The sequence below is a fragment of the Streptomyces sp. CA-250714 genome (assembly GCF_050936705.1).
Classification (GTDB): Bacteria; Actinomycetota; Actinomycetes; order Streptomycetales; family Streptomycetaceae; genus Streptomyces.
On sequence record NZ_JBNJMI010000002.1, the window covers coordinates 1,582,695 to 1,697,388 of the forward strand.

The following is a 114,694-nucleotide window of genomic DNA, read 5'->3' on the forward strand; positions in this document are numbered from 1 at the left end:
GTCACAGGTGGCCCCCGAGACCACCTGCGGGGGCAGCCCCCTGATGGGGCGGCCGCGGCCGTCGACGAGGCCGGTCTGCCGGGCCAGCTGGTCGCCGCCCGCGACCACCCGTACGACGTACCGGCTGTTGCGGCGCAGTCCGCTGGGGGCCATCACCACCAGGTCGGAGGAGTGCCCGAAGATCTCCAGGATGTCCTTGCGGAGCCGGCGCGCCGCAATGCCCGTGTCCAGCTCCGCCTCGATCACGATCCGCCCGCTCACCAGGTGCAGCCCACCCGCGAAGCGCAGGATCGACGAGACCTCTGACTTCCGGCAGCAGGTCCGGGTGACGGGGAGCCGGGAGATCTCGTCCTTCACCGCAGGCGTCATCGCCATGGGCCGATCCTTCCATGCATCCGAAAAATACGGTCGTACGCGGCGGCCAGCAGCTCCGGGTCGTGCCGGGCGACTCCTCCCCCGGAGTCCTCCTCCGGCCTTCGGCCGGGCGGTGTGCCCGGGGAGGTGCTCCCAGCTGCCGCTACGGGCGCCAGCTCGACCTTCCCGCCGAGCTGGTCGGCGGCCTCGCTCAGGGAGTCCTGGTCGGGCACGGCATCCTGGTCGGCCAGCACCACGTCGAAGGCGAGTTTAGGTGCGTGTCGGGCCAAAACCTCCAAATGACGCTGCGGGGAAAAACCGTCCGTTTCTCCCGGCTGCGGAGCAAGGTTGAGAGAAAGGACCTTTCGGGCCTTGGTCTCGGTCAGCGCCTCCAGCAGCTCCGGCACCAGCAGATGCGGGATGACGGAGGAGAACCAGGAGCCGGGGCCGAGCACCACCCAGTCGGCGTCCAGCACGGCGCGTACGGCCTCGGGCACGGCCGGTGGATCGTGCGGGACCAGATGTACTTCCTGCACCTCACCGCGGGTGAGGGCGACGGTGGCCTGGCCACGGACGGTGGACAGCTCGTCGGGGCGCTCGGGGTCGTGGCCGCGCACGCTGGCGCGCAGCTCCAGCGGTACGGCGGACATGGGCAGCACCCGGCCGTGCGCCCCCAGCAGCTTGCCGACCAGGTCGAGCGCCTGGACGTGGTCGCCCAGCTGTTCCCACAGGGCGACGATCAGCAGATTGCCGACCGCGTGTTCGTGCAGTTCGCCTCTGCTTTCGAAGCGGTGCTGGATGACCTGGGCCCAGGTGCGGCCCCATTCGTCGTCCCCGCACAGCGCAGCGAGCGCCTTGCGCAGGTCGCCGGGGGGCAGCACGCCCAGTTCGTCGCGGAGCCGGCCGCTGGAGCCGCCGTCGTCGGCGACGGTGACCACCGCTGTGAGGTCTCCGGTGATGCGGCGCAGCGCCGTCAGCGACGCCGACAGGCCCATACCGCCGCCGAGCGCCACCACCTTGGGCTGCTTGGAGGTGAGGCCGCGCAGGGTGGCGCGCCGCCCGACCAGATGCCGCAGACTGCTTGGTGCCATGGGCGTCACTCACGCCCCATGTCACGGTGCACGACCACCGTCTCCACGCCCCCGTCGGAGAGCCTGCGGGCCAGCTTCTCGGACATCGCGACGCTGCGGTGCTTGCCGCCCGTGCAGCCGACGGCGACGGTGACGTACCGCTTGCCCTCCCTGCGGTAGCCGGCGGCGATCAGCTGGAGCAACTCCGTGTAGCGGTCCAGGAACTCCTTGGCACCGGGCTGGTTGAAGACGTAATTGGAGACCTCCTCGCTGGTGCCCGTGTAGGGGCGCAGCTCGGGGACCCAGTGCGGGTTGGGCAGGAAGCGGCAGTCGACCACCAGATCGGCGTCCACGGGCAGTCCGTACTTGTAACCGAACGACATGACGGTGGCGCGCAGTTCGGGCTCTTCGTCGCCGGCGAACTGGGCGTCCAGCTTGGCGCGCAGCTCGTGCACGTTGAGGCTGGAGGTGTCGATCACCAGGTCGGCGTCGCCGCGCAGCTCGCGCAGCAGATCGCGCTCGGCGGCGATGCCGTCCACGATGCGCCCGTCGCCCTGGAGCGGGTGGGGGCGGCGTACGGATTCGAAGCGGCGCACCAGTGCCTCGTCGGACGCCTCCAGGAAGACGATCCGCCGGGCGACGTTGAAGGCCGTGAGGTCGGCGAGGGAGCCCTTGAGGTTGTCGAAAAAGTTACGGCCGCGTACGTCGACCACGACGGCGATCCTGGCCACATTGCCCTGCGACCTGGCGCCGAGCTCGACCATCGTCGGGATCAGCTCGGGCGGGAGGTTGTCGACCACGAACCAGCCCAGGTCCTCCAGACACTTGGCGGCGGTGCTGCGGCCGGCGCCCGACATCCCGGAGATCAGCACCAACTCCGGGATCGTCGCGCCCGCCTCCTCCGGCTGCGCCGGTTGGGGCGTACTCACCTTGGCTCCGTCTCCGCGCTGCTCACGTTCCGCGCTCATGCTGTCATCCCCCGACATGTCGATCTTCGTGCCACCGGTTCACTCTTCTTCGTTCTTCTTCACTCTTCTTCAACGATCTCACCGGTCGCCGTGTTCACCGCTGGGCCCGGGGGTGCCGCCTGGGAGAGCGCCGCGGCGACCGTCTCGGCGGTCTTCCTGCCCACGCCCGGGACCTGGGAGATCTCCTCGACGGAGGCCGCACGCAGCTTCTTGACCGAGCCGAAGTGCTTGAGCAGAGCTTTCTTCCGAGTCTCCCCCAGTCCCGGCACCGCATCCAGCGGGCTGCCGCGCAGCCGCTTGCCGCGCTTGCCCCGCTGATAGCGGATGGCGAAGCGGTGGGCCTCGTCGCGGACGCGCTGCAGCAGATAGAGGCCCTCACTGCTGCGCGGCAGCACCACCGGGTCGCTCTCGCCGGGCAGCCACACCTCCTCCAGCCGCTTGGCCAGGCCGCAGACCGCCACATCGTCGATGCCGAGCTCGTCCAGCGCGGCCTGCGCGGCCGCCACCTGCGGCTGTCCGCCGTCGACGACCACCAGCTGCGGGGGGTACGCGAACTTCTTGGGGCGGCCCTCCTCGTCCCGGGTGGCGCCCTGCGCGGGCTGCTCGGGCGCGGGCCCGGTGGCGGGGCGCGGCTGGGGGGTCCCGCCTTCAGGGCCTGACTCCAGCTCGCCGCCCAGCTCCTCCTCCGGCCACTCCCCGGTCTTCTGCTTCTCCACCAGGTAACGGCGGAAGCGGCGGCTGATGACCTCGTGCATGGACCGGACGTCGTCCTGCCCCGCGACGGACTTGATCTGGAAGCGGCGGTACTCGCTCTTGCGGGCCAGACCGTCCTCGAAGACGACCATGGAGGCCACAACATCGTCGCCCTGGAGGTGCGAGATGTCGAAGCACTCGATCCGCAGCGGCGCCGAGTCCAGGTCGAGCGCCTCGGCGATCTCCTCCAGGGCGCGGGAGCGGGTGGTCAGATCGGAGGCCCGCTTGGTCTTGTGCAGTACCAGGGCGTGCTCGGCGTTGCGGTTGACCGTCTCCATCAGGGCGCGCTTGTCGCCGCGTTGCGGGATGCGCAGGCTCACCTGGGCGCCCCTGCGCTCGGTCAGCCACTGCGTTATCGGCTCCACCGGTTCGGGCAGCGCCGGGACCAGCACCTCCTTGGGCACGCCGCCGCTGCCGCCGCCGGCGGAGGCGTCGCCCTGCTCGGCGCCGTAGAGCTGCTGGAGGGCGTGCTCGACCAGCTCGGCGGTGCCGACCTCCTCGACCTTGTCGGTGACCCAGCCGCGCTGGCCGCGCACCCGGCCGCCGCGTACATGGAAGATCTGGACGGCCGCCTCCAGCTCGTCCTCGGCCACCGCGATCAGGTCGGCGTCGGTGGCGTCGGTGAGCACCACCGCGTTCTTCTCCATCGCCCGCTTCAGCGCGTCGATGTCGTCCCGCAGCCGGGCGGCGCGTTCGTACTCCAGCTCCTCGGCCGCCTCCTGCATCTCGCGCTCCAGGCGGCGCAGATACGAGCCGGTGTGCCCGGCCATGAAGTCGCAGAACTCCTCGGCCAGTTCGCGGTGCTCCTCGGGGGTGACCCGGCCGACGCAGGGGGCCGAGCACTTGCCGATGTAGCCGAGCAGGCAGGGCCGGCCGATCTGCGCCGAGCGCTTGAAGACCCCCGCTGAGCAGGTGCGTACGGGGAAGACCCGCAGCAGCAGATCGACCGTCTCGCGGATGGCCCACGCCTGGCCGTACGGGCCGAAGTAGCGCACGCCCTTCTTCTTGGGGCCGCGCATCACCTGGACGCGGGGGAACTCCTCGTTCATCGTCACCGCGAGGGACGGGTAGCTCTTGTCGTCGCGGTATTTGACGTTGAACCGGGGGGCGAACTCCTGGATCCAGGTGTACTCGAGCTGGAGCGCCTCGACCTCGGTGCTCACGACGGTCCACTCGACGGAGGCGGCCGTGGTGACCATCGTGCGGGTGCGCGGGTGCAGCCCCGCGAGGTCCTGGAAGTAGTTGTTGAGCCGCTGGCGGAGGCTCTTCGCCTTGCCGACGTAGATCACCCTGCGGTGTTCGTCGCGGAAGCGGTAGACCCCGGGCGAGTCGGGGATCTCTCCCGGTTTGGGACGGTAGGTGGAGGGGTCTGCCATGTGACCCACCCTACTGGCGCACACCGACAGCGATCAGCGTACGGCCGACGCGGGAGGGCGTGTGGCCTCCGGGTCACGCCTCCCGGTACCCCTCCGCCGACTACCAGCCGCGTTCGCGCCACTCCGCCAGGTGCGGGCGCTCGGCACCCAGGGTGGTGTCCGCGCCGTGGCCCGGGTAGACCCAGGTCTCGTCGGGGAGTTGACCGAAAAGCTTGGTCTCGACGTCATCGATGAGACGGGCGAAGTTCTCCGCGCTGCCGAAGGTGTTGCCCACTCCGCCCGGGAAGAGGCAGTCACCGGTGAACAGATGGGGGTGGCCGCTCGGATCGTCGTAGACCAGGGCAATCGAGCCGGGGGTGTGCCCGGTCAGATGGCGGGCCGTCAGCTGCACCTCGCCGACGCGCAGCGTGTCCTCGTCGTCCAGCAGCACATCGGTGGGGACGGGGATGCCCTCGGCGTCGTACCGCCCGGCGTAGGTGCGTGCGCCGGTGGCGCTCACCACATCGGCGAGCGCCTGCCAGTGGTCGCCGTGCCGGTGGGTGGTGACGACAGCGGCGATGCCGTCGTCTCCGATGAGGCCGAGCAGGGTCTGCGCGTCGTTCGCGGCGTCGATCAGCAGCTGCTCGCCGGTGGCCCGGCAGCGCAGCAGATACGCGTTGTTGTCCATGGGGCCTACGGCGACCTTGGAGATCATCAAGTGCCGCAGCTCGTGCACATCCGCGGGGCCGCCGACCTGTACCGTTCCGCTGTATGGCATGCCGCCAGCCTATTGGGTGCCCTCGCCATTTCGCGTGCCCGGCACGGGGGGCTGCGCTTGCCCACCCTGCGCCCCTGGCGCAGACTGCCCAAGCGCAGAGGTAGGACACCTACAGCGCGGGCAGCGCAGGGAGGGGGCCCCGCGCGGACAGGCCACTGCCGTTTGTGCGGCCGGTGAGCCAGCCGACCAGGGCGACGGGGCTGCCGACCACGACGAGAGGGCCCTCCGCGCCGGCTTCGGCCGCGCCGGTGCGCCAGGTCCTGCCGTCCTCGGCGCGCAGCTCGATGGCGGCGGGGATGTCGGGGTGCTCGGAGAAGCGGCGGGCCATGTTGGCCAGCTCCCGGTCCACGAACGTGCCGGGCAGATCCTCCAGCGTGTATCCGATGCCGAGGTCCACGTGGTGCAGCTCGACCTCGATCCAGCGGCGGAACGGGACGGCGGAGGCGAGATCGGTCACACCGTTGCGGAGTGTGACGGTGCGCCCCCAGTCCTCGTCCCCTAGCGCCGCGAAGGCGCTCTCCAGGCGGGACGAACTGGCGCGGACGTCGTCGACGAGCTCGTCGAGGGAGCGGTGGGCGCCGCGCTCGATGTCGGCGTCGCGGGCCTCGGCACTGGCGTACATCGGCCTGCCCGCCAGTACGTTGACGAGGGCGTCGGCGTTGCGCGCGAGGTGGGTGAGCACATGGGCGCGGGTCCAGCCCGGCAGCTGGGAGGGCTCGGCCACCTCATGGGCCTCCAGCTTGACGGTGTTGCTGAGCAGGTGACCGGTCGCGGTCCGTACGAGTTCGGCGTCGTGCGCAGGCGTGGTCATGATCCAAAGCTACTGGCGTCCCTCGTTCGTGGGGAAGATGGCAAGGCCCGCCGCAATTCGAATGAACGTGCTATAGGGTCGAGCCCGGCTCCCGAACCGGAAGCGAACGACACTCCGGACGGCGCCGTCCTACTCTTGGTCGGGGATTCCCGCTCCGCCGCGGGCTCCCGCTTCTCACACGAAAGGTGCCAACAGGCGTGGCCGACCGTCTTCTCGTCCGTGGCGCTCGCGAGCACAATCTCCGGAACGTCTCGATAGACCTCCCTCGCGACTCGCTCATCGTCTTCACCGGGCTCTCGGGCTCCGGGAAGTCCTCGCTCGCCTTCGACACGATCTTCGCCGAGGGCCAGCGGCGCTACGTGGAGTCGCTGTCCGCCTACGCCCGGCAGTTCCTCGGGCAGATGGACAAGCCCGATGTCGACTTCATCGAGGGCCTCTCCCCCGCGGTCTCCATCGACCAGAAGTCGACCTCGCGCAACCCGCGCTCGACGGTCGGCACCATCACCGAGGTCTACGACTATCTGCGGCTGCTCTACGCCCGCATCGGCAAGCCGCACTGCCCGTCCTGCGGCCTTCCGATCACCCGCCAGTCGCCGCAGGCCATCGTGGACAAGGTGCTCGGCCTGGAGGAGGGCAGCCGCTTCCAGGTGCTCTCGCCGCTGGTGCGCCAGCGCAAGGGCGAGTTCGTGGACCTCTTCAACGAGCTCCAGACCAAGGGCTACAGCCGCGCCCGGGTCGACGGGCAGACCGTCCAGCTGTCCGAGCCGCCGCAGCTGAAGAAGCAGGAGAAGCACACGATCGAGGTGGTCGTCGACCGCCTGACCGTCAAGAGCAGCGCCAAGCGGCGGCTCACCGACTCGGTGGAGACCGCGCTCGGCCTCTCCGGTGGCATGGTCATCCTCGACTTCGTCGACCTGGAGCCGGACGACCCGCAGCGTGAGCGGATGTACTCCGAGCATCTGTACTGCCCCTACGACGACCTCTCGTTCGAGGAGCTGGAGCCGCGCTCCTTCTCCTTCAACTCGCCCTTCGGCGCCTGCCAGGTGTGCACCGGCATCGGTACCCAGATGGAGGTCGACCCGGAGCTGATCGTCCCCGACGAGGACAAGTCGCTGGACGAGGGCGCGCTGCACCCCTGGTCGCACGGGCACACCAAGGAGTACTTCGGCCGGCTCATCGGCGCACTGGCCGACGCGCTCGGCTTCCGTACGGACATCCCGTGGGCGGGGCTGCCCGCGCGCGCCAAGAAGGCACTGCTGTACGGCCACAAGACCCAGGTCGAGGTCCGCTACCGCAACCGGTACGGCCGCGAGCGCGCGTACACCACCGCGTTCGAGGGTGTCGTCCCGTTCGTCAAGCGGCGGCACTCGGAGGCGGAGACCGACAGCAGCCGGGAGCGCTTCGAGGGCTATATGCGCGAGGTGAACTGCCCGGCCTGCGAGGGCACCCGCCTCAAGCCGCTCATTCTGTCGGTGACGGTGCAGGACAAGTCCATCGCGGAGGTCTCCGCGATGTCGATCACCGAGTGCGCCGAGTTCCTCCGCGATCTGACGCTGAGCGGGCGCGACAAGCAGATCGCCCAGCGGGTGCTCAAGGAGGTCAACGAACGGCTGCGCTTCCTGGTCGACGTGGGCCTGGACTATCTGACGCTCAACCGTGCCGCCGGCACCCTCTCCGGCGGCGAGGCCCAGCGCATCCGGCTGGCCACCCAGATCGGCTCCGGGCTGGTCGGCGTGTTGTACGTACTGGACGAGCCGTCCATCGGCCTGCACCAGCGCGACAACCACCGGCTGATCGAGACCCTGGTGCGACTGCGCGACCTCGGCAACACGCTCATCGTCGTCGAGCACGACGAGGACACCATCAAGGCGTCCGACTGGGTGGTGGACATCGGCCCCGGCGCGGGCGAGCACGGCGGCAAGGTCGTGCACAGCGGTCCGTTGAAGGAGCTGCTGGCCAACGAGGACTCCATCACCGGCGACTATCTGTCCGGCAAGCGCGAGATCCCCATCCCGCAGATGCGCCGCCCCGTCGACCCGTCGCGGCAGTTGACCGTACGCGGCGCGCGGGAGAACAACCTCCGCGACATCGACGTCTCCTTCCCACTGGGCGTTCTGACGGCCGTCACGGGTGTCTCCGGATCCGGCAAGTCGACGCTGGTCAACGACATCCTCTATACGCACCTGGCCCGCGAGTTGCAGGGCGCCAAGACGGTGCCCGGCAGACACACCCGCGTCGAGGGTGACGACCTGGTCGACAAGGTGGTGCACGTCGACCAGTCGCCCATCGGCCGTACGCCGCGCTCCAACCCGGCCACGTACACCGGTGTCTTCGACCATGTGCGCAAGCTGTTCGCCGAGACGACGGAGGCGAAGGTCCGCGGCTATCAGCAGGGCCGCTTCTCCTTCAACGTCAAGGGCGGCCGCTGCGAGAACTGCGCGGGCGACGGCACGATCAAGATCGAGATGAACTTCCTGCCGGACGTGTACGTCCCCTGCGAGGTCTGCCACGGTGCGCGCTACAACCGGGAGACCCTGGAGGTGCACTACAAGGGCAAGAACATCGCCGAGGTCCTGGACATGCCGATCGAGCAGGCCCTGGACTTCTTCGAGGCGGTGCCCGGCATCGCCCGCCATCTGCGGACGCTCAACGACGTCGGGCTGGGATATGTGCGGCTCGGGCAGTCCGCGCCGACTCTTTCGGGTGGTGAGGCGCAGCGGGTGAAGCTCGCCAGCGAGCTTCAGAAGCGGTCGACGGGGCGCACGGTCTATGTGCTGGACGAGCCCACGACCGGCCTCCACTTCGAGGACATCAGAAAGCTGATCGGTGTTCTGGAGGGCCTGGTCGACAAGGGCAACTCGGTGATGGTCATCGAGCACAACCTCGATGTCATCAAGACGGCCGACTGGGTCGTGGACCTCGGGCCCGAGGGCGGCAACGGCGGCGGCCTGGTGGTCGCCGAGGGCACTCCGGAGCAGGTGGCGGCGGTGCCCGCCAGCCACACCGGGAAGTTCCTGCGCGACGTGCTGGGCGACCGCGTCAGCGACGCGGCGGCCCCCGTGAAGCCCGCCGCGAAGAAGGCTCCCGCCAAGCGGACGGCTGCCAAGAGCGCCGCTGCGCCGCGAGGTACCGCCGCCAGGAAGTCGGCAGCCCGCAAGCGCTGATCGGGTGCGCCGAGTGGGTGCACCGGGCAGTGTTACGGACGTAGAGTGCGGCGCGTGACGACGAGCGAGGAATCGACGGCCACGCGCCGCACCGTGCTGTGCCGCGCCGCACTGGCCGCGCTGGGACTGACCGCCGCCGCGTGCGGCGGAGGTGGTGCGTCGGACGAGGGTTCGTCGGCACCGACCACCGACAAGCCTGTCGAGCTGGGCGACGCGGAAGCCGTACCGGTGGGCGGGGCGAAGCTGTACGCCGATAAGAAGATGCTGGTCGCGCAGCCGAAGAAGGGTGACTTCAAGGCGTTCAGCGCCGTGTGCACCCACCAGGGGGCCCTGCTCGACCAGGTCGAGGGCGAGGTCGCGGTGTGCCCGCGGCACGGGAGCCGTTTCCAGGCGGACACCGGCGAAGTGGCAAAGGGCCCCGCCACCAAGGCGCTGCCTTCGGTACCGGTGAAGGTACAGAAGGGCAAGCTCATCGCGGGCTAAGGCATTCCGAGCACAGCGCAGTTCCCCGCGCCCCGTCAGGGGCGCGGGGAACTGCTCCCCCAGCCTCCGGCCGGGAGGTACCCCCAAAGCCACAACCCACCGGCAGCCCGCGAGCGTCCGGCAGGGGCACCCTCTGACCGGAACAACGCAGAGGGCCGACCAAGAGCCGCCGGACACCATGACCTGCGGCCAACCGGAGGAAGATACGCAGCGTTTCCCCCGACTTCGCTCCGCCCCTCTGGTGTAGACCGGTCCCCCTTGGGACCCTGTGCGGCACTGTGCGCAAAAAGTGCCGAGAACACTGGTCTTTGTGGGGGACGTTGTGAGACAGGTCCACGCTCGCGCAAGACTCACCAGATCGCTGCTGCCGGCAGCTGCCGTCTCCGCGCTGCTGACCGGCCTGCTGCCGGCCGGCACGGTCCTGGCGGCGGCCGACGAACCCACCACCCGGCCGACGGCAACAGCCCCGGCCGTCAGCGAGCCGGAGCCGAAAGCCATCGCCGACGGCGACGGCATGGAGCTCTCCCGCACCACCCGCCCCATCGCCCCCGGCGCCGAACTCACCTCCTTCGACCGGCTCGAGTCCGACAAGTGGCTGCGTGCCGACGCCCTCACCTTCAAGCTCGGCAACAGCCCCGCCGGCGCCACGGCCGACTACCTCTCCTCCGGCAAGGTCACCGAGCGCCGTACGGTCAGTGAGCTGGCCAAGGCGCACGACCCCGGCAAGGGGCGCCGCACCGTCGCGGCGTTCAACGCCGACTTCTTCGACATCAACGAGACGGGCGCCCCGCTCGGCCCCGGCGTACGCGACGGCAAACCCACCCACTCCCCCGCTCCCGGCGTCTCCGAGGCAGTCGGCGTCGGCCCTCAGGCAGCGGGCCGGATTCTGGACCTGTACTTCGAGGGCACCGTCACCCTTCCGGAGGGCACCGCGCCGCTCGACGGCCGGGACGCGGCGAACGTACCGCAGGACGGCATCGGGCTGTACGACGCGAACTGGGGCACGGCGGACCGGGCGCTGACGGTCGATCAGGAACCGGACGTGACGGAGGTGACCGTCGAGGACGGCAAGGTCACCTCCGTCGCCGAGAAGCCCGGCAAGGGTGACATCCCCGAAGGAGCAGGCGTCCTCATCGGCCGGGGCAAGGGCGCCGAGCGGCTGGCGGAGCTGGACACGGGTGACCCGGTCAGCTGGGACTACCGGGTGCGGACCGACGACGGCTCGCCCGTGCCACGTACGGCGGTCGGCGGTCGGGGCGTGCTGGTCGAGGACGGGAAGCCGCAGAACTGGGAGGGCAGGCCGAACAACACCGCGGCGCCGCGTACCGCGGTCGGGTTCTCCCAGGACGGCGGCACGATGCACGTACTGACGGTGGACGGCCGGCAGGCCGCCTCGGGCGGGGTGACGCTGACCGAACTCGGGCTGATGATGAAGGACCTGGGCGCCCACAACGCCCTCAACCTGGACGGCGGCGGCTCCTCCACCCTGCTCACCCGCGAGCCGGGCAGCGCCCGACTCCAGGTGGAGAACTCGCCCTCCGACGGCGAGGAGCGGGAGGTCCCCGACGGGCTGGCGCTCACGGCACCCGAGGGATCGGGGCGGCTGTCCGGCTACTGGGTGGAGACGGCCATCGACCCGGGCAAGGCCGCCACGGCGGACAGCATGCCGGGCGGGCACCCCGACCGGGTGTTCCCCGGCCTGACCCGGAAGCTGACCGCCGCCGCGTACGACGAGACATACGGACCCGCCGACGGCGCGCCGCGCCCCGGGTGGCGTACCGCGCGGCCGGATGTGGGCCGGGTCGACGCGCAGGGCGTCTTCCGAGCACGCCGGGCCGGCAGCACCGACGTCACCGCACGCGCCGGTACGGCGAAGGGGTCGACGAAGCTTCGGGTCCTCGGTGAGCTGGACCGTATCCGGCCGACCACGGACCGGGTGGGGCTGGCGAACGGTGCCGCGAGCGGGACATTCCGACTGGTCGGTTACGACGCGGACGGCAACAGCGCGCCCGTCGAACCGACCGATGCGCATCTGTCGTACGACCGCTCGCTCTTCTCCGTCGTTCCGGACGAGGACGGCGCCGCCGGTGCGTTCACCGTCAAGACCCGCTCCGGCCAGGACTCCGCCTCGGGCACGGTGACCGTCACGGTGCGGGGACACACGACGCGGCTGGCCGTCACGGTCGGGTTGCGGGAGCAGAAGGTGGCCGATTTCGACGACGCGTCCGCGTGGACGTTCAGCGCTGCCCGCGCCGGCGGTGCGGTGGCGGCCGAGCCGGACGGCAAGGAGGGCGGCGGGCTCAAGCTCAGCTACGACTTCACCCAGTCGACGGCCACCCGTGCCGCCTACGCCAACCCGCCCGCCGAACGGGAGATTTCCGGCCAGCCGCGCAGCTTCACCATATGGCTGAAGGGTGACGGTTCAGGTGCCTGGCCCTCGCTCCACCTCAAGGACGCGGCAGGCACCGACCAGATACTGCGCGGCCCGCTCGTGGAGTGGAAAGGCTGGCAGCAGGTCACCTTCGAGGTTCCCGAGGGGGTGTCCTACCCGCTGAAGCTGCGCCGCTTCTACCTCGCCGAGACCCGGCCCAACGCCCAGTACAAGGGCGAGGTGGTGCTGGACGAACTGATCGCGCGGACGCCGCCGGATGTGGACCTTCCGGCCACCGGGCGGCCGCACGACCCGCTGATCTCCACCGCTGCCGACACGGCCGGCCGCGACTGGCGGTTCGCGGTGCTGTCGGACGCGCAGTTCGTGGCGCGGAACCCGGACAGCGAGGCCGTACGGCAGGCGCGCCGGAGCCTGCGCGAGATCCGCGCCGCACAGCCCGACTTCGTGCTCGTCAACGGCGATCTGGTGGACGAGGGCGCTCCGGACGATCTGGCGTTCGCCCGGAAGATACTGGAGGAGGAGCTGGGTGACGCGGTCGACTGGTACTACGTGCCGGGCAACCACGAGGTGATGGGCGGCTCGATCGCCAACTTCGTCAAGGAGTTCGGGCCGGCGCAGCGCACCTTCGACCATCGTGGGACGCGGTTCATCACGCTGGACACCTCGTCGCTGACCGTACGCGGTGGTGGCTACGCGCAGTTCCAGGAGCTGCGGCGGCAGTTGGACGACGCGGCACGGGACCGGCGCGTCGGCTCGGTCGCCGTCATCCAGCACGTACCGCCACGTGACCCGACGCCTCAGCGGGGCAGCCAGCTCACAGACCGGATGGAGGCCGATCTGCTGGAGCGGTGGCTGGCCGATTTCCGCTCCCGCTCCGGCAAGGGCGCGGCGCTGGTGGCGGGGCATGTCGGTGCCTTCGACGCCTCCCGGGTGGACGGGGTGCCGTATCTGGTGAACGGGAACTCGGCCAAGGCGCCCGCCGCTCCCCCGGACGAGGGCGGCTTCACCGGCTGGTCGCTGGTGGGCATCGACCAGGGGCGGCCGCCGCGGGACGGTGACTGGCTCTCGGTGCAGACCCGCGCCCATGTCGACGCGCTGCTGCTGGACGCCCCTGAGCGGCTCACGGTGGGCGGCAAGGCCACGGCGTCGGCGACGGTGGAGCAGGGCACCGGTCCGACCGCACGCCGGGTGCCGGTCGGCTGGCCGGTGAGCGCGGACTGGCCGGGCTCGCCAGGACTGTGTGTGAAGGGCACGGTGCCTCGGGGCCGCTGTGTGGCCTCGTTCGATCCGGCCGACGGCACCCTCACCGGGCGCAGTCCTGGCACGGTCACTCTTTCGGTGATCGTCAACGGAGAACGTGCCGAGCAGCGGGTGACCGTCAGCAGATAACTCACTGCTCGGCGGACAGCCTGCCGGAAAGACCCCGGCCCCGCCCCCTACCGGAAGGAGTGGTGGGGCGGGGCCGGGAGAACGGTGCTCGGCAGGCGGCCGGGGGCCGCCGGGTCTCAGGAGTCGGCGTGCGCCCGCTCTTCGCGGTCGGCCTCGGCGGCAGCCTGCGACTGCTTCCGGGAGGCCATCAGCGAGGTGATCGTCGTGACGATCAGCACGGCGCAGATGACGCCCAGCGAGACCGGAATGCTGATCTCCGGCACATGTACCCCGGTCTCATGCAGCGCGTGCAGCACCAGCTTGACGCCGATGAAGCCGAGGATGACCGAGAGCCCGTAGGACAGGTGGACCAGCTTCTGCAACAGCCCGCCGATCAGGAAGTACAGCTGCCGGAGCCCCATCAGGGCGAAGGCGTTGGCGGTGAAGACGATGTACGGGTCCTGGGTGAGACCGAAGATCGCGGGGATGGAGTCCAGCGCGAACAGCACATCGGTGGTGCCGATCGCGAGCATCACGATCAGCATCGGCGTCATCAGCCGCTTGCCGTTCTCGACGATGAACAGCTTGGTGCCGTGGTACTTGTCCGTCGAGGGGAAGCGCCGCTCGACCGCCTTGAGCAGCCGGTTCTCCTCGAACTCCTCTTCCTCCTCGCCCGAGCGGGCCTCCTGGATGAGCTTCCAGGCGGTCCAGATGAGGAAGGCACCGAAGATGAAGAAGACCCACGAGAAGGTCGAGATGATCGCGGCACCCGCCGCGATGAAGATGCCGCGCAGCACCAGTGCGATCAGCACACCCACCATCAGCACCCGCTGCTGATAGATGGACGGCACCGCGAACTTCGCCATGATCAGGACGAAGACGAAGAGGTTGTCGACGCTGAGGGACTTCTCGGTGATGAAGCCCGCGAAGAACTCACCCGACGCCTGACCACCCCCGAACAGGAAGAGGCCGAGCCCGAAGAGCACGGCGAGGACGATCCAGACGGTCGTCCAGATGCCCGCTTCCTTGAGCGAGACGTCATGCGGCTTGCGGCCGCCGATGAAGAAGTCAACCGCGATGAGGGCGCACAGACCGACGATGGTCAGCGCCCAGGCGGTCATGGATATTTCCATGAACTATTCCTCCGGCTTGCATTCGAGCATGGGCCGGAGGTCTCTTCCACCCGAGCGCGCCGCCCACAGCGGACCGGGCCGGTGCCCCGGGACCGTCCTGTCCGGTCCGTACTGACGGGGTCACCGCATGGCTGGGAATACTCCCCTCCGTTGATGAGAGAGTAAAGTAATCCCATGAAAAGGTAAAGTCCTGGGCCTGGGAGGGGTCGATTCAGGCCCGCTCAGCCCCGCCCTCTCAGCCTCCGGAAGAGTGCCGCGCGGCCACGACGCGCCGCAGCACCTGTGGCACGACCTGGCTGTTGCTGGGCGCCAGCGGCGGCTCGTATGTCCAGGCGTGGCCCACCCACGGATCGGCCAGATGGTCGTCCGGCACCGGTGTCAGCCGCAGCAGCGAGCGCCACAGCGGGTCGAGAACCGGGCCGTAGCCGCGCGCCTCGTCCCGGTCGGCGACCACCAGCAGACTGACCCCGACCGAGGGACCCTCGTCCGCGAGATAGCGCAGCTGGTTTACGGCGCGGTCGTCGAAGCCGTGCGGGAAGTCGTGCACGACCAGCAGTTGGTCGGCCAGGTCCAGGTCGGGCGGCAGCGCGTCGGTGGCCCGGCTGCGTACCGCCATTTGAACGAGGTCGACGCGCTGCGTCAGCCGCTCCAGGGTGCGGGCCACCCCGGACGCGCCCGCCGCGGGCGGATCCCGCAGCACGCCGGACTCCACCAGCGGCAGCAGTGAGGTGGCGGCCGAGCCCGCCGGGTCGATGACGTGCAGCGTCATCTCGTCGGCGGGGTGTACGGCGACGATACGGGCGGCCAGCGCCGTGGCGGTCAGCTGCGCGAGGCGGCGCAGCTCGTCCGAATCCGCCAGGCCCGCCTCGGCACCCCGCAGCCGGCCGCTGTCGATCCACAGGCCCCGCTCCAGCGGCAGCCGCACCAGCATGGGTATACGCAACTCGGCGCGCTCCGGGACGCTCAGATCGCCCACCCGGAGGGCCATGGGGCGCTCGGCGGGCGGCTCGTACGCCTGCCATACGGGGTTGTCCCAGCGGGCGAGCGCGGGCGGCAGCGCCGGCTCGACCACCTCGGACTCGGCCTCCAGCTGGGCCACGTCCCGTTCCAGCACCGCGCGGGCCTGCTCCACCAGCGCGCTGTGCTTGGCCCGGGCCTCGGCGCGGGCCGCGTCCGCGGCGGGGCCGATGCGGGCCCGGGGATCGTCGAGCACGCCCTCCAGTTCGCGTTCCATACGGGAGTCGGCGAAGTCGACGGCCGAGCGGTACGCCGCGACGCTGCGGGCCAAGTCCTCGAACATGCCCCACACCTGGTTGTAGAGCCGCTCCTCCATCGACCAGCCGGGGGCGTCCCCGGCGACGGGCTGGGAGCCGTCCCCGCCCTGGCCCTGCGGCCCGGCACCGGGCTGGGCCGCGCCGGCCTGCGAGGGCACGGTCGGCTGGGCGGGACCGGCCGCGGGCTGCGGAGTGGCCGTCGCGCGGCGCGGGTGGCGGTAGTTGATCGGGCCGCCGCCCGAGGCAGCGCCGCCCTGGGCCGGCTGCTGGGCCTCGGCGGCGGGCTGGGCGGAAGCCGCGGTGGGCTGTCCCGCTTCCGTGCGGGAGCCCGCGGCGTGCCGGGTCGGCCGGTCGGGCGCGGGCGCCACCGAGCGGGCCATTCCGGCGGCCACCGCCTCGTTGATGGTCTCGGCGAGTGCGCGTGCCTCGGCGAGGCCCTGGTCGGCGAGCATCGCGGCGAGCCCGTCGGCGTACCCCTGCCCGACGGCCCGCACCTTCCAGGTGTCCTGGCGCTGATACAGCTCCAGGGCGACCACGGCGGACTCGGCGCTCAGCCCCGTCACCGTGTAGCTGACGAGCTGCTCGCCGTCCGGGCCGGTGACGGCGAGGAACGGCGCGGCGAGCCCGGCGAAGTCGGCCGGGGCGCCCGGCACAGTCGGCAGGGCCAGCAGGATGTTCACCCGGTGGACGTCCTGCGGCAGAGCGCCCGGGTCGACCGCGAGGTGGTGGACGGCGGCCGCCTGGCGGGAGACCTCCACCCCGGGCAGCTGCGGAGCGGCGGGGTGGGCGATCCACCCCGCGTCCCGCATCCGCCCCTGCTCGTCGTTGAGCGTCGCCCCGGCGACGATCGGGGTGCCCGCCGTCACCCGGATCTCCACCCGGGTCCCGGGCAGCGGGTGGTTCTGCCCCCGGACCAGCTCGGCCGTCATCGTCGTGCCTCTCCCCTGTGGCTCGTCACATGGCTCATCGCGCCTACGGCGGATCCCGGCGCCTGTCGCGGTGCCGGAAGCGCCGGGTCGGCCCAGCTTCGGCAGGAGGTGGCTCGCCACCGGCTGCGGCCTGTCGCACCTGCGACAGCTGTGGCCTGCTGCAGCTGTCGCCTGTTACAGCTGTGGCCTGTTACAGCTTCGGCAGGATCGTCGGCATCAGGTCCTGGAAGGTGCGGCCGTTGGCGGGCTCGCCGATGGCGGTCATCTGCCAGCCGCTGCCCTGCCGGTGGACCTTGGCCATGATCTGCGCGGTGTACTGGCCGCCACCGGTGAGGGTGTAGCGGGCCATCTCCTGGCCGTTGGTCTCGTCGACGAGGCGGCAGAAGGCGTTCTCGACCTCGGCGAAGGTCTGCCCGGTGAACGAGTTGACCGTGAAGACGATCTGGTCGATGTGGACCGGGACGCGCTGGAGATCCACCATGATCGCCTCGTCGTCGCCGCCCTGGCCCACGCCGCCCACCAGGTTGTCACCGGTGTGCTTGACCGAGCCGTCGTCGCTCACGAGGTGGCGGAAGAAGACCACGTCGACGGGCTGCTTGTCGGCGAAGAGCACCGCCGACGCGTCGAGGTCGATCTCCTTGGAGCGCTTACCGAACAGGCCCCGGCGCTGTGCGGCCTGCCAGCCCAGACCCATGCGCACCGCCGTGAGCGTGGCCCCGTCGCTCTTCTGAAGGCTGATCCCCTGGCCCTTGGACAAGTTGACCGACACGTACGTCCCCTCTCTCGAACCGCGGCCGCCACCGGCCGACGGCCACCAGGCACAGCACCCTACGCAAGGGGACCGACAGCCCGGACGGCCGCCCAGGACTTGTGTCGGTCTTGCAACACTCCGCGCGGTACCGCTGTCGCAGCGCACCCCGCGGAGTATGGCGGCGCCGTGCTACTTGAGCCCCGCCTCCTTCATCTGGCGCAGCTCCTTCTTCAGTTCGCCCACCTCGTCGCGCAGCCGGGCGGCCACCTCGAACTGGAGCTCGGCGGCGGCGGCGCGCATCCGCTCGGTCAGATCCTCGATGGTCTGGGCGAGTTCGGCGGCGGGCCGGTCGGTCAGCTCCTCGGCGCCCTTGGCGGCCCGCTTCTTGGCGGGGGTGGGTGCCTTGCCCTTGGCTGCCTTACCGGTCTCGTCCCGCTTGCGGTAGCCCGTGTCCAGCAGCGCCTCGGTGTCGATCTCCTCGCGGGCGATGTCCGCGACGATGTCGCCGATCTTCTTGCGCAGCGGCTCGGGGTCGATGCCGTGTTCCGCGTTGTAGGCAATCTGCTTCTCGCGGCGCCGGTTGGTCTCCTCGATCGCGCGCTGCATACCGGGGGTGACCTGGTCCGCGTACATGTGCACCTGGCCGGAGACGTTACGGGCCGCGCGGCCGATCGTCTGGATCAGCGAGGTGCCGGAGCGCAGGAAGCCCTCCTTGTCGGCGTCCAGGATGGCCACCAGTGAGACCTCGGGCAGGTCGAGGCCCTCGCGCAGCAGGTTGATGCCCACCAGCACGTCGTATTCGCCGGAGCGAAGTTCGCGCAGCAGTTCGATGCGGCGCAGGGTGTCCACGTCGCTGTGCAGATAGCGGACCTGGATGCCCAGTTCGAGGAAGTAGTCCGTCAGATCCTCGGCCATCTTCTTGGTGAGGGTGGTGACCAGCACCCGCTCGTTGCGCTCCTCGCGCAGCCGGATCTCGTGCACCAGGTCGTCGATCTGGCCGTCGGTCGGCTTGACGACCACCTCCGGGTCGACCAGCCCGGTGGGGCGGATGACCTGCTCCACATAGCCGTCGGAGCGGGCCAGCTCGTAGGGGCCGGGCGTCGCCGACAGATAGACGGTCTGGTCGGTGCGCTCCAGGAACTCCTCCCACTTCAGCGGGCGGTTGTCGAGTGCGGACGGCAGCCGGAAGCCGTGGTCGATCAGGGTGCGCTTGCGCGCCGCGTCGCCCTCGTACATGGCACCGATCTGCGGGACCGTCTGGTGGGACTCGTCGATGACCAGCAGGAAGTCTTCGGGGAAGTAGTCCAGCAAGGTGTGCGGCGCGGAGCCGGGGTCACGGCCGTCGATGTGCCGGGAGTAGTTCTCGATGCCGGAGCAGGTGCCGATCTGGCGCATCATCTCGATGTCGTACGTCGTCCGCATCCGCAGCCGCTGGGCCTCCAGGAGCTTGCCCTGCTTCTCCATGGTGGCCAGCGTCTCGGTCAGCTCGGCCTCGATGGCGCCGATGGCGCGCTCCATCCGCTCCGGACCCGCCACATAGTGCGAGGCGGGGAAGACGTACAGCTCCTGGTCGTCCGAGATCACCTCGCCGGTGAGCGGGTGGAGGGTGGAGAGGGCCTCGATCTCGTCACCGAACATCTCGATGCGGACGGCCAGCTCCTCGTAGACCGGGAAGATCTCGATGGTGTCGCCGCGGACCCGGAAGGTGCCGCGGGTGAACGACATGTCGTTGCGCGTGTACTGGACGTCCACGAAGCGGCGCAGCAGCTCGTCCCTGTCGATCTCCTCGCCGACCTTCAGCGGCACCATGCGGTCCACGTACTCCTGCGGGGTGCCCAGGCCGTAGATGCAGGAGACGGAGGCGACGACGATCACGTCACGCCGGGTGAGCAGCGAATTCGTCGCACTGTGGCGCAGACGTTCGACCTCCTCGTTGATCGAGGAGTCCTTCTCGATGTAGGTGTCCGTCTGCGGGACGTACGCCTCCGGCTGGTAGTAGTCGTAGTACGAGACGAAGTACTCGACCGCGTTGTTCGGCAGCAGCTCGCGGAACTCGTTGGCGAGCTGCGCTGCCAGGGTCTTGTTCGGCGCCATCACCAGCGTCGGGCGCTGGAGCTTCTCGATCATCCACGCCGTGGTGGCCGACTTACCGGTGCCGGTGGCGCCCAGCAGCACGACATCCTTCTCACCTGCGGTGACTCGCTGTGCGAGCTCCGCGATGGCGGTCGGCTGGTCGCCGCTGGGCTGGTAGGGGCTGACGACCTCGAAGGGCGCCACCTTGCGTTGGATCTCGGTGTTGGGCCGCATGTTCACCACGGTACGACTCACCTCTGACAGCGGGCTCCGGAGCGCAAACTACCCCCCACTGGCAGATTGCTGCCAATTTGTTCCGTCGCAGGTCAGCGGCTCGACTACAACTCGTTCAGCTCTACGCCACTTTGTCCCCGCTTGTTTGTATTGCGCATCGGGAACTGTTTTGTCAGTCCGTGCAGCACAAGCGAGGAGTCCCGCATGTCGATACGCCCGCTGACCGCTACCGCCGCAGGTGCACTGCTGGGTATGAGCGCGCTCTTCCTCACCGCCACGCCGACCGCCGCGGCCTCGGAACGGTCGGCCAGACAGACGCCGGAGCCCGTCGTCGACCCCGCCGACCCCGAACCCGCCGACCCCGACTCCAGCTACGCTGCCGAACCCACCGGCACCGAGACACCTGCGCGCAAGCCTGGCGTCCGGAAGCCACAACGGGCACCCCTCCCGGTTGCGCACAGGGGAGCATCCGGTTACGCACCGGAGAACACGCTCGCCGCCGTCGACAAGGCGCACGAGCTCGGCATCGACTGGGTCGAGAACGATGTGCAGCGCACCAAGGACGGCAAGCTCATCGTGATCCACGACACCACGCTCTCCCGCACCACGGATGTCGAGAAGCGCTTCCCCGACCGCAGCCCGTGGAAGGTCTCCGACTTCACGCTCAAGGAGATCAAGACGCTGGACGCCGGCAGCTGGTTCGGCAGCAACTTCAAGGGCGAGAAGATCCCCACGCTGAACGAGTTCCTGGACCGGCTCTCCCAGAACGGGCAGGAGCTCCTGCTGGAGCTGAAGTCGCCCGACATCTATCCGGGCATCGAACGCGAGACCCTCGCCGCGCTGCGGAACAGGGGCTGGCTGGGCCTCAACACCCGGAGCAAGCTCATCATCCAGAGCTTCGACAAGGCGTCGGTCCAGCGGGTGCACCAGCAGCAGCCCGAGGTGAAGACGGGCTTCCTGGGCACCCCCAAGGTGAGCTCCCTGAAGGAGTACGCCAAGTTCACCGACCAGATCAACCCCACCTACACGGACGCCACCAAGGACTATGTGAACGCCGTTCACGCGCTCAAGGGCCCGCACAGCAAGACGCTGGAGGTCTTCACATGGACGGTGAACGACGCGGACACCGCCCGTAAGGTCGCCGACGCGGGGGTGGACGGCATCATCTCCAACAAGCCGGATGTGATCAGCGACGCCGTGCGGCAGCGGTCGCCCATCGGCTGAGCACCGCCTGCGGAGGGCCGGGGCACGTGAGCCGGGCGCCGGGGCGCCGGTCGGCTGCCGCCGTGGGGCTGTCAGAGGGGGCCTCTAGTGTGCGGCTATGACTGACAACCCGGTGCGGCCGACGGCCTGGACGCTGCGCGAGACGCCCATCGGGCCGCTGCTGCTCGCGGCCACCGAGAAGGGCCTGGTCAACGTCGTCTTCCATGCGCGAGGACGCACACTCGACCAGGCCCTTTCGCGACTGTCCGCCCGCTTCGGCGCCGAGCCGGAGCCCGCCGGGCCGCAGCCCGCCGAGCACGCCCCCGCGCCGTCCGGCCACCTCGCCGCGGCCGTGGCGGCGCTCGACCGCTACTTCGCGGGCTCCGCCGATCCGTTCACCGTCCCGCTGGACTGGTCGCTGACCGGCGGCTTCAACGAGCGGGTCCTCCGGGAGCTGGCGACCCGGGTGCCGTACGGGACGACCGTCGGCTATCAGGATCTGGCGCTCCGCGTGGGCGACCCGGGTGCGGCCCGCGCGGTCGGAGTCGCCATGGGGTCCAATCCGCTGCCGGTCGTGGTGCCCTGTCATCGGGTGCTGGAGAGCTCGGGCGGGATAGGCGGCTTCGGCGGCGGTCTGGAAACCAAGCGGGCGCTGCTCGCACTGGAGGGCGTGCTGCCGCAGCCCCTGTTCTGACCTGGCCGGTCCCCCACGTCCCCGGCGTCCGTCGGCCCGTCCCCTCGTCCATCGGCCCGTCCGTCGGTCCCGCTGATCCGTCGCAAGCCCGTGGTGGCGCGGGGCGCGGGGTGCCAGACTGCGCGGCGTGACTGACATTCGTGACACGGCCGACGGTGATGACATACCGGAGGACATAGCGGGGCCTCCGGCACAGTTCGCCGCCGACGAGCGTGCGGTGCCGGGCGGGGCCGAGCTGGAGGCCATGCGGCGGCGGGTGCGGCTGGCGCTGGTCATCAGTCAGATCCTCGGAGGGCTGGGGGTCTCCACTGCGGTGGCGCTGGCCGCCGTGCTGGCCGAGGAGATCGGGGGCTCGGAGGCCGTGGCGGGTCTGGCGTCGACGTCCTCCGTCATCGGCACGGCGCTGCTGTCGCTGCCGTTCGCGGCGCTGATGGCGCGGCGCGGGCGGCGCGTCGGGCTGACGTCCGCCTACGCGGTGGCCGCCGTCGGAGGGCTCGTCGTGGTGGCCGGCGCCGCGATGCGGAACTTCCCGCTGCTGCTGGTGGGCATGGCCGCCTTCGGTGCCAGCAACACGGCCGGGCTCCAGGCGCGGTTCGCGGCCGCCGACCTGGCCGAGCCGCTGCACCGGGCGCGGGCCATCTCGACGGTCGTATGGGCGACCACCGTCGGCGCCGTGCTGGGCCCGAACATCGCGGCGCCCGCCGGGAAGAGTGTGAGCGGACTCGGCATACCGGAGGCGGCGGGCCCGTTCCTGTGGGGAACCGTCGTCTTCCTGCTGGCCGGGGCGCTGCTGCATCTGCTGCTGCGGCCCGACCCGCTGTTGACGGCCCGCGCGCTGGCACGGGCCGAGAGGGGCGACGCCGAGGGCGTGGGGGCGGAAGCGGACGGGGACGGCGGCGGGCGGTCGCTACGGGCGGGGCTGGCCGCGGTGGCGGCCTCGCCGCACGCCCGGGTCGCCCTGGCGGCAATAGCCGGCTCCCACACGGTCATGGTCTCCGTGATGGTGATGACCCCCGTCGACCTGGGCGGGCACGGCGCCGGGGTCGAGCTGATCGGGCTGGTCATCAGCGGGCACATCACCGGCATGTACGCGTTCTCGCCCGTGATGGGCTGGCTCGCGGACCGGATCGGGCGGTTCAGCGTGATCCTGTCCGGGGTGGCCCTGCTGGGGTGTGCCACCGCGCTGGCGGGGACGGCGAACGGGAACCACGCGCAGTCCGCGGCCGGGCTGTTCCTGCTGGGGCTGGGCTGGTCGGCGGGGCTGGTCTCCGGCTCCGCGCTGCTGACGGACTCCGTTCCGCAGCAGGCCCGCGCGGCCGTGCAGGGCTTCTCCGACATGATCATGAACTCCGCCGCGGGTGCCGGCGGCGCCCTCTCCGGTCTCGTCGTCGCCCAGGCGGGTTACGGCTGGCTGAACCTGCTGGCGTCAGTGCTGCTCCTCCCGGTGGCAGCGCTGACGGTGGTCGTCGCGGTACGGCGCTGACCCCACAGGGGGCCGCCCTCTCCCCGTCATACCGCCCGGTCGGTCAGCGAGGGTGGAGTTCGAAGGCGACCGAGCGGTGGCCGCCGTTGAGCCGGCTGTAGTGGTCGAGGCCGCCGTAGACGATCGAACGCGCGTATGTCTCGGGGTCCTCGTCGGTGAGGGCCTCGATATAGGCGCGGTGCTCCAGCAGCGAGGCGAGCCCCTTGCGGGCTGCCTCCTCCCCCACCCGCACGGCGTGCGTGACGGTCGGCGACGAGGTGACGGCCACCCACCGCACGCCGCTCCAGGGCAGCACGCCGTCCTTCTCGAGCTGGTCGCTGAAGATCCACCGGTTGCCCGCGTCGCCGACGGCGTCGAGGACGGAGCGGCCCAACGCGCGGTGGTCGGGGGTGTTCCAGGGGCTGCCGGGCCCGCCGCCCCAGGTGTCGTGGTGGTTGAGGGTGATGACCAGCTCGGGCCGGTGCCTGCGGATCGCCGCCGCGATGTCCCTGCGCAGCGCCGGGCCCTCCTCCAGGACACCGTCGCGGTGGTCGAGGAACTCGACCTCGGCCACTCCCACGACCTGTGCACTGGCGCGCTGTTCGGCCTCGCGGACCCGGGCGGCCTCGCCGGGTTCCATGGTGTCGATGCCCGCCTCGCCGCGGGTGGCCAGGACGTAAGTGACTTCCTTGCCCTGCGCCGTCCACTCGGCGACGGCCGCGGCGGCGCCGTACTCCAGGTCATCCGGATGGGCGACGATCGCCAGCGCCCGGGTCCAGTCCTGAGGCATCGCCGCCAACTGCTCAGCCGCGCCGTGCTCCTCCGCGCTCTGCGCTGTGGCCGTCATTCCGTTCCACCTTCCTCGCCCGCGCCCCCGTTGGCGCCGTTCACCGGATGCAACTTCGCACCGTGCCGTGCTGTTCCCGAGCGGCGTCAACAGCCTGTCAGCCTCCCGCCCCGACGGCACGTCGGCCGGTTCGCCGATTGGCCAGTCGGCCGGTTCGCCCATTGGCCCGTTGACCGGTTGGCCCGCCGGCCCGACCGGCCCGTTCAGCAGGGTCTAGCGCGGAACCCCGGCCCTTCAGGGCCGGGAGGAAGCGCTTCTCAAGATAGGGGTGACCCGTACGGGTGCACGGGTCTGCACTGTTGGCCTCAGCCGGGACGTTTCTGGTTCTCGATGTACTCCTTGATGATCGCCGGCGGCGCGCCGCCGCAGGACGCGGCGAAGTAGGACGGGGACCAGAAGTGGTCGCCCCACAGGTACTTGCGGATGTGGCCGGGGAACTCCTGGCGGAGCCTGCGGGCTGAGACGCCCTTGAGGGAGCCGACCAGCCGGGAGATGGCGACCTTGGGCGGGTAGTGCACGAGCAGGTGGACGTGATCGGCCTCGCCGTTGAACTCCACCAGCTCGGTTTCGAAGTCGGCGCACACGGCCCGCATGATCTCTTCGCAGCGCGTAAGGATCTCGTCGGTGAACGGTCCGCGCCGGTACTTGGGCGTGAAGACCAAGTGCGCGTGCAGGGTGTAGACGACCGTGCGGCCCCTGCGAATGTTGGGGTTTGGCTCCCAGCGTGGTGACATAGATCAACTGTAGTACGATGCCCGGCATGAAGATCGTGACGCAGGTGAAGCTGATGCCGGAGGCCGACCAGGCCACCGCGCTGTCGGCGACCCTGCGCACGGTCAACGACCTGGCGTGCTGGGTCTCCGAAGTGGCCTTCGCCCACGGCGTGCCGCGTGAGTACGAGCTGCGCAAGCACACGTACCCGCACCTCAAAGCCTCCGGGCTCGGGGCGCAGGCGGCGCAACACGTGATCAAGAAGGTGCGCGATGCGTACACCACGCTGCACGCCAACATCCGCGCCGGAAACCTCGGCAAGCCGAAGTCGAAGCGCCGGATCAAGGCGGAGTTGAAGCCGATCACATTCCGTCCGCAGGCCGCGCAGCCGTATGACGACCGGTGTTTGAGCTGGCAGTACGACGCGCAGATGGTCTCTATCTGGACCACTTCCGGCCGGTTGAAGAACGTCCGCTTCGCCTGCTCCGCCGACGCGCTCAAGACGCTCCGCGAGTACCGCAAGGGCGAGGCCGACCTGATCGAGCGTGACGGGGCCTTCTACCTGATCGCCACCTGCGAGGTCCCCGAGGCCGAGACCTACGAGCCGGACGGCTTCATCGGCGTGGACCTCGGCATCGTCAACATCGCCACCACGTCCACCGGCTACCAGGCCGCCGGGCACGGGCTGAACCGCTACCGCAAGCGTCAGCTTGCCCTGCGGGCCAAGCTCCAGAAGAAGCGCACCAAGTCCGCCAAGCGCCGGTTGAAGGAGCGCTCCCGCCGCGAACAGCGGCACGTCAAGAACACCAACCACATCATCGCCAAGACGATCGTGACCGAGGCTGAACGCACCTCGTCCGGACTGTCCCGGGAAGAACTCAAGGGCATCCGGCAGAGGGTACGGCTCCGCAAGCCCCAACGGGTCGCACTCCACTCCTGGGCCTTCGCCCAGCTCGGAGACTTCATCGTCTACAAGGCCAAGCGGGCAGGCGTGCCCCTGGTCTTCGCTGATCCCGCGTACACGTCGCAGACGTGCGCCGAGTGCGGCCACGTCGACAAGCGCAACCGTGTCGACCAGGGGCTTTTCATCTGCCGGGGGTGCGGGGTCGTTGCTCACGCCGATCGGAATGCTTCCCACAACATCGCCACCCGTGGCGAGACCGTGTGGAATGCGGGGCGTGAGTCACGCGTCCCTGCCACCCCATAGGGGTGTCTGGACGGAGGAGCCAACCCAGCAGCCAGTTGGGCGCTACCTCCAAGCCCGGTCCTTTAGGGCCGGGTCAAGTTGACCGCCAGCCGTGGACCTGTTGGAGGCGGTGCACCACCGCGTTGAAGCGAGCGCGGTCCAGGGCGCACGCCTCACGCCGCATGCCGCCCGGGTGCACCCGCAGCACCCGATCGAGTCCCACCCACGACTGGCGCCCCTCGCGGTCCCAGGGACCGGAACCCAGCGGCAGCCACTCCTGGTCACCGTTCCTGGTCCGGGAGGTGAGCTGTACGGCCAGGACCGGCGACGGATCACCGTCGCCCTCCCTCGCGACGATCAGCACCGGGCGGTCCTTGCCCCGGCCGTCGGCCTCCTCGTACGGCACCCACGTCCATACGATCTCCCCGGGGTCCGGGTCGCCGTCCGGATCGGGCGCGTACCTCATGCGTACGGCACCCACCGCACGCGGATCCACCTCGACCGTCGCGGTCGGCCCGCTCCTGCCGGGAACCTGCTCGTCTTCCTCGCCCCATTGGCCGGCTGCCTGACTCATGGCCTCAAGCTATCGGCCGGCCTCGGGCCGCCGACGCCGGCCTCGAACAGGCGCCCGCCAGCAGGGATTACGGCCCCTCGACGCCGACGGCGCCGCGTTCGCAACGCGGCGCCGTGCGGAGCGGGTGGGGTCGGCCGGCCGCGAGCGGACGGCGAGCGGCATCACCCGTACGGGTTGCTGCGCGGGTCGGCGGGGGCGCCGCCCTGCTGCTGGCCCGGGTTGCCGTAGTACTGGCCCGGCTGCTGCGCGGGCTGCTGGGGAGGGGCCGCCGGGGCGCCGGGGGCCTGCGGGTTGCCGTAGTGCTGGCCGGGCTGCGGCTGCTGGTAGCCGCCGGGAGCCTGCGGCTGGGCGTACGGCTGGCCCTGCGGGGGCTGCTGCGCGTAGCCCTGCTGGGGCTGGGCCGGAGGGGCGTACCCCTGCTGCGGCGCGTAGCCCTGCGGGGCGCCCTGCTGACCGGGCGCGCCCCCGACGACGGCGAGCAGTTCCTCCAGCTCGTTGCGCCACATGCGGTGGATGTTGATGCGCACCGGCTTGGCCTCGCCCGGCAGCGACATGTGGTAGAAGCTCCACAGCGGGTTGAGCTGGATCTCACCGAAGAGGGAGGGGGCCTGGTCGCGCGGGATCGCGTGCACGATTTCCTTCGGCCGCTGCGAGAACCGGGACATCCGCTGCACCAACAGGGCCTGTTCGGTGACCGTGATGAAGTAGTACTTGATCAGAAACTGGCCGATCAGTCCCAGGAAACCGACGCTGAGCCACGGGTTCGGACCCGCGACGGTGGCGACCGAGACCAGTGGCCGGTCTCCGGGCGCCTGTTGGGCAATGGCCTCGGCCACCTGCTTCTTCATCGTCGCCTTACGAAAGGCCATCGGACCGCTCCTCGCTCCGTTCGCCGCGTTGTACGGCGCTGTCTTTGCGTTCGGCGCAGAGTACTCGCCGGAGGTGACAATTCTCCCGACCGGGGGCCACAGCCCGGTAGCCCGGGGCAGGCGGGAAACCAAGCAACGGGCCAGGGACGGTCAACGAGCGGTCATCAACGGTCAAAGACAACTCAGGGCCGACGGCGTATGTCCCGCCTCCGACGCGGGAGTTGGTACAGCTCCGCGATCGACAGCTTCCCCCGCCTGTCCGTGAGCGACAAGGCCCGTGATGACAGTCACAGTGGCGGCCACCCGGCGCCCGGTGTGCATGAGGTGTGGAGGAACTGCGCAGAGCGGGCAACGCGGATCGGGATCGGTCTCCCACGGTCGGGGTCAGCCCTCGGGGTCAACCACCGGCGGTCAGTCTCCCGCCGCGCCATTCGCCGCCCGCATATAGGCGTGGACGAGCTGCCGGTCGTCGTCCGCGCGGCGGGCGACGGCCAGGCGGCTGGGGCTGAGCCCCGGGACGGGGCGGGTGACCACGCCGCCCCGCATCAGCAGCGGCGCGTTGCCGTCCGCCAGCAGACACACGCCCTGACCGCCGACGAGGGCTTCGTAGGTCTCCTCGGAGCTGCTGACCTCCGCGCCGATGACCGGTTCGCGGCCGGCGCGGGCGTCCGTCGCGAGCCAGTAGTCGCGCAGCGGCCCGGCGCTCTTCGGCAGGGCGAGGAAGGGTTCGTCCAGCAGATCGGCGAAGTCGACGGTCACGTACCGGGCCAGCCGGTGGGTTTCGGGCAGTGCGACGTGGCGCGGCTCCTGGGCCACCACGGTCCAGCGGTAGCGCTCCGGCTCGGGCAGCGGCAGCCAGACGAAGGCCACATCGCTGGTGCCGTCGGCCAGCCCCGCGGTGGAGTCGTCCCAGCTGAACTGCCGTATCTTCAGCACGGCTTCGGGGTGCTCCGCGGTGACGCGCGACCGTATCGCGGGGAGCAGGCCGTCCCGCCCCGGGCTGGAGCTCATGCCGACCACCAGACCGGCCCGCTGCGCTGCCCTGACGGCCTCGACCGCCTTCCAGCCTGTCTGCCATTCGGCCAGCACCCGCTGTGCGTACGGCAGCAGGGCGGCCCCCGCACGAGTCAGCGCCACGCCCCGCCGGTCACGTTCGAAGAGGGAGACGCCGAGTGTCCGCTCCAGCATGCGGATCTGCTTGCTCAGTGCGGGCTGCGAGACGAACAGGCGCTCGGCTGCCCGGGTGAAGTGCAACTCCTCCGCCACCGTGACGAAGTACCGCAGCTCCCGACCGTGCACGTCCATAACCGTTGGCTATCACGGAAGGTCTTGGACGTGCGACGGAATTGTCGAGGAGTGTTGCTCACCGACGGCCCGCCGCACGACCGGAGTCGGGGCAGGGCCGGACATGGGACGAGACGACTCGTCGAGCCGGAACAGGCAGGAAACGGAGTGCAGATGAGCAGAGTGTGGCTGGTGACGGGCGCCAACAGCGGGTTCGGGCGGGCGATCACCGAGGCGGCCGTGGCCGCGGGTGACACCGTGGTGGCGGCGGTGCGCCGTCCCGCGTCGCTGGACGACCTCGTCGCCCAACACCCCGACCAGGTGGACCCGGTGCGCCTGGACGTCACCGACAGCGAGCAGGCAGCGGGAGTCGCCGCGGACGTACTGGCCCGGCACGGCCGGATCGACGTACTGGTCAACAACGCCGGACGCACCCACGTCGGCGCCCTGGAGGAGACCACCGACGACGAACTGCGCGCCCTGTTCGATGTGCACGTCTTCGGCCCCGCCGCCCTCGTCCGCGCCGTCCTGCCACACATGCGCGAACGCCGTACGGGCGCCATCGTGCAGCTCAGCAGCATGGGCGGCCAGTTGTCCTTCGCCGGGTTCGGGGCGTACAGCGGCACGAAGTTCGCGCTGGAGGGGATGTCGGAGGCGCTGGCGGACGAGGTGGCGCCGTACGGCATCAAGGTACTGATCGTCGAGCCCGGTTCGTTCCGTACCGGCCTGTTCAGCGCGGGTACCACCAGCGAGGAGACCGGGCCGTACGCGGACACCGTCGGCACCACCCGCCGCATGATCGAGTCCAGCGACGGCAAACAGCCCGGCGACCCGGCCAAGGCCGCCGCCGCCATCCTCACAGCGCTCGCCGCCGAGGAGACGCCGCTGCGCCTCCCGCTGGGCGACGATGCCGTGGACGCCGTGCTCGGCCATCTGGAGCGGGTCCGCACCGAGGTGGAGAGCTGGGAGACGGTTGCGCGCGATACGGCGATTGAGGGGTAGGGCGTCCGGTGAGGGAGCCCTGGCCGTCGGTTGCGGGCTGCGGGTTGGGTTGTGGTTGCTGGGGGCACTCCCCCAGCCTTCGGCCGGGGGTACCCCCACCCGGCCGGAGTCCCCCAGCCTCCGGCCGGGAGGTGCCCCCAGGGGAGCAGTTCCCCGCGCCCCCTACTGGGCGCGTCCCCCTCTGCTGAGGGCCTGGACCGGGTCGGGGGCGGAGGGGCCCTCGGGCCACCAATCGCGGGTGGACTCGGCGCCGGGTGAGGGCCCGTCGGTGGCGGCCCGGTACGGGTACCAGCGGCCGTCGCGTCCGTAACGGAGCTGGACGGGGCGGGTGGTGTGGGTGAGGTGGTTGCGGTGGATGGTCATCGCGATACCCAGCCCCGCCAGGGCGCTGCGCCCCCGGTCGAAGGCGCCCGCAGGCGGGTCCCAGACGGTTTCGAGTACGTCGAGCCCCGCGGGGCCGCCCTGCCGCCAGGCCGCGGCGGCACGGGCCAGCTCCAGCGCGTCCCGGCCCGCCGACCGCGCGAGGGCGGCGAAGAGCGAGGAGAGGCTGCGCCGCCCGGTCAGCTGTGGGTGGGTGGCGGCGAGACGGATGGTGTCGTGCCAGAGCGAGAGTTCGGGCAGCGGGTCGCCGCAGTCCTCGTCTCCCTCCTTGCCGTCCCCCTCGTCCAGCACCGCTGTCAGGGCGTGCCGGGCCCGGGTGGCCGCGTCGGTCGCCAGGAAGGTGAGGGCGTCGGCGCTGGGGGCGCCGGGCAGGTCGGGGAACGTGCCCGGCCCGCCCGGGTCCTCCGGCAGCGGCATCGGCTCGGGCAGCGGAGGCCGGACGGCGGAGGCGAACACCTCCCGCGCGGGCAGAGTGCTGCTCAACTGCCGCTGGGCAGCAGGAGACCGGCTCGGAGCCTGGGCAGGGGAAGACCGGCTCGGGTCCCGGGAAGAAGACCGGCTCAGGTCCTGGGCAGGGGAAGACCGACGCGCGGCCGGGAGAGCAGGCGCATCGCCCTCATCGCCCGGCGCACTCGCGCCCGGCGCACCCGCGTCCGCCCGCCACACGGCGCTCCTGCGCGCCACCTCCTCCCGTACGGTCTCCGCGTCCATGCCCCGCACCAGGAGCAGCGCCCAGGGGTCGGCGTCCAGCAGGCGTACGGTCTCGTAGCCGAGCGCCGCCGCGTGTTTGCACGGATGGCCCTGGTCGGGACAGCTGCACCCGGGGATGAGTTCACCCGCGTCGGGGAGGAGCCGCACGCCCGCCGACCGGGCCGTGGCCGCCACACTGCGCGGTATCTCCCCGTCCAACAGCGCCGCCGCCTCCACCGGCCGGGCCGCGACGGCGGCCAGGAAGGCGTCCCACTCCTCCTCCGGGAGCACGGGAAGCCGCCATACGGCGCGGTACGGGCGGGGACGGCTGCCGTGCACATACGCCGTGATGCGGCCAGGCCCGACCCGCACCGCGGACACTCCCCCGCCACCAGAACCGGCACCGGCCCGGGCCGACCGGCCCTGATCCGCGTACGCCCGCCCTCGCTCCAGCCGGGCCGGATCCCGCGCCGTCCCCTCCATCGCGCGCAGCCATGCTCCGCCCCAGCTCTCCGTCTCTCCCTCCGGGGCCCTCCCGGGAGCCTGTCCGCCGCTCATGACTGCCTCCGCAGCGCCACCAGGTCGGCCAGCTGCGCATCGGTCAGCTCCGTCAGCGCGGCCTCGCCGCCGCTCAGCACCGCGTCTGCCAACTGCTTCTTCGCCGCCAGCAGTTGGGCGATACGGTCCTCCACTGTGCCCTGCGTCAGCAGTCGGTGCACCTGCACGGGCTGGGTCTGGCCGATGCGGTAGGCGCGGTCGGTGGCCTGCTCCTCGACGGCCGGGTTCCACCAGCGGTCGTAGTGGACGACGTGCCCGGCGCGGGTCAGATTGAGGCCGGTGCCCGCCGCCTTGAGCGACAGCAGAAAGACGGGGACCTCACCGGACTGGAAGGCGTCCACCATCTCCTCCCGCCGCCCGACAGGCGTGCCCCCGTGCAGCAGCTGTGTCCCGATGCGGCGTTCGGCCAGGTGCGCCTGGAGCAGCCGCGCCATCTCCACGTACTGCGTGAACACCAGCACCGAGCCGCCCTCGGCCAGGATCGTGCCCAGCAGTTCGTCCAGCAGCCCGAGTTTGCCGGAGCGGCCGGGGAGCCGCCCGCCCGCTCCCTCGCGCAGATACTGCGCCGGATGGTTGCAGATCTGCTTGAGCGCGGTCAGCAGCTTCATCACCAGCCCGCGCCGCTCGATACCCTCGGCCGCCTCGATCCTGGCCAGGGTCTCGCGGACCACCGCCTCGTACAGCGACACCTGCTCCCTGCTGAGTTCGACCGTGTGATCGGTCTCCGTCTTCGGCGGCAGCTCGGGGACGATGCCGGGGTCGGACTTCTTACGGCGCAGCAGGAAGGGCCGCACCAGCCGCGCCAGCCGCTCCGTCGCCTCCGGGTCCTCGCCGCCCTCGACGGCACGGGCGTGCCGGGCGCGGAACGTCTTGAGCGGGCCGAGCAGCCCCGGCGTCGTCCAGTCGAGCAGCGCCCACAGCTCCGACAGGTTGTTCTCGACGGGCGTGCCGGTGAGAGCGACCCGGGCGGCGGCCGGGAGGGTGCGCAGGGCACGCGCTGTGGCGGAGTAGGCGTTCTTCACATGCTGTGCCTCGTCCGCGACGACCAGACCCCACTCGCGTGCGGCGAGTTGTTCCGCGCTGCTGCGGAGGGTGCCGTACGTCGTCAGGACGAACCCCGCGTCCCGCCCCTCCCCCGACGCCGGCCCGGCACCGGCGCCGTCACCGTCCAGCCCTTCCAGGGTGCGCCCGGGCCCGTGGAAGCGGCGTACGGGAACGTCGGGCGCGAACCGCGCCACCTCCCGCTGCCAGTTGCCCAGCAGCGACGCCGGACAGACCACCAGCGTCGGCGCCGTCCCGCCCTGCTCGGCGCGGCGCAGGTGGAGCGCAATGAGCGTGACCGTCTTGCCCAGCCCCATGTCGTCGGCGAGGCAGCCGCCCAGCCCGAGCGAGGTCATCGACTCCAGCCAGGCGAGCCCTTGCCGCTGGTAGCCGCGCAGCCGGGCCCGCAGTTGGGCAGGCGGGTCCACGCACTCGGCGGCCGACTCCGCGCCGCCTCTGAGTCTGTCCCGGAGCGCCGCCAGCGCGCCCTCCGGCACCGCCTCGACCCGCTCGCCGTCCACCTCGGCCTCGCCCGAGAGGGCCGCGGCCAGCGCGTCGCCGGGTGAGAGCAACCCCAGATGCCGTTTGCGTGCCTTGCGCACCAGCTCCGGGTCGACGAGCACCCACTGGTCGCGCAGCCGCACCAGCGGACGGTGCGCCTCCGCCAGCTCGTCCATCTCGCCCTCGGTGAGCGGTTCCCCGTCGAGCGCCACCTGCCAGCGGAATTCCAGCAGTTGCTGCTCCTTGAAGAACCCGAACCCGTCGGCTGCCGAGCCGGGCGCCTGCGGGCCCGCCCGCACCACCGCCGTCGCGCTCAGCAGACTGCGGGCGAGCGCGCGCGGCCAGTGGACCGCCACGTCCGCGGCGGCGAGCTCACGGGCCGTACGCCCCAGCAGGTCGTTCAGCTCCTCCTCGGTCAGCGGGAGCACATCGGGCGTGGGCCGCTCCAGCAGCCGGCCGAGCGGTGGCCAGACGCGCGCGGCGCGGCGGATGGCCAGCACGGTGTCCACCCGGGCGCGCGGCCCCAGATACTCCGCCTCTCCTCGCCAGAGCGCCGCCACGTCCGCGACCAGCGTCGCGTCCACGACGCTGGTCGCTTGCACGACCGCCGCGGCGACATACGGCTCCGGGGACACCGATCCGTGGTGGCTTTGCGGGCCGCCGTCCTGGCTGTTCCTTCCGTTCTCCTGCTCCGGGTCCTGGTTGTCCCTTCCGTGCTCCTCCTGCTCCGTTTCCGGGCCGCCGTCGAAGATCCGGTCCGCCGACAGATCGAGCCGGAGGGAGATCCGGATCCCGGCCTCCGTCCCCGCCGCCACCTCGGCCGCCCACTCCCGCAGCCGGGGATACCGCTCGGAGAGCCGCTGCGGCTCCCGCCCCGCGAACGCCGGTCCCGTGGCAGCGGGACCGGCGGGCGTACGGGGCAGCACATCGGCGACCGCGTCCAGGAACGCCCGTACGAGCCCCTCCGGCTCGGGCACCCTGATTCGGCCGCCGGCCGGCCGGCGTCCAGGCCCGACCTGGGCCGATGCCCCCGGTGGGGCAGCCGCCACCCGGCCGGACCGGGACGGGGCGGGCCCAGGAGAACCGGCCTCCGGCAGGCCGGACCAGGACGGAGCGGGCCCGGGAGAACCGCCCTCCGGCAGGACCAGCGCCGCATGAGCCTCCGGCAGGCCGCCCTCCGGCTGGACCGGCACCGCATGGGCCTCCGGCGGCATCGCGGCGGCCACCGCGCTCAGGTGCGCCACATCCTCCGCGTCCAGCGGACCGGCCCGCCACACATCCGTGTCCCCCTCACCCAGCCCCGGCATCAGCCGCCCCCGGGCGACCAGCCGGAGTCCGTGCAACGCGGCCGCGCCCCAGCAGGCGGCGGCCGGGTGCGCACGCCCATCCGTCCGCGCCCTCATCAGGACCGGCAGCGCCTCCCGCACCGGCAGCCAGCGCGCCGCCACCACCCGCTGCCGCACGCCCTTCCCGTGCGGCCGCACCACGGCCAGCTCTCCCGGCTCGCCCACCTCGGGCAGCTCGCCCTCGTCGTCCCGCCAGAACGCCACCCGCCCGTTCCGGGGCACCTCCCCCGGCAGAAACACCGCGGCACACCGCAGGAGGTCCGCACCGCTCCCCTGCCCCATACGCGCCACCGCTTCCCGCACACCTGACTGCAACCTCGCCGGCGAGTCTAGGAGCGGCCACTGACAATCCCCGTGCTGATCAAGGGGCGTGCTGGTCAGCCCCTTGATCAGCTCCGGCCGGCGCGGGCCGGGTCCGGGTCAGCCCAGGTTGATGCCGCCGTGGATGTCGCGGGCCTGGATGACGGGGCCGTTCACGGTGGCGGAGCCGGACACCGTGTTGTGCACCTCGGAGTGCTCGGCGCGCAGCGCGGGGGCGTGCCGTTCGGCCCAGCCGCGCAGCAGCGCTGCGAACTCCTCGTCGGCACGGGCCTGCTCGCCGAGCCAGCCGGTCAGTACGCGTACCTGCTCGCTGTCGGCCGGATCGACGGCGGTCAGCCGCTCCTCGTCCGCTTCGACGTCGCGGCGGCCGCCCACGCGCCGTACGAGTGACAGCAGGGACTGCCAGGCGGACTGCCCGGCCGCGCTGGCGGCACCGCCGGCAGCGGCAGAGGCGGCAGTGGAGGCGAGGGTGAGGGCAGCTGCAACGTCCATACGTCATACGGTAATTCGCCCCCGGACGGCGCCGCCAGGCCGCACCCGGTTGTACCGTTTCCGGAAACGGGGGGTGCCGATGAACGGGGACAGCAGCACCACGCCGCCCGCGCCGCGGACCGGCTCGCTCGGCGCCGCCGCGTACCGCCGTATGTCGGCGTGCGAGATCGCCGACGGGGTGGCGACGGGCCGGCTGACGGCACACGAGGTGACGCGGGCAGCATTCGCCCGGATCGCGGAAGTCGACGAATCGATACGGGCGTTCACCGAGGTGTGGCCCGCGCGGGCCGCGGCGCACGCAGCCGATGTGGACCGAGCCGTCCGGGCGGGCGACCGGCTGCCGCTCGCCGGGGTGCCGCTGGCGGTGAAGGCCACCCAGCGCCTCTCGTCACGGCAGGTGGCACGGCTGGTGGCGGCGGGCTGCGTACCCGTCGGCAGCACTGCCACGCCCGGCACCGGCACCGGATGGCAGACCTGGGGCGCCACCGACCGTGGTCCCACCCGCAACCCCCACAACCCCGACCGGAGCCCAGGGGGCTCGTCGGCCGGATCGGCCGCCGCGGTCGCGGCGGGGATGGTGCCGCTCGCCACCGGGAGCGACGGCGCGGGCTCCATACGTATCCCGGCGGCATGGTGTGCCGTCCTCGGTCTGAAGACGACCGGCGGATTGCTGCCCGTACCGGGCCGGTCAGGCGATCGCGCCCGGCGGAGCGTGCCGGGTCCACTGGCCCGTACGGCTGCCGATGCCGCCGCCTGCCTCTCCGCGCTCACCGGCACGCCGGTCCTCTCCCCGCTCTCGCCTCCGGCCGGTCCTGTGCGGACGGCCTGGTCTGCCACGCTGGGCTTCGCGGACACGCAGCAGCCGGTCGCCAGGACGGCGCGTACGTTTCTGGACGCCCTGGTCCGGGCGGACGTCCTCGCCCCACGTGCCGTGTCCGTACGGTTGCCGGACCCCGCGGACTGCTGGCGGGCTCTCCGTACCGATCCCGACGGCGCGACAGGCCACGGGCCGACGGCGCGCGCAGTCGCCGCCCTCACCGCCGAACTGGACCGTGTCTTCGCCGAGGTGGATCTCATCGCCACCCCGACCACCCCCAACCCACCGCACGGCCACGACGGACCGGGAGAGACCATGAGCGTCGCCCTCACCTGGGCGTTCAACATCACCGGACACCCGGCGATCAGCCTCCCCGCCGGGTGGACCGCCGCAGGTGAGCCGGTGGGGCTGCAACTCGTCGCCCCGCACGGCCGGGAAGCCGACCTCCTCGCCGTCGCGGCAGCAGCCGAGGCGTCGGCAGCCAAGCCGGCCGAGACAGCCGGGGCGCGCTGATGGCCGCCGGCGAGTCGTGCCGCCCGCTGCTCATGCTGGATGTCGACGGTCCGCTCAACCCGTTCGCCGCGCGCTGGCCACGCCGCCCGCGCGGCTATCGCACCCATCGGATGCTGCCGGCCAGCTATGTGGCGCGGCGGGAAGCAGCGGGGCGGGACTCGCGGCCGCTGCGCGTACGGCTGAACGCCGCCCATGGCGAGCGGCTGCTGGGGCTGGGGTACGACCTCGTGTGGGCGACCGCCTGGGGCACCGAGGCCAACGAGTACATCGGGCCACTGCTGGGGCTGCCGCGGCTGCCGGTGATCGAGTGGGGGGACGAGATCGTGCCGGAGCTGGACGGGCTGCTGTTCAAGACACGGCACGTGGTGGCATGGGCGGCCGGGCGGCCGTTCGCGTGGGTGGACGACGCGCTGACGGCGAGGGAGCGCCGGTTCGTCGGCGCCCACCACCCCGGTCCCGCCCTCCTCCACCATGTGGACCCTCGGCGGGGGCTGCGCGAGGACGACTTCACCGCGCTGGCCCGCTGGGCCGAGGAATACCCGAACGAGTAGCCACCGCAGGCCCTCATCAGGGCCTCGCGGTCAGTTACCGAGGTCCGTCGCACCGGGCTCCGGCGGCTCGAAACTGTCGAACCCCGCAGCCTCCACGAAGTCCGGCCGCGGGTTGAGCGCGGCGGCGAGCTTGAAGTGCGCACGAGCCTCGTCGTCCCGGGACGCCCGCTGGAGCGTACGGGCCAGCGCGAAGTGCGCGAACGCGTTGTCGGGCTCTCGCTCCAGCACCCACTGGAACTCCTGCTCGGCGGAGTGGAGCCGGGCCTCCAGGAAGTACGCACGCGCGCGCAGCAGCCGGGCGCCCCGGTGCTCGGGGTGCTCTTCGATCACGTTGTCCAGAAGGTTGACCGCACCGCGCGGATCGCGCGCCTCCAGCAGCTGCTCCGCAGCGCGGAACTGGATGAGGTTCGTCTCGGGGCTCGTCACAACACTGCCCTTCCTTCGGCTTCCGCCTCGGCACAACGTCGCGCTGCCCGTGACCATTCCCAGGGGCGCTCCGGCCGGGGCTGGGGAGCATATGCCCCGCGCCCAGGAGCAGCGAACGAAAATCAGCCACCGCAAACCCAAGACGCACCCGCGTCGGCCACGCGGCCGGGCCTCAGCCGTGCAGTTCTTCCCAGACCTCGCGCACCCGGGGGGCCAGCTTCTCCAGCGGGCCGTTGTTGTCGATCACGATGTCGGCGACCGCCAGCCGCTCCTCGCGGCTGGCCTGCGCGGCCATCCGGGCCCGCGCCTCGTCCTCGGCCATACCGCGCAGCCGCACCAGCCGGTCGAGCCGGGTCTCGGGGGCTGCGTCCACGACGACGACCTTGTCGTAGAGCGGGGCGAGCCCGTTCTCCACCAGCAGCGGCACGTCATGAACGACGACCGCGTCCTCGTCGGCCTCCCGGGCGGCCCGCTCCAGCTCAGCGGAGCGCTCGCCCACCAGCGGGTGGACGATCGCGTTCAGCGCGGCCAGCCGCTCGGGGTCGGCGAAGACGAGGGAGCCGAGCCGCGGCCGGTCGAGACTGCCGTCCGGCGCCAGGATCTCCTCGCCGAACTCGGCCACGACCGCCGCCAGCCCGGGCGTACCCGGCTCCACGACCTCCCGCGCGATCCGGTCCGCGTCGACGATGACCGCTCCGCACTCGGCGAACAGCCGCGACACCTCGCTCTTGCCCGAGCCGATCCCGCCTGTCAGACCCACCTTCACCATGCGGCACACGCTATCCGCTGCCGACGCGGCGCCCTCAGTCCGGTTGCCCGCCCTCGGAGCCGGGGCCCTGCTGGCTCTCCCGGTCGGCGAGGAACTGCTCGAAGACGGCGCCGAGCTCCTCGGCGGAGGGCAGCTCGTTGGGTTCGGCCACCAGGTTCCCGCGGGTCTCGGCGCCCGCCACCGCGTCGTACTGCTGCTCAAGGCCGCGGACGACCGACACCAGCTCCTCGTCGCCCTCCGCCAGTTGCCGCTCGATCTCGTTCTGCGTCCGCAGCGCCTCCGTACGCAGCGCGTGCGCGACCTCCGGAAGGACCAGGCCCGTCGCGGAGGTGATCGCCTCGATGACGACCAACGCGGCGTCGGGGTATGTGGACCGTGCGATGTAGTGCGGCACGTGGGCGACGACGCCGAGCACGTCATGGCCGCTCTCGGCCAGCCGCAGCTCGGTCAGCGCCGACGCGCTGCCGGGGACCTGCGCCTCCTCGAAGACGGACCGCTGGGCCGGCACCAGGTCGGTACGGTTGCCGTGCGGGGTGAGGCCCACGGGGCGGGTGTGGGGGACGCCCATCGGGATGCCGTGGAAGGTGACGGACAGCCGGGCCCGCACCCGCTCCACGATCTCGCCGACCGCCGCCGTGAAGCCCTCCCACTCGTTGTCCGGCTCCGGACCCGACAGCAGCAGGAACGGCGTGTCCGTCGCGTCCCGCATCAGCCGCAGCTCCAGCCGGGGCGTCTCGTACGACACCCAGCGGTCACGCCGGAACGTCATCATCGGGCGGCGCGCCCGGTAGTCGAGCAGCCGGTCGACGTCGAAGCGGGCCACGGTGAGATACGGCTGGGTGTCCAGCAGCCGCTCCACGATCTGGTCGCCGGTGTCACCGGCGTCCATGAAGCCCTCGAAGTGGTACAGCATCACCAGTCCGGCGCTGTCCGGTTCCCCGATGATCGCGTCGACGGCGTCGAGTCCGGCCTGATCCCACGCGTACAGAGTTTCCCGCTTCTGTGCCATGTCCTTCCCAACGCCGCTGCGCCATAAGGCATTCCCTGCCACGCTTCTTCGTGGCCGGGGTGGTGTGGGCGGCGGCACCGGGACCCGAAAAGGGGCGAGGCCCGCACCCCCGGTGGGGGTGCGGGCCTCGTTTTCGGCTTACGCCTCGCGGCGAGCGACTAGCTCTGGCCGCCGGCCAGCTTCTCGCGGAGCGCGGCAAGCGCCTCGTCGGACGCCAGCGCGCCCGAGTCCTCCTCCGAACCCTCGGACGAGTACGAGCCGCCGCCACCCTGGCCGCCGCCACCGCCGCCCTGCGGGGCACCGGCGCCGCCGCCGGTGGCACCCTCGGCCGCCGCCTGCTCGTCGGCCTCGCGGGACTTGATGACCTGCGCCTGGTGCTGCTCGAAGCGAGCCTGCGCCTCGGCGTACTGGCGCTCCCACTCCTCGCGCTGCTTCTCGTAACCCGGCAGCCAGTCGTTGGCCTCCGGGTCGAAGCCCTCGGGGTAGATGTAGTTGCCCTGGTCGTCGTAGGACGCGGCCATGCCGTAGAGCGTCGGGTCGAACTCGACCGCGGTCGGGTCCGCACCGAAGGACTCGTTGGCCTGCTTCAGCGAGAGGCTGATGCGGCGGCGCTCCAGGTCGATGTCGATGACCTTGACGAAGATCTCGTCGTTGACCTGGACGACCTGCTCCGGGATCTCCACGTGGCGCTCGGCCAGCTCGGAGATGTGGACCAGGCCCTCGATGCCCTCGTCGACGCGGACGAACGCACCGAACGGCACCAGCTTGGTGACCTTGCCGGGAACGACCTGGCCGATCTGGTGGGTCCGGGCGAACTGCTGCCACGGGTCTTCCTGGGTCGCCTTGAGCGACAGGGAGACGCGCTCGCGGTCCATGTCGACGTCCAGGACCTCGACCGTGACCTCCTGGCCGACCTCGACGACCTCGGACGGGTGGTCGATGTGCTTCCAGGACAGCTCGGAGACGTGAACCAGACCATCGACGCCACCCAGGTCCACGAAGGCACCGAAGTTGACGATGGAGGAGACGACGCCGGAGCGCACCTGGCCCTTCTGGAGGGTGGTGAGGAAGGTCTGGCGGACCTCGCTCTGGGTCTGCTCCAGCCAGGCGCGGCGGGAGAGAACCACGTTGTTGCGGTTCTTGTCCAGCTCGATGATCTTGGCTTCGAGCTCCTTGCCGACGTAGGGCTGGAGGTCGCGGACACGGCGCATCTCGACCAGGGAGGCCGGGAGGAAGCCGCGCAGGCCGATGTCGAGGATGAGGCCGCCCTTGACGACCTCGATGACGGTACCGGTGACGATGCCGTCCTCTTCCTTGATCTTCTCGATGGTGCCCCAGGCACGCTCGTACTGGGCGCGCTTCTTCGAGAGGATCAGGCGCCCTTCCTTGTCCTCCTTCTGGAGAACCAGGGCCTCGATCTCGTCACCGACGGCGACGACCTCGTTGGGGTCGACGTCGTGCTTGATCGACAGCTCTCGGGAAGGGATGACACCTTCGGTCTTGTAACCGATGTCGAGCAGGACCTCGTCCCGGTCGACCTTCACGATGACGCCGTCGACGATGTCGCCGTCGTTGAAGTACTTGATCGTCTCGTCGATCGCGGCGAGGAAGGCTTCCTCGGAACCGATGTCGTTGACCGCAACCTGCGGAGTGGTGGCGGAAGTCTCGGTGCTGCTCGTCATGTGGGAAAGGGTCTCCGGTACGGACATGAAGTCGTAGGTACTGCTACGCCGAGGACCCTTTGATCGCACCACACATGCAAGTCAGCCGGAGAGCCAGGAAAGCCGGGAACCCGAGGGGACATACAGCCGATGCGAGCGCGGCCTGCTCCGTCCGAGGCACGCAGGCCCGCAGCGCAACTTGTAGCATACGGGGGCCGCTGGGCATGGTCAATGCGCGAAAGAGCACACCTGGGATGCAACACCCCATACCCGGCAGAACTCGCCGCTCCCCACAGTCAGATGGCCCTCCACAGGGGGACCTCCCGATCGACCGAGAGTACGGCTACTGGCGCAATGGAACAAAAGCACGACGTCGGCGGGGGTGTCCACCCCCTGACACACAGTGATCATGACGGCCGGCCCGAGGGGCCCGGCGTGTCGGACGTTCTCACCACCCCCGCCACCTCGCAGGACGGCGCCGACGACGCCGAGGCCCTGCGGCGGCCGGCCGGTGGCCGGGAGAGCAGCCGGGCCAGTCGCGGCTGGTGGGACCGGAACGCGGACGAGTACCAGAACGACCACGGCGACTTCCTCGGCGACGCGCGCTTCGTCTGGGGCCCCGAGGGCCTGGACGAGGCCACGGCGGGACTGCTCGGACCGGCGGAGCAGCTGCGCGGGCTGGACGTACTGGAGGTGGGCGCCGGCGCGGCGCAGTGCTCCCGGTGGCTGGCCGCACAGGGCGCGCGGCCCGTCGCCCTCGACCTTTCGCACCGGCAGCTCCAGCACGCGCTGCGGATCGGTGACGGACAGGGCGGCGAGTTGGGGTTCCCGCTGGTGGAGGCGGACGCGAGGGCGCTGCCGTTCGCGGACGGGTCCTTCGATCTCGCCTGTTCGGCGTACGGCGCGGTCCCGTTCGTGGCCGACCCCGAACGGGTGTTCGCGGAGGTGGCGCGGGTGCTGCGCCCAGGGGGGCGGTGGGTCTTCTCGCTGACCCACCCACTGCGGTGGACCCTCGCTGACGAGCCCGGTATCGAGGGGCTGACCGTCCTGGCCTCCTACTTCGACCGCACGCCGTACGTGGAGCAGGACGCCGCGGGGCGGACGGTGTACGTGGAGCACCACCGGACGCTGGGGGACCGGGTGCGGGAGCTGGTCGGCGCGGGGTTCCGGCTGGACGATCTCGTCGAGCCGGAGTGGCCCGCATGGAACCAGCAGGTGTGGGGCGGCTGGTCGCCCCTGCGGGGCCGGCTGGTGCCGGGAACCGCCATTTTCGTGTGCACGCGCGCGTGAGCACCCGACAGGAGCATTTCCGGTGCGCCATGACGACCAGCTGAACCAGCTCCCCATAGCCGAGGCCGTCCCCCGGGTGCGCGAAGCGCTCACCGCGTGCGGGGCGGCCGTCGTGCACGCCCCGCCGGGCACCGGCAAGACGACGCTGCTGCCGTTGGCGCTGGCCGGGCTGCTGGCCGACGGTGCCCCCTCACCCACCGTCCTGGTGGCCGAGCCGCGCCGGATGGCGGCACGGTCGGCGGCGCGTCGGATGGCGTGGCTGCTGGGCGAGAAGCCGGGTGAGAGCGTCGGCTTCACGGTGCGGGGCGAGCGCCGCGTCGGCGCCCGTACCCGCGTGGAGGTCGTCACGACGGGCGTACTGCTGCAACGCCTCCAGCGGGACCAGGAGCTGTCCGGCGTGGACCTCGTGCTGATGGACGAGTGTCATGAGCGCCATCTGGACGCCGATACGGCGCTGGCGTTCCTGCTGGACGTACGCGCCACGCTCCGCCCGGAGCTGCAGCTGATCGCCGCGTCGGCGACGCAGGACAGCGAGGCGTGGGCGCGGCTGCTGTCCGCGCGAGTCGTACACGGACGGGGGACGAGCCACCCGGTGGACGTACGGTACGCGCCGCCGCCCGCGGGGGTGCGGCCGCCGCACGGGATGTGGGTGGACCCCGCACTGCTGCGCCATGTGGCGGCGACCGTGCGGCAGGCGCTGTCGGCGGTGCCGGAGGGTGACGTGCTCTGTTTCCTTCCGGGCGTCGGCGAGATCGGCAAGGTCGCGGCCCTGCTGTCCGACGTACACGCGCGCGTACTGCCGCTGCACGGGCGGGCGCCGGCGCAGCTGCAGGACGACGTGCTCAGCGGCGGCCCGGGCGGCGAGCGGCGGGTGATCCTCTCGACGGCGGTGGCCGAGTCGAGCCTGACGGTGCCGGGCGTGCGGGTGGTGGTGGACGCGGGGCTGGCCCGCGAACCCCGTACCGACCACGCGCGCGGTCTCGGCTCGCTCACCACGGTGCGGGTCTCCCGCGCGGCGGCCGAGCAGCGGCGGGGCAGGGCGGGCCGCGAGGCGCCCGGAGTGGCGTACGCGTGCTGGGCGCAGGCGGAGGAGGCGGGACGGCCGCGGGAGCCGTCGCCCGAGATCGCGGTTGCCGATCTGACGGCGTTCGCGTTGCAGGTCGCTTGTTGGGGCGATCCGGACGCCGCGCAGCTCGCGCTGCTCGACGCACCGCCGCCGGGTGCGATGAGCGCGGCGCGGCGGACGCTGGGCGCGGTCGGCGCGCTGGACGAGGCGGGCCGGGTGACGCGGCGGGGGCAGCGGATGGCCCGGCTGGGTGTGCATCCGCGACTCGCCCGCGCACTGCTGGACGGCGCCACGGCAGTGGGCAGCGAGCTGGCGGCCGAGACGGTGGCGCTGCTGAGCGAGGAGCCGCCGCGTTCCTACGGCGACGACGCGGCAGCGGCCCTGCGGCGCGCCCGCGCGGCGCGGCGGGACGATCCGTACGGGACACGCTGGGCCGCCGAGGTGCGGCGACTGCGGTCGCTGCTGGGTGAGGAGAGGGTGCGGCCGGGCGGGGTCACCGACGAGCAGGGGGTCGGGACGGTGGTCGCGCTCGCCCAGCCGGAACGCGTGGCGCGGGCGCAGAGCGGGACGTCGTATCTGATGGTCGGCGGCACCCGCGCCGAGACGGCCCCGGACAGTCCGCTGCGCGGCACTGACTGGCTGGCCGTCGCCGTGGCGGACCGGCCCGTGGGTGCTGCCTCGGCCCGGGTGCGGCTGGCGGCGCCGGTCGACGCGGAGACGGCGCTCGCGGCGGCGGGCGCGCTGTACGGCGTACGCGAGGAGGTGCGCTGGGACACGGGACAGGGCGCGCAGGGCGGGCGCGGTGATGTCGTGGCGCGCGAGGCGGAGTCCCTGGGCGCGGTGCGGCTGTCGGTACGTCCGCTGCCGGATCCGCCGGCCGAGGCGCTGCGGGAGGCCGCGCTGGAAGGGCTGCGGCAGCACGGGACGGGGCTGCTGCGCTGGTCGGAGAGCGCGGTGGCACTGCGGCGCAGGCTCGGCTTCCTCCACCGGACGCTGGGTGCGCCCTGGCCGGACGTCTGTGACGAGGCACTGCTGGAGCGGGCCGACGAGTGGCTGGGCCAGGTGCGGTCCCGGGCCGACCTCGCCCGGGTGGACGCCGCCGGTGTGCTGTCGGGGATGCTGCCATGGGCCTCCGGTGAGGCGGCGCGGCTGGACGAGCTGGCGCCGGAGCGGATCGAGGTGCCGTCGGGTTCGCGGATCCGGGTCGACTACGAGCCGGAGCAGCCGGTGCTGGCCGTGAAGCTCCAGGAGATGTTCGGGGCCAGGGAGACACCGCGGGTGGCGGACGGGAGGGTGCCGCTGCTCGTGCACCTGCTCTCCCCTGCGGGGCGCCCTGCCGCTGTGACCGCGGATCTCGCGTCCTTCTGGGCGGAGGGCTACCGGGGTGTGCGGGCGGAGTTGCGGGGGCGGTACCCCAAGCATCCGTGGCCGGAGGACCCCGCTACGGCGGAGCCCACTCGGCACACCAGGGCCTCCCGAGGGCGGGGCTGTAACTAGGGCTTCGCCCTCCCGGGGTCTGGTGAGGGGCTGCCCCCGCTCGTCACCTGCAGGCTGCGGCCCTTTTGTGGCTGGTCGCGCAGTCCCCGCGCCCCTTACGGGGCGCGTGGCCGCGGCCGCGGGCTTCCAGGGTGAGGGAGGCGGCCAGCAGGAGGGCGGCCAGGGCGAGGAAGCCCCAGGGCAGGTAGGTGGTCATCGTCAGCACGAGCTGCCGCTGGGAGGAGACCAGGTCCACCGTCGCGTCCTGGTAGTCGGGGCGGATCTTCACATGCCCGGCGAAGGCGGTGAGCGGCTTCTTGCCGGGCTTGTCCGTCCACCGCATCTCCTCCTTGTGGATCTCCTGGCCGTCCACGGGCGCTCCGGTGACCGGCTCCACCCAGAACATCCGTTTGGTGGTGTACCAGCGCTCCAGGCCGATCTGTTCGACGGTCTCGGGAGTGGCGCCCAGGGCCAGCTTCTTGGGGACCTTCACCTTGGTCCAGGGGATGGTCTGCTCGAAGTAGTAGGTCTCGATGCCGCGGACGGTGCGGGTGCCCTTGTAGTGGATGGGGGCCGAGGTGCGGGTCTGGAAGTCGAAGTACTCGTAGTCGCGCTTCTCGGTGAGGAACGGCCACTTGTACTCGATGCCCTGCCGGCGTACCGGGTCGCCGTCGACGTGTTCGCCGCCCGCGTGCACGGGCTCCTGGGAGTGGGCGTCGAAGACGTAGCGCTCGGGGATGCGCGAGACCAGCTTCCCCTTGTCGTCGGCCACATAGCTGAGCGTGTCCCAGACGACGACGTCGCGGCCTGTGCGCTCCTTGACCTTCTTCGCCGCCGCCACATTGCCCTTGAGGGTCTGCACGATGCTGACCTTGGGCACCTTCTTCGACTTCATGGTGGCGTAGTCGAGGAGGGTGGCGTTCTTCGCCTCGAGGACCATGTCCTGGTACTGGCTGGGCGGGATCTTCGCCAGCCGCGGGAACGCGTACCAGCGGATCAGGGGCGAGAGCGCGGCGAAGAACACCGCGAGGGCCAGGAGGATCAGGCTCGCTCTCCTGCGCATGCTGTCTCCTGCCGGCTGCTAGGGGTGCTCGGGGACGGTGGTGTGCAGGGGCTTCTTCGACGTCTCGCCGGGCGGGGCGCCGATCGCGGTGATCGCGAAGACGAGCGCGAGCGCGGCGGCCAGTCCGATCCCGGCGGCGATGAGAGCTCGCATGTGCTGCTTCACCCCCCTCTTGGGTGGCCGACACCGAGCACAGCTGACGCCTCGTCAGGTGCTGGGTACCGTAGCAACGCGAGCAGTTGATGGGAACCACGCGTCGAAGGGTTCGGCAGGCGTGACCGCATGTGGTCCGGCAGCCGTGACCGTACGGCGCCTCGGAAACGCCTTCGCCCCCGGCGCCGGTGGGGCGCCGGGGGCGAAGGGCTCTGCTGAGCGGCTGCGGCTCAGCCCTTGATGGTGAGCTTCACCTTCAGGGTGGCGCCGCCGTCGGCCTTCAGCGTCAGGGTGTAGGTGCCGGGCTGGTCGTCGGCAAAGATCTGGGGCAGCTTGACGACGCCCCTCTCGTCCGTCTTGAGCCCGGCGAGGCTGCGGACGGGCTTGCCTGCCGCGTCCTTGCGGAAGAACGGCCCCTTGGTGAGGTCGTCGAACGCCGCTGTCAGGGTCGTGTTGGCTACGGGCTTGCCCTTGCGGGTGGCCTTGACCTCGACTGCTTCCCCGAAGACACCGTTCTTCTGCGCCTCCAGCACCACGTCGCTGGTCCGCGCCAGCGAGTCCGCCTTCGGCGCGGTCACCGAAGCCCTGAAGTCGACGGTGCCCAGGTCCTTGCCCGGTGCCGTCGCGCGCACGGTGAAGGAGCCCGTCTTGCTGCCCGCGGCGAGGGCGGGCGCGGTGGCGACGCCGTCGGCGTTGGTGGTGACGGTCGCCTGCTTGGCACCGCCCTCGAACGTCGCGCCGGTGTTGCCGCGGATCTCGAAGCGGACCTTGACGCCCTTGACGCCCTTGCCCTTTGAGGTCTCGGCCTTGACCGCGGGACGTGCGGCGAACTTCTCGCCGGCGACCGCGGTGAAGTCCCTGGCGCCGGCCCGCTCGATGGAGCGCGGCTTCGTCGGCTCGGGGGTGGGGGTCTCGTGACCGCCGCCGCCCTCGTTGCCTCCGCCGGGATTGCCGGGCCTGTTCGGCTTGCCAGGCTTGCTGGGCTTGTTCGGCTTATTCGGCTTGCCCGGCTTGTGGGAGCCGCCCTTTCCGCCGCGCTCCGGCGAGCCCTTGTCCGAGCCGCCGCCGGGTTCGCCGAGGCCCGGCGCGGTGGGCAGCAGGGAGCCGCCGCCGTCCGGCACCGCGTGGGTGCCCTTGCGGTAGTACTCGAACCAGGCCAGCACGGTGCGCAGATAGTCGCTGGAGTTGTTGTAGCTGAGAATCGCCCGGTTCAGATCGGCGCCGCTCGACAGGTCACGGCCGGACGCGCACAGATAGTCGCCCGCTGCGACCGCGGCGTCGTAGACGTTGTTGGGGTCCTTGCGGCCGTCGCCGCTGCCGTCGGCGCCCCAGCGGCTCCAGGTGGAGGGGATGAACTGCATGGGCCCGACCGCGCGGTCGTAGCTGGAGTCGCTGTCCCACTGGCCGCCGTCGGTGTCCTTGATGTTGGCGAAGCCCTCGCCGTTGAGCACCGGACCGAGGATGGGGCGCAGCGTCGTACCGTCCTTGTCGACGGCGCCGCCGCGGGCGTGCCCCGACTCGACCTTGCCGATGCCCGCGAGGAGCTCCCAACGCAGCCCGCAGCCGGGCGTACGGGAGGCGAGCGACTTGGCGGCCTTCTTGTACGCGGCCAGCACCGAAGCCGGTATGCCGGACTTGTCGCCCGAGCCGCCGGGTTCGGAAGCGCCGGGCGGGTGCGGGGACTCCAGCGGCGGCAGCTCCGTCTCGAAGCTGTCGTCGCCAGGCGTACGGTCACCCGCGGTCCCGGAACGCCCCTTGTCGTGATCGCCGCCGAGTTCCACACCGGGCGCCTGGGAGGCGGTCAGCGCCGCCATGACGACGGCCGCGATCGCGGTACCGCCCAGTCCCCTGCGGTATCTGGTGCTGCGAAGCCCGCTGCGACGTCGGTGCCCCGCCGCTGTGGTGGCCGCCCGCTGCGCGGCGTGCCTGCCCCGGTTTCGCGCCATAGGTCAGTCCCCGTCCTCTCCCCTTCGGACGCAATCACCGTGACCTTACGGCAGAGCCGGGCCACAAGTCAGCGGCCATCGGCCACTTCTGGCGCTTCTGACCCGCTTTCGCAGCCGGTTTTCCCGGTGTTTGCCCCGTTGTTTCCCCATCGTTCCCTGAATGAACGCCCCTTGGAACGCCCCCCGGACCCAGCCCGGCCCCGTATGCAATCCGCGGCCGGATGCAGCCCGCCGCCGGTGCCGAGCGTCCCCCGTCCGTCAGGACCGCTCTGTGTCCGGACGTTCCCACCCGGGGGACGCTCGACTCCGCCCGGGCGGTTTCAGTGCGCCGCGGACTCCCAGTCCAGGCCGACACCGACGGACACGTCCAGCGGTGCCCGCAGTGAGACGGCCGTGGACATCTCGGAGCGGACCAACTTCTCCACCTCCTCGCGCTCCCCCGGCGCGATCTCCAGCACGATCTCGTCGTGCACCTGGAGCAGCATCCGGGAGCGCAGCCGAGCCGCCCGCAGTGCCGCGTCGACCTTGAGCATGGCGACCTTGACGATGTCGGCAGCCGTGCCCTGGATCGGCGCGTTGAGCGCCATCCGCTCGGCCATCTCGCGGCGCTGCCGGTGGTCGCTGGTGAGGTCGGGAAGATAGCGGCGGCGGCCCATGATGGTGTGGGTGTAGCCGGTGGCGCGGGCCTCCTCGACGGTGCGGTGCAGATAGTCCCGCACCCCGCCGAAGCGCTCGAAGTAGGTGTCCATCAGCTTCCGCGCCTCGTCGGGCGTGATGCCGAGCTGCTGCGAGAGCCCGAAGGCGGACAGCCCGTACGCCAGGCCGTAGGACATCGCCTTGATCTTGCGGCGCATATCGGCGTCGACAGCCGACTTCTTGACGCTGAAGACCTGCGCCGCGACTGTGTCGTGCAGATCCTCGCCGGAGGTGAACGCCTCGATCAGGCCCTCGTCCTCCGACAGATGCGCCATCACCCGCAGCTCGATCTGGCTGTAGTCGGCCGTCATCAGCGACTCGAAGCCCTCACCGACGCGGAAGCCGCGGCGGATGGCGCGGCCCTCGTCCGTACGGATCGGGATGTTCTGCAAGTTCGGGTCCGTGGACGAGAGCCGGCCGGTGGCGGCCACCGTCTGGTTGAACGTGGTGTGGATACGGCCGTCGGGCGCGATGGTCTTGATCAGGCCCTCGACCGTGGTGCGCAGCTTCTGCTGCTCGCGGTAGCGCAGCATGATCACCGGCAGTTCGTGCTCGGTCTGGGCCGCCAGCCAGGCCAGCGCGTCCGCGTCCGTGGTGTAACCCGTCTTCGTCTTCTTCGTCTTGGGCAGGCCCAGCTCGCCGAAGAGGACTTCCTGGAGCTGCTTGGGCGAGCCCAGGTTGAACTCGTGGCCCACCGAGGCGTGTGCCTCGCTGACCGCCTGCTGCACCGCGTCGGCGAACTGCTGCTCGAGGCCGGTGAACCACTCCCGGTTCGCCGCGATACCGGCGCGCTCCATCCGGGCCAGCACCTCGGACGTCGGCAGCTCCAGCTCGCGCAGCAGATCGGCGGCGCCCACCTGCTCCAGCCGCTCCTCGAAGGCACTGCCCAGATCCAGAACGGTGCGGGCCTTGATCATCAGGGCCTGTGCCTCGGCCTGCTCGTCCACCCCGAGCGCCAGCTGTCCGTCGGCCTCGGCCGTGGGGCCCAGCTCGCGGCCGAGATACTCCACCGACAGCGCGTCCAGCGCGAAGGAGCGGCGGCCCGGCTTGTCCAGGTAGGCGGCGAGCGCGGTGTCCATCCATACGCCGTCCACCTGCCAGCCGTGGTCGGCGAAGACCCGCATCAGCGCCTTCGCGTCGTGCATGACTTTGCGACGGTCGGCGTCGGCGAGCCAGGCGGCGAACGCCTGCTCGTCGCCCTCGGTGAGCTCGGCCGGGTCGAACCAGACGGCCGGGCCGGCGCCGGTGGCCAGCGCGATCTCGCTGACGCTGCCGCTGCCCTGCTTCCACACGTCGACCGTGGACACACCGAGTGTGGCGGCGCCGTGCCGCTCCAGCCAGGGGGCGACCTCGTCGGCCTCCGCGACGGTGCCGTCCACCTCGATGCCCTCCGCCGCGGCGGGCTCCTCCTCCTCGGCGATCACGCCCGGGTCGGCGGCGAAGAGGCGGTCGCGGAAGTTCTGGTGGCGGAACTCCAGGGTGTCCAGGATGACGGCGAGCGCGTCCCGGTCGTACGGAGCGCGCACCAGGTCCTCGGGGCGGTCGGGCAGCGCCACGTCGCGGACCAGCTCGGTCAGCCGGCGGTTGAGCAGGACGGACTCCAGGTGGGCGCGGAGGTTGTCGCCCGCCTTGCCCTTGACCTCGTCCACCCGCTCGGCCAGCTCGGCGAGGGAGCCGAACTGGTTGATCCACTTGGTGGCCGTCTTCTCGCCGACGCCGGGGATGCCCGGGAGGTTGTCCGACGGGTCGCCGCGCAGCGCGGCGAAGTCCGGGTACTGGTCGGGGGACAGGCCGTACTTCTCCTGCACCTTCTCCGGTGTGTAGCGCGTCAGCTCGGAGACGCCCTTGGTCGGGTACAGCACAGTGACGTTGTCGCTGACGAGCTGGAAGGTGTCCCGGTCGCCGGTGACGATCGACACCTGGAAGCCCTCGGCCTCGGCCTGGGTGGCGAGCGTGGCGATCACATCGTCCGCCTCATAGCCGTCGATCGCGTAGCGGCGCACCCGCATGGCGTCGAGCAGCTCGCCGATCAGCTCGACCTGGCCCTTGAACTCGTCCGGGCTCTTGGATCTGTTCGCCTTGTAGTCCGCGAACTGCTCGGAGCGCCAGGTCTTGCGGGAGACGTCGAAGGCGACGGCGAAGTGGGTGGGGGCCTCGTCGCGCAGGGTGTTCGCCAGCATCGACGTGAAGCCGTAGATCGCGTTGGTGGGCTGGCCCGTGGTGGTGTTGAAGTTCTCCGCCGGGAGGGCGAAGAACGCCCGATATGCGAGGGAGTGCCCGTCCATGAGCATCAGGCGAGGCTGCGCCTCGCCGCTGCCCTTTGCTCCGGGGGTTGCCTTTGGTGCCGTCTTCGATGCTGCCTTCTTAGCCACGTGCCGATCCTCGCATGCGGGTCTGACAATGGCGGGACACGTCGGTGTGTGGCTGGGCCTCGCTGCCCTGTGCGGGCCGGTGGGTGGTCTTTGCCCACCCTGCTCCCCCAAGCTCTTCGAGCAGGGGGTACCCCCAGGGGCACCTCCCGGCCGGAGTCCCCCAGCCTCCGGCCGGGGGGTGCCCCCAGGGGAGCAGACTGCCCAAAGACCACTGAGCACCGACTGCCCACAGTCGCTGATCAGTGGCACCATCAGGTGCTATGACGCGGAAGCCGCCCTCCAGTGACCCCGTTCAGGACTCCCCCCAGGTGGAGGCGCCGAAGCATGCCGCTGCCGGGTTGTCCGCCGTCGCGCACTCGCTGCGGATGGCGCGGCAGCAGATGGGGGTGAAGCGGACCGCCCTGACGCTGCTGCGCGTCAACCAGAAGGACGGCTTCGACTGTCCGGGCTGTGCGTGGCCCGAGGGTGACAAGCGGCATGCGGCGGAGTTCTGCGAGAACGGGGCCAAGGCGGTCGCCGAGGAGGCCACCACGCGCCGGGTCACCCGGGACTTCTTCGCCGCGCACCCGGTGGCCGACCTCGCCGGGCGGTCCGGGTACTGGCTGGGGCAGCAGGGGCGGCTGACCGAGCCGATGTATCTGCCCGAGGGCGGCGAGCGGTACGAGCCGATCGGCTGGGACGCCGCCTTCGCGCTGATCGCCGAGGAGCTGAAGGCCCTCGCCTCACCCGATGAGGCGGTCTTCTACACCTCGGGCCGTACCAGCAACGAAGCCGCCTTCCTCTACCAGCTCTTCGCCCGCGAGTTCGGCACCAACAACCTGCCGGACTGCTCCAACATGTGCCACGAGTCGTCCGGCTCCGCACTGACCGAGACGCTCGGCGTCGGCAAGGGCAGCGTGCTGCTGGAGGACCTGTACAAGGCCGACCTGATCATCGTCGCCGGGCAGAACCCGGGCACCAACCATCCGCGGATGCTCTCCGCGCTGGAGAAGGCCAAGGCGGGCGGCACGAAGATCATCACCGTCAACCCGCTGCCCGAGGCCGGGATGGAGCGGTTCAAGAACCCGCAGACCCCCAAGGGGCTGGCCGCTGGCGGTACCCCGCTGACCGATCTGTTCCTCCAGATCCGGCTCGGCGGCGACCAGGCGCTCTTCCGGGAGCTGAACCGCCTGATCCTGGAGCGGGGCGGCGTCGACGAGGATTTCGTACGGGAGTACACGCACGGCTTCGAGGAGTTCGCCGCGGCCGCGGGCGCGAGCGGAGGGGACGGGACACGGGAGGCGACCGGGCTGTCGCGCGCCGAGATCGAGCGTGCCCTGGAGATGGTGCTGGCCTCCCGCCGCACCGTGGTGTGCTGGGCGATGGGACTCACCCAGCACAAGCACGCGGTGCCCACCATCCGTGAGGTGGTCAACTTCCTGCTGCTGCGCGGCAACATCGGCCGCCCCGGCGCCGGGGTGTGTCCGGTGCGCGGGCACAGCAATGTGCAGGGCGACCGCACGATGGGCATCTTCGAGCGGCCCGCGCCCGCCTTCCTGGACGCGCTGGAGCAGGAGTTCGGCTTCGCCCCGCCGCGCGAGCACGGATACGACGTCGTACGGGCCATCCGCGCGATGCGCGACGGGCAGGTGAAGGTGTTCTTCGCGATGGGCGGCAACTTCGTGGCCGCCTCGCCCGACACCGAGGTGACCGAGGCGGCGATGCGCCGGGCCCGGCTGACCGTGCATGTCTCCACGAAGCTGAACCGCTCGCACTGTGTGACCGGCGCCCGGGCGCTGATCCTGCCGACGCTGGGCCGCACCGAGCGGGACACCCGGCGCGGCGGGGACCAGTTCGTCACCGTCGAGGACTCCATGGGCATGGTCCACGCCTCGCGGGGACGGCTGGCACCGGCCAGTGAGCAGCTGCTGTCGGAGCCCGCGATCGTCGCCCGGCTGGCGCGTGCGGTGCTGGGCGAGTCGTCCGCGACCCCCTGGGAGGAGTTCGAGGGCGACTACGGGCTGATCCGCGACCGCATCGCCCGCGTGGTGCCCGGCTTCGAGGACTTCAACGCCAAGGTGGCCCGCCCCGGGGGCTTCACACTGCCGCACGCACCGCGGGACGAGCGGCGCTTCCCGACCGCGACGGGGAAGGCGAACTTCACGGCGGCGCCGGTGGAGTACCCGCGGGTGCCGCAGGGCCGGCTGCTGCTGCAGACCCTGCGCTCGCACGACCAGTACAACACCACCGTCTACGGGCTCGACGACCGCTACCGGGGCATCAGGAACGGCCGCCGTGTGGTGCTCGTACACCCCGAGGACGCGGCGGCCCACGGGCTCGCGGACGGTTCGTACGCCGATCTCACCAGCGAGTGGAGCGACGGGCGGGAGCGGGTGGCGCGCGGGTTCCGCGTCGTCCACTACCCGACGGCGCGCGGGTGCGCCGCCGCGTACTACCCGGAGACAAATGTGCTGGTCCCGCTCGATGCGACGGCGGACACGAGCAACACCCCCGCCAGCAAGTCCATCGTGATCAGGCTCACTCCGTCAGCCGCCGAGTGACGGCTGTACGGGCTTAAGCTCGGATCCGGCCGGTTGGACAGCGCGGATCGGAGCAGCGGCGCATGGGCGAGCAGCAGACCACCACCAAGTTCCCCCAGGAAATCCTGGACCAGTGGGCGGGGTCGGGGGTGGACCTGCCCGCGCTGTTCTCGGCCGGGAAGCTGGGCGAGCGGATGGGCCTGGAGATCCTGGAGGCCGCGCCCGAGCGGGTGGTGGGCACCCTGCCGGTCGAGGGCAACACCCAGCCCTACGGCCTGCTGCACGGTGGCGCCTCCGCCGTGCTCGCGGAGACGCTGGGATCGGTGGGCGCCATGCTGCACGGCGGCCCCGGCCGGGCCGCCGTGGGAGTGGACCTCAACTGCACCCATCACCGCGGCCCCCGCTCCGGCCTGGTGACCGGCGTCGCCACCCCGGTGCACCAGGGGCGGACGATGACCAGCTACGAGGTCGTCATCACCGACGAGGAGGGCCGCCGGGTGTGTACGGCCCGGCTGACCTGTCTGCTGCGCAACGCATAGGGGTTGCGCCACCACCGGCTCCTCCCGCAATCTTCGGGGCCGGGAGGTGCCCCCAACCCTCCCCGTTGTGGCGTGCGCCGTTGCGGCGGAACGAGTGGGGGAGGACATGGCCGACGTACTCACCGGTGGTGGCGGTGACGGCCCCCGGCTCTCCGAGCGCTGGGAAGCGCTGCCCCGGCACGTCCGGTACCTGATCATCACCCTCGCCCTCAGCCTCCTCCTCGCCGGTGCGGCAGTCTGCCTACTCCTCGCCGGCCCCGGGGAGACCGCTCCCCCGTCCCGCACGGAACGGCACAAAGTGCCGTATCCGGTGCACAGCACCCGGATCAGTTTCGTCCGGATCACCGATGTGGACGCGGAGAAGCGGACGTTCCGGGTCGAGTTGCGGGCAGTCACCAAGGATCCGGTGCTGGTGCGGCGGGTGACCCAGGAGTACGAGGCGCTGACGATGAAGCTCTCCCCCGCGCGGGCCGTGACGGTGCAGCCCGGGCAGGCCGAGCCGGTGTGGGTGAAGGCGCGGGTCACCTCCTGCGGGCAGCTGCCGGTACAGGCACGGCTCCCTTTCCTCGACGTTACGTTGCGTAACGCGCGAGCGTCGCAAGATCTCAGCTTCATCCCCGGGGACCGCTACGCCCGGGCACTCACCCGCGCGTTCCGTACGGTATGCGGACCCTCTTCCGGGCCCTGACCGGCGACCCGTTGAGCCAACTGCGGCTTCGGGGCGGGAAACGTGTCCGGCATCTCCCCGTCATATCGGGCGCGCCGGGAAGAACCGACTGCCGGGCTGTTGGTTCCGTGACGGTCATAACAAGAGAGTCACATCCTGGATCCGACCTCTGCCCGACCGCACGGCAGCGGCCATAGAGTCACCGCCAGTCACCGCGCCGCCGGGCGCGCACGACAAAGCTCCGTTCTGTACCACACGTACGGCCCGGCGCGCGATACGGCCTCACTCCTTGGGGGCCGCGCCTTGGGGAAAGGACTGATCGTGCGTCATCGTTCCTTGCTCATACTCACCACCACCGTGACGGTGGGAGCCCTCACCCTGTCGGCGTGCGGCTCGCGCGACGGCAAGAGCGGCGGCGGTGACAGCGGTGATAAGACCACCGTCGTCATCGGCGTCGACGCCCCGCTCACCGGCGATCTGTCGGCACTGGGCCAGGGCATCAAGAATTCCAGCGAGCTCGCCGTCAAGACGGCCAACAAGAACAACGAGGTCAAGGGCGTCACCTTCAAGCTGGAGTCGCTGGACGACCAGGGCCAGGCGGGCACCGGCCAGCAGAACGCCACCAAGCTGGTGGGCAACGAGCAGGTCGTCGGCGTCGTCGGCCCCCTCAACTCGCACGTCGGCCAGTCCATGCAGAAGGTCTTCGGCAACGCCAACCTGGTGCAGATCTCCCCCGCCAACACGGCCCCCGAGCTCACCCAGGGACCCAACTGGCAGAAGGGTGAGAAGAAGCGGCTGTTCAACACCTACTTCCGCACCTCCACCACCGACGCCGTACAGGGCCCGTACGCCGCCCAGTACCTGTTCAACAAGCGGAAGTTCAAGAAGGCGTACATCATCGACGACAAGAAGACCTACGGCGCGGGGCTGGCCGGCACCTTCACCGACGAGTTCAAGAAACTCGGCGGCAAGGTCGTGGGCACCGACCACATCAACCCCGACGACCGCGACTTCTCCGCCGTCGGCACCAAGGTCGCCAAGTCCAAGGCCGACTTCGTCTACTACGGCGGCGAGTACCCGGCGGGCGCCCCGCTCAGCGCACAGATCAGCAAAGCCGGCTCCAAGGCCCTGGTCGTCGGCGGTGACGCGCTCTACAGCGAGGAGTACATCAAGCTCGGCAAGAAGAACGTCGAGGGCGACCTCGCCACCTCCGTCGGCGCCCCGCTGGAGACCCTCGACACCGCCAAGACGTTCATGAAGGACTACAAGGCGGCCGGCTACAAGCTCCCCTACGAGGCGTACGGCGGCTACTCGTACGACAGCACCTGGGCGATCATCCAGGCCGTCAAGGCGGTCGTGGAGAAGAACGACGGCAAGCTGCCCGACAACATGGACGACACCCGCAAACAGGTCACCGAAGCCGTGCAGGACGTCAAGTTCAAGGGCGTCACCGGCGACGTCGCCTTCGACAAGTACGGCGACACCACCAACAAGCAGCTGTCCGTCTACGAGGTCAAGGACGGCAAGCACAAGCCCGTGAAGACCGGCACCTTCAAGGAAAGCTGATCCGGACCCACGCCCCAGTCTGAACCTCACAGCCGCGCGGGGGCGCCGAACGCGCCCCCGCGCAGCCGTATCTGACACACCCCAAGGAGTCCCGGTGCAAGATCTGCCGGATCAGCTGGCGAACGGACTCGCACTCGGCGCGTTGTACGGCCTCATCGCGATCGGGTACACGATGGTCTACGGCATCGTCCAGCTCATCAACTTCGCCCACGGCGAAATCTTCATGATCGGCGGCTTCGGCGCGCTGACCGCCTACCTGTGGCTGCCCGACGGCACCGGCTTGGCCGTCGCCCTCCCCCTGATGATCCTGCTCGGCGTCGTATGCGCCGTACTCGTCGCCATCGGCGCCGAACGCTTCGCGTACCGGCCGCTGCGCGGCGGGCCCAGGCTCTCCCCGCTGATCACCGCGATCGGACTGTCCCTCGCGCTCCAGCAGGCCGTCTGGGCCTTCTACCCCGACGCGAAGAAGGCCCGCCCCTTCCCGCAGATCGGCGGCAGCGACTTCGACCTCGGCTTCGTCACCGTCTCCCGCGAAGACCTGTTCATCTTCATCTCCGCCCCCGTGTGCATGGTCGCCCTCGGCCTGTTCGTCGCCAAGACCCGCACCGGACGCGCCATGCAGGCCACCTCGCAGGACCCCGACACCGCCAAACTGATGGGCGTCAACACCGACCGCATCATCGTCATGGCCTTCGCCATCGGCGCCGCGTTCGCCGCCATCGCCGCCATCGCGCAGGGCTTCAAAACCGGCGAGGTCAACTTCAGGATGGGCTTCATCGCCGGGCTCAAGGCATTCACCGCAGCCGTACTCGGCGGCATCGGCAACATCTACGGCGCCATGGTCGGCGGCCTCGTCCTCGGCGTCGCCGAAGCCATGGCCACCGCCTACATCGGCGACATCCCCGGGCTCGAACAGTTCGGCGGCGGCTCGTGGAAGGACGTATGGGCGTTCGTCCTGCTCATCCTCGTCCTTCTCATACGGCCCCAAGGAATACTCGGCGAACGCCTCGCGGATCGGGCGTGATACCCATGACGACTCAGCACACCACCACGAAGGCCACCGACGAAGCGGCCACCACAGGAGAGCACACCTCCCCCGCCGGCCCCCCGCCACTCCCCCTCAGCAGCGACCCGCAGGCCGGGACCAAGCTGGGCCGGATCCTCGTCGGCACCGGAGCCGTCATCTCCTTCGTGAGCACCATGCTCCCCTGGACCTGGACCTCCGAGTTCCCCGGCGACCTGACCATCGCCATGTACCCGGCGGGCCTCCAACTCCTCACCCTCGTCGCAGCCGTCCTCACCGCGGCCATGCTGCTCGCCACCGCAGGCGTCCCCGGACTGCGCTGGCTCACCCCCGGCGGCAAGCACAGCGCACTGCTGCTGCTCACCCTGGCCAACCTCGCCGCCACCTGGTACACCGCCGCAGCCATCGCCGTCGAACTCGGCGGCCTCATCCACCTCGAACCCGGCATGTGGATCGGCGTCGCCGGCACCCTGCTGGCCGTCATCGGCGCCCTCGCCCTCCCCGCCGACCTGCCCTGGGAACCCGGCACCGGCGAGCAGCGGCCAGGACCCTGGAAGCGGCTCGTCCACGCCTTCAAAGCACCCGCACCCGGCACGGCCGCACCCATCCCCGGCTGGGCCGAGATCCTGGTGATCTGCGCCGCCTGCGCCGTCGGACTCTACGTCTTCGCCTACGGCATCGAAGCCGAGGACGGGCCGCCCTTCATCGGCTTCCTCGTACTGGCCGCGTTCGCCTTCCCCGCACTCGGCAGGGCCGGACTCCCCCGGCGGCTGTCCGTACTGGCCGGAAAGAACCGCACCACCACCCTGGCCGCCGCCTTCGTCGCCGCACTGCTCTTCCCGATCACCCAGAGCAACGAGGCCTACACCAACATCGCCGTCAGCGTGCTGATCTTCGCGACCGTCGCGCTCGGCCTCAACATGGTCGTCGGCCTCGCCGGCATCCTCGACCTCGGATACGTCGCCTTCCTCGGCGTCGGCGCCTACACCGCAGCGCTCGTCTCCGGAGCCGAGACCTCCTCGGTCGGCATCCATGTGCCGTTCTGGGCCGCCGTACTCATCGGCGCCGCCGTCGCCCTCGTCTTCGGGCTCGTCATCGGCTTCCCCTCACTACGGCTGCACGGCGACTACCTCGCCATCGTCACCCTCGGCTTCGGAGAGATCTTCCGCATCTCCGTACAGAACCTCGACGGCGACTCAGGACCCAACGTCACCAACGGGCCCAACGGCATCCCCAACATCCCCGACCTGGAAATCTTCGGCTTCAACCTCGGCGAGACCCACACCGTCCTCGGCTTCGAACTCGGCCGCTTCGCCAACTACTACCTGCTGATGCTCGTCTTCACCGCGATCGTCGTCACCGTCTTCCGGCGCTCCGACAACTCCCGCATCGGCCGCGCCTGGATCGCCATCCGCGAGGACGAGGTCGCCGCCCGCGCCATGGGCGTCAACGCCTTCCGGCTCAAACTGATGGCCTTCGCCCTCGGCGCCACCCTCGCCGGCATGGCGGGCACCGTACTCGCCCACGTCGAGTTCTCCGTCACCCCCGAGTCATACAAATTCGTACACACCGCGCCACCCAACTCCGCGTTCCTCCTCATCGCCGTCATCCTCGGCGGCATGGGCACCGTCAGCGGCCCGCTCATCGGCGCCGCGCTGCTCTACCTCATCCCGGCCAAGCTCCAGTTCATGGCCGACTACCAACTGCTGCTCTTCGGTATCGCGCTCATCCTGCTGATGCGCTTCAGGCCCGAGGGCCTCATCGCCGACCGCCGCAAACAGCTCGAATTCCGTGAAACGGGACAACTCGATGTCCCCGCGGCAGCAATCCCCGGCCTCGGCAAGACGGAGGCGTGAGACGAGATGACGACCACCACCACACCCGCCGACACGCCCGCACCCGGCTCAGCCCCGGGCGACGTCGTACTCGACGCCTCCGGCGTCACCATGCGCTTCGGCGGCCTCACCGCCGTACGCAACGTGAACCTCGACGTACGCGCCGGAGAAATCGTCGGCCTCATCGGACCCAACGGCGCCGGCAAAACCACCTTCTTCAACTGCCTCACCGGCCTCTACATCCCCACCGAAGGAACAGTCCGCTACAAAGGCACCGTCCTGCCCCACCGCTCCCACCTCGTCACCCAGGCAGGCATCGCCCGCACCTTCCAGAACATCCGGCTGTTCGCCAACATGACCGTCCTGGAAAACGTCCTCGTCGGCCGCCACACCCGCACCCACGAAGGCCTCTTCTCCGCCCTCGTCCGCGGCCCCGGCTTCCGCCGCGCCGAACAGGAATCCGAAGAACGCGCCATGGAACTACTGCGCTTCACCGGACTCGAAGCCAAACGCGAACACCTCGCACGCAACCTCCCCTACGGAGAACAACGCAAGCTGGAAATCGCCCGCGCCCTCGCCAGCGAACCCGGACTGCTGCTCCTCGACGAACCCACCGCCGGCATGACCGCCGGCGAGACCACCGCCACCCGCGAACTCGTCCTCGCCATCCGCGAACAAGGCACCGCCGTACTCGTCATCGAGCACGACATGCGGTTCATCTTCAACCTCTGCGACCGGGTCGCCGTCCTCGTCCAAGGCGAAAAACTCGTCGAAGGCACCCCCGAAACCGTGCAACGCGACGAACGCGTCATCGCCGCCTACCTCGGCACCCCCTTCGAAGGCGAACCAGGCGAAGCCGAAGCAGCCGAAGTACAGGCCGCCGAAGCCGAAGTACGAGCCGCCGAAGCCGCCGGCCCAGCAGCACCCGGGAACCGGGCCGGGACCGACGCACAAGACGGGAAGCAGGAAGGGAAAACGGACTAATGGCCCTGCTCGAAGTCGAGGACCTGCGCGTCGCCTACGGAAAGATCGAAGCCGTCAAAGGCATCTCCTTCACCGTCGACGCCGGCGAAGTCGTCACCCTCATCGGCACCAACGGCGCCGGAAAAACCACCACCCTGCGCACCCTCTCCGGCCTGCTCAAACCCGTCACCGGGAAGATCACCTTCGAGGGCGAGATACTCAACGGCGTCGGCGCCCACAAGATCGTCTCCATGGGCCTCGCCCACTCCCCCGAAGGCCGCCGCATCTTCCCCCGACTCAGCATCGAGGAAAACCTCCAGCTCGGCGCCTTCCTCCGCAAAGACACCGACAGCGTCACCAAAGACATCTCCAGCGCCTACGAACGCTTCCCCATCCTCGGCGAACGCCGCCGCCAAGCCGCCGGCACCCTCTCCGGCGGAGAGCAGCAGATGCTCGCCATGGCCCGCGCACTCATGTCCCGCCCCAAACTGCTGATGCTCGACGAACCCTCCATGGGCCTCTCACCGATCATGATGCAGAAGATCATGTCGACCATCAGCGAACTCAAGGAACAAGGAACGACGATCCTCCTCGTCGAACAGAACGCCCAGGCAGCACTCTCCCTGGCCGACCACGGCCACGTCATGGAGACCGGCACCATCACCCTCTCGGGCACCGGCGAAGAACTCATGCACGACGAATCAGTACGCAAGGCATACCTCGGGGAAGACTGAAGAAGCACACCAACGGAGGGGGCGCCCCGGAATCTCCCGGGGCGCCCCCTCCGTCTGCTGCTGCTCCGCCGCCCGACTACTGCTGCTTCTTGCGCTCCTCGGCGTCGGCGATGACCGCCTCCGCCACTTGCTGCATCGACAGCCGACGATCCATCGACGTCTTCTGAATCCACCGGAACGCAGCCGGCTCGGACAGCCCGTACTGCGTCTGCAGCACACTCTTGGCCCGGTCCACCAGCTTCCGCGTCTCCAGCCGCTGGGAGAGGTCCGCGACCTCCTTCTCCAGCGCCTTCAACTCCGTGAACCGGGAAACCGCCATCTCGATGGCCGGCACCACATCCGTCTTGCTGAACGGCTTCACCAGATAGGCCATCGCCCCGGCATCCCGCGCCCGCTCGACCAGCTCCCGCTGGGAGAACGCGGTCAACATCAGCACCGGGGCGATGCTCTCCTCGGCGATCTTCTCCGCCGCGGAGATGCCATCGAGCACCGGCATCTTCACATCGAGAATGCACAGGTCAGGACGGTGCTCGCGGGCCAGCTCCACCGCCCGTTGGCCATCGCCGGCCTCACCGACGACGGTGTAGCCCTCCTCCTCCAGCATCTCCTTGAGATCCATCCGGATCAGCGCCTCGTCCTCCGCGATCACGACCCGGGTCGTCGCCGGAGGTACATGCGCACTACCGTCCGTCGAGGCTTCCGCCTCGACGGACTCTGCACTCTGGGCACTCTCAGGCTCGGGGAAGTCCGCCGCGCTCACTTGGCTCCTCGTTTCCGCACAGGTGGGAGCTTCGAGCCTACCCAGGTCCTGTAGAGTAGGGGCACAGCGGGTGGCCGCAAGCCTTCGTTTCGAAGAGCCCCGGTAATCCAATTGGTAGAGATGATGGATTCAAAACCCATACAGTGTCGGTTCGAGTCCGACCCGGGGCACTCCACCTTCGTTTCCAAGGTGGCAAGCGGAAACGGCTGATTCCGCTCAATCGTGTTAACGGAGCCCCTTTCGCCCTCCCGTGTCGTACGGATCAGCGAATGCTGCTCGCATGTACGACCTCGATACGAGGAAACGCGCTCTCACACTCGTCGCGCAGGGCCGCAGCCTCAACTCCGTGAGTAAGCAGACCGGCATCTCGCGGTGGTGTCTTCGCGCATGGCAGCAGAGGCTCCAGCCGAGCCGCCGATGCGCCACCACATGTGAGCGGTGCTCCTCTCCTCCCCGACCGCCGGCGGATCTCGCTGCTTACAGCTATCTGCTGGGTCTCTACCTGGGCGACGGCTGTATCAGTGCGCTGGCCCGCACGCACATGCTTCGGGTCGCGTGCGCGGACGCCTGGCCCGGACTCATCGCCGCCTGCGAGCAGGCGATGCGTCTGGTTCGACCAGAGAACAAGGTCTTCCGCGTCCAGCGCGTCGGCTGCGTCAATGTGACTGCCTACTCCAACCACTGGCCCTGCCTCTTCCCCCAGCACGGCCCCGGCAAGAAACATGAGCGCCACATAGCGTTGGAGCCATGGCAGCAGGAGATCGTCGACGCGTACCCCTGGGAGCTGATCCGCGGGCTCGTGCACTCCGACGGCTGCCGGATCACCAACTGGACCACGCGCATGGTCGGCGGGCAGCGGAAGCGGTATGAGTATCCGCGCTACTTCTTCGCCAACAAGTCCGCCGACATCCTGAACCTTTACTGCCGCACCCTTGACCAGGTCGGCGTCGAGTGGAAGGTCACCAGACGCGGCACGGTGCCTTACAACATCTCCGTCGCCCGCCGGGCCTCCGTGGAGCTGATGGATGTGCATGTCGGCGCGAAGCACTGAGGTGCCTCCGGCGGTGCCCCTGGTGTCGGTTGCAGGCTGCGGGTTGATTGGGGCGAGTCGCGCAGTTCCCCGCGCCCCTTACGGGGCCCGCGGCTGCTGCCGCGACAGCGGTTTCGGTGCGTGGTCCGCACGGGTGCGGCACTATGGCGCGCATGGTCGTGTTGACGCGTGCGGAAGCGCAGGGGCGGGCTCGGGTTGTGGCGGTGCGGCAGTATGCCGTGGATCTTGATCTGACGCGGGGGGAGGACGTGTTCGGGTCCACGACGGTGGTGCGGTTCGCCGCGCTGGAGTCGGGGGTGAACACCTTTGTGGAGGTGCGGCCGAGGGAGCTGGTGCGGGCCGAGCTCGACGGGGTGGCGATCGATCCGGAGGAGTTGCGTGAGGGGCGGCTGCCGCTGCGCGGGCTGGCGGCCGGGGAGCACGAGTTGCGGGTCGAGGCGCTGATGCCGTACTCGCGGCTGGGTGAGGGGATGCACCGCTTCACGGATCCGGAGGACGGCTGTGTGTATGTGTATACGCAGTGCTGTGTGGCTGATGCGCCGTTGGTGTTCGCCTGTTTCGATCAGCCGGATCTGAAGGCGGAGTTCCGGGTGTCGGTGACGGCGCCCGAGGAGTGGACGGTGCTGGGGAACGGGGTTGCCGCGCGCAGTGGCGGGGGCGGGCGGTGGGAGTGTGCGCCGACGCCGCCGATCAGTACGTATCTGATGGCGGTGGTGGCGGGTCCGTTCCATTCGGTGCGTACCGAGCATGCGGGGTTGCCGTTCGGGCTGCATGTGCGCAGGTCGCTGGGTGCGTATCTGGAGGCGGACGCGGCGGAGTTGCTGGAGGTGACGCGGCGCTGTTTCGACCGTTATCACGAGATCTTCGACGAGCCGTATCCGTTCGACTCCTACGATCAGGCGTTTGTGCCGGAGTTCAATTCGGGGGCGATGGAGAATCCGGGTCTGGTGACGTTCCGGGATGAGTTCGTCTTCCGTTCGGCGGTCACGGACACCGAGCGGCAGACGCGGGCGATGGTGATCGCGCATGAGATGGCGCACATGTGGTTCGGCGATCTTGTGACGCTGTGCTGGTGGGACGACATCTGGCTGAACGAGTCGTTCGCGGAGTACATGGGCTATCAGGTGCTGAGTGAGGCGACGCACTTCACGGACACCTGGACGGATTTCGCGGTGGAGCGGAAGTGCTGGGGGTACGACGCGGACGAGCGGCCGTCGACGCATCCGGTGGCGCCGGATGCGGACGGGGTGCCTGATACGGCGGCGGCGCGGGGTAATTTCGATGGGATCTCGTATGCGAAGGGGGCTTCGGCGCTGCGGCAGTTGGTGGTGTGGCTGGGTGAGAAGAGCTTCCTGGCGGGCATCAACGGGCATTTCGCTCGGCATCGGTTCGGGAATGCGACGCTGGCGGATTTCCTCGATTCGCTGGCGCGGGCGTCGGATCGGGATGTGCGTGGCTGGGCGGAGAGCTGGCTGCGGACCACGGGTGTGGACATGTTGGTGCCGCGGGTGGGTGAGTCGGAGGCTCGGCAGTGGTATGTGGATGTGGAGCACCGTGGCGATCGTCCGCACCGGTTGGCGGTGGGGCTGTATGACAGGGCTCCGGCGGATGCTTCGCGGCTGATGTTGCGGGAGCGGCTGGAGCGGGATGTGCCGCCGGGTGGCGGTCGGCTGACGGTGACGCTGGATGGGCCGCGTCCGGATCTGGTGCTGGTCAATGATCTGGACTGGACGTATGCGAAGGTGCGGCTGGATCCGGTGTCGTGGGGCACGGTGCGTGCGTCGTTGTCGGGGTTGCCGGGGCAGTTGTCGCGTGCGGTGGTGTGGAACGCGGCTCGCGACATGGTGCGGGAGGCGGAGCTGGAGCCGTTGGAGTTCGTGCGTACGGCGCGGGCGCATCTGCCGTATGAGACGGATAACGCGGTGGTGCAGGGGGTGTTGGCGTTCGCGCGGGTGCATGCGGCCGACCGCTATCTGGTGGGTGCGGAGCGTATGGAGGCGCTGGAGCTGCTGGGTGGGGTGTGTCGCGAGTTGCTGGAGAGTGGTGCCGGGGGTGTTGCGGCTGCCGGTGGTTCGGGGGTGCGGCTGACGGCTGCGCGGTATTTCATCGACTGTGCGACCGATCCGGCGGAGTTGCTGGCGTGGCGGTCGGCGGGTGAGGTGCCGGGTGGTGGTCCGGTGCTGGACGCGGAGTTGCGCTGGCGGTTGTTGTTGCGGCTGTCGGTGCTGGGTGCGGTGGACGCGGCGGACATCGACGAGGCCCGTGCGGGTGATCCGAGTGCGCGGGGTGAGGAGGCGGCTGCGCGGTGCAGGGCCGCGCTGCCGAGCGCGGCGGGCAAGGAGGCTGCGTGGGAGGCGATGTTCGGTCCTGCGGACGCGCTGTCGAACTATTTGTTCGTGGCCACCGCGCAGGGTTTTTGGCAGCCGGAGCAGTCGGAGTTGCTGGGCGGTTATGTGGAGCGGTTCTTCAGCGATGTGGTGCCGCTTGCGGCGCGTCGGGGGCCCGCGCTGGCGGAGGCGGCTGGGCGGTATGCGTTTCCTGCGGCGTTCGTCGACGAGCGGACGCTGACCCTCGGCGAGGCGTGCCTGTCCTCCGCCGGCCCGGTTCCTGCCCTGCGGCGCCATCTGGAGGACCAATTGGATGATTTGCGGCGGGCGTTGGGAGTGCGTACGGCGGTGTCGTGAGGCGTCGCGCACCAGGGCGCCCCTGTTGTTCCGGTAAGGGGGTGCCCCTGGCCGACGCTCGCGGGCTGCGGGTGCGTTGTGGCTGGGCGCGCAGTTCCCCGCGCCCCTTGCGGGGCGCGGGCGGGCCCTCTTATCAGATGCGCCGCGTGGGTCCTGACGGATCTACCTCCTTCGGGCGAAGTAGCGCGGAGATCGCCGGGTGGCGCGGTGTACGACACATAAGTTAGGGCGCCCTAACCAACCGTGTATGAGAGAGCCGCCATGTCTGCGTTCACCGTCGATGGCTTGCAGGATGCCGCCCCGCGCCCACGTGGGAGGGCGGATCCGGAGGATCGGATGCTCGCGGGCGGGGCAGTTGGCCCGGCCGCGCTGCGCCCGCTGCTCGGCACGGTGGTGGGGGCGTTGTCGCGGGGTGCGGTGGAGCGTGGGGGGCCGCTGCCGCGGGGTGGTCCCGAGGCGGTCGCCGCGCAGGTGCGGGAGGCGGTCGGCGCGGTGCTGCCGGAAGAGGGCAGGGGTGCCATGGAGGCGCTGGACGTGCTGGTCGGTGCGGTGGCGCGGGGGGCGGCCGATCCGGCGGATCCGCTGTGTGCGGCGCATCTGCACTGTCCCCCGCTGGCGGTGGCGGCTGCCGCCGATGTGGCGGCCAGTGCGCTGAATCCGTCGATGGATTCGTGGGACCAGGCACCGGCCGCCTCGGAGTTGGAGGTACTGGTGTGCCGGGCGCTGGCGCGGCTGGTGTTCCCCGGGTCGGACGGGGCGGATTCGGCTGCGGGTCCGGACGCCCTGGTGACGACTGGCGGTACGGAGGCGAACCAGTTGGGGCTGCTGCTGGCGCGCGAGCAGGCCCGGCGGGTCGCGGGTGGCGGCCCGGCGCGGTTGGTGTGCGGCGCGAACGCGCATCACAGCGTGCACCGTGCGGCGTGGCTGCTGGGGATGGAGGCGCCGCTGGTGGTGCCGGCTCCGCGTGGGGTGCTGGATCCGGTGGCGCTGGAGTCGGCGCTGGGTGTCCTGGCGCGGGCCGGCGCGGGGGCGGGGGCTCCGGTGCTGGTGGTGGCGACGGCCGGCACGACGGACACGGGCGCGATCGACCCGCTGCCCCGGATCGCCGAGGTGGCGCGCCGCCATGGCGCCCGGCTGCATGTGGACGCGGCGTACGGCGGACCGCTGCTGTTCGGTGCGGGGCTGCGGGACCGGGTCGCGGGCTTGGAGCGCGCGGACAGTGTGACGTTCGATCTGCACAAGCTGGGGTGGCAGCCGGTGGCGGCCGGTTTTCTGGCCGTACCGGACAGGACCGTACTGCGGGTGCTCGATCACCGCGCGGACTATCTCAACGCTGACGACGACACCGAGGCGGGCCTGCCCGATCTGCTGGGGCGGTCGCTGCGGACGACGCGGCGGCCGGATGTGCTGAAGGTGGCGGTGACGCTGCGGGCGTTGGGGCGGGCGGGGATGGCCCGGCTGGTGGAGCGCACGTGCGCGGCGGCGGTTGAGCTGGCGGACCGTCTGGCGCGGGACGAGCGGTTCGAGCTGTATGCGCGCCCGGCGGTCTCCACGGTGGTGTTCCGCCCGGCGGGCGGGGACGACGCGGTGGTGGCGCGGGTGCGGCGGCGGTTGCTGGAGCGTGGGCAGGCGGTGCTGGGCCGGGCGGCGCTGGACGGCCGGCTGTGGTGGAAGGTGACGCTGCTGAACCCTGCGGTGCGGGGCAGCGATCTGGCCGCGTTGGTCGAGCTCGTGGCGGAGGCGGAGGATTCGGCGTGCGAGGGAGCGGACGCGTGACGGAAATCGAGGAGGGCCGGGCGGCGGCCGAGGGCGCGGTGGAGCCGCTGGATCTGGTGGGGGTCGGGATCGGTCCGTTCAATCTCTCGCTGGCGGCGCTGGGCGACGGGCTGCCGGGGCTGCGGTGCGCGTTCTACGAGCAGCGGTCGGCGTTCCGCTGGCATCCGGGGCTGCTGATCGAGGGGGCGACGCTTCAGGTGCCGTTCCTGGCGGATCTGGTGACGCTGGCGGATCCGGCGAGCCCTTGGTCGTTTCTGCGGTTCCTGCGGGAGCGGCAGCGGCTGTTCCCGTTCTATTTCGCGGAGCGGTTCCATATCGAGCGGGCCGAGTACGACGCGTACTGCCGGTGGGTGAGCGAGTCGGTGCCGGGGCTGTATTTCGGTCGCCAGGTGGACGCGGTGCGCTGGAATGCCGAACGGGAGCTGTTCGAGGTCGACTTCACGCAGCTGGGCGCGTACGGGGAGGCGGAGGCGCTGGGGAGGTCGTACGCGCGGAACGTGGTGCTGGGGATCGGTACGGCTCCGCATGTGCCGCAGGCGTTGCGGCCGTTGGCTCAGGCGCCGTCGGTGCCGGTGTACCACTCCGCGGAGTATCTGGAGCACCGTGAGGAGCTGCTGGCGGCCGGGCATGTGACGGTCGTCGGGTCGGGCCAGTCGGGCGCCGAGGTGTTTCTGGATCTGCTGCGCAGGCGCCCGCTGGGGCGGGAGCGGCTGCACTGGCTGACGCGCAGCGCGGCGTTCGCGCCGATGGAGTACAGCAAGCTGGGCCTGGAGCATTTCACGCCGGACTACACCCGTTACTTCCACGGCCTCTCCGAGCGGGTGCGCGACGGGCTGCTGCCCCGGCAGTGGCAGCTGCACAAGGCGGTGGACGCGGAGACGCTGGCGGCTGTGCACGACGAGCTGTACCGCAGGATGCTGCTGCTGGACAGCGGCGCGGGCCACGACGAGAGTGGCGGGGATGGCGGTGGCAGCGGTGAAGGGGACGGCCGTGGCCGTGCCGGGAGCTGGCCGGACGCGGTGCTCACGCCCGGGGTGCGGGTGCGGACGGCCGGGCGGGGCGGCGGCTCCCAGCTGGAGCTGCATCTGGAGCATCCGGAGCAGCAGGAGCGGAGTGTGCTGACGACGGACGCGGTGGTGCTTGCCACGGGGTACGCCGAGCGCCCGGCGGAGGGGATGCTGGCGGCGCTGGACCCGTATCTGCGGCGGGACGGTTCGGGCCGTCCGCTGGTGGACGAGGAGTACCGGCTGGTGCTGGATCCGGCGGTCACCGGTTCGGTGTTCGTGCAGAACGCGGAGCGGCACACGCATGGGGTGGGTGCCCCGGATCTGGGGCTGGCGGCGCACCGTAGCGCGGTGATCCTCAACGCGGTGACGGGCCGGGAGAGTTATCCGCTGCCGCAGCGTGCGGCCTTCACCCGCTTCGGGCTGCGGGAGCAGCAGGCGGGCGCCTCAGCTGCGGGAAGGTCTGCCACAGTTGGCGTATGACACAGATACCCGAAGACGAGCCGCTGTCCGTCGCCCCGCCGTCGAACGGTTCCGGTGCGATGCCGTACGGCACTCCTGACGCGCCGCGGGTGGCGGTGCGTGGGGAGGCGAGCCTGGAGTTCGATCCGGAGTACGCGCGGATCGGCATCTCGGTGTCGGCGCGGGGTGCCGACCGGCGGGCCGCGCTGGAGGATCTGACGCAGCGGAACGCGCGTGCGCTGGAGTTGGTCAAGAGCTACGGCGACGCCGTGGAGAAGCTGTCGACGGGGACGTTCAGCGTGCAGCCGCAGTTGCGGGACGGCAAGCGGGAGCGGGTGTACGCCTACGACGGGCGGGTGCGGCTGAATGCCACCATCACGGATTTCACGGTGCTGGGCGAGTTGACGACGCGGCTGGCCGATCTGGAGCTGACGGAGGTCCAGGGGCCGTGGTGGGGGCTGTGGCGGAACTCGACGGCGCACCGTACGGCCCGGCAGCAGGCGGTTCGGGAGGCGGTGAAGCGGGCCCGGGAGTATGCGGAGGCGCTGGGTTCGCGGCTGGTGGCGTTGGTCGAGCTGGCGGATCTGGGTGCCGAGAACAGTGCTCCGCCGCCGTATCCGGCGGCGCCCGGCGGGCTGGCCGGGTACGGCAGGGCGGCCGGGCCGCCGCCGGCGCTGGATCTGGAGCCGCAGCGGCAGACGGTGTCCGCGCAGGTGAACGCGCGCTTTGTGATGAGTCCGCCGCAGCTCGGCTGAGGTCCGAGGAGGGTGCGAGAGGCGCTCGGCTGTTCCGTCTCGGTACTTGAGACGGAACAGCCCTGTGGATGCTCATCCGAGCAAATGGGCGCCCACTTTATTAGTTGTCCTCGGGATTCCATGGCTTTTCGGTAAAAGGCGGTTGGACAATTGTCCGACGGCGGTTCTTTACGCGTCGGTAAGTCTTAGGCTCGGGCTATGCGCCGAGCAAAAATCGTCAGCACCCTGGGTCCGTCCACCGATTCGTACGAGCAGATCAAGACGCTCGTAGAGGCGGGAATGGATGTCGCCCGGTTCAACATGAGCCACGGCACGCACGCCGAGCACGAGGAGCGCTACCACCGGGTGCGCGCCGCCGCCGAGGAGACGAAGCGGAATGTGGGGGTGCTCGCGGACCTTCAAGGTCCGAAGATCCGACTGGGGCGTTTCCAGGAGGGGCCTGTACTCCTTGAACGGGGCGATGAGTTCGCCATCACCGTCGAGGACATGGAGGGTGACCGCTCGATGTGCGGCACCACCTATCCGGGGCTGGCCGCCGATGTCACGGCCGGCGAGCGGATCCTGGTGGACGACGGCCGGGTGACGCTGGAAGTCACCCGTGTCGAGGGCTCCGTGGTGCACACGATGGTCATCGAGGGCGGCATGGTCTCCGACCACAAGGGCCTCAATCTGCCGGGGGTCGCGGTCTCCGTGCCCGCGCTCTCCGACAAGGACGTCGAGGACCTGCGCTGGGCGCTGCGGATGGGCGCCGACCTGATCGCGCTGTCGTTCGTGCGCAGCGGGCACGACATCAAGGAAGTGCACCGCGTCATGGCGGAGGAGGGCCGCCATCTGCCCGTCCTCGCCAAGCTGGAGAAGCCGCAGGCGGTGGCGAACCTGGAGTCCATCGTCGACGCGTTCGACGGCATCATGGTCGCCCGCGGTGACCTGGGTGTGGAGATGCCGCTGGAGCAGGTGCCGCTGGTGCAGAAGCGCGCCATCAAGCTGTGCAGGCGGAACGCCAAGCCGGTGATCGTGGCGACGCAGATGCTGGACTCGATGATCGACGCGTCCCGCCCCACCCGCGCCGAGGCCTCCGATGTCGCCAACGCGGTGATGGACGGCACCGACGCGGTGATGCTCTCCGGCGAGACCAGCGTGGGGAAGTACCCGATCGAGACGGTGCGGACGATGAGCCGGATCGTCGAGGCGGCGGAGGAGGACATCCTCGCCAAGGGGCTGCCGCCGCTGACCCAGAGCAGCAAGCCGCGCACCCAGGGCGGTGCGGTGGCCCGGGCCGCCGCGGAGATGGGTGACTTCCTCGGCGCCAAGTACCTGGTGGCCTTCACCCAGTCCGGGGACACGGTCCGCCGGCTGTCCCGCTACCGCTCCCCCATCCCCGTGCTGGCCTTCACCCCTGACCCCGCGACGCGCTCGCAGCTCAATCTCACCTGGGGGGTGGAGACATTCCTCGGCCCGATGGTGCAGACCACCGACGAGATGGTGGACCAGGTCGACGAGATGCTGCTGAAGCTGGGCCGCTGCGACCGCGGCGACCTGGTCATCATCACCGCCGGCTCGCCGCCCGGCGTCCCCGGCTCGACCAACCTCGTGCGGGTGCACCGGCTGGGCGAGGAGGACTCCTGAGGGCCCACGCGTTCTCGGACGCGCGCACCTGACTGTGACCCGGGCCGCCTCCTTGCGGCCCGGGTCAGCTGTTCTGCTGCCTGCCGTTGCCGGCCATCTGCTCGTGGTGGCGGATCACCTCGGCGATGATGAAGTTCAGCAACTTCTCGGCGAAGGCCGGGTCGAGCTTGGCGTCCTTGGCCAGTTCGCGCAGCCGGGCGATCTGCCGGGCCTCGCGGGCCGGATCGGCCGGGGGCAGATTGTGGTCGGCCTTGAGCCGGCCGACGCGCTGGGTGCACTTGAAGCGCTCGGCGAGCATGTGCACCACGGCGGCATCGATGTTGTCGATGCTGTCGCGCAGCGCGGTCAGCTCCGCGCGTACCGACTGGTCGGGCTGCGCGGTGGTGGCGGGCCGCGCGTTCTCGCTACTGCTCATCGCCCGAGCTTATCCGGCCTCCCCGGCCGGGCCGCACGGATCTTGCGTACCCGGCAATGAGGGCTGCGCTTGCCCACCCTGCGCCCTGGGGGCACCTCCCGGACGGAGTCTGGGGGAGCAGACTGCCCAAGCGCAGTGCAGGGTGCGCGGCCTAAGAGCGGACGCGGGGGATCATCGGCGGGTGGTCCGGGTCGGGAACGCGGGTGGCGTAGCCGCCGGGGACCTTGCGGGACTGGGTGGCGCGGAACTGGACGGGCGGGGTGCCCACGCGGCGCGTGAAGAGCCGGGAGAAGTACGCCGGGTCGTCATAGCCGATCCGGCGAGCGACCGTGGAGACCGGCAGATCCGTACCGGCCAGCAACTCCTTCGCCCGACCGAGGCGGATGCCCAGCAAATAGTCCTTCGGACTGCACCCGGCACTGCGCCGTACGGCGGCGCGCAGTTCGGCGGGAGTCATCCCGGACCGCGCCGCGTGGTCGGCGACGGAGAGCGGGAGGAAGGCGTCGCGGGCCAGGGCCTGCAGGACGGGTGCGCCGTCCGCCGTGGTGTCGGCGCGGGCCCGGCGCAGTGCGACGAGGAGTTCGTGTACAGCGGCTGCCGCCTCCACTTCCAGCAGCGGGTTGCCGGGCCGCGCCGAGCGGGCGATCCGGGCGATGGCGGCGCGTGCCGGGCCCGCGTCGGTGAGCGGGACGAGGGGGCGGTGCGGTTCTATGCAGCCCAGTTCGGTGTAGGCGGTCACGGCGGAGCCGGTGAAGTCGACGAAGCTCTCGTCCCAGCCCTCTTCGGGGTCGGCGCCGAAGTGGTGCCGTACGCCGGGGGTGAGCCACAGCAACGCGGGGGCCACCACCTCCCGTCGCTGTCCTTGCGGGTCGTCCGGGTCCGCGTACCAGCCGCGGCCGCCGCTGATGACGATGGCGACATGGTGGTCGAGGGTGCGGGGGCCGACCGGGGGCAGCGCACCGTGCTGCATGCCGACGCCGAGACAGACCAGGCCGAGCCGGTGGTGTACGGGGCCAGGGGTGAAGTACCGCATCCAGCACTGGTACCGGTGCTCGGCCACCGCATGCGCTCCCCTCACTCGTTCAGGGCAGCAGCGTACGGTGATCACCCCGGGCGGGTCACCGGTGCGTCAGCGGCGGGCTCCCGTCACCTTCGCACCCGCGTCACCGTGAAGGTGTCCAGCACGAACTCGGCCTTGCCGTCGTCGCCGACCTTGCGCAGGCCGACCCATGCCTCGCCGTCCTCGGGGGCGGTGAACTCGTAGCTGTGGGTGACCGGTTCGGTCGCCACCGGCAGCGGGGTACGGTCCAGCTCGCGCGGTTCCGGCGCGTCGGCGCCGGTGATCCAGGCGTACTGGCCGGCTTTCTCGTTCTCGTAGCGAAACGAGACCCGGTAGGTTGCCCCGGGCTCGAACCGGACGGTGTGCGGGACGGTGCGGTAGACGAGCCCGGTGTTCTCGCCACGGGACTTGAGGGACTCGCCGCCGTCGATCACGTCGTCGACCGCCTTGCCGTTCCAGCCGCGCTGGGTGTAGGGCGCGTGCCGCTGGGCGATATGGGTGCGCGGATCGGTGGAGCCGCCCGCGTCGCCCTTGACGAACGGCCCCCAGCCCTGCGGTACGTGCTCGAAGTCCTCGTACACCAGGGCGCCGCGGCGGCGGGATTCGGTGCCGCGGACGACGCGGACGTGGTCGAAGCGGACCGGTACCTCGCCCTTCCCCACCGTGAGGGCGAGGGTGACCGGTCCGCCGGCTTCGGGCACGGTGAACCAGGTCGTCATCCGCTGGAACCGGGTGCCTTGTTTGAGGTCGGCCGCGACGTGGTTGGTGGCGGTTGAGGTCTCCGTCCAGTTCTCGGCGGTGACGCCGTCGGCGGTACGGACGGTGAGCGCGGCGCGGCGCCGGTGGCCCGCCTCGGTGCCCACCTGCACCTGTACGGAGGCCGCGTAGGTGCCGGGCTCCAGGCGGGCCAGCCGCTGGCTGACGGAGGCGGGGCCGCCGGGGGCGAGGACGAGTTCGTCGTCGCCGCGCTCGCTCGGCTGAACGCGCGCCGCGCCCTTGACGGTCCACGCCGCGAGGTTGCCCGCGTGGAAGCAGGGGTCGGCCAGCGGGGTGCCCTCGCCCCAGCGGGGGTCGCGCGGGGCGGGCGCGGGGGTGCGGCGCACGACGTAGGGCTGCCCGGGCTCGGCGGACAGGGTGACCTTGCCGCCGGAGACGGCCACCTGCCGCACCTTCCCCCGGCCGCGGGCGGACAGCGGGTAGACGTACACCGTGCCGGTGCCCGCCCAGCCGGCGGGCAGCCGCCAGGTGGTGCGTCCGCCGCGCGGGTTGTAGTGGTAGAGCTTCTCCGGATCGGTGGCCCTGCGGGGCTCCCAGGGCAGCAGATAGGTGCCGTCGTCGTAGACCGGCCGGCCGTCGGTGGTGATGCGGCGCTTGCCGTCGGCGTCGGTGACGGAGGTGGCTTCGGCGCCCTCGAAGGTGATCTCGTGTGCGGTCCAGCTGCGGATGGGCCTGGCCTGGAGGTACTTGGCGGGCAGGCTGTGAGTCCAGATCAACTTGTAGAAGGCGTGCCAGTCGGTCTTGCCGCGCCAGCCCTCGTGGTTGCCCATGCGGGGCGCGCCCAGCAGCGTGGGCCACTTGTCGGCGAAGACGTCCTTCTGGTGGTTGCGGATGAAGCGGATGAGGCGGGAGTTGATGCCCCGGGAGGTGTCGGGGCCGTAGTCGGGCTCGGTCGCCCAGTGCGACCACAGCGCGGAGCGTTCGAAGCCGTGGCCCCATTCGGTGGTGAGCTGCCAGCCCTGGTCGCGGAGGGCGCGCTGGAGGCGGTCGGAGGTCCAGCCGGATTCGCGGAAGACATCGATGTAGAGGGAGTTGAGTCCGTCGTCGGTGTCCTCGCGCAGGTTGCGGAAGCGTTCGACGATGTCGCCTGAGACCAGGTCGCGACGCTGGTCGATGCGGTACGACTGGTCGAGCCAGTCCCACTGCTCGTTCGTCTTGTCGACCAGGGTCTCGGAGAAGGCGTGGGCGACCGGGTACGACTCGGTGGCATTCACGTGCACCGCGAAGTCGCAGTTCCACTGCTTGCCCTTGGCCAGCAGCGTGTTGAGGTCGGTGAGGCCGCCGGCGCGCTTGTTGTAGTTGCCCGCGTAGTCGGGGTGCGCGGAGTCGTGGCCCTCGGACTGGTAGCCCTTGAGCAGGGTGAACTGGCGCAGCCCGTCGGTGGCCAGATGGATGCGCTTGACCTGGTCGAGGGTGGCCAGGAACGGGTTGGTGGCCTGGCTGGCGAAGTTGAACGGAATGTGCGGCACCACCCGCAGATGCTGCTCGTCGGCGCCGTGCGGGTCGACCATGATCTCGCGCATCGCGATGGCCGCGTCCTGCCAGTCGGCGACCCCGTCGCCGTTGCGGTCCCGGGTGACGATGACGGTCACGTACGGCAGCGGCTCGGTCTGGTCCGGCCCGGCGGTGGCGGCGCGGTGGGTCCACTGGCCGCAGGTCAGCCGGGCCGCCACGGCGCCGTCGGCGTCGACGGTCTGCCGCCACAGCCGTCCGTTGTCCCAGTCGGCGCCCTTGGTCGCGGCCGGCTTGTCGTAGCTGGTGTTGGTCTCGATGGCCGCAGCGAGGTCACCGGTGGCGACGACCGCGTAGGCGCAGCCGACCGGTTCCGGATCGGTCTTCGTACTGCTGGTGAGCTCGATCAGGGTGTCACCGCTCTTGGCCTTGTCCAGCTCCACCCTGGCCGCGTACAGCACCGGGGCCGGCTGCTGGTCGGAGCTGACGGAGAGGAACGCCAGCCCGGGGAGCTGGAGTGTGCCGATGCGGCCGGTGGCGCTCTCCTTGATACGGGTGACGCGCCAGTGCACCTGACGGTCCTCGGCCTCGATCCGGACGGTGAGTTCGGTGCCGGTGCCGAGGCTGAGGGTGTAGGTGATGCCGCGGCTGTCGGCGCCGGGCTCGCTGCTGACCCGGGGGGTGTGCTCCTCGCCGTCGATGAGGAGGGTGCGGACGGGGTGCTGCTGGGCGTGCAGGGTCTTGCCGGTCTCCCGGTCGGTGTAGCCGACGATGCGGGGGAAGGCCGTGTCGACGGTGACGTCGAGGGCCGGGGTGCGGAGGGTGTGGGTGCGGGGTGCGCCGCTGGTGCGGGGTGCGCCGCTCGCGGGCGCCGGGAAGGCGAGGGTGCCGAGTACGGTGCCGGCCCCAGCCGCGCCTGCCGCCACCACCGACCTGCGGGTCACGCCACGGGTCACGTCGCTGGGCGCGTCCGCGCTCGCCCGGCTGCTCGCCTCGCCGCTCGCCATGGTTCCGCCTCCGCTCGGCTGTCGCCCTCCGGTTCGACGCCCCGGTGTCGCCTTCCGGTTGGACGCCCCAGCCTTGGCGAGCGGGCAGGCGGCTGCCTATGGACAAGTGTGCGGGGTTGTTGGACTTCCGGTGCCGCCCGGTGCGTCCTGTTCGCAGCGGTGCGGCGCGTCCTGTTCGAGCTGGTGGATCAGGACGCCCTCGCGCAGCGCCCAGGGGCACAGCTCCAGCGTCGTCACGTCCAGCAACGTCATGGTGGTGTGCGCGACGAGGGCGCCGGCCAGTGCCTGGCCGGCCCGGGCCGGTGAGATACCGGGCAGCTCGGCGCGTTCGGCCGCCGGGAGCCGTCGCAGTCTGTCCAGCTCCGTGCGCAGCCGGCCGCGCTTCAAGTACCGGGGGGTGAACGGGCCCTCGCGCCCCGGCGCAGCCCCGCACAGCCGGGCGAGCTGATGCAGCGTGCGGGAGGTGGCCACGGCGGTGTGCGGCCGCTCCCACCGGATCCGGGCCGTGACATCGCGCAGCTGGTGCCGCACCTGACGCCGTACCGCCCGCAGTTGCTCGGGCGGGGGCGGGTCCGCCGTGCCGAAGTGCTCCCGGGTGAGCAGCCCCGCTCCCAGCGGGACCGAGACCGCGAGGTCCGGCACTCCCGAGCGGCCGAAGGCCACTTCCACGGAGCCGCCGCCGATGTCGAGCAGCACCATGGGCCCGGCCCGCCACCCCATCCAGCGCCGCGCGGCGAGGAACGTCAGCTCGGCCTCCCGCCGCCCGGACATGATCCGCAACTCCAGCCCGGCGCGCTTGCGTACGGCTTCCACGATCTGGCTGCGGTTGGGGGCCTCCCGGACGATCGCCGTCGCGAAGGCGGTCAGCCGGGCCACGCCCCAGGAGCGGGCCTCCTCCTCGGCCGCCGCGGTCGCCTCGGCCAGCCGCTCCACCGCGTACTCGGGCAGCCGGCCCTCGCTGTCCACGTCGTCGGCCAGCCGCAGCCGGTATTTGACGGTGTGCACAGGGAGCGGCACCGCCCCGTCGGCGTCGGCTATCTCCAGCCGTACGGTGTTCGAGCCGACATCCAGGACACCCACGCGCACACCGCACCTCCCGCCGACGGAAACTCCTCCCCTCGCCTGCCCGCGGCCCGCGGGGCCGTGGGGCCTGCGGGCATACGGGGGCCGCGGGACGGATGTCCCGCGGCCACGGCCGTCAGACGGTGAGCACGCGCCCGGGCGCGTGCGGGCGTACGGTGCCGTGTCCGTACCCGGCGGCACGGTGGCGTTCCATGGTGGTGCAGCAGTTGCTCATGGCTTCCAGTCCGGCCCGCACCTCGTCCCCGGCCAGCCCGGTGTGCTGGGCGATCCGTTCGACGGTGGGGGACTCGGCCCGGGTCGTACGGCTCAGTTCTCGGACAGCGGCGCGCACCTTCTCGCGCAGCTCGCGCGCCTGAGGGGACGTGTACACGTCCAGGGCGCGGTCGCGAACGTGACGGTGGCGTGCGGCGCACATAGGAACTCGCTCCTCCCGGTCTTGTGTTTCCCGGCAACCGCGGGAGGCGGCTTGTGGCGACACACCCGGGGCGACCGTTCGCGGCCACCTCCCCGCGGATGTGCCTGTCCTCCCAAGCACCTGGCGTTTCGTATTACCGACAGTACCGTCCGCAAACCCCGGTGATCGCAACTTTCCCGGGAGAGCAACGGTTGCCGGTGGTGGGAAGTGCCCGGGGTGCGGAAGTGCTTGGGGTGTGGAAGGGCCCGGGGTGCGGGAGTGCCCTGGGTGCGGCAGTGCTCGCGGCGCGGAAGTGCCCGGGTGCGGTCCGGGGTGCGGGGGTGGCCGGCGGTCACCGCTTGCCCGGCGGTGCGGTGGGGGCGGCGTTATCGTGGCGGTAGGCCGCGCGCTGGGGGTGTGGGATGGGTGGTTCGGTGACTGACCCCGTGGAGCGGGGCTTTCCGCACCTGGAGACGGTGCGCGAGGCGATCACCGCGCTCTACCGGCGGATGTCGGCCGATTCCGTGCGCGGCTTCGACACCAGCGTCGCCCCGGGTGATGTCGCCTTCGCGGACGCCGACGATCTGTATCTGGGCGCCCAGCGGGTCGCAGGTGTGCTGGTGCGGCATCTGCGGCTGCCCGAGGCGCGGGTGATCGTCAGCTTCCGCGAGATGACGCACGCGGCGAACGTCGAACTGACGGCCGGACCCGAGTACTTCATCGAGCTGAACGCCCGCTTCAAGAAGCACCGCAACGACATCGGCGCGGCCCTCGCCCACGAGGTCACCCATGTGTGGCTGCACCGTCTCGGGCTGGCCTTCGACGGCACCCGCGCCAACGAGATCCTCACCGACACGGCCACCACCTACCTCGGCGCCGGCTGGCTGCTGCTGGACGCGTTCCGGCAGGACGCGCTCACCTCGCAGAAGCTCGGCTACCTCACGCCGGAGGAGTTCGGCTACGTACTGGCCAAGCGGGCGCGGGTCTTCGCGGAGGACCCGGCGATCTGGTTCACCAGTCCGCAGGCGTACGAGGCGTATGAGCGGGGGCGCCGGATGGCGGCCCGCGACGAGGAGGTGCCGCCGCTGTCCGGGGCGCCGTGGCTGGAGCGGCGCCGCTATGTGAGGGAGCGGCGGCATGGGGCGAGCGGCGGTGCCGCGGGTGCCGGTCCCGGCGGTGGCGCGGGGTACGCATTCGAGCCCGGTGACGGTGCGGGGCTGCGGGTGTCGTTCCCTTGCCCCACCTGCCGGGTGCGGGTCCGGGTGCCGGTGCGGGGGCATGTACGGGCGCGGTGCGGGCTGTGCGGGGCGGTTTGGTCGTGCGACACGTAGTTGGGTCCTCGCTTGGGCTGGCGAGGGGGGTGCCCCTTGCTGGAGTACGCAGGCTGCGGGTGCGGTGTGGTTGCTCGCGCCCACGCGGCGGAGCCGCACATGAACACAGCCCCGCGCCCCTTCGGGGCGCGTCCCCCGTCAGCGGCGTTCCGTGAGGGAGAGCAGCGCGGCGGCCAAGGTGAGGGCGACCGCGAGGGTGAGGGGAAGGGGGAGGGCCGTGCCGATGATGGTTCCGGCGAAGGCGGTTCCCGCTGATCCGGCCGTGATCTTCAGTGCTCCCACCCAGACGAATATCTGGCCGCGTGCGGCCGGGGGCGCGTACTCGCTGCGGGCGGCGAGCGTGGCCGCGAAGAAGCAGGCGTTGGCGATTCCGGCCGCCGCGTAGGCGGCGACGGCGATCGGGAACGAGGGGGCCAGGGCGACCAGCACCAGGGTGCCGGCGACAAGCGCGGCGAGCCGGGTCATCAGCCCGTCCGCGTCCGCACGGGCCGGGCGGAGCATCACGCCCGCGGAGCCGGGGAGGTTGCCCAGTCCGTAGGCGGCGGTGAGCACACCGGCGGCAGCGGGCCCGACACCCAGTGCGCCGGCGCCGGCCACCGCGGTGACGGGCAGCGCTGCGACGCCGAAGGCGACCGTCACGGTCAGGTACAGCGTGCGGCGCAGCGGCCCCGAGGTGAGGATGCCGACGAGGGTGCGTCCGGGCTTCGGGACGTCGGAGGCGGCGGCCGGGGGCGGGGCGTAGGGGAGGAAGCGGACCACGGCGGCGGCCAGGAACGTCCCCCCGGCGAGGACGAGCGCGGCCACCAGGGGTGAGGCCCAGGCGGAGACCGCCGCGACGACGGTGGGGCCGACCGTTCCGCCGATGCCGTACGTCGCCACGTCCCAGCCCTGGGCGCGGCGTTGGCGCTCCCGGCCCTCCCCCGCGATGGCGGGAAGCCGGCTGCTGATCCCTCCGGTGAGCAGCGGGCCGACCAGTCCGGAGGCGATCAGCAGTACGGCGGTGACGACCGGAATGGTGACGGGGTAGAGCAGTACGGCCGCCGCCAGGGTGCCGCCGTGCACCATGCACGCTGCGGCGATCACCTTGCGGCCGTCGCGTGCGGTGTCGAGGACCCGCGCGACGAAGGGGCCCAGCAGATGGGGCGCCGTGATGCAGGCGCCGAGCAGTCCGGCCAGCCAGCCCGGGCCGCCGCTGGTGGTCACCAGCAGCACGATGGCCACCACCGCACCACCGTCGGAGGCCCTGGCCAGGGTCGCGGCGATGATGTAGCGGGCCAGACCGCCCCAACCCGGCACCGCCGCCGCGGGCGGTGCCGATGACGGCCCTGTTGCCGGGGCCCAGGCAGCGGACGCCGACGCTGTGGTGTCCCGCTCTCTCACGAGTTCGGACCCAGCTGTTCGAGGAGTTCGGTGACGCGTGCCCGGTCCTGGGTGCGCAGTCCGCGCAGTGGCAGTGGGAGGCTGTCGGGCGGGGTGAGGCCCAGCTGGGCGGCGGCTTCGGCGACCACGCGCAGCGAGCCGTGCCGGGCGAAGAGTTCCCAGAGCGGCTGGAGCCGCCGGGACTCCGCCAGCGCCCGGTCGGCGTCGCCGGACTGTACGGCGCGGGTGATGGTCAGTGCCGGTCCGGGGAGGGTGCCCGCGATCACCGAGTACCAGGCGTCGCACCCGGCGTTCAGTCCGGTGGCCGCGAAGGCGTCGCCGCTCACGCCGATGGTCACGGTGCTGGGCAGGAGCTGCCGCAGCTGCTGGACGCGGGCGCGGGCAGCCGCGGGGTCGGCCGGTACGCCGGGGATCTTGACGGACGCCACCTGTGGCAGTTCCGCCACCCGCGCGTACAGCTCGTCGGTGAACGTGAAACGGGTGGTGGCCGGGTTGTCGTAGACGACCAGGGGGACCGAGAGGTTCGCCGTGACGTCCTCGAAGAGCCCGAACACCTCGTCCTCGGTCAGCGGCTGGTAGGACACCGGTGCGAGCAGCACCCCTGCCGCGCCCGCGCGCTGGGCGTCCTCGGCCGCCTGGAGGACGTGCCGGGTGCGCAGCGCGCCGATGCCCACGACCACGGGGGTCTCGTCGGCGTTCTCCACCGCGATACGGGCGGCCCGAGCCCGCTCCTCGCGGGTGAGGTAGGCGTAGGAGCCCGTGGAGCCCAGTGCCCCGATCGAGTCGACACCGGCAGCGGCGAGTCGGCGGACCAGTCCCGCGTAGGCCTGCTCGTCGATGCCGTTGTCGGTGATCGGGGTGAGCGGGAAGGCGCTCAGGCCGGTGAACATGGGCTTTTCTCCCTGGTTGCGGCGAGTGATGGAACGTCAGGACATGACCCGTGCGAGGTCGGCGGCGAACACCTGGGCCTGCTGGGGTGTGAGGGTGGCCGTCGTGACCCGGATCGCCGAGGCAGTGCTCCTGGTGACCGCGAAGTCCGCTCCCGGCCGTACGGCCCATCCGCGTTCCGCCAGCGCTTCGACGATCCGCCGGGTGCGACCGGGCAACGGGATCCAGACGTTGAGTCCGTCGCAGCGGTCGGCCACGGTGATCCCGTTCTGCCGCAACGCCTCGATCAGGCTCCGGCTGCGCGTGGCGTACGCGTCGCGGGCGCGCTGGAGCAGTTGCGCGGTCCCGGGGTCGGACAGCAGGCCCGCGACGACGTGTTGGAGGAGGTGGCTCACCCAGGCGGGATTCAGCCGCGCCTCCAGCCGAGCCGCTGTGGCCGGGTCGGCCAGTACGAACGACAGGCGCAGGTCGGGGCCGAGGAACTTCGAGACGGACCGCAGCAGGGCCCAGCGGGGCGCGGACGGCGGGGTGATCCGGTGGTACGGCTGTGCGGAGACCGCCGAGAAGTGGTCGTCCTCGATGACCAGTACGCCGGGGAAGTCGGCCAGCACCTCGCGCAGTTGCCGGGCGCGGACCGCCGACAGTGCGGCACCGGTGGGATTGTGCGCGCGGGGGGTGCACACCACCGCGCGCGCTCCCGCCACCAGGGCGGCGCGCAGACCTTCGGGGTCCATGCCCTCGGCGTCGATGGGTACGGGCACCGGGCGGAAGCCGTTCGCGCGTGCCGTCCCGATGCTGGACAGGAAGCAGGGGTCCTCGACGGCCACCGCGTCGCCCCGGGCCAGATGGCTGTTCAGACAGCGTTCGACCGCATCGAGCGAGCCGTGGGTGAGAACCAGCCGGTGCTCGGTCTCCACGTCGGGACTCATCGCCTGCCGTGCCCAGTCGGCGAGGGCGCCGCTGACCGGTTCGTGCCCGTACAGCGGGGGTTCGTACCCCTGGTAGGCGGCGGTGACATCCGGCAGGAACTCCCGCGACGGATTGCCGTCGGCCAGATTCACCAGCGCCGACGACACCGCGAACCCCTCGCCGTCGACGGCCGGCACGCCCAGCACGACCGTGCCTCCGCGGCGGCGGCTCTCCACCACGCCCGCTGACCCCAGCTGCGCATACGCGGCGGCGACCGTGTTCCGGTTCACCCCCAACTCGGCAGCCAGCGTGCGGATCGGCGGCAGCGCGGCACCTGTGGCCAGGGCTCCGGTCTCGACCAGTTCCCGTACCGACTCCGCGATCTCCGCCGCGTTCGCACCTCGGATGCGTCCGTCCATGGATCGCAGCTTACGGGAAATGTCCTATGACACAAACGGTTTTCTGCTCCCCTGCTCCCACGGCGGGCAGCGGGCCAGGCCATGGCGTAGGTTCGACGGCATGGCTCCTTCGATCGCTACCAACACCCGGGTCGGACTCGATGAACTGCTGGAGTTCGTACGACCCCGGCACCGGGCCATCCTGCTGACGCGGCGGGAGGACGGCACACCGCAGGCGTCGCCGCTGACGTGCGGGGTCGACTCCGCGGGCCGGATCGTCGTCGCGACATATCCGGAGCGCGCCAAGACGCACAACGCGCGGCGCGACGCCCAGGTGAGCGTGCTCGTGCTGTCCGACGAGTGGAACGGGCCCTGGGTGCAGATCGACGGAGCGGCCGAGGTGCTGGATGTGCCCGAGGCGGTGGAGCCGCTGGTCGAGTACTACCGCGTCATCTCCGGCGAGCACCCGGACTGGGACGAGTACCGGGCGGCCATGCTGAAGCAGGGCAAATCGCTGATCCGGGTCACCCCGCGCCGCTGGGGCCCCATCGCCAAGGGCGGCTTCCCAGCCCGGCTGGCCTCCTGACCCGTACCCGGCATGGGGGGGCTGCGCTTGCCCACCCTGCGCCCCTGGCGCAGACTGCCCAAGCGCAGCAGGGGGTGGGGTGGGACGCGCCCCGTCAGGGGCGCGGGGAACTGCGCGACCAGCCACAACACAAACCGAAGCCCGCATACGTCGGACAGGGGCACCCCCCTCACCGGAACAACGTCAGATGCGGGGCAAGATCCTGCGCGGCCTCAACGCCGTAGGCACCCCGCAGGCGGGCCAGGAACGCGGTCCGGTCCAGGGTGTAGGTCTGGGTGCCGGTCACCTCCAGCGCGGTGGTGGCCAGGGCGCTGCCCAGTTGAGCCGCGCGTGCGTGGCCCAACTGCCGGGCGAGGCCCGCGAGGAAGCCGGCGCGGAAGGCGTCACCGGCGCCGGTGGGGTCGACGGTGGCGGACGGCCCCAAGGGCACCGCGGGTACGTCCACGGGGCAGATGCCCGCCTGCTCGATGTGCACCCCCTCGGCGCCGCGGGTGGTGACCCAGGTGCCGACGCGGCCGAGGATCTGCTGCTCGGTCCAGCCGGTGCGCTCCTGGAGCAGCACCGCCTCGTAGGCGTTGGTGAACAGATACGCGGGCCCGGCCAGCAGCGCCCGTACACCGTCGCGGTCCATGACGGCGAGCTGCTGGGAGATGTCGGCGGCGAACGGGACGCGCAGCTCGGCGCATTCGCGGGTGTGCCGCAGCATCGCCTCGGGATCGTCGGGGGCGATGACGACCAGGTCGAGCCCGCCGGTACGCCGGGCGACCTCCAGCAGCGAGATGTCGCGGGCCTCGCTCATGGCGCCCGGGTAGAACGAGCCGATCTGGTTGTGGTCCGCGTCGGTGGTGCACACGAAGCGGGCGGTGTGCCGGCTGGTGCTGACGTGCACGGAGTCGGTGTCGACGCCGTGTTCCTTGAGCCACAGCTGGTAGTCGGCCCAGTCGCTGCCCGCGGCGCCGACCAGTACGGGGGTCAGTCCGAGTCTGCCGAGGCCGAAGGCGATGTTGGCCGCGACGCCGCCGCGCCGGATCTCCAGCTCCTCCACCAGGAAGGAGAGCGAGACCGTATGCAGGCTGTCGGGCAGGAGTTGCTCGCTGAACCGGCCGGGGAACGTCATCAGATGGTCCGTGGCGATCGAACCTGTCACGGCTATGCGCACGGGAATTCTCCTTGCTCGGATGGGAGCGCTGTCGAAGGGGGTCAGACCGCGTCCGCGCCGGGGCCGGGCGGATGGCCGCTGCGGGCGCCGAACCACTCGATCCAGTTCATCGCGAAGAACACGTCTCCCGAGATCTTCAGCCGCCCGCCGACGAACGCGTCGGTGCCCTTCAACTCCCCCACCGCCAGCGCGACCAGATCGGGCAGCGCCACGCCGATGGTGGCGTCGGGTGCGCCGTCGAGTGCGCCGCCCAGCGTGGACTCGGGCGTGCTGGACGTGGTGCAGGCGCCCTGGGCGACGGCGACGTACCGGTGGCGGACGCCGAGCGGGGTGTCGATCTCGTAGTGGAAGACACCGGAGGCGAGCGCGGCGCGCTCCGGGCTGAACCGGGCGCGGAACCACTCGAAGACCAGGTCCAGCAGCGCCTCCACCTCGTCGGGCGGCGGCGAGGGGGTGGCTGCCGCGCGGGAGCGGACGATGTTGCGCAGCTGGTGGAACATCGCCTCGCGCGCGGTCACGACGCCGCCTCCGCACGGCCGCCGCGCACCGTGTGTTCGAGCAGTACGGAGGCGTCCTTGTCACCGTCGCCTGCCGCGTTGACGTCCACGAAGCGTTCGCGTACGGAGTCCAGGACGGGCAGCGGCACTCCGGCCACCGCCGCGTCGCCGAGAGCGAGCCGGAGGTCCTTCTCCATCAGCGTCGAGCGGAAGAACGCCGGCTCGTAGGCACCCTTGCGCATCAGTTCGGCGCGGAAGCGCAGCACCACCGAGCTGAAGCCGCTCTCCGCGACGGAGGTCAGCAGCCGGTCGCGGTCCAGCCCGGCAGCGACACCGTAGGCCACCGCCTCGGCGAGGGAGGCGACCTGCGCGCCGAGCAGCAGATTGAAGATGAGCTTGAGGGTTGCGGCCGTGCCGGGCGCTCCGAGGTGGACGACCTGCGCGCCGAGCGCGTCCAGGATGTCGCCGACCCGGGCGATGTCCTCCTCGTCGCCGCTGGTGTAGACGCGCAACTTGCCCTCGCGGGCCTGGAAGGGGTTGCCGACGACGCATGCCTCCACCCGGCGCAGCCCGCGTCCGGCGAGCCGTTCGGCGCACTCGCGGGCGTAGCCGGGCGAGACGGTGGAGGTGTCGATGACGACGGCTCCAGGTGCCAGGACATCGGCCACCTGACCGAACAGCACCTCCTCGACGGCGGCTTCGTCGGCCAGGCTGAGCAGTACGACCGAGCGGCCCTTGGCGGCCTCGGCGGGGCTCGCGGTGACGGTGGCGCCTGCTTCGGCCAGCGGCGCGGCCTTGGCGGCCGTGCGGTTGTGGACGGTCAGCGCGCGTCCCGTGTCCAGCAGCCGGTGCGCCATGCCGCCGCCCATGTTGCCCAGACCGATGAAGGCCAGCGGCTCGCCGCCGGGGTCGCCGGGAGCGGGGTCGGCGGGGGTCGCGTCCCGGGGTGCTTCCGGCGCGGGCGGTACCTCGTACACGGTCTCGGTGACGATCATCTCGCCGCCGGTGCGGAACGGTTGGAGCCTGCGCCGGTTCTCGACGTGAGCCTCGCTCAGCTCGAACGTACGGAAGGAGGACTCGTCCGCCCAGTCGGTGAGGACGTAGTAGACGTTCTCGTCCTCCACCGAACGCACCAGCGTCTGGCCCCGGTTGGCGGGCTCGCGCGCGATGCCGGTCGCCACGTGGCGCCAGGTGTTCTCGAACTCCTGGCGCTTGTTCGGGTGGATCTCCATCCGCAGCATGACGCGGAACGCTTTCATTTGCCCGCCTCCAAAGCGTGGGCCTGCGGCCGCAGCCGCGGGGTACGCCCTACACCGTTGCCACCGGCGCTCGACATCTGATCGAGCCCCGCTTCGGGAGGGCCCGGTCCCCGTTGTGCCGGTGAGGGGTGCCCCTGCCTCTCGCTTCCGGGCTGCGGGTGGTTTGGGGTTGCTCGCGCAGTTCCCCGCGCCCCTTCGGGGCCCGCTCTAGTGAGCGCCGACCCCTCTCCTAGGGCGCTGGGTCACCGTCTGCTCGTCAGGAGTCGGCGGCGGAAGGGTTTGGGGCTGCGATGCGGGTACTGTTCACGACCTGGGCCTGGCCCTCTCATCTGTACGCACTCGTGCCGCTGGCGTGGGCCTGCCGTAGTGCGGGACATGAGGTGCTGGTCGTCAGCCAGCCGGAGCTGCTGCCGCTGATCGAGCGGACCGGACTGCCGGGCGCGGCCGTCGGCAAGGACGTCGACGGGGTCGGCATGGTGCGCGGCTATGTGCTGCCCAGCAAGGACGACCCCACCGGTGACCAGCGGGCACCGCGTGGCGGCAAGGGGCCGCGGGCGCTGCGGATGTTCACCGCGCACGCCGACTCGATGGTCGACGGGGTGACGGAGACGGCCCGCAGATGGGGCGCCGACGTGGTGGTGTCCGAGCCGACGGCGCTGGCGGGCCCGCTGGCTGCCGCCGCCACCGGGATTCCGGCCGTACGGCTGCTGTACGGCGCCGATCTGATGGCGCGGGCCCGCACGCTGCTGCCGGAAGTGCTGGCGCAGCTGGCCGAGCGGGTGGGCGTGGACCCGGCGGGCTACCACCCGTTCGGGGACTTCACCATCGACCCCTGCCCGCCGGGCTTCCAGGCGCCGGCTCCGGCCGAGCATCCCCGGCTGGCCATGCGGTACGTGCCGTTCAACGGGCCGGGGACACCGCCCGATCCGCCGCTGCCACCACCGGCGCGCGGACACCGCAGGGTCGTGATCACCTGGGGGCACACCATGGCGCGGCTGGATCCCGCGCTGTTCCTGGCCGGGCACGCCGCGCGGGCGCTGGCCGGGCTGCCCCGTACGGAGCTCGTGCTGGCTGTCACCGCAGCGCAGCGACCACTGCTGGGCCAGGTGCCCGACGGAGTGCATGTGACGCTCGACGCGCCGCTGCACACGCTGCTCGGCAGCGCCGATCTGGTGGTCGCGCACGGCGGCGCCGGCACCGTACTGACCTCGCTGCGCGCTGGCCTGCCGCTGCTGCTCGTTCCCCAACTGCCGGACCACGCGGGGCATGCGGCACGCGTGCTGGCGACCGGCGCGGGTGAGGTGCTGACGCGGGACGAGGCGAGCACCGAGCGGCTCCGCGCGGAGGCGGCGGCGCTGCTGGACGGCGAACAGGCCGCCGGGCGGCGCGAGGCGGCGTGGACGCTGCGGGACGGCATGCTGGCGCAGCCCGCGCCCGCCGAGGTCGTCGGCGAGCTGGAGAAGCGGGTGGTCGCATGTGCGGCATAGCGGGCTGGATCGACTTCGCGCGGCAGATGAGCGAGGAGGGCAGCACCGTACGCGCCATGGCCGGCACCCTCGCCAACCGCGGCCCGGACGACGAGGCGGTGTGGACCGACGCCGACGCCGCGCTCGGCCACCGCAGGCTCGCCGTCATCGACGTCGACGACTCCACCCAGCCGATGACCGCCGAGCACGACGGACACACCCTCGCGGTGCTGGTGCACAACGGCGAGGTCTACAACTACCGCGAGGTGCGGCAGCAGTTGACGGCGCTCGGCCATCGGTTCCGTACCGCTGGTGACACCGAAGTCGTACTGCGGGCCTACCTGGAGTGGGGCGAGGAGTGCGCGCGGCGGCTGGACGGGATGTTCGCGTTCGCCGTGTGGGATCCGCGCCGCAGGCAGTTGCTGCTGGCCCGCGACCGGCTGGGCATCAAGCCGCTGTACTACGCGCGCACGGCGCACGGTCTCCTCTTCGGCTCCGAGCCCAAGGCGCTGCTGGCACACCCGTCGCTGGAGTGCGTGGTCGACGCGGAGGGGCTGGCGGAACTGCTGGCCTACATCGCGACGCCGGGGCACGCCGTCTACCGGGGTATCAGGGAACTGCCGGCCGGGCACACGGCGGTGCTGCGGGAGGGCGCCGGTGGTGCGGTGCTGAGCGAGTCGCGCTACTGGTCGCTGCCCAACCATGAGCACCCGGACACGCTGGAGCGCACTGTCGAGACGGTGCGGGGGCTGCTCCAGGAGTCGGTCGTCGGCCATCTCGTCTCCGACGTACCGCTGTGCACACTGCTGTCGGGCGGTGTCGACTCCAGCGCGCTGGCGGCCTTCGCGGCCCGCTCCGGCGCCGGACGGCCGCGTACTTTCGCCGTGGACTTCGAGGGGCACACGGAGCGGTTCCGCAAGGACTTCTGGCACGAGGACCCGGACGCGCCCTACGCCGCCGAGGTCGCCCGGCATGTGGGCACCGACCACGAGCCTGTCGTGCTGCGCACCGCCGATCTGGCCGACCATGTGGTGGACGCGGCGGCGCTGCGTGCCCAGGATCTGCCCCGGCCGATCCCCGACATGGACCGCTCGCTGTATCTGCTGCTGCGTGCGGTACGGCAGCGCTCCACGGTGGCGCTGATGGGTGAGGTCGCCGACGAACTCTTCGGCGGCTACCAGTCCTTCCGGGACCCCACCCTGGTGGACACCGCCAACTTCCCCTGGGTGACGATGGGGCTGCGTGTCGCGCCGCACGGGATGAGCACCGGGCTGCTGGACCCCGGGCTGCTGCGGAAGATCGATGTGCCGGGCTACTCGGCGCAGCGCTGGTCGGAGACGGTCGCGGAAGTGCCGGACGTGCCGGGCGAGTCGGAGACCGAGCGGGTCATGCGGCGGGTCGGTCACGCGCATCTGACGCGCTGGCTGCCGCTGCTGCTCTCCCGCGACGACCGGCTGAGCATGGCCGTCGGGCTGGAGCTGCGGGTGCCGTACTGCGACCACCGGCTGGTGGAGTACGTCTACAACATCCCCTGGGCGATGAAGACGGCGGACGGCCGCGAGAAGAGTGTGCTGCGTTCGGCCGTCGCCGACCTGCTTCCCGAGTCGGTGACCCAGCGCCGTAAGAGCCCCTTCCCGATCACCCAGGACCCGCACTACGGGCAGGTGCTGCGACGGCGCTTCGACGCGGTCGTCGCCGATCCGGCCAGCCCGGTGCGGCCGCTGCTGGACGGTCCCGCCTGTGCTCAGCTGGCCGCCGAGGACCGGCCGATCGCGGTGGACGGGTGGGGCGAGCGCCGCAACGTGGAGATGGTCCTCCAGCTCGACGCCTGGCTGCGCCACTACCGCGTCCGGCTGGACCTGTGAGAGCGGACGGAGAGGACGGAGAGGTCTGATGAGGCTGAGCGATCAGCTGACGGAGCTGGCCGCGCCGGTGCTGGAGAAGGTGCAGGCCCACCCGTTCTGGGCGGGCCTGCGGGACGGCTCCTTGCCGGGCGAGTCACTGGCGTACTTCGTGGAGCAGGACACCGGGCATCTGCTGCCCGCCTACGCCCGGGCGCTGGCCCGTACGGCCGCCGCGGCCGAACGGGACGCGCACACGGCGCTGCTGGGCCGCTCGATCACCGGCACCCTGGAGGCCCGCGACCGGCTGCGGGAGAAGTACGCGGAGCTGGCCGACGGCATGGGCCTCCCCCAGCCGCCGACCCAGGCACCGCAGGCCGGTCCCGCGACCCATGCGCACTGTGCGTTCTTCAACGCCTCCAGCGCCGCCTCGTTCACCGCCGGGGTCGGGGCGCTGCTCCCGATGGTGTGGTTCAACCACCAGGTCTCCGACGGCCTGTTGGAGCGGCACAAGGCCGGTTCCCGGTATGCCGGGTGGATCGAGGTCTACCACCCGGGCGAGGGCTACCGCTACGCGGTGCGGGCCTTCATGGGGCTGGCCGACGAACTGGGTGAGACGTCCTCGCCGGCCGAACGGGACCGGCTGATCGAGCACTTCCGTACCGGCATCCGCCACGAGTGGGCATTCGCCGAGGCCGCCTGGACGCGCCCCCAGTGGCCCGTCTGACGGCTGCGGCAGCAGGCACTTCATCACCGACCCCGAAGGGACAACCGTGAGCACTCACACCCCGCCCAGGTATCCGTTCGCCTGGACCCCGCCCATGCAGGTGCCCGAAGCGCTGCGGCATGTGCACGGCAGCTCCGCGATGGAGGTGACGCTGCCGAGCGGGGACGTGGCGACGCTCGTGACCCGCTACAAGGACGTGCGCGCCCTGTTCGCCGACAAGCGCCTGTCCCGGAACATCGCGCGCCCCGACTGTGCCCGGATCTCCAAGGACAACGATCTGTTCATGGACCCGGAGATCGACCCGGACCCGCCCAAGCACACCCAGGTGCGGTCGCTGGTGACCAAGGCGTTCACCGCCCGCCGGATCGAGGCCCTGCGGCCGTATGTGCAGCAGGTCGCCGACGAGCTGCTGGACGAGATGGCGGCCGGGCCGCAGCCGGTGGAGCTGAACGAGGCGCTGGCGTTCCCGCTGCCGATCAAGGTGATCTGCAAGCTGCTGGGCGTCCCGGCGGAGGACCGCGACCAGTTCCGCACCTATGTGGACGGCTTCCTGTCCGTCACCAAGCTGCCGCCCGAAGAGGTGGGACAGTGCCGGCAGAACCTGTGGAAGTACCTGGGCGACCTGATCGACGCCAAGCGTGAGAACCCGGGCGACGACCTGGTGAGCGAGCTGATCCGGGTCCGCGACGAGGAGGACAACCGGCTCAACGACCATGAGCTGCACTTCTGGTGCCAGGGGCTGCTCATCGCCGGCTATGTGACCACCGCCAGCCAGATCGGCACCGGCACCGCGGTGCTGCTGTACCACCCGGAGCTGGTGCGGCAGATCCAGGCGGACTGGTCGCTGGTGCCCTCCACCGTGGAGGAGCTGCTGCGCACCCAGATCATGGGCTCCTCGGTGGGCACCATGCGGTACGCGGTCGAGGACATCCCCCTCTCGGACGGCTCGGTCATCAAGAAGGGCACCAGTGTGCTGCTGTCGGAGGAGGGGGCCAACATGGACCCCGAGGTCTTCGACAAGCCCTTCGAGCTGGACATCCGCCGCCAGGAGAACCACCACATGACCTTCGGCGCCGGCATCCACTACTGCGTGGGCGCCGCGCTGGCCCGGATGGAGCTCCAGGTCGCCACGGAGTCGCTGCTGCGGCGCTTCCCCGACATCCGGCTTGCGGCGCCCGCCGAGGAACTGCCGCGCGCGCTGGGCGGGTTCATGGAGGGCTTCACCGAGATCCCCGTGGAGTGGTGACATGCTCCGAGTGACGGCGAATTCCGACACCTGCGCGGTCAGCAGTCTGTGTGTCTACCGGCTGCCAGGTGTCTTCGACCAGGACGAGGACGGGCTGGTCCTCGTCCTCGACGAGACCCCTCCGGGGGAGCTCCACGAGGAGGTCCGCCGCGCGGCCCGTGGGTGCCCCACCAAGTCCATCCGCGTCACGGAGGACTAAGGCTGGTCGGCGGATCCTGCCCGGCCCTTCCGCCTGTTCTGATCAGGGGCTGCCCCTGCCTGGCGTATGCAGGCTGCGGGTGGGTTTGGGCTTGTGGGCGCACTCCCCCAGCCTTCGGCCGGGGGTACCCCCACCCGGCCGGAGTCCCCCAGCCTCCGGCCGGGAGGTGCCCCCAGGGGAGCAGTTCCCCGCGCCCCTTCGGGGCGCGTCTCCCCACTACGGGGAACGCGAGATCCGCCGGACAAGCACTGACCACGGCCGGTCCGTTGTCCGCCTCCCCGCGCCCACGGACCGGCCGGGACGATGAAGGGCCCCGAAGGGGGCCCTTTCGTGATGCCCGGGTGCCCGGGCCGACGGCGCGAGTATCGCAGGTGGGTAACGGTCTGCGCAGAACAACGCCGGTGAGCACGGCGCTCGAAGAAGATACGCCAGCGGCATATACGGGGGATCCAGACCAACTCCGCATGTATGGCCGCGTCTCACTCCTGACCGACCAGCTCTTTTCGACCACACGGAGATCCACATGCGCAAGGGAACGTCCGCACTCGCGATCACGGCAGTCGCTGCCGCGCTCGTCACGGTGTCAGGGACCGGGACGGCCCAGGCCGCGTCCACCGAGTGCAACCGGACGGGCCTCTCCTTCAACTTGCCCGGCAACCCGGACATGCATGGCTACGCCGAGCTGTGCGTGAGCCGCATCAACTCGACCACCCTCAACTCGAAGGTCCAGGTTCAGCTCGAAGGGATCCACATCTCGGGCGGTAAGCGGTTCGACTCCTTCAAGATCATCTACCACCTGGAGCGGAACGGTTCGACCGTCAAGTCCCGGACGAAGCCGTGGGACATCCCGAACGGCGGCCGGGTCCACACGACCTCGGCCGGCTTCAACACGTCCTCCTCCTTCAAGGGCGGCTGGACCACCGACGGAATCATCTCCTACAACATCAACAACGACGGCAAGGGCGCCATGACCAAGGAGCTCAAGGGCACACCGAGCATCCGCTAGCCGGTCGTTCTCCTGATCCGGCCCTCTGGCCCGGCACCGGTCCGGGGCAGAGGGCCGACGCCCTTGCTGCCCACCTGGCCGGCCTCGCCGCCCCCTCCCCGGTGTCAGCTTCCGGCAGCAACTCCCGCAGGGCGCGGAACAGACCGGGGTTGTCGTGCGCCGCGCGGCCGATCCCGCGCATGAGCGCGGTCTCCTGCTCGATCCGGCAGACCCCCAAGCGAAACGGTTTCGTTTCGCTTGGGGTGTTCGCTACCGGATCTCGGGGGCCCGCTACAGGATGACGTGCGGCAGGAACCGTGCGTACTCGTCCGTGACCAGGCCCGCCGACTCGCGGATGCCCAGGCCCGCGGCCTCACCGTCCACGACCCAGGTGCCGAGCACCGTGCGGTTGCCGTCGAAGTCCGGCAGCGGGCACAGGGCCTGGTAGCAGCACGGCTCGTCCCGTACCGACGGCTCGGCGCCCGGCTCGTGCAGGGTGACTCCCGCGCCCTCCCGGCCCAGCAGCGGTTTGGCCGCCCACCCGGTGGTGGCCGCCAGCTCGCGCGGCCCGTCCAGATAGGCGGGCAGCAGATTGGGGTGGCCGGGGAACAGCTCCCACAGGATGGCCAGCAGCGCCTTGTTGGACAGCAGCATCTTCCAGGCCGGCTCGATCCACAGCGTGCTGCCGGTGCCGCCCCCGTTGTCGAGGGTCTCCAGCACATGCGGGCCGAACCGGTCCGAGGCCAGCCACTCCCACGGGTAGAGCTTGAAGCAGGCCCGGATGAACTTCAGCCGCTGGTCCACGAACCGGCCCGAGAGCCGGTCCCAGCCGATCTCCTCCACCGGTATCGCGACGGTCTCCAGCCCGGCCTGCTCGGCGGTCTCCTGGAGGTAGGCCACCGTCATCAGGTCCTCGCCCAGCTCGTCGCGCGCCGAGTGGGCGAAGTGCACGGGCGCGCCCGGCGGCAGCAGCGCCGCCTGCTTCTTCCACACGTCGACCAGCCGCTCGTGCAGCGAGTTCCACTGGTCGGCGCCGGGAAAGCACTCCTCCATCCAGAACCACTGCGGGGAGGCCGCCTCCACCAGTGAGGTGGGGGTGTCCGCGTTGTACTCCAGCAGCTTCGCCGGCTCGCCGGGTTTGGTGTAGCGCAGGTCGAACCTGCCGTAGAGGCTGGGCAGTTCGGCGCGCCGCCGCCAGCTCTCCGCGACGCGGTCGACCAGGGCCGGGTCGGTGATGCCGAGATCGGCGAACCGGCCCGTCTCCACGATGTGCGCGGCGGCCTGGAGACACATCTCGTGCAGCTCCTCCACGACCTCCTCGAGGGCTTCCACCTCGGGCAGGGTGAAGGAGTAGTAGGCGCTCTCGTCCCAGTACGGGCGCAGTGAGCCGTCGGGGTACCGGGTCAGCGGGTAGATGCAGCCCTGCTCCTCGACGGTCTCCTGCCAGCCGGGACGAGGAGCGATGGTGTGGCGTTCCACGCGGGCTTCCTCTTCCTCTCGCCTCTTCTCCTCGCCGCCGTGCCGCGCCGGCTCAGCCGCCGTACCCGCCACCGCCGCTGCTGCCGCCGTCGTCATCGTCGTCGCAGCCGAAGCCGGCCCGCTCGACAGCCGCCGTGCGGACGAACGTGCCGCCCTTGGCCCGGCCGTCGTCCTCGTGGCCGCCGTAGTACCAGAACGTGCCCGAGCTCTCGGTACGCCGGCCGTCGTCGGAGCGCGCCGCGCCCGCGGCGGCCGGGAAGGCCGCGTCCTGTGCCGTGGCCCGGGCGCCGCCCGTCTCGCACTGGCTCGGCGGCAGGACGCGGTAGCCGCGCACCGCGTCATAGCTGTCGGGGTCGACGCACCGCCGGTCCGGCTCGGACGAGTACCCGGACAGCGCGACCGCCAGGGCGCCCATGCTGCCGAGGACGACGGTGGACGAGCGCAGCCTCCGCCGCCTGCTCCGGGCGCTCTCCGGCTCGGTGCTGCGTGTCTTCGGCGTGACGGTCATGCGGTGCCCCCTGCGTACGACGGAGTTTCAACTACGCCGGACACCCTAGTGGGTGGCGGACAGCTCCTCGATCAGGCGTTCGCAGCCGACGAGATAGTGGCGGGCCGCCCGCGCGGTGACGGGGATCCTCTCCAACACCGCCGCCTCCCGCAGGCGGTGCAGCCCGTCGAAGACGGCGAGGGTGTCCGGCGGCGCACCGGCCACCGCCAGTCGCCGCCGCAGCACCGCGGGCTCCCGGCCTGAAGGCGGCTGGGGCAGCGGCGGCAGGATGTCGTCCAGCCGTTCCGTCAGGGTGGACCAGGCGGCGGCCAACGCACCGACGGGCGACGAGTCGAGAATCTCCCACGCCGCGGAGAACGCCGCCGCCAGTTGCCCGGCAGCCGCGCGGGTCGGCTCCGGCGGCTGGCCGTAGCCGAACGCCGTCCCGGTCGCCGGGGCCGGCTGCTGGAACTGCGGTGGCAGCGGCGGCAGTCCGGGCTCGTCCTCCACCTCTGCGTCCCTCATCTCTTCCCGGCTCGGCTCCACGCGGGGATCGGACTCGGGTTCCGGGCGCGGCTTCGGACGCGGCTTCGGACGCGGAGCAGGCTCCGGCGTCGGCGGCGGTCCCGGGGAGGGCGGTCCCGGTGCGGGCACTGGAGCAGGCTCCGGCGTCGAGGGCCCGGTCGAGGGCGGTCCCGGCGAAGGCGGCCCCGGCGAAGGCGGTTCCGGTGCGGGCACCGGGGTCTGTGCCGCTGCGGGCTCCGGCTCCGGGGCCTGCGGTTGCGGCGGCGGCTGCTGCCAGGGGGCCGGGGCCTGCGCCGGTGCGGGGTCCGGGTCGTGCGGGAGCGGCGGCTGCTGTTGCCAGGGGGCCGGGACCGTCCAGGGTTGCGTGTCGCGTCCGTACGGCACGGCGGGCGGGGCGTCCGCCAGCTCCTCGGCGCGCTCGCGCAGTTGGCGGGCCTCCGCCTCGAACTCGATGGCTCCCGCCGGGGTTTCGATCCGCGTCATCCGGGCGAAGGCCTCCCGCAAATAGGCGCGCAGATACCAGGCCACCGTGAGGGTCACCAACGGCCAGATCACGGCCTCGACATACTTGAGTACGAGCTCGGCCACATCCATGGGGATCATCTTGACCCGCGGCGCACCTCATCGCACGCGAATGGGTCCGGCAGCGGGGGACACTGCCGGACCCGGTCCGGACGGGAGCTGAGCGCGGCTCAGGTACAAGCGCCGCTCAGGTACGCGGATACAGCGTGCGCACCGCCTCCCGCAGGGTCGCCGTCGGGTCGGCGTCGGCGCCTTCGGAGCGCCAGGCGACGAACCCGTCGGGGCGGACGAGCACGGCGCCGTCGGCCGCGATGCCGTACGCCTCGGTCACGGACCGGCCGCCGGGGGCCGTCAGCGTGGCGCCGGGGCCGCCCACCCGGTGGGCGTCCAGCCGCACACCGGTCTGCGCCGCGACGGCCGCGGCCGCTTCGACCCAGCTCTGCCCGCCCTCCGCCGTGAGCACAACCGGGGCGCGCCCGTACAGATCCAGCGCGGAGATCCGCTCCCCGGCGCGGTCCAGCTCCAGATGCGGGGCCCGGGTGCCCGGCTCGCCGCGCAGGGCATGCGGCGGGACGGGCGGCCCCTCGCCGTAGCGGTAGCCGAAGACGGTGGTGCTGTACGCCTCCGCGGGGTCGGGGCCCTCCCCCTCACCGTCGCCGTCGGGACCGGTGCGCTCCTGCATCATGCCGAGGGCCTGCTGGAGCGTCATCCAGGCGACCGGGTGGCGCTCCGCCTGATAGGTGTCCAGCAGTTCGGGTCCTGACTCGCCGTCGAGGACGGCGGCCAGCTTCCAGGCCAGGTTGTTGGCGTCCTGGATGCCGAGGCTGGCGCCGAACCCGCCGGTGGGCGGCACCAGATGGGCCGCGTCGCCGACGAGGAAGATCCGGCCCCTGCGGTACTCCCGGGCCACCTGCGCGCCGATGATGAAGCTCAACCACTTGGCGCCGCCCGCCGGCAGCTGAGGCACGATCCGTACGTCCAGATCGGGCTGGCCGATGGCGGCGCGGACCAGCCCGATCGCCTGGTCCTCGGTGATGGTCTCCAGCGTCTCGCCCTCGGGCATGGCGGTGGCGAAGATCCACCGCTGTTTGCCGTCGTGCGCGAACAGGATGGTGGAGGGCGCGGGCTTGTCGAGGTAGCAGACGCCGACGTCGCGGCCGCGCGCCGCCTGGCTCAGGTCGGCTTCGAAGAGCACCGAGAGGGTGGTGGCGAACTCGCCCGGCCCGTCCGTCTCGATGCCCGCCTCGCGGCGGATGGGGCTGCGGCTGCCGTCGGCCGCGACGAGATAGGCGGCGCGCACGGTGCGCTCCTGTCCGCTCGCGGCGTCCCGGAGCACCGCGGTGACCCCGTTGTCGTCCTGCTCGAAGGAGACCAGTTCGGTGCCGAAGGCCAGTTCGGCGCCCAGCTCGGTGGCCCGCCCGCGCAGCAGGTGTTCGAGCCGGTCCTGGTCGATGGGGGCCCACTCGCAGGGGCTCACTCCGCCGGTGGGGTCGGGTTGGTCGGTGGGGCCGCTGAACATCTCGGGCCCCGCGAGGGTCTCGGCGCGGATCATCAGCAGCTTGCTGAAGTCGGTGGCGAGACTGGCCTCGGACCAGATCGGCCCCTCCAGCCCGACCTGGCGGTACAGCTCCACGGTGCGCGGGTTGACGCCGCGCGAGCGCGGATGGCTGAGCGTGTCGGGGTGACGTTCGACGACGAGCGAACGGATGCCGTGCCAGCCGAGGAAGACCGCGGTGGACAGCCCTGTCACCGCGCCTCCGACGACGAGCACCGGCACCTGCTGGGTATCGGTCTTGGGGTCGCTCATGGGGTACGGACTCCTCTCCGTCGGCAGCCCGCTCAGCCGGCCTTGCGGCAGATCACGAGCGTGTCGTAGTCGCTCAGCGGCAGCACCTCGGTGGAGGCGAACCCGGCACGCTCGGCGTGCGCGACGGCCTCGGAGACCGGGTACTCGGAGCCGCCGTCGGTGACCAGCAGCATGTCCAGGCTGATGACGAGGTTCTCGACGTGGTCGGGCTCGTCGTCCAGCATCCGGTCGTAGATCAGCAGCGCACCGCCGGGGTTGACGGAGCCGAACGCCTTGGCGACCAGGTCGCCGCGCTGCTTCTCGTCCCAGTCGTGCAGCACGTGCCCGAGCGTGACGACGTCGGCGCTGGGCAGCGGGTCGGTGAAGAAGCTGCCGCCGTGGAAGGTGACCTTGCCGGTCAGTCCGTACTCGGCGACCTTCTCGTCGAACAGCGGCTCCATGGGCGGCAGGTCGAAGACGTGCCCCTGCAGATGCGGCTGTGCCTTGACGATGAGGGAGCACAGATTGCCGCGGGCACCGCCGACATCGAGGATGGAGCTGTAGCCGCTCCAGTCGAACTTCCCCACCAGCTCGGGGCCCACGACGTGGGTGAGCGCGTCCATCATGCCGACGAACTGCCGCAGGATGTGCGGGTTCTTGGTGACTTCCTCGAAGTCGCTGCCGGACTGCTGCTGACCGGTGCGCAGCGCCTCGCTCAGCTTGCCCCAGGCGGGGTAGAGATTGCGGTTGGAGCGCTCCAGGAAGCCGCCGACGTAGGTCTTCTTGCCGCGCACCAGATAGGTGCCGGCCCCCTCGGCGTTGCCGAACCTGCCGCCCTCCTCGCGGGTGAGCAGACCCAGCGCCGCCAGCAGGTTGAGCCAGTCGCTCAGCCCGCGGCCGTGCAGACCCAGTTCCTTGCGGATCTCCTCCTGGGCCTGGGGGCCCTTCTCGTCGAGGATGGTGAACAGGCCCAGTTCGACGGCGGTCAGCAGTGCCTTCGCGTCGCAGAACGCGTTGCTCAGCCGGATGATCCCGGCCGGCGTGCTGACATCCAGGCTGGTGTGCGTCATGCGCAGGACTCCTTCCGAAACGGCACATGGCCTGGCGCCAGGGCCGCCCCGGGAGGGTCACACCGCGAAGTTGAGCGCCCCTCGAACGGCGGTGGGGGCAGCACGGGGGCGGCTTCGGGGCCGGCGGGGAACCGCTCGGCGTGCCGGGCCCCCGCCGGATCTCCAGCAGCCCTCAAGGAGTCGTGGCTACTCATCAGGGGTGCCGAAACCGGCCAAGCCCAGCCGTTCAGAGGGGACATGCATGTATGACGTGAAGATCCCGGTGCTGATCGTCGGCGGTGGTCCCGTCGGACTGTCCACCGCGCTGTTCAGCGGCCGACGTGGCGTCCGCACGATGCTGCTGGAGAAGCGGGACAGCACCTCCATGCTTCCCCGCGCCCCCGGCCTCCAGGCCCGCACGATGGAACTGTTCCGCGCCGCGGGACTCGGGAAGGACATCCGCGCGCTGGAGAAGGGGAACTCGCACGCCTACTTCGAGGGCGGGATCATCAAGGTCGACACCTTCTCCGACATCGACAACGCCGAGCTGCTGGAGTCCCCGTCGCTGGACGGCCCCACCGTCAGCCCCGAGCGGGTGATGGGCTGCGGCCAGGACCGCTACGAGAAGGTGCTGGTCGCCAAGGCCCAGGAATACGGCGCCGACGTACGGTTCAACACCCGGCTGCTCTCCTTCGAGGCCGACGACGAGGGCGTCACCGCCATCGCCGAGGAGGCCGCGACGGGCAACCGGCTGACCATCCGCGCCGACTATCTGGTGGGTGCCGACGGCGCGGGCAGCCGCATCCGGCAGGCGCTGGGCGTCGAGAGGGTGGGCCGCGGCACCGTCTTCAACGCGCTGAGCATCTACTTCCGGGCGCCCGAGCTGGAGACACTGCTCAAGGACCGTAAGTTCATCCTGTGCTACGCCTCGGCCGGCGGCTCACTGATGGGGCTCTCCCGGCTGCACGGCTGCGACCCGTGGCTGGCGGCGCCGATCTACTACCCGGAGAAGGGCGAGAAGCCCGAGGACTACACCGATGAACGGTGCGTGGAGATCGTCCGCCGCGCGGCCGGCAAGGACATCGACGTCGAGATCATGGACAAGGTGCCGTGGCAGGGCGCCCAGCTGGTGTCCGAGACCTTCCGGGTCGGCCGGGTCTTCCTGGCCGGCGACGCCGCGCATGTGCACCCGCCCGCGGGCGGCTTCGGCGCCAACACCGGTATCCACGACGCGCACAACCTGTCCTGGAAACTGGCCGCCGTACAGGACGGCTGGGGCACCGACGCGCTGCTGGACACCTACGACGCGGAGCGCCGCCCGCTGGGCACCGCCATGTCCGAGCAGGCGCTGGTACGCAACCGGATCCGGCACGGGTACGCCACCGAGCAGGACCGGCAGGACTTCGTCGACGACGTGATCATCACGCTCGGCTACCGCTACCGCAGCTCCTCCATCGTCGGCGCCGAGGGCTCCAAGGTCCTCACCCCCGACCTGGAGCTGACTGGCGAGCCCGGCACTCGCGCCCCGCATGTGTGGCTGCGCCGGGGTGAGGAGACGATCTCCACCATCGACCTGTTCTGGGACGACTTCGTACTGCTGCACGGTCCCGATGGCGGCGCCTGGGCGAAGGCCGCGGTCAAGGCCGCCGAGCGGCTGGGCGTTCCGCTGCGCACCCATGCGGTCGGCCCCGAGGAGGAGTTGCGGCCGCAGGACCGGGACTGGGCGGCGGCGTACGGGGTGGACGAGGGCGGCGCCGTGCTGGTGCGGCCCGACGCGTTCGTCGCCTGGCGCAACGCGGGTGACGCCGCCGCGGTGGACGCCGACGCGGTGCTCGACGATGTGCTGGCGCGCGCCTCGGCGGCGGCTCCTTCGGCGACGGCCCGCTCGGCGGTCGGCTCGTGACCGGGAGGTGGCTTCGTGGCTGACGATGTGACGGCCCGGGCCGGGCAGGTGCTCGGCCAGGCCATGGCCTTCCAGCCGGCGAAGCTGGTGCTGGCAGGAGTACGGCTCGGTCTGTTCTCCGCGCTGGCCGAGGGCCCGCAGCCGGAGGAGCAGCTGCGGGAGCGGCTGGGGCTGCACCCGCGCGGCTGCGACCACTTCCTCGCCGCGCTGGCCGAACTCGGCTTCCTGGAGCGCGCTGCGGACGGCGCCTGGGCCAACTCGCCGGTCTCCGCACAGCTGCTGGTGCCCGGCGACCCGGCCTCGCTCAGCGGCTTTCTGCACCTGGCCGACCGGGTGATGTACCCCGCGTGGGACCGGCTGGCCGAGGGGCTGCGGACCGGCGAGCCGCAGGCGGCGACGTACTCGGGCGAGGACATGTTCGACCAGCTCTACGACAGCGAGGAGAAGAAGGACGGACTGGTCGGTATGGCCGAGGACGCCAGCCGGCCGCTCATCCCCGCACTGACCGAGGTCTTCGACTGGTCGTCGTACGGCTCCGTACTGGAACTCGGCGGCTGCCGGGGCAATGTGCTGGCCGGCGTGGTGGCAGCCCATCCGCATCTCGACGCGCGGGTCTTCGATCTGCCGCAGCTGGAGAGCGACTTCACGGCGCACATGGCGGCGCTCGGCATGACCGGCAAGCTCGGCTTCCACGGCGGCGACTTCTTCGCCGGGCCGCTGCCCGAGGCCGATGTGCTGATGCTGGGGCACGCGCTGGTCGACTGGAACGACGACCAGCGGGCCCAGTTGGTCAAGAACGCCTTCGCCGGCGTACGGCCCGGTGGGGCGTTCCTGGTGTGGGACCCGGTCATCGTGCCGGAGGACGAGAGCTATCTGCGGAATCTGCTGCGCAGCCTCAATCTCCAATTGATGACCCCGCATGGTAAGGGCTACACCCTCGCGCAGTGTGCGGCGTGGATGCATGACGCGGGGTTCGCCCGCGTGGAACATCGCGCTCTGGGCCACGATGTCACCCTGGTCATCGCCCACAAGGCCCACTGAGCCGTTTCCCCCGCCCACCCACCCCTTCCGGGCACGGTGGGCGGGGGTTCCATCTCGCGTACCCCGCAAGGGGGCTGCGCTTGCCAGCCCTGCGCCTCTGGCGCAGACCTCCCAAGCGCAAAACGGTGCCCCGTAAGGGGCGCGGGGAACTGCGCGACAAGCCACAACGCGCCCGCAGGCTGCGGGCGGCAGACAGGGGCAGCCCCTACTCAGCAGCAGTGGTGAGGACCAGCTTGGCGGAGAGGCCGCCGGCTTCGCCGGCGCGGTGGGCCCGCGCAGCATCCGCAAGCGGCACCGGCTCAGCCAGCGGCACGCTGAGCGTGCCGCGCCGGTGCAGGGCGAGGGCCTGATCGAGGGCGGCACCGAGATGGGAGCCGGCCTGGCCCCAGGAGAACCGCACTCCGTGCGCCCGCGCGGCCTGCGGATCGGCGAGGGTCAGCACCCTCGCGGCCCCACCGCCGGCGAGCCCGACGGAGTCACCCAGCACATCGGCGCCCGAGGTGTCCAGCACGGCGTGCACCCCGCGCGGGGCGACCGCGCGCACCCGTTCCGCCCAGCCCTCCCCGTAGGTGACGGGGGTGGCCCCCAGGTCGGCCAGTCGCCGGTGCACCCGCTCGGCTGCCGTACCGACGACGTGGGCGCCGCGTGCCACCGCGAACTGGACGGCGAGGTTGCCGACGGCGCCACCCGCGCCGTGCACGAGCAAGGTCTCCCCCGCGGCGACGCCCAGCTCTTCCAACGCCCGGTAGGCGGCCTCCGCTGCGACGGGCAGTCCGGCGGCGCGGAGGACGTCCAGGTCGTCCGGGCGCAGCCGCAGCATGGTGGTGTCGGCGACGAGGAGTGTGGCGTACGCGTGCTGGGCGCGGCCGAAGACCTCGTCGCCCGGCTCCAGGCTGCCCACGCCGTCGCCCACCGCGTCGACGGTGCCCGCGAACTCCAGCCCCGGGATGTACGGCAGCTCGACGGGCATGGCGGCGGCCAGGGCGCCGCTGCGGAGCTTCCAGTCGAGCGGGTTGACGCCGGCGGCCCGTACCGCGACGCGCACCTGGTCCGGGTCGGGCTCGGGAATGTCGATGCCGGTGGGGTGGAGGACCTCGGGACCGCCGTACGCGGCGAAGGCGATGGCCTCGGGCATGGCGAACACCTGCTTCCTGTGCGGGGTGGAGCGTGCGCTGCGCACCCCGCGTTCCCGGCGCGCTCCCTCCCATGCTCGCCGTACACCGGGCGAGCCGCAGCTCAGCTCACTCTTCGTGGCGCTCCCCGGCTCACTTTCCGTCCTCTTCGCGCCGCAGCCGCTTCAGATGCCGCTCCTGGATCTCGCGGCTGCGCCGGGCGAAGTCCAGGAGGAGCTCCAGTTCGGGCAGCGAGTAGCGCTCCAGCAGCGCGGCGCCCTCCTGCGCGAGGGGGCCGTAGAGGTCGTGGGCACCGCGCTGTATCTCCGCGGTGGCGCGGACGACGGACTTACGGCGGTCGTGCGGATCGGGCTCGCGGGTGAGGTAGCCGAGCTTGGCCAGCCGGTCGAGCATCGCGGTGACACTGCCGGTCGTCAGGCCGAGCGCGGCGCCCAGTTGGCTGGGGGTCGCGCTCTCGCGCTGGGTGAGGACATCGAGGCAGTGCAGGTCGGTGCGGTTGATGCCGAGCCGGTCGGCGGTGGCGGCATCCACGGCGTCGGTCGCGCTCTGCAGGGCGCGGACCTCCTCGCCGAGCTGCCGGCGCAGCTCGGTTTCCTTCGGCTCCTGCGGCGGAGAAACCTGTTCGCTTGACATACAAGTATCTCGACTCTCAAAATAACGACTACCGGTTAGCTTGACTGCCAAGATAGCCGGTTCTCAAGGCATCCATCTACCTTCGGGTTGTTGCCCGGGTTCCGGAAAGGAACGCTGCGATGAGCAACCAGCACACCGAGAACAGCCGGCCCACAGCACATATGCCCGACCTCCACACCGAACGGGTCGAAGCCTTCTACACCAGTGTGAAACGGCTGGGCCACTGGACGCGGAGGAGGACGATCGACGTCCGCACCCGCCGCGCCTCCCTCCACCTCGACCTGCGCTCGGCGCAGCTCCCCGAGGGCGAGATCGAGCTTCGGCTGCTGAGCGAGCGGAGCATGATCAAGCTGCTGCTCCCCCAGGACGCCGTCCTCGACGAGCGCGAGCTGACCCTGGACGGGCGCTGCAAGATCAAGGACCGCGAGCGGCACGTCGCCCACCACGGCCGCGTCATCCGGCTCACCGGCACCCTCCGGCGCGGCGAGATCCGCGTCGCACGCGGCGGCGTCGCGACGCTGAGCGCGATGTTCTCCCGCGAGTTCCTCGACGACTGCCGCTCCGCACACCGCGACGGCACCCGGCCTGTGCTGCCCGACCCCGGCGCGGTGTAGGCCCTCGAGGCAGCTCCGAGCGCACCCTCTTACCCTCAAGTACCCGGCATGGGGGCTGCGCTTGCCCACCCTGCGCCCCTGGCACGGACTGCCCAAGCTTCGCGGGGTTCCCTCAAGGGGCGCGGGGAACTGCTCCCCCAGCCTTCGGCCGGGAGGTGCCCCCAGCAACCACAAACGCACCCGCAGACTGCAAGCCACAGCCAGGGGCAGCTCCGTAGCAAGAACAGGCGGGAGGGGCAGCACTCATGACTCCGGAGCAGGTCCAGTCCTTCTTCACCGGGCTCGCCGCCATCCTGGCGCTCAGCCGGCTGCTGGGCGCGGGCGCCCGCAGAATCGGACAGCCGCCCGTGGTGGGCGAGTTGCTCGCCGGGGTGCTCGTCGGGCCCACCCTGTTCGACGGGGCGCTGGCCCGGTTCCTGTTCCCCACCGACATCCGGCCGATGCTCAGCGCGCTCGCCGACCTGGGCCTGGTGCTGTTCATGTTCGTCGTCGGCTACGAGCTGGACCTGTCACGGCTGCGCGGCAAGCGGCGGGTGGCGCTGAGCGTGTCCCTGTGCTCCGTACTGGCGCCGCTGGCCCTCGGCGGGCTGCTCGCGCTCCACCTCGCCGAGCAGCACGCCACCGGAAGCCGGGCGGCCTTCGTGCTCTTCCTCGGCGCCGCCATGGCGGTCACCGCGTTCCCCGTACTGGCCCGGATCCTGGCCGACAGCGGGCTCGGCCGCACCCGGGTCGGCAGCATCGCGCTGGCCAGTGCCGCACTCGACGACATCCTCGCCTGGTCGCTGCTGGCCGTCGTCGTCACCGTCGCGGGCGGCGGCGGCCAGTGGCGGATGCTGCTGGCTCCGGTGTATCTCGCCGTGATGCTGCTCGTCGTACGCCCCTGGCTGCGGCGGCTGTTCGACGGCGGGTCCGGGCGGAACTCGACCGGACGGCGGACCGGCTGGGCGGGGTGGGCGCGTGAGCATGTGACCGCCGACCAGCTGATCGTCGTGCTGGGCGGGCTGCTGCTCTCCGCCCTGGCCACCGAGTGGATGGGCGCCCACTTCGTCTTCGGCGCCTTCCTGTTCGGTGCGGTGATGCCCCGCGACACCGCACGGCAGCTGCGGCACCAGATCACCGACCGCCTCGAGTATGTGACGCGGCTGTTGCTGCTGCCCGCCTTCTTCGTCGTCGCCGGGCTCCAGGTCGATCTGTCCCGCACGGGCACCCGCGGGCTGGGCGAGCTCGGGCTGATCCTGCTGACCGCCATCACCGGCAAGTTCGCCGGCGCCTATCTGGGCGCCCGCCTCAACCGGGTGCCCCGTGTGCAGAGCGGGGTGCTGGCCGCGCTGATGAACACCCGCGGCCTCACGGAGCTGGTCATTCTGACCGTCGGTCTCCAACTGGGCGTCATCGGCCCCGAGTTGTACGCCATGATGGTCGTCATGGCCCTGGTGACCACCGCCATGGCCGGCCCCCTGCTCACCGCACTCGGCCGCCGCCGCGGCGGCCCCGCGGCCCTGGGCGACTTCTCCTTCCCCGCGGAGCAGGCCGGGCCGCCGCGCGCCGCTGGGACCCCCACCGCCCGGAAGAGCTGACGCTCCCTCCCGTTGTGCGCATGCCGCATGGAAAACGCCCGCCCCCGAGGGGGCGGGCGTCGGGTGGAGGGGGTCAGGCGAGGGCGGCCTCGGCCAGGAGGTCCAGCTGGCTTGGGGCGGCGGTGCAGGGGAAGACCAACAGCTCGTCGCAGCCTGCCGCCTCATAGGCAGCGGCCGTCTCGCGAAGCGAACCCGCGTCGGTGATGACGGCTTTGGCCGCCATCTCCGCCTTGGGGCCGATGAAGGCGTAGTACGCGCGCAGATAGCGCTCGGCGGTCTCGCGGGCGTCCGGCCCCAGGCAGGCGTAGACGAGGGCGACCAGCCGTGGGCTGTCGGTGCGGCCCTCGGCGCGCCAGGCGGCGCGGGCCTGCCGGGCCAGGTCCGCGTACCCGGTGGCGGAACTGCCGCCCGCGATCCAGCCGCTGGCGTGCCGGGCTGCGCGCCGCATGGCCGCCGGGGTGTGGCCGCCCACGATCAGTTCGGGCCCGGGCGGCGTGGGGCGGGGGCCGATGCCCGCGACGCCGGTGTCGGTCTCCTTGCCGTCCCACACCGCCCGCAGCTCGGTCAGGATGGCGTCCAGGCGGCGGCCCCGGCCCCGATACGGGGCACCCGTGGCCTGGAAGTCGTCCTCCCTGCCGCCCGCCGCGGCGCCCACCACCAGCCGGCCACCGGAGATCTCGTGCAGGGTGGCGAGTTGTTTGGCCAGCAGCGGGGTGCCGGGCCGGTAGGCGGCCAGCAGAATACTGGTGGCCAGCCGGATCCGTTCGGTGACGGCCGCGGCGGCGGTGAGCGCGGTGAGGGGTTCGTAGCTGTCGTAGACGAGCCGGTCGAGTACGCCCAGCGTCGAGAAGCCGAGCTCCTCGGCGCGGACCGCCCATCGGACGAGCCTGCGCCCGTCGACGTCGGGCACGGTGGTGGGCAGGCCCACTCCGATCTCCACAGTCGGTCTCCTTACAACGTCGGACAACGTCAGGGCGTCAGGCCGCCCGTTTGCGGGCGATCAGCAGGGTGTTGCCCAGCGGCAGCGGACGGCTGGTCACCTCGGTGAACCCGGCCTGTTCCATCCAGCCCGTGCAGTGGTCCGGGTGGTATCCGGCGCCTGCCGGGGTCATCACGAGCATGTGCAGGCTGGCGATCAGCGAGGCCAGTTCGGGCTTGTCGCCGTTCATGGGGTCGTAGACGAGCAGCACACCGCCGTCGTGGACGGCCGCGTACGCCTTCTCGATCAGCGTTCGGCGCTCGTCGCGGGAGAAGTCCGCGAGGACGTGTCCGATGACCACGACGTCGGCGGGTGGCAGCGGGTCGGTGAAGAAGTCCCCGCCGTGGAACGTCACCCGGTCGGCCACGCCCAGCTCAGCGGTGTGCTCGGCGCACGGTTCGGCGTTCTGCGGGCGGTCGAGGACGGTCGCCGTCAGTCCGGGGCGCTCGCGGACGATGTGCGCGGCGAGGTTGCCGCGCGCTCCGCCCACATCGGTGAGGCTGGTGTACGCGGACCAGTCGAACGCGTCCAGCAGGTGCGGGATCAGCGGCCGGCTCAGCGAGTCCTGCATGGCCAGGAACATCCGGCGGGCGTGCGGGTCGCTGAGCATGGCCTCGAAGTCGCCCTCGGCCTGCGGCTTTCCGGTGCGCAGCGCCTCGGTGAGCCGGCCCCAGGCCGGGTAGAGCACGAAGTTGGCGCCCTCCAGGAAGCCGCCCTGGTAGTCGGGGCCGCGCACCAGATGGCGCTGCGCCGCTTCGCTGTTGCGGTAGCGGCCGTACTGGCGCTCCAGCAGTCCGACGGCGGTCAGCGCGTCGAAGAAGTCCGAGGCGGCGCGCGGGTGCAGACCCAGCGCGGCGCGTAGTTCCTCGGCCTCCGCTGTGCCGTCGGCCGTCTCGGCGAGGGCGCTGAACACGCCCAGTTCGAGGGCGCTGAGCAGCAGCTTGGAGGCGGCGAAGCCGAGCCCCAGCTGGGCGAGCGCCGAGGTCTCCGACGCGTCGGGGGCGGTGGTTTCCGGTACCGGGGAGAAGGGGGTCATGCGGGATCACCTTCCTTGACGGTCGCGGGCGCGGCGTCCTCGGGCGGCCCGGAGGGTGCCGCGAAGGCTTCCGCGGCGTCGCCCTCGGGGCCCTCGGGGGCCAGCCCGCGTGCCACGGTGTGCCTGCGCAGCGCGAGCGCGCCGCCGACGGCCAGCGCGAGGACGGCGAGCAGCAGGTAGTACAGCGCCTCGGGGATCACATCGATCAGCCGGACGAGGCCGCTGCCCGCGCCGCCGCCGAGCGCGGCGAACAGCCACAGCAGCCCGAGCATATGGGCGATGAACCGGCGCGGCAGCACATCGGCGACGGCGGCGATACCCACGGCGGCGACGATGAGTTCACCGCAGGCGTGCATCAGATAGACCACCAGCAGCCACAGCGGGGAGACCTTGTCGTCCCCGGAGGCCAGGGCGGCGGCGACCGCCATGATGAGGAAGCTGACGCCGGTGAGCAGCAGCCCGGCGGAGAACTTGGCGGGGACGCCGGCGCGTCCGCCGCCGTGCTTGAGCAGCAGCCAGGCGAAAACCGGCGCCAGGACGAGAATGAACAGCGGGGTGGCCGACTGGAGCCAGCTGACCGGGACTTCGAAGCCGAGCACGTCACGGTCGGTGGAGTGCTTGGCGAACAGCGTCAGTGATGAGCCGTCCTGGGCGATCAGCGACCAGAACAGCGTCGAGCCGAGGAAGATCCACAGGAACGAGCGCAGCCGTCTGCGGTCGCCGGGGCCCAGTTCACGGCTGCGGTAGAGCACGGTGTAGGCGATGACGGGCGCGACGATGGTGACCATGCCGACCAGGGCGATACCGCTGCCCGGCGTCAGCCCGCCGGCCGCCGCCATCCCGCCCAGCAGCAGGGCGACGATTCCCGCGACGGCACCGGCGCGGCGTTTGACTCGACGCGCCACCTGAGCGTCCAGCGGTCTGCCGGGCCGCTCGCCCACGCCCTGGAACTGCGGCCTGGCCAGGGCGACCTGGACGGTGCCGATGAGCATGGCGGTGCCCGAGACGGCGAAGCCGAGCCGCCAGTCGACGCGTTCGCCGAGGAACCCGGCGATCAGGGGCGAGGTGAGCGCGCTGACCTGGATGCCCACATAGATCAGCGAGATGCCCGCCTCGCGGCGCCCGTTGTCCTTGAACATCAGGTTGAGCAGGGCCTGGTGGTTGGGCTTGTACAGGCCCATGCCGACGGCCAGCAGGACGAGCGCCAGCGGGGTGAGCCACAGCAGCGGTGTCGCCAGCGCGAAGTGGCCCGCGGTGGTGATGGCCGCGCCGAGCAGCAGCGTACGGCGGGGCCCGAGCAGCCGGTCGGCGATCCAGCCGCCGGGCAGGCACAGCATGAAGGCCAGCCCGATCCAGGCGCCGAACAGCGCGGCGGCGTCCGCCTTGGCGAGCCCGAGCCCGCCCTCGTCGCGGGGCGCGACGGCGAACAGGACGAGGATCGCCTGCATGCCGAAGAAGCCGAAGCGCTCCCACAGGTCGGACAGGAACAGGGTGCGGAACCAGTTGGGCCAGGGGCGCATCGAGGCGGAAGCGCTGCCGGGGTCCTCGCGCGGAGCAGTGTTCGCGGCTGTCATGCGGCGGGACCTCCCTCGGCCTCGGCTTCCGTGGCCCGCGCCAGATGCAGATGCGGGCGGAAGGACAGATACAGCCCGCCGACGGCGTTCTGCTCGCTCATGGGGGCCTGCTTCTGCTCGTGGACCTTGTTGAGATTGGCGAGCGGGTTGGGGTCGCCGCTCTCGGCGCCGTTGAGGTGCGCGTGCACGCTCGCGTACACGTCCTGCGCGTCCTCCATGTCGGCGATGCCGGTGATGATGCGGTTGAAGGCGTCCTGGAGGTTGAGGTTCTCGCGCTGCGAGGAGGTGAGCTTCTGGGCGTTGTAGAAGTGGTGCTCCTTGCCGCGGTAGCTCTCGTAGAAGACGGAGACCAGCACCAGCAGCCGCTCGTAGGCGTGCCGGTAGACGGTGTTGAAGAAGTGCCAGGCTTCCTCCTCCTCGACCTCGCCGCGGATGACGCTGCCGAGTGCGGCGCTGGCGAGCATGGCGCTGTAGGTGGCCAGGTGCACGCCGGTGGACAGCAGCGGGTCGAGGAAGCAGGCGGCGTCGCCGCACATCAGATAGCCGGGGCGGCCGAAGTTCTCCGCGGTGTAGGAGTAGTCCTGCTCCACCTTCATCCCGCTGACCTGCTCGGCGCCGCCCAGCAGCCCGGTGACGGCGGGGCACTCGGCCAGCACCTGGTCGTAGACCTGCTGGATGCCGCCGAGCCGGTTGCGCTTCTCGTTGAAGATGTCCCGCCCGGTGACCAGGCCGATGCTGGTGGTGCCGTCGTGCAGCGGGATCACCCAGAACCAGCCGTCGGGTGCCGAGCAGACGGCGATGGCGCCCTCGGGGCCGCGGTCGAGCGGTTTGACGTTCTTCCAGTACGACCAGGCCGCCACGTTGCGGAAGATCTCGTGGTACTGCCGGTTCTTCACATGCCTGGCCGCCATGACGCCACCGCGCCCGGAGGCGTCGACGACGTAGTCGAAGGTGATGCGTCCACTGGAAGCGGGGTCCTTGGTGCCGGCCCACTGGGCCGCGACGGGCCGCTCGCCGTCGAACTCCAGCTCCTTGACGGTGATGTTCTCCACGACCTCGACGCCCAGCGATTCGGCGTGCCGCAGCAGCAGCTCGTCGAACTCGGAGCGGACGACCTGCCAGGCGTTGGTGCCGTCGTCGCCGAGGCTGTCGAATTTGACCTCCCACTCCTCCGGGCCCCAGAAGAAGTAGGCGCCGCCCTTGGGCTGGAAGCCGTGGGACTCCACCTTGTCCCAGACGCCGAGCAGTTCCAGGATCGGCCGGCACGAGGGGAGGATCGATTCGCCGATGTGGTAGCGGGGGAACTGGTCACGCTCCAGCAGGGTGACCTCGAAGCCCTGCTTGGCCAGCAGTCCGGCTGCCGTGGACCCGGCAGGTCCGCCCCCGATGACGAGGATCTGGGTGGAACCACGCATGAACTTCTCCATTCCTCCGGGGTCCTGGACAGGTCGGGTGGAAGGCTCGGACCCTCCCCGGCACCGTGCGCTGCGCGGCCGGAGGGGCGGTGGAGGCGGCCTCGAAACACCGGCCGCCCCTGGGCGCAGGCGCACGCAAGAGGGCGCGCCCGTGAATCGGGCGCGCCCCTCGGGTGGTTGCGGTACTCAGACGCGGGCGGCCGTCACCGGCTCGTCCCACGGGACGCGGTAGGAGTAGACGGGCTCGGTCGCCTTGACGCCGAGCTTGAGGAAGAAGGGCAGTACGAGGTCGCGCACCGCGCGCTGGAAGCCGTTGGTGGCGGCCTTCTGGTTGCCGGTCTTGCGGCCCTCTTTGATGATCTTCTCGACCCGTCCCTTGCGGATGCGCTGGAACGCGGCGAAGGCGCTCTCCGCGTCGGACAGGTCCCGCAGACACTTGGCGAGCACGATCGCGTCCTCCATCGCCATGGAGGCGCCCTGCCCGACGTGCGGCGAGGTGGCGTGCGCCGCGTCACCGATCAGGCAGACCCGGCCCTTGTACCAGGTGTGCAGGGAGGGCATGTCGTAGATGGGGTAGCCGAGGATGCCCGCCGGGGTGTCCTCGATGAGCTGCGGCACCGGGAAGTGGTCCTTGCGGTGCTTGGCCACCAGCCGCCGCTGCCACTCCTCGTGGGTGACGGCCTCGATCTCGCCGCGCTCGGGCTCGCGGGCCTGGTGGTAGTTCTCGAACCAGTAGATCTCCCCGCCGGGTGTGGTCTGGTGGCCGAAGAACCCGTCGAGGCAGAACGACATCCGCATCGTGCCGTCCTCGGGCGCGCCGTACCGGGAGCGGGTGTAGCCGGCGGTGCCGATGACGCCCGTGTACGTCGGCTTGGGCGCGTCGGGCAGCACCGAGTACCGCGTCCTGGAGTGGATGCCGTCGCAGCCGACCATGAAGTCGCCCTCGGCGGTGGAGCCGTCGCGGAAGTGCACGGTGACTCCGTCATCGGCCCGGGAGGTGACGCTCTCGAAGACCTTCCCGAACTCGATGCGGATTCCCCGCTCGACGGCGGCTTCACGCAGCCCCTTGTTGAGCAGGCCGCGCTTGAGGAGCAGCGTCTCGGCCGGGTTCTCCCCCAGCTGCTTGCCGCGGTGGTTGAGGAAGGCTGTGCTGGTGGTCGGCGATCCGTATTGCTCGACGTTCTCCCTGATGCCGAGGGTTTCCAGCACGGCGAGCCCGTTGGGGGCGAGGTTGAGGAAGGCGCCCACGTCGTCGCGTGGTGCCTCGCTCGCCTCGTGGATGACGGCCTCGACGCCGATCCGCTGGAGGAAGAGAGCCAGCACGGGGCCGGCGATCCCGCAGCCGATGAGCAGCGCCCTACGCTGCCGCTTCGGCCCTGGCGCTTGTGGGTTACCCATGCTCGTCCTCGCCTCTCGTCAAGACCGGGCAGCCCTTCTGCCACAGTGCGGCGAGGGTAGGAAACCCCCCTTGCGGACCGCTCGAACCGCTCAAGCGCCCCGTAAGGGGCGCGGCAAAATTCGCCGGGCAAGCCCTAGTGATGGCCCCCCGAAATGCGCCGTGGCGCGGAGCGCTCCGTTCCGGGCTTGACGACGGTGAACTGGCCCATCATGCCCTGATCCTCGTGCTTGAGCATGTGGCAATGGAACATGTACGGCGTGGCCGGATCGGTGTACTCGGGCATCGGCACGGCAAGCCGAAGCGTCTTCTGCTGCGGCAGATAGACGGTGTCCTTGAGGCCGCGCAGCCGCTCGGGGACGGACTCGCCGTCGTACGAGACGACGCTGAAGCTGGTGCCGTGCACATGGAAGGAGTGCGGCGCCCCGTCGATGGCCTCCACGTCCCACAGTTCGACCGCCCGGGCGGGCGAGACCTGGTCGATACGCTTCATGTCCATGGTCCGCCCGTTGATCTGGAAGCCGGACAGCTCGAATTTCCGGGTGCGCGCCGAGTCCGGTGCCGTGACCGTCTCGGGTGCTCCGGACATCTTGGCGGGCAGCTCGCCGGGGCCGCGCAGCTTCTTCGCGGCGCGGAACTGGAGCAGGTCGAAGGTGTCCTCGCCGCCGTCCAGCCGGCTGCTGGGGAAACCCACGCCGAGGTCCGGCGCGTAGCTGCGCAGCACCACCTTGTCGCCCGGTTCGAAGGGCACCACGATCTCGGCGCGTTCGGCGGGTGCGAGCTGGAGGCGGCGCATCCGGAGCGGGGCCGGCAGCAGGCCCGCCTCCTGGGCGACGAGGTGGAAGGCGCGGCCGTCGGTGAGGCCGAGGTTGTAGACGCGGGCGTTGGACCCGTTCAGTACGCGTAACCGCACCAGCCGGGTCGCGACGTCCAGGTGCGGGTTGTGAGTGCCGTTGACCAGGATCGTGTCGCCGAGAACACCGGAGGTGCCGGCTCCGGCCAGTTCCTCCCGGAAGGAGTACCCGTGCAGCGACATTGAGCCGTCGTCGTTGAAGGCGCGGTCCTGGAGGATCAGGGGCACATCGTCCACGCCGTAGGTCTGCGGAAGACCGGTGTCGCCGGAGTGCTCGTCCTCGATCAGGAAGAGTCCCGCGATGCCACGGGTGGCGTGGTCGGCGGTCTCGCCGTGCGGGTGCGGGTGGTACCAGAGCGTCGCCGCCGACTGGTCGAGGCGCCAGCTCGGCCGCCACACCGAGCCGGGGGCGACGGCCTGGTGCGGGCTGCCGTCCATCTCGGCGGGCAGATGCATACCGTGCCAGTGCAGGGTGGTGGTCTCCGGCAGCCCGTTGGTGAAGGCGACGGAGACCATATCTCCGCGCCGGGCCCGCAGCGTCGGGCCGAGGAACGCCCCGTTGATGCCCCAGGTGGGCGTCTTCTTGCCGGGTACGAGGGTGCTGGTGCCGGCGCGTGCCTTGAGGGTGAAGTGCCGTCGGCCGCGGCTGTCCTTCTCGGGCTCCAGCAGCCGGGGAATGGCCAGGCGATTACGGAAGTCCAGCTCGCCGACGTTGGAGAGCTTGCGGTCGCGGTAGACCATCGCGAAGTTGATGCCGTACGCGCCCCCGGTGAGCGCGCCCAGGCCCAGTAGCGAGCCGGCGCCGATCAGGATGCGGCGGCGGATGACCTTCCCGCGGGTGCGGGCGGGCGGCCCGGCCGCCGAGTCGGCTTGCTTTCCGGCGTCGGGCTGGTCGGCGCCGGTGGGGTCGTGGGTGGCGCTGTGCGGCGAACTGGTCATCGCTCCAGCATGCCGAAGGGCGCTCGAATTTCGCTGGTGTCCGCGGCAGTTGACGCATCCGCGGTCGAGCACGGCTCCACCGGGACGCGGGATGCTGCCGCCCCGGTCCGCGCGGGTCCGCGTACGACGTAGGCACCGACGCGGTTCCGCGTACGACGACGACGTAGGTCCACCTACGACAACGACACCGAAAGGGCGATCCCATGGCGGACGTCTCCAGGACTGCTCTGGTCACCGGCGGCAATCGCGGCATCGGATACGCGGTCGCCACGCTGCTGCACGAGCGCGGGCACCGCGTGATCGTCGCGGCACGGGACGGCGACGAGGCGCGGTCCGCCGCCGAGCGGCTGGGCGAGCCGGCGTCCGGTGCCGAGCTGGACGTCACCGACGCCGAGGCGGTGGCCAAGCTGCACGCCACGGTGGGCGGGGTCGACATCCTGGTCAACAACGCCGGGGTGCAGCTCGACTGGGACGAGCAGCCGACCGGGATCGATCTGGCGCTGGTCCACCGCACGCTGGAGGTCAATCTGCTGGGCGGCTGGCGGATGGCGCAGGCGTTCGTGCCGGACATGGTGCGCGAAGGTTGGGGACGGGTCGTCAACGTCTCCAGCGGCACCGCCTCGTTCGCTCTCGGCCTCCCCGGCCCGTGCCCCGCCTACTCCGTCTCCAAGGCGTCCCTCAACGCGCTGACCGTCCTGCTCGCCCGGGAGACGGAGGGCACCGGCGTACTGGTGAACGCGATCAACCCGGGACTTGTCCGTACCCGGATGCGGCCCGAAGCACAGCAGACACCGCTGGAGGCCGCCGAACACATCGTGCGCGCGGCCACCCTGCCCGACGACGGGCCGTCCGGGGTCTTCCTGCGGCGGGAGTCGGTCATCGGCTGGTAGCCGCACCGGCGGCGGAGGCCCCGACCACGTCCCCAGACATCTTCGAGGGCCGCTGGCTACTCCTGGGGACGACAGCCCATCACAGTCCTGCGGAGGTACTCCCAGTGATCAACGGCGTGAACAAGATCTTCATCTTCGTCGACGACCAGCAAAAGGCCAAAGAGTTCTGGACCAAGACCATGGGCTTCGGGCTCCACCTGGACTCCGAGGAGTGCCCGGGTGCGGGGTGGGTGGAGGTGGTGACGCCGGACAAGCGGGCCATCCTCATCCTGGCGCAGCGTCCCGAGGGCATGCCCAGCACGGCAGGACAGCGCTCGCACACGGCGTTCTACTGCGACGACATCCACAAGACCGTCGAGGAGCTGCGGTCGCGCGGGGTCGAGATCGCAAACGACATCACCGAGGAGCACTGGGGCCTGTCGGCGGACTTCAAGGACCCGCTGGGCACCCTCTTCAACATCGGCGAGCGCACCCCCGAGGTCCAGCCTCCGCCGCCGAACAACTGACGGGCCGAGCAAGGCAGTTGCGGCGGAATCGGAAACCCGCTTCCGCCGCAACGCCACTCAGCCACAACGGGGAGGGTGCGGCGGTTCGTCGACGGCCGCGACCCGCCCTCTCCGGCCAACAGCGAACCCGCAGGAGGTATCCAACGTGCCAGGGGACGACACGGCGGCCGTCGCCGACAACGACGTCCGGGCCGGCCAGCCCACCCTCTTCACCGGGGACATCGAGGCGATGGCCGCCTTCTACCGGACCATCGGTTTCGTGGAGACATACCGGTTCCCCACCAAGGAGGAACCGGTCTTCATCACGCTCAAGTGGAGCGCTTTCCATCTGACGCTGGCCGACGCGGCAGCCGTACGCGACTCGACCGCACTGCCGGACATCGGCACGTCCGGCAGCCATCGCTTCGACATCACCGTCATCGTCGAGGACGTCGACAAGACCGTCGGCGCACTCCGCGACGCGGGCGCTCCGG

92 protein-coding genes and 1 tRNA gene (2 of these 93 only partly in view) are annotated in these 114,694 nt (G+C 71.1%); 42 read left to right on the forward strand and 51 right to left on the reverse strand.

Annotated features, from left to right (window positions below):
• From whiA to ACQEU8_RS26040, 6 genes are all read right to left on the reverse strand, one after another.
• Window positions 1–375 carry the start of a DNA-binding protein WhiA gene (gene whiA, locus ACQEU8_RS26015; protein WP_016468208.1) on the reverse strand. Its footprint begins 603 nt before the window's first position, so the window shows 375 of its 978 coding nt (coding positions 1–375); the start codon lies at window positions 373–375; its stop codon lies beyond the left edge, outside the window.
• Window positions 366–1,445, reverse strand: coding sequence for a gluconeogenesis factor YvcK family protein (locus tag ACQEU8_RS26020; RefSeq protein ID WP_433105147.1), 1,080 nt, complete (start codon window positions 1,443–1,445; stop codon window positions 366–368). Before ACQEU8_RS26020 ends, whiA begins: the two co-directional genes overlap by 10 nt.
• A gap of 5 nt (window positions 1,446–1,450) precedes the next feature.
• Entirely contained in the window at window positions 1,451–2,392 is a 942-nt protein-coding gene (gene rapZ / locus ACQEU8_RS26025) for an RNase adapter RapZ (protein WP_433105149.1), read from the reverse strand.
• A gap of 59 nt (window positions 2,393–2,451) precedes the next feature.
• Window positions 2,452–4,521: an excinuclease ABC subunit UvrC gene (gene uvrC, locus ACQEU8_RS26030; RefSeq protein WP_433105151.1), complete on the reverse strand. Its 2,070-nt coding sequence runs from the start codon at window positions 4,519–4,521 to the stop codon at window positions 2,452–2,454.
• Between the two features lie 100 nt (window positions 4,522–4,621).
• Entirely contained in the window at window positions 4,622–5,278 is a 657-nt protein-coding gene (locus ACQEU8_RS26035) for an MBL fold metallo-hydrolase (RefSeq protein WP_433105153.1), read from the reverse strand.
• Between the two features lie 109 nt (window positions 5,279–5,387).
• On the reverse strand, window positions 5,388–6,089 hold the full coding sequence (locus ACQEU8_RS26040; protein ID WP_433105155.1) for a maleylpyruvate isomerase family mycothiol-dependent enzyme: 702 nt from the start codon (window positions 6,087–6,089) through the stop codon (window positions 5,388–5,390).
• A gap of 197 nt (window positions 6,090–6,286) precedes the next feature.
• On the opposite strand from ACQEU8_RS26040, the gene uvrA reads away from it, so the two are divergent.
• The 3 genes from uvrA (at window position 6,287) to ACQEU8_RS26055 (ending at window position 13,517) form a co-directional block, all read left to right on the forward strand.
• Entirely contained in the window at window positions 6,287–9,253 is a 2,967-nt protein-coding gene (uvrA, locus tag ACQEU8_RS26045; protein WP_433105157.1) for an excinuclease ABC subunit UvrA, read from the forward strand.
• A 54-nt stretch (window positions 9,254–9,307) separates the two neighbouring features.
• Window positions 9,308–9,736 (forward strand): Rieske (2Fe-2S) protein, encoded by a 429-nt coding sequence (locus ACQEU8_RS26050; protein ID WP_433105159.1) that lies wholly within the window; start codon window positions 9,308–9,310, stop codon window positions 9,734–9,736.
• Window positions 9,737–10,250: 514 nt separating this feature from the next.
• Window positions 10,251–13,517 carry a phosphodiester glycosidase family protein gene (locus ACQEU8_RS26055; protein ID WP_433108718.1) on the forward strand — a complete coding sequence of 1,089 codons (3,267 nt, stop codon included), beginning with the start codon at window positions 10,251–10,253 and terminating at the stop codon, window positions 13,515–13,517.
• 116 nt (window positions 13,518–13,633) lie between these two features.
• Here ACQEU8_RS26055 and ACQEU8_RS26060 read toward each other — a convergent pair whose 3' ends face one another.
• From ACQEU8_RS26060 to uvrB, 4 genes are all read right to left on the reverse strand, one after another.
• Window positions 13,634–14,629, reverse strand: a complete 996-nt coding sequence (locus tag ACQEU8_RS26060; RefSeq protein ID WP_433105161.1) for a TerC family protein — start codon at window positions 14,627–14,629, stop codon at window positions 13,634–13,636.
• A gap of 235 nt (window positions 14,630–14,864) precedes the next feature.
• Complete coding sequence (locus tag ACQEU8_RS26065; protein ID WP_433105163.1) at window positions 14,865–16,832, reverse strand: TerD family protein; 1,968 nt, start codon at window positions 16,830–16,832, stop codon at window positions 14,865–14,867.
• Window positions 16,833–17,022: 190 nt separating this feature from the next.
• Window positions 17,023–17,601 (reverse strand): TerD family protein, encoded by a 579-nt coding sequence (locus tag ACQEU8_RS26070; protein ID WP_433105165.1) that lies wholly within the window; start codon window positions 17,599–17,601, stop codon window positions 17,023–17,025.
• 171 nt (window positions 17,602–17,772) lie between these two features.
• The gene (uvrB, locus tag ACQEU8_RS26075) at window positions 17,773–19,890 is read right to left on the reverse strand and encodes an excinuclease ABC subunit UvrB (RefSeq protein ID WP_433105167.1); all 2,118 of its coding nucleotides are present in this window, start codon (window positions 19,888–19,890) and stop codon (window positions 17,773–17,775) included.
• A gap of 204 nt (window positions 19,891–20,094) precedes the next feature.
• Between uvrB and ACQEU8_RS26080 the strand changes: the two genes are divergently transcribed.
• The 3 genes from ACQEU8_RS26080 to ACQEU8_RS26090 all read left to right on the forward strand — a co-directional run bounded on the left by ACQEU8_RS26080 (window position 20,095) and on the right by ACQEU8_RS26090 (window position 23,270).
• On the forward strand, window positions 20,095–21,114 hold the full coding sequence (locus ACQEU8_RS26080) for a glycerophosphodiester phosphodiesterase family protein (protein ID WP_433105169.1): 1,020 nt from the start codon (window positions 20,095–20,097) through the stop codon (window positions 21,112–21,114).
• 97 nt (window positions 21,115–21,211) lie between these two features.
• Complete coding sequence (locus tag ACQEU8_RS26085) at window positions 21,212–21,787, forward strand: methylated-DNA--[protein]-cysteine S-methyltransferase (RefSeq protein WP_433105171.1); 576 nt, start codon at window positions 21,212–21,214, stop codon at window positions 21,785–21,787.
• A 244-nt stretch (window positions 21,788–22,031) separates the two neighbouring features.
• Window positions 22,032–23,270, forward strand: a complete 1,239-nt coding sequence (locus tag ACQEU8_RS26090) for an MFS transporter (protein WP_433108720.1) — start codon at window positions 22,032–22,034, stop codon at window positions 23,268–23,270.
• Window positions 23,271–23,313: 43 nt separating this feature from the next.
• Here ACQEU8_RS26090 and ACQEU8_RS26095 read toward each other — a convergent pair whose 3' ends face one another.
• Together ACQEU8_RS26095 and tnpA are read right to left on the reverse strand one after the other, a co-directional pair.
• Window positions 23,314–24,096: a PIG-L deacetylase family protein gene (locus ACQEU8_RS26095; protein ID WP_433105173.1), complete on the reverse strand. Its 783-nt coding sequence runs from the start codon at window positions 24,094–24,096 to the stop codon at window positions 23,314–23,316.
• A 305-nt stretch (window positions 24,097–24,401) separates the two neighbouring features.
• Window positions 24,402–24,830 carry an IS200/IS605 family transposase gene (tnpA, locus tag ACQEU8_RS26100; protein WP_433105175.1) on the reverse strand — a complete coding sequence of 143 codons (429 nt, stop codon included), beginning with the start codon at window positions 24,828–24,830 and terminating at the stop codon, window positions 24,402–24,404.
• A 26-nt stretch (window positions 24,831–24,856) separates the two neighbouring features.
• Here tnpA and ACQEU8_RS26105 point away from each other — a divergent pair, with 26 nt between their 5' ends.
• Window positions 24,857–26,014, forward strand: a complete 1,158-nt coding sequence (locus tag ACQEU8_RS26105; RefSeq protein WP_433105177.1) for an RNA-guided endonuclease InsQ/TnpB family protein — start codon at window positions 24,857–24,859, stop codon at window positions 26,012–26,014.
• Between the two features lie 73 nt (window positions 26,015–26,087).
• Here the strand turns inward: ACQEU8_RS26105 and ACQEU8_RS26110 are convergent, their stop codons facing one another.
• From ACQEU8_RS26110 to ACQEU8_RS26120, 3 genes are all read right to left on the reverse strand, one after another.
• Window positions 26,088–26,567: a type II toxin-antitoxin system PemK/MazF family toxin gene (locus tag ACQEU8_RS26110; protein WP_433105179.1), complete on the reverse strand. Its 480-nt coding sequence runs from the start codon at window positions 26,565–26,567 to the stop codon at window positions 26,088–26,090.
• A 161-nt stretch (window positions 26,568–26,728) separates the two neighbouring features.
• Entirely contained in the window at window positions 26,729–27,436 is a 708-nt protein-coding gene (locus ACQEU8_RS26115) for a hypothetical protein (protein ID WP_433105181.1), read from the reverse strand.
• 411 nt (window positions 27,437–27,847) lie between these two features.
• Window positions 27,848–28,741: a LysR family transcriptional regulator gene (locus ACQEU8_RS26120; protein ID WP_433105183.1), complete on the reverse strand. Its 894-nt coding sequence runs from the start codon at window positions 28,739–28,741 to the stop codon at window positions 27,848–27,850.
• Between the two features lie 153 nt (window positions 28,742–28,894).
• Here ACQEU8_RS26120 and ACQEU8_RS26125 point away from each other — a divergent pair, with 153 nt between their 5' ends.
• A complete protein-coding gene (locus ACQEU8_RS26125) occupies window positions 28,895–29,722 on the forward strand; it encodes an oxidoreductase (protein ID WP_433105185.1) in 828 nt (275 codons plus the stop codon).
• Between the two features lie 162 nt (window positions 29,723–29,884).
• Here ACQEU8_RS26125 and ACQEU8_RS26130 read toward each other — a convergent pair whose 3' ends face one another.
• From ACQEU8_RS26130 to ACQEU8_RS26140, 3 genes are all read right to left on the reverse strand, one after another.
• Window positions 29,885–31,351, reverse strand: a complete 1,467-nt coding sequence (locus ACQEU8_RS26130; protein ID WP_433105187.1) for an SWIM zinc finger family protein — start codon at window positions 31,349–31,351, stop codon at window positions 29,885–29,887.
• Window positions 31,348–34,521 (reverse strand): SNF2-related protein, encoded by a 3,174-nt coding sequence (locus ACQEU8_RS26135; protein ID WP_433105189.1) that lies wholly within the window; start codon window positions 34,519–34,521, stop codon window positions 31,348–31,350. Before ACQEU8_RS26135 ends, ACQEU8_RS26130 begins: the two co-directional genes overlap by 4 nt.
• A 138-nt stretch (window positions 34,522–34,659) precedes the next feature.
• Window positions 34,660–35,052, reverse strand: a complete 393-nt coding sequence (locus ACQEU8_RS26140) for a hypothetical protein (protein ID WP_433105191.1) — start codon at window positions 35,050–35,052, stop codon at window positions 34,660–34,662.
• Window positions 35,053–35,131: 79 nt separating this feature from the next.
• On the opposite strand from ACQEU8_RS26140, the gene ACQEU8_RS26145 reads away from it, so the two are divergent.
• Window positions 35,132–36,382 carry an amidase family protein gene (locus ACQEU8_RS26145; protein WP_433105193.1) on the forward strand — a complete coding sequence of 417 codons (1,251 nt, stop codon included), beginning with the start codon at window positions 35,132–35,134 and terminating at the stop codon, window positions 36,380–36,382.
• Complete coding sequence (locus ACQEU8_RS26150; protein WP_433105195.1) at window positions 36,382–36,933, forward strand: hypothetical protein; 552 nt, start codon at window positions 36,382–36,384, stop codon at window positions 36,931–36,933. Before ACQEU8_RS26145 ends, ACQEU8_RS26150 begins: the two co-directional genes overlap by 1 nt.
• A 30-nt stretch (window positions 36,934–36,963) precedes the next feature.
• On the opposite strand, the gene ACQEU8_RS26155 is transcribed toward ACQEU8_RS26150, so the two are convergent.
• The 4 genes from ACQEU8_RS26155 to rpsA form a co-directional block, all read right to left on the reverse strand.
• Window positions 36,964–37,359, reverse strand: coding sequence for a tetratricopeptide repeat protein (locus tag ACQEU8_RS26155; RefSeq protein ID WP_433105197.1), 396 nt, complete (start codon window positions 37,357–37,359; stop codon window positions 36,964–36,966).
• Between the two features lie 172 nt (window positions 37,360–37,531).
• Window positions 37,532–38,128 (reverse strand): dephospho-CoA kinase, encoded by a 597-nt coding sequence (gene coaE, locus ACQEU8_RS26160; RefSeq protein ID WP_433105199.1) that lies wholly within the window; start codon window positions 38,126–38,128, stop codon window positions 37,532–37,534.
• Between the two features lie 34 nt (window positions 38,129–38,162).
• Window positions 38,163–39,137, reverse strand: coding sequence for a proteasome assembly chaperone family protein (locus ACQEU8_RS26165; protein WP_433105201.1), 975 nt, complete (start codon window positions 39,135–39,137; stop codon window positions 38,163–38,165).
• Window positions 39,138–39,295: 158 nt separating this feature from the next.
• A complete protein-coding gene (gene rpsA / locus ACQEU8_RS26170) occupies window positions 39,296–40,819 on the reverse strand; it encodes a 30S ribosomal protein S1 (protein ID WP_433105203.1) in 1,524 nt (507 codons plus the stop codon).
• Between the two features lie 333 nt (window positions 40,820–41,152).
• Between rpsA and ACQEU8_RS26175 the strand changes: the two genes are divergently transcribed.
• Window positions 41,153–42,088, forward strand: coding sequence for a class I SAM-dependent methyltransferase (locus ACQEU8_RS26175; RefSeq protein WP_433105205.1), 936 nt, complete (start codon window positions 41,153–41,155; stop codon window positions 42,086–42,088).
• Window positions 42,089–42,110: 22 nt separating this feature from the next.
• Window positions 42,111–44,651 (forward strand): ATP-dependent helicase HrpB, encoded by a 2,541-nt coding sequence (hrpB, locus tag ACQEU8_RS26180; RefSeq protein ID WP_433105207.1) that lies wholly within the window; start codon window positions 42,111–42,113, stop codon window positions 44,649–44,651.
• Window positions 44,652–44,694: 43 nt separating this feature from the next.
• Here the strand turns inward: hrpB and ACQEU8_RS26185 are convergent, their stop codons facing one another.
• The 4 genes from ACQEU8_RS26185 to polA all read right to left on the reverse strand — a co-directional run bounded on the left by ACQEU8_RS26185 (window position 44,695) and on the right by polA (window position 50,779).
• The gene (locus ACQEU8_RS26185) at window positions 44,695–45,693 is read right to left on the reverse strand and encodes a DUF3068 domain-containing protein (protein ID WP_433105209.1); all 999 of its coding nucleotides are present in this window, start codon (window positions 45,691–45,693) and stop codon (window positions 44,695–44,697) included.
• A gap of 18 nt (window positions 45,694–45,711) precedes the next feature.
• Window positions 45,712–45,846 carry an SPW_0924 family protein gene (locus tag ACQEU8_RS26190; protein WP_433105211.1) on the reverse strand — a complete coding sequence of 45 codons (135 nt, stop codon included), beginning with the start codon at window positions 45,844–45,846 and terminating at the stop codon, window positions 45,712–45,714.
• A 230-nt stretch (window positions 45,847–46,076) separates the two neighbouring features.
• A complete protein-coding gene (locus tag ACQEU8_RS26195; protein ID WP_433105213.1) occupies window positions 46,077–47,792 on the reverse strand; it encodes a lytic murein transglycosylase in 1,716 nt (571 codons plus the stop codon).
• Window positions 47,793–48,112: 320 nt separating this feature from the next.
• A complete protein-coding gene (gene polA, locus ACQEU8_RS26200) occupies window positions 48,113–50,779 on the reverse strand; it encodes a DNA polymerase I (RefSeq protein WP_433108722.1) in 2,667 nt (888 codons plus the stop codon).
• A gap of 341 nt (window positions 50,780–51,120) precedes the next feature.
• Here polA and ACQEU8_RS26205 point away from each other — a divergent pair, with 341 nt between their 5' ends.
• The 8 genes from ACQEU8_RS26205 (at window position 51,121) to ACQEU8_RS26240 (ending at window position 60,707) form a co-directional block, all read left to right on the forward strand.
• A complete protein-coding gene (locus ACQEU8_RS26205; RefSeq protein ID WP_433105215.1) occupies window positions 51,121–53,400 on the forward strand; it encodes an FdhF/YdeP family oxidoreductase in 2,280 nt (759 codons plus the stop codon).
• A gap of 62 nt (window positions 53,401–53,462) precedes the next feature.
• On the forward strand, window positions 53,463–53,918 hold the full coding sequence (locus ACQEU8_RS26210; RefSeq protein WP_433105217.1) for a PaaI family thioesterase: 456 nt from the start codon (window positions 53,463–53,465) through the stop codon (window positions 53,916–53,918).
• A 106-nt stretch (window positions 53,919–54,024) separates the two neighbouring features.
• The gene (locus tag ACQEU8_RS26215) at window positions 54,025–54,606 is read left to right on the forward strand and encodes a hypothetical protein (RefSeq protein WP_433105219.1); all 582 of its coding nucleotides are present in this window, start codon (window positions 54,025–54,027) and stop codon (window positions 54,604–54,606) included.
• 300 nt (window positions 54,607–54,906) lie between these two features.
• Window positions 54,907–56,151 (forward strand): branched-chain amino acid ABC transporter substrate-binding protein, encoded by a 1,245-nt coding sequence (locus tag ACQEU8_RS26220; RefSeq protein ID WP_433105221.1) that lies wholly within the window; start codon window positions 54,907–54,909, stop codon window positions 56,149–56,151.
• Between the two features lie 94 nt (window positions 56,152–56,245).
• The gene (locus ACQEU8_RS26225) at window positions 56,246–57,175 is read left to right on the forward strand and encodes a branched-chain amino acid ABC transporter permease (protein ID WP_433105223.1); all 930 of its coding nucleotides are present in this window, start codon (window positions 56,246–56,248) and stop codon (window positions 57,173–57,175) included.
• A 5-nt stretch (window positions 57,176–57,180) separates the two neighbouring features.
• Window positions 57,181–59,031: a branched-chain amino acid ABC transporter permease gene (locus ACQEU8_RS26230; RefSeq protein WP_433105225.1), complete on the forward strand. Its 1,851-nt coding sequence runs from the start codon at window positions 57,181–57,183 to the stop codon at window positions 59,029–59,031.
• Between the two features lie 6 nt (window positions 59,032–59,037).
• Entirely contained in the window at window positions 59,038–59,994 is a 957-nt protein-coding gene (locus tag ACQEU8_RS26235) for an ABC transporter ATP-binding protein (protein WP_433105227.1), read from the forward strand.
• The gene (locus ACQEU8_RS26240) at window positions 59,994–60,707 is read left to right on the forward strand and encodes an ABC transporter ATP-binding protein (protein WP_433105229.1); all 714 of its coding nucleotides are present in this window, start codon (window positions 59,994–59,996) and stop codon (window positions 60,705–60,707) included. Before ACQEU8_RS26235 ends, ACQEU8_RS26240 begins: the two co-directional genes overlap by 1 nt.
• Before the next feature lie 76 nt (window positions 60,708–60,783).
• On the opposite strand, the gene ACQEU8_RS26245 is transcribed toward ACQEU8_RS26240, so the two are convergent.
• On the reverse strand, window positions 60,784–61,467 hold the full coding sequence (locus tag ACQEU8_RS26245; protein WP_433105231.1) for an ANTAR domain-containing response regulator: 684 nt from the start codon (window positions 61,465–61,467) through the stop codon (window positions 60,784–60,786).
• Between the two features lie 96 nt (window positions 61,468–61,563).
• Here ACQEU8_RS26245 and ACQEU8_RS26250 point away from each other — a divergent pair.
• The 7 genes from ACQEU8_RS26250 (at window position 61,564) to pyk (ending at window position 70,825) form a co-directional block, all read left to right on the forward strand.
• Window positions 61,564–61,637: transfer RNA gene (locus tag ACQEU8_RS26250), tRNA-Leu, on the forward strand.
• Between the two features lie 110 nt (window positions 61,638–61,747).
• On the forward strand, window positions 61,748–62,518 hold the full coding sequence (locus tag ACQEU8_RS26255) for a transcriptional regulator (RefSeq protein WP_433105233.1): 771 nt from the start codon (window positions 61,748–61,750) through the stop codon (window positions 62,516–62,518).
• A gap of 152 nt (window positions 62,519–62,670) precedes the next feature.
• Window positions 62,671–65,202 carry an aminopeptidase N gene (pepN, locus tag ACQEU8_RS26260; protein WP_433105235.1) on the forward strand — a complete coding sequence of 844 codons (2,532 nt, stop codon included), beginning with the start codon at window positions 62,671–62,673 and terminating at the stop codon, window positions 65,200–65,202.
• A gap of 336 nt (window positions 65,203–65,538) precedes the next feature.
• Complete coding sequence (locus tag ACQEU8_RS26265) at window positions 65,539–66,978, forward strand: pyridoxal phosphate-dependent decarboxylase family protein (protein WP_433105237.1); 1,440 nt, start codon at window positions 65,539–65,541, stop codon at window positions 66,976–66,978.
• Window positions 66,975–68,465: a lysine N(6)-hydroxylase/L-ornithine N(5)-oxygenase family protein gene (locus ACQEU8_RS26270; RefSeq protein ID WP_433105239.1), complete on the forward strand. Its 1,491-nt coding sequence runs from the start codon at window positions 66,975–66,977 to the stop codon at window positions 68,463–68,465. The genes ACQEU8_RS26265 and ACQEU8_RS26270 overlap by 4 nt, the downstream gene beginning before the upstream one ends.
• Window positions 68,462–69,199, forward strand: a complete 738-nt coding sequence (locus ACQEU8_RS26275; RefSeq protein ID WP_433105241.1) for an SIMPL domain-containing protein — start codon at window positions 68,462–68,464, stop codon at window positions 69,197–69,199. The genes ACQEU8_RS26270 and ACQEU8_RS26275 overlap by 4 nt, the downstream gene beginning before the upstream one ends.
• A gap of 198 nt (window positions 69,200–69,397) precedes the next feature.
• On the forward strand, window positions 69,398–70,825 hold the full coding sequence (gene pyk, locus ACQEU8_RS26280; protein WP_433105243.1) for a pyruvate kinase: 1,428 nt from the start codon (window positions 69,398–69,400) through the stop codon (window positions 70,823–70,825).
• Window positions 70,826–70,889: 64 nt separating this feature from the next.
• On the opposite strand, the gene ACQEU8_RS26285 is transcribed toward pyk, so the two are convergent.
• The 5 genes from ACQEU8_RS26285 to ACQEU8_RS26305 form a co-directional block, all read right to left on the reverse strand.
• Complete coding sequence (locus tag ACQEU8_RS26285; protein ID WP_433105245.1) at window positions 70,890–71,240, reverse strand: chorismate mutase; 351 nt, start codon at window positions 71,238–71,240, stop codon at window positions 70,890–70,892.
• A gap of 151 nt (window positions 71,241–71,391) precedes the next feature.
• Complete coding sequence (locus tag ACQEU8_RS26290) at window positions 71,392–72,273, reverse strand: helix-turn-helix domain-containing protein (RefSeq protein WP_433108724.1); 882 nt, start codon at window positions 72,271–72,273, stop codon at window positions 71,392–71,394.
• Window positions 72,274–72,386: 113 nt separating this feature from the next.
• Window positions 72,387–75,536 carry an endo-alpha-N-acetylgalactosaminidase family protein gene (locus tag ACQEU8_RS26295; protein WP_433105247.1) on the reverse strand — a complete coding sequence of 1,050 codons (3,150 nt, stop codon included), beginning with the start codon at window positions 75,534–75,536 and terminating at the stop codon, window positions 72,387–72,389.
• Window positions 75,537–75,632: 96 nt separating this feature from the next.
• The gene (locus tag ACQEU8_RS26300) at window positions 75,633–76,622 is read right to left on the reverse strand and encodes a Ppx/GppA family phosphatase (RefSeq protein WP_433105249.1); all 990 of its coding nucleotides are present in this window, start codon (window positions 76,620–76,622) and stop codon (window positions 75,633–75,635) included.
• Between the two features lie 112 nt (window positions 76,623–76,734).
• Window positions 76,735–77,034 (reverse strand): hypothetical protein, encoded by a 300-nt coding sequence (locus tag ACQEU8_RS26305; protein WP_433105251.1) that lies wholly within the window; start codon window positions 77,032–77,034, stop codon window positions 76,735–76,737.
• A gap of 401 nt (window positions 77,035–77,435) precedes the next feature.
• On the opposite strand from ACQEU8_RS26305, the gene ACQEU8_RS26310 reads away from it, so the two are divergent.
• Window positions 77,436–78,344 (forward strand): hypothetical protein, encoded by a 909-nt coding sequence (locus tag ACQEU8_RS26310; RefSeq protein ID WP_433105253.1) that lies wholly within the window; start codon window positions 77,436–77,438, stop codon window positions 78,342–78,344.
• A gap of 138 nt (window positions 78,345–78,482) precedes the next feature.
• Here the strand turns inward: ACQEU8_RS26310 and ACQEU8_RS26315 are convergent, their stop codons facing one another.
• From ACQEU8_RS26315 to ACQEU8_RS26325, 3 genes are read right to left on the reverse strand one after another with little or no spacing between them, the layout of a single operon-like run.
• On the reverse strand, window positions 78,483–79,724 hold the full coding sequence (locus ACQEU8_RS26315) for an MFS transporter (protein WP_433105255.1): 1,242 nt from the start codon (window positions 79,722–79,724) through the stop codon (window positions 78,483–78,485).
• Complete coding sequence (locus tag ACQEU8_RS26320) at window positions 79,721–80,614, reverse strand: dihydrodipicolinate synthase family protein (protein WP_433105257.1); 894 nt, start codon at window positions 80,612–80,614, stop codon at window positions 79,721–79,723. The genes ACQEU8_RS26315 and ACQEU8_RS26320 overlap by 4 nt, the downstream gene beginning before the upstream one ends.
• Window positions 80,615–80,650: 36 nt before the next feature.
• Window positions 80,651–81,940: an aminotransferase class I/II-fold pyridoxal phosphate-dependent enzyme gene (locus ACQEU8_RS26325; protein ID WP_433105259.1), complete on the reverse strand. Its 1,290-nt coding sequence runs from the start codon at window positions 81,938–81,940 to the stop codon at window positions 80,651–80,653.
• Between the two features lie 100 nt (window positions 81,941–82,040).
• Between ACQEU8_RS26325 and ACQEU8_RS26330 the strand changes: the two genes are divergently transcribed.
• Window positions 82,041–82,505 (forward strand): PPOX class F420-dependent oxidoreductase, encoded by a 465-nt coding sequence (locus ACQEU8_RS26330; RefSeq protein WP_433105261.1) that lies wholly within the window; start codon window positions 82,041–82,043, stop codon window positions 82,503–82,505.
• A gap of 169 nt (window positions 82,506–82,674) precedes the next feature.
• Here the strand turns inward: ACQEU8_RS26330 and ACQEU8_RS26335 are convergent, their stop codons facing one another.
• Genes ACQEU8_RS26335 through ACQEU8_RS26345 form a run of 3 tightly spaced genes read right to left on the reverse strand, consistent with a single transcriptional unit; the run spans window position 82,675 to window position 85,420 of the window.
• The gene (locus tag ACQEU8_RS26335; RefSeq protein ID WP_433105263.1) at window positions 82,675–83,664 is read right to left on the reverse strand and encodes a carbohydrate kinase family protein; all 990 of its coding nucleotides are present in this window, start codon (window positions 83,662–83,664) and stop codon (window positions 82,675–82,677) included.
• Between the two features lie 41 nt (window positions 83,665–83,705).
• Complete coding sequence (locus ACQEU8_RS26340) at window positions 83,706–84,182, reverse strand: SCP2 sterol-binding domain-containing protein (RefSeq protein WP_433105265.1); 477 nt, start codon at window positions 84,180–84,182, stop codon at window positions 83,706–83,708.
• Window positions 84,179–85,420: an NAD(P)-binding domain-containing protein gene (locus ACQEU8_RS26345; RefSeq protein ID WP_433105267.1), complete on the reverse strand. Its 1,242-nt coding sequence runs from the start codon at window positions 85,418–85,420 to the stop codon at window positions 84,179–84,181. The genes ACQEU8_RS26340 and ACQEU8_RS26345 overlap by 4 nt, the downstream gene beginning before the upstream one ends.
• Before the next feature lie 290 nt (window positions 85,421–85,710).
• Between ACQEU8_RS26345 and ACQEU8_RS26350 the strand changes: the two genes are divergently transcribed.
• From ACQEU8_RS26350 to ACQEU8_RS26375, 6 genes are all read left to right on the forward strand, one after another.
• Entirely contained in the window at window positions 85,711–86,907 is a 1,197-nt protein-coding gene (locus ACQEU8_RS26350; protein ID WP_433105269.1) for a nucleotide disphospho-sugar-binding domain-containing protein, read from the forward strand.
• A complete protein-coding gene (gene asnB, locus ACQEU8_RS26355; RefSeq protein WP_433105271.1) occupies window positions 86,895–88,751 on the forward strand; it encodes an asparagine synthase (glutamine-hydrolyzing) in 1,857 nt (618 codons plus the stop codon). Before ACQEU8_RS26350 ends, asnB begins: the two co-directional genes overlap by 13 nt.
• Before the next feature lie 28 nt (window positions 88,752–88,779).
• Window positions 88,780–89,454: a TenA family protein gene (locus ACQEU8_RS26360; RefSeq protein WP_433105273.1), complete on the forward strand. Its 675-nt coding sequence runs from the start codon at window positions 88,780–88,782 to the stop codon at window positions 89,452–89,454.
• 46 nt (window positions 89,455–89,500) lie between these two features.
• Window positions 89,501–90,700: a cytochrome P450 gene (locus ACQEU8_RS26365; protein WP_433105275.1), complete on the forward strand. Its 1,200-nt coding sequence runs from the start codon at window positions 89,501–89,503 to the stop codon at window positions 90,698–90,700.
• Between the two features lies 1 nt (window position 90,701).
• Window positions 90,702–90,899, forward strand: a complete 198-nt coding sequence (locus tag ACQEU8_RS26370; protein ID WP_433105277.1) for a ferredoxin — start codon at window positions 90,702–90,704, stop codon at window positions 90,897–90,899.
• A gap of 523 nt (window positions 90,900–91,422) precedes the next feature.
• Window positions 91,423–91,905 (forward strand): hypothetical protein, encoded by a 483-nt coding sequence (locus tag ACQEU8_RS26375; RefSeq protein WP_433105279.1) that lies wholly within the window; start codon window positions 91,423–91,425, stop codon window positions 91,903–91,905.
• A 270-nt stretch (window positions 91,906–92,175) separates the two neighbouring features.
• Here the strand turns inward: ACQEU8_RS26375 and ACQEU8_RS26380 are convergent, their stop codons facing one another.
• The 5 genes from ACQEU8_RS26380 to ACQEU8_RS26400 all read right to left on the reverse strand — a co-directional run bounded on the left by ACQEU8_RS26380 (window position 92,176) and on the right by ACQEU8_RS26400 (window position 97,753).
• Window positions 92,176–93,363: a glutathionylspermidine synthase family protein gene (locus ACQEU8_RS26380; protein ID WP_433105281.1), complete on the reverse strand. Its 1,188-nt coding sequence runs from the start codon at window positions 93,361–93,363 to the stop codon at window positions 92,176–92,178.
• 52 nt (window positions 93,364–93,415) lie between these two features.
• Window positions 93,416–93,871, reverse strand: coding sequence for a hypothetical protein (locus ACQEU8_RS26385; RefSeq protein WP_433105283.1), 456 nt, complete (start codon window positions 93,869–93,871; stop codon window positions 93,416–93,418).
• A 45-nt stretch (window positions 93,872–93,916) separates the two neighbouring features.
• The gene (locus ACQEU8_RS26390) at window positions 93,917–94,969 is read right to left on the reverse strand and encodes a hypothetical protein (protein WP_433105285.1); all 1,053 of its coding nucleotides are present in this window, start codon (window positions 94,967–94,969) and stop codon (window positions 93,917–93,919) included.
• A 115-nt stretch (window positions 94,970–95,084) separates the two neighbouring features.
• Window positions 95,085–96,704, reverse strand: a complete 1,620-nt coding sequence (locus tag ACQEU8_RS26395; protein ID WP_433105287.1) for an FAD-dependent monooxygenase — start codon at window positions 96,702–96,704, stop codon at window positions 95,085–95,087.
• Window positions 96,705–96,736: 32 nt separating this feature from the next.
• Window positions 96,737–97,753, reverse strand: coding sequence for a methyltransferase (locus tag ACQEU8_RS26400; protein ID WP_433105289.1), 1,017 nt, complete (start codon window positions 97,751–97,753; stop codon window positions 96,737–96,739).
• A 241-nt stretch (window positions 97,754–97,994) separates the two neighbouring features.
• Between ACQEU8_RS26400 and ACQEU8_RS26405 the strand changes: the two genes are divergently transcribed.
• Together ACQEU8_RS26405 and ACQEU8_RS26410 are read left to right on the forward strand one after the other, a co-directional pair.
• The gene (locus ACQEU8_RS26405) at window positions 97,995–99,635 is read left to right on the forward strand and encodes an FAD-dependent monooxygenase (protein WP_433105291.1); all 1,641 of its coding nucleotides are present in this window, start codon (window positions 97,995–97,997) and stop codon (window positions 99,633–99,635) included.
• Between the two features lie 15 nt (window positions 99,636–99,650).
• Window positions 99,651–100,676: a methyltransferase gene (locus ACQEU8_RS26410; RefSeq protein WP_433105293.1), complete on the forward strand. Its 1,026-nt coding sequence runs from the start codon at window positions 99,651–99,653 to the stop codon at window positions 100,674–100,676.
• 205 nt (window positions 100,677–100,881) lie between these two features.
• On the opposite strand, the gene ACQEU8_RS26415 is transcribed toward ACQEU8_RS26410, so the two are convergent.
• A complete protein-coding gene (locus ACQEU8_RS26415; protein ID WP_433105295.1) occupies window positions 100,882–101,856 on the reverse strand; it encodes an NADP-dependent oxidoreductase in 975 nt (324 codons plus the stop codon).
• A gap of 85 nt (window positions 101,857–101,941) precedes the next feature.
• On the reverse strand, window positions 101,942–102,442 hold the full coding sequence (locus ACQEU8_RS26420; RefSeq protein ID WP_433105297.1) for a MarR family winged helix-turn-helix transcriptional regulator: 501 nt from the start codon (window positions 102,440–102,442) through the stop codon (window positions 101,942–101,944).
• A gap of 119 nt (window positions 102,443–102,561) precedes the next feature.
• On the opposite strand from ACQEU8_RS26420, the gene ACQEU8_RS26425 reads away from it, so the two are divergent.
• A complete protein-coding gene (locus ACQEU8_RS26425) occupies window positions 102,562–103,056 on the forward strand; it encodes a hypothetical protein (RefSeq protein WP_433105299.1) in 495 nt (164 codons plus the stop codon).
• 245 nt (window positions 103,057–103,301) lie between these two features.
• Complete coding sequence (locus ACQEU8_RS26430) at window positions 103,302–104,633, forward strand: cation:proton antiporter (protein WP_433105301.1); 1,332 nt, start codon at window positions 103,302–103,304, stop codon at window positions 104,631–104,633.
• 73 nt (window positions 104,634–104,706) lie between these two features.
• On the opposite strand, the gene ACQEU8_RS26435 is transcribed toward ACQEU8_RS26430, so the two are convergent.
• The 6 genes from ACQEU8_RS26435 to ACQEU8_RS26460 all read right to left on the reverse strand — a co-directional run bounded on the left by ACQEU8_RS26435 (window position 104,707) and on the right by ACQEU8_RS26460 (window position 112,825).
• Window positions 104,707–105,573 carry an LLM class flavin-dependent oxidoreductase gene (locus ACQEU8_RS26435; protein WP_433105303.1) on the reverse strand — a complete coding sequence of 289 codons (867 nt, stop codon included), beginning with the start codon at window positions 105,571–105,573 and terminating at the stop codon, window positions 104,707–104,709.
• A gap of 37 nt (window positions 105,574–105,610) precedes the next feature.
• Window positions 105,611–106,648 (reverse strand): methyltransferase, encoded by a 1,038-nt coding sequence (locus ACQEU8_RS26440; protein WP_433105305.1) that lies wholly within the window; start codon window positions 106,646–106,648, stop codon window positions 105,611–105,613.
• Window positions 106,645–108,222, reverse strand: a complete 1,578-nt coding sequence (locus ACQEU8_RS26445) for a peptide MFS transporter (protein WP_433105307.1) — start codon at window positions 108,220–108,222, stop codon at window positions 106,645–106,647. The genes ACQEU8_RS26440 and ACQEU8_RS26445 overlap by 4 nt, the downstream gene beginning before the upstream one ends.
• On the reverse strand, window positions 108,219–109,637 hold the full coding sequence (locus tag ACQEU8_RS26450; RefSeq protein WP_433105309.1) for an NAD(P)/FAD-dependent oxidoreductase: 1,419 nt from the start codon (window positions 109,635–109,637) through the stop codon (window positions 108,219–108,221). Before ACQEU8_RS26450 ends, ACQEU8_RS26445 begins: the two co-directional genes overlap by 4 nt.
• Before the next feature lie 186 nt (window positions 109,638–109,823).
• Window positions 109,824–111,035: an FAD-dependent monooxygenase gene (locus tag ACQEU8_RS26455; protein ID WP_433105311.1), complete on the reverse strand. Its 1,212-nt coding sequence runs from the start codon at window positions 111,033–111,035 to the stop codon at window positions 109,824–109,826.
• A gap of 134 nt (window positions 111,036–111,169) precedes the next feature.
• On the reverse strand, window positions 111,170–112,825 hold the full coding sequence (locus ACQEU8_RS26460; protein WP_433105313.1) for a multicopper oxidase family protein: 1,656 nt from the start codon (window positions 112,823–112,825) through the stop codon (window positions 111,170–111,172).
• Window positions 112,826–113,028: 203 nt separating this feature from the next.
• Here ACQEU8_RS26460 and ACQEU8_RS26465 point away from each other — a divergent pair, with 203 nt between their 5' ends.
• From ACQEU8_RS26465 to ACQEU8_RS26475, 3 genes are all read left to right on the forward strand, one after another.
• A complete protein-coding gene (locus ACQEU8_RS26465) occupies window positions 113,029–113,715 on the forward strand; it encodes an SDR family NAD(P)-dependent oxidoreductase (protein ID WP_433105315.1) in 687 nt (228 codons plus the stop codon).
• A 104-nt stretch (window positions 113,716–113,819) separates the two neighbouring features.
• A complete protein-coding gene (locus tag ACQEU8_RS26470; protein WP_433105317.1) occupies window positions 113,820–114,221 on the forward strand; it encodes a VOC family protein in 402 nt (133 codons plus the stop codon).
• Window positions 114,222–114,366: 145 nt separating this feature from the next.
• Window positions 114,367–114,694, forward strand: partial view of a VOC family protein gene (locus tag ACQEU8_RS26475; protein ID WP_433105320.1) — the 5' portion only. 122 nt of this gene lie beyond the right edge of the window; the window shows 328 of its 450 coding nt (coding positions 1–328); its start codon is at window positions 114,367–114,369; its stop codon lies beyond the right edge, outside the window.

Excerpts from the sequence above, each read along its gene's own strand:
- ACQEU8_RS26020 (WP_433105147.1), bottom strand. The coding sequence starts at position 1,445 with ATGGCACCAAGCAGTCTGCGGCATCTGGTCGGGCGGCGCGCCACCCTG.
- rapZ (WP_433105149.1), bottom strand. The coding sequence starts at position 2,392 with ATGAGCGCGGAACGTGAGCAGCGCGGAGACGGAGCCAAGGTGAGTACG.
- uvrC (WP_433105151.1), bottom strand. The coding sequence starts at position 4,521 with ATGGCAGACCCCTCCACCTACCGTCCCAAACCGGGAGAGATCCCCGAC.
- ACQEU8_RS26035 (WP_433105153.1), bottom strand. The coding sequence starts at position 5,278 with ATGCCATACAGCGGAACGGTACAGGTCGGCGGCCCCGCGGATGTGCAC.
- ACQEU8_RS26040 (WP_433105155.1), bottom strand. The coding sequence starts at position 6,089 with ATGACCACGCCTGCGCACGACGCCGAACTCGTACGGACCGCGACCGGT.
- ACQEU8_RS26055 (WP_433108718.1), top strand. The coding sequence starts at position 10,251 with ATGGAGCTCTCCCGCACCACCCGCCCCATCGCCCCCGGCGCCGAACTC.
- ACQEU8_RS26060 (WP_433105161.1), bottom strand. The coding sequence starts at position 14,629 with ATGGAAATATCCATGACCGCCTGGGCGCTGACCATCGTCGGTCTGTGC.
- ACQEU8_RS26065 (WP_433105163.1), bottom strand. The coding sequence starts at position 16,832 with ATGACGGCCGAGCTGGTCCGGGGGCAGAACCACCCGCTGCCCGGGACC.
- uvrB (WP_433105167.1), bottom strand. The coding sequence starts at position 19,890 with ATGCGGCCCAACACCGAGATCCAACGCAAGGTGGCGCCCTTCGAGGTC.
- ACQEU8_RS26080 (WP_433105169.1), top strand. The coding sequence starts at position 20,095 with ATGTCGATACGCCCGCTGACCGCTACCGCCGCAGGTGCACTGCTGGGT.
- ACQEU8_RS26085 (WP_433105171.1), top strand. The coding sequence starts at position 21,212 with ATGACTGACAACCCGGTGCGGCCGACGGCCTGGACGCTGCGCGAGACG.
- ACQEU8_RS26090 (WP_433108720.1), top strand. The coding sequence starts at position 22,032 with ATGCGGCGGCGGGTGCGGCTGGCGCTGGTCATCAGTCAGATCCTCGGA.
- ACQEU8_RS26095 (WP_433105173.1), bottom strand. The coding sequence starts at position 24,096 with ATGACGGCCACAGCGCAGAGCGCGGAGGAGCACGGCGCGGCTGAGCAG.
- tnpA (WP_433105175.1), bottom strand. The coding sequence starts at position 24,830 with ATGTCACCACGCTGGGAGCCAAACCCCAACATTCGCAGGGGCCGCACG.
- ACQEU8_RS26105 (WP_433105177.1), top strand. The coding sequence starts at position 24,857 with ATGAAGATCGTGACGCAGGTGAAGCTGATGCCGGAGGCCGACCAGGCC.
- ACQEU8_RS26110 (WP_433105179.1), bottom strand. The coding sequence starts at position 26,567 with ATGAGTCAGGCAGCCGGCCAATGGGGCGAGGAAGACGAGCAGGTTCCC.
- ACQEU8_RS26115 (WP_433105181.1), bottom strand. The coding sequence starts at position 27,436 with ATGGCCTTTCGTAAGGCGACGATGAAGAAGCAGGTGGCCGAGGCCATT.
- ACQEU8_RS26120 (WP_433105183.1), bottom strand. The coding sequence starts at position 28,741 with ATGGACGTGCACGGTCGGGAGCTGCGGTACTTCGTCACGGTGGCGGAG.
- ACQEU8_RS26125 (WP_433105185.1), top strand. The coding sequence starts at position 28,895 with ATGAGCAGAGTGTGGCTGGTGACGGGCGCCAACAGCGGGTTCGGGCGG.
- ACQEU8_RS26130 (WP_433105187.1), bottom strand. The coding sequence starts at position 31,351 with ATGAGCGGCGGACAGGCTCCCGGGAGGGCCCCGGAGGGAGAGACGGAG.
- ACQEU8_RS26135 (WP_433105189.1), bottom strand. The coding sequence starts at position 34,521 with ATGGGGCAGGGGAGCGGTGCGGACCTCCTGCGGTGTGCCGCGGTGTTT.
- ACQEU8_RS26140 (WP_433105191.1), bottom strand. The coding sequence starts at position 35,052 with ATGGACGTTGCAGCTGCCCTCACCCTCGCCTCCACTGCCGCCTCTGCC.
- ACQEU8_RS26145 (WP_433105193.1), top strand. The coding sequence starts at position 35,132 with ATGAACGGGGACAGCAGCACCACGCCGCCCGCGCCGCGGACCGGCTCG.
- ACQEU8_RS26150 (WP_433105195.1), top strand. The coding sequence starts at position 36,382 with ATGGCCGCCGGCGAGTCGTGCCGCCCGCTGCTCATGCTGGATGTCGAC.
- coaE (WP_433105199.1), bottom strand. The coding sequence starts at position 38,128 with ATGGTGAAGGTGGGTCTGACAGGCGGGATCGGCTCGGGCAAGAGCGAG.
- ACQEU8_RS26165 (WP_433105201.1), bottom strand. The coding sequence starts at position 39,137 with ATGGCACAGAAGCGGGAAACTCTGTACGCGTGGGATCAGGCCGGACTC.
- rpsA (WP_433105203.1), bottom strand. The coding sequence starts at position 40,819 with ATGACGAGCAGCACCGAGACTTCCGCCACCACTCCGCAGGTTGCGGTC.
- ACQEU8_RS26175 (WP_433105205.1), top strand. The coding sequence starts at position 41,153 with ATGGAACAAAAGCACGACGTCGGCGGGGGTGTCCACCCCCTGACACAC.
- ACQEU8_RS26185 (WP_433105209.1), bottom strand. The coding sequence starts at position 45,693 with ATGCGCAGGAGAGCGAGCCTGATCCTCCTGGCCCTCGCGGTGTTCTTC.
- ACQEU8_RS26190 (WP_433105211.1), bottom strand. The coding sequence starts at position 45,846 with ATGCGAGCTCTCATCGCCGCCGGGATCGGACTGGCCGCCGCGCTCGCG.
- ACQEU8_RS26195 (WP_433105213.1), bottom strand. The coding sequence starts at position 47,792 with ATGGCGCGAAACCGGGGCAGGCACGCCGCGCAGCGGGCGGCCACCACA.
- polA (WP_433108722.1), bottom strand. The coding sequence starts at position 50,779 with ATGCTCATGGACGGGCACTCCCTCGCATATCGGGCGTTCTTCGCCCTC.
- ACQEU8_RS26205 (WP_433105215.1), top strand. The coding sequence starts at position 51,121 with ATGACGCGGAAGCCGCCCTCCAGTGACCCCGTTCAGGACTCCCCCCAG.
- ACQEU8_RS26210 (WP_433105217.1), top strand. The coding sequence starts at position 53,463 with ATGGGCGAGCAGCAGACCACCACCAAGTTCCCCCAGGAAATCCTGGAC.
- ACQEU8_RS26215 (WP_433105219.1), top strand. The coding sequence starts at position 54,025 with ATGGCCGACGTACTCACCGGTGGTGGCGGTGACGGCCCCCGGCTCTCC.
- ACQEU8_RS26230 (WP_433105225.1), top strand. The coding sequence starts at position 57,181 with ATGACGACTCAGCACACCACCACGAAGGCCACCGACGAAGCGGCCACC.
- ACQEU8_RS26235 (WP_433105227.1), top strand. The coding sequence starts at position 59,038 with ATGACGACCACCACCACACCCGCCGACACGCCCGCACCCGGCTCAGCC.
- ACQEU8_RS26240 (WP_433105229.1), top strand. The coding sequence starts at position 59,994 with ATGGCCCTGCTCGAAGTCGAGGACCTGCGCGTCGCCTACGGAAAGATC.
- ACQEU8_RS26255 (WP_433105233.1), top strand. The coding sequence starts at position 61,748 with ATGTACGACCTCGATACGAGGAAACGCGCTCTCACACTCGTCGCGCAG.
- pepN (WP_433105235.1), top strand. The coding sequence starts at position 62,671 with ATGGTCGTGTTGACGCGTGCGGAAGCGCAGGGGCGGGCTCGGGTTGTG.
- ACQEU8_RS26265 (WP_433105237.1), top strand. The coding sequence starts at position 65,539 with ATGCTCGCGGGCGGGGCAGTTGGCCCGGCCGCGCTGCGCCCGCTGCTC.
- ACQEU8_RS26275 (WP_433105241.1), top strand. The coding sequence starts at position 68,462 with ATGACACAGATACCCGAAGACGAGCCGCTGTCCGTCGCCCCGCCGTCG.
- pyk (WP_433105243.1), top strand. The coding sequence starts at position 69,398 with ATGCGCCGAGCAAAAATCGTCAGCACCCTGGGTCCGTCCACCGATTCG.
- ACQEU8_RS26285 (WP_433105245.1), bottom strand. The coding sequence starts at position 71,240 with ATGAGCAGTAGCGAGAACGCGCGGCCCGCCACCACCGCGCAGCCCGAC.
- ACQEU8_RS26290 (WP_433108724.1), bottom strand. The coding sequence starts at position 72,273 with ATGCGGTACTTCACCCCTGGCCCCGTACACCACCGGCTCGGCCTGGTC.
- ACQEU8_RS26295 (WP_433105247.1), bottom strand. The coding sequence starts at position 75,536 with ATGGCGAGCGGCGAGGCGAGCAGCCGGGCGAGCGCGGACGCGCCCAGC.
- ACQEU8_RS26305 (WP_433105251.1), bottom strand. The coding sequence starts at position 77,034 with ATGTGCGCCGCACGCCACCGTCACGTTCGCGACCGCGCCCTGGACGTG.
- ACQEU8_RS26310 (WP_433105253.1), top strand. The coding sequence starts at position 77,436 with ATGGGTGGTTCGGTGACTGACCCCGTGGAGCGGGGCTTTCCGCACCTG.
- ACQEU8_RS26320 (WP_433105257.1), bottom strand. The coding sequence starts at position 80,614 with ATGTTCACCGGCCTGAGCGCCTTCCCGCTCACCCCGATCACCGACAAC.
- ACQEU8_RS26325 (WP_433105259.1), bottom strand. The coding sequence starts at position 81,940 with ATGGACGGACGCATCCGAGGTGCGAACGCGGCGGAGATCGCGGAGTCG.
- ACQEU8_RS26330 (WP_433105261.1), top strand. The coding sequence starts at position 82,041 with ATGGCTCCTTCGATCGCTACCAACACCCGGGTCGGACTCGATGAACTG.
- ACQEU8_RS26345 (WP_433105267.1), bottom strand. The coding sequence starts at position 85,420 with ATGAAAGCGTTCCGCGTCATGCTGCGGATGGAGATCCACCCGAACAAG.
- ACQEU8_RS26350 (WP_433105269.1), top strand. The coding sequence starts at position 85,711 with ATGCGGGTACTGTTCACGACCTGGGCCTGGCCCTCTCATCTGTACGCA.
- asnB (WP_433105271.1), top strand. The coding sequence starts at position 86,895 with ATGTGCGGCATAGCGGGCTGGATCGACTTCGCGCGGCAGATGAGCGAG.
- ACQEU8_RS26360 (WP_433105273.1), top strand. The coding sequence starts at position 88,780 with ATGAGGCTGAGCGATCAGCTGACGGAGCTGGCCGCGCCGGTGCTGGAG.
- ACQEU8_RS26370 (WP_433105277.1), top strand. The coding sequence starts at position 90,702 with ATGCTCCGAGTGACGGCGAATTCCGACACCTGCGCGGTCAGCAGTCTG.
- ACQEU8_RS26375 (WP_433105279.1), top strand. The coding sequence starts at position 91,423 with ATGCGCAAGGGAACGTCCGCACTCGCGATCACGGCAGTCGCTGCCGCG.
- ACQEU8_RS26385 (WP_433105283.1), bottom strand. The coding sequence starts at position 93,871 with ATGACCGTCACGCCGAAGACACGCAGCACCGAGCCGGAGAGCGCCCGG.
- ACQEU8_RS26390 (WP_433105285.1), bottom strand. The coding sequence starts at position 94,969 with ATGGATGTGGCCGAGCTCGTACTCAAGTATGTCGAGGCCGTGATCTGG.
- ACQEU8_RS26395 (WP_433105287.1), bottom strand. The coding sequence starts at position 96,704 with ATGAGCGACCCCAAGACCGATACCCAGCAGGTGCCGGTGCTCGTCGTC.
- ACQEU8_RS26400 (WP_433105289.1), bottom strand. The coding sequence starts at position 97,753 with ATGACGCACACCAGCCTGGATGTCAGCACGCCGGCCGGGATCATCCGG.
- ACQEU8_RS26405 (WP_433105291.1), top strand. The coding sequence starts at position 97,995 with ATGTATGACGTGAAGATCCCGGTGCTGATCGTCGGCGGTGGTCCCGTC.
- ACQEU8_RS26420 (WP_433105297.1), bottom strand. The coding sequence starts at position 102,442 with ATGTCAAGCGAACAGGTTTCTCCGCCGCAGGAGCCGAAGGAAACCGAG.
- ACQEU8_RS26425 (WP_433105299.1), top strand. The coding sequence starts at position 102,562 with ATGAGCAACCAGCACACCGAGAACAGCCGGCCCACAGCACATATGCCC.
- ACQEU8_RS26430 (WP_433105301.1), top strand. The coding sequence starts at position 103,302 with ATGACTCCGGAGCAGGTCCAGTCCTTCTTCACCGGGCTCGCCGCCATC.
- ACQEU8_RS26440 (WP_433105305.1), bottom strand. The coding sequence starts at position 106,648 with ATGACCCCCTTCTCCCCGGTACCGGAAACCACCGCCCCCGACGCGTCG.
- ACQEU8_RS26445 (WP_433105307.1), bottom strand. The coding sequence starts at position 108,222 with ATGACAGCCGCGAACACTGCTCCGCGCGAGGACCCCGGCAGCGCTTCC.
- ACQEU8_RS26450 (WP_433105309.1), bottom strand. The coding sequence starts at position 109,637 with ATGCGTGGTTCCACCCAGATCCTCGTCATCGGGGGCGGACCTGCCGGG.
- ACQEU8_RS26455 (WP_433105311.1), bottom strand. The coding sequence starts at position 111,035 with ATGGGTAACCCACAAGCGCCAGGGCCGAAGCGGCAGCGTAGGGCGCTG.
- ACQEU8_RS26460 (WP_433105313.1), bottom strand. The coding sequence starts at position 112,825 with ATGACCAGTTCGCCGCACAGCGCCACCCACGACCCCACCGGCGCCGAC.
- ACQEU8_RS26465 (WP_433105315.1), top strand. The coding sequence starts at position 113,029 with ATGGCGGACGTCTCCAGGACTGCTCTGGTCACCGGCGGCAATCGCGGC.